General features: G+C 38.0%; 103 protein-coding genes (2 of these 103 cut by a window edge). 89 read left to right on the forward strand and 14 right to left on the reverse strand.

The features are described 5' to 3' along the window. The 49 genes from GD441_RS03520 to GD441_RS03760 all read left to right on the forward strand — a co-directional run. Positions 1 to 352: the final stretch of an isoprenyl transferase gene (locus tag GD441_RS03520; RefSeq protein WP_153123758.1), read on the forward strand. 425 nt of this gene lie to the left of the window's left edge; the window shows 352 of its 777 coding nt (coding positions 426-777); its start codon lies off the left edge, out of view; its stop codon occupies positions 350 to 352. 53 nt (positions 353 to 405) lie between these two features. Next, complete coding sequence (locus GD441_RS03525) at positions 406 to 1,194, forward strand: phosphatidate cytidylyltransferase (protein ID WP_153123760.1); 789 nt, start codon at positions 406 to 408, stop codon at positions 1,192 to 1,194. A 79-nt stretch (positions 1,195 to 1,273) separates the two neighbouring features. Beyond that, on the forward strand, positions 1,274 to 2,422 hold the full coding sequence (gene dxr / locus GD441_RS03530; RefSeq protein WP_153123762.1) for a 1-deoxy-D-xylulose-5-phosphate reductoisomerase: 1,149 nt from the start codon (positions 1,274 to 1,276) through the stop codon (positions 2,420 to 2,422). A 23-nt stretch (positions 2,423 to 2,445) separates the two neighbouring features. Then, positions 2,446 to 3,705 (forward strand): RIP metalloprotease RseP, encoded by a 1,260-nt coding sequence (gene rseP, locus GD441_RS03535; protein WP_153123986.1) that lies wholly within the window; start codon positions 2,446 to 2,448, stop codon positions 3,703 to 3,705. Positions 3,706 to 3,884: 179 nt separating this feature from the next. Beyond that, a complete protein-coding gene (locus tag GD441_RS03540; RefSeq protein ID WP_153123765.1) occupies positions 3,885 to 5,582 on the forward strand; it encodes a proline--tRNA ligase in 1,698 nt (565 codons plus the stop codon). A gap of 161 nt (positions 5,583 to 5,743) precedes the next feature. Continuing rightward, positions 5,744 to 10,057: a PolC-type DNA polymerase III gene (locus tag GD441_RS03545; RefSeq protein ID WP_153123766.1), complete on the forward strand. Its 4,314-nt coding sequence runs from the start codon at positions 5,744 to 5,746 to the stop codon at positions 10,055 to 10,057. A 204-nt stretch (positions 10,058 to 10,261) separates the two neighbouring features. Continuing rightward, a complete protein-coding gene (gene rimP, locus GD441_RS03550) occupies positions 10,262 to 10,735 on the forward strand; it encodes a ribosome maturation factor RimP (RefSeq protein WP_153123768.1) in 474 nt (157 codons plus the stop codon). An 84-nt stretch (positions 10,736 to 10,819) separates the two neighbouring features. Further along, the gene (gene nusA, locus GD441_RS03555) at positions 10,820 to 11,953 is read left to right on the forward strand and encodes a transcription termination factor NusA (protein WP_153123772.1); all 1,134 of its coding nucleotides are present in this window, start codon (positions 10,820 to 10,822) and stop codon (positions 11,951 to 11,953) included. A gap of 17 nt (positions 11,954 to 11,970) precedes the next feature. Beyond that, positions 11,971 to 12,255: an RNase P modulator RnpM gene (gene rnpM, locus GD441_RS03560; RefSeq protein WP_153123774.1), complete on the forward strand. Its 285-nt coding sequence runs from the start codon at positions 11,971 to 11,973 to the stop codon at positions 12,253 to 12,255. Then, the gene (locus tag GD441_RS03565; RefSeq protein WP_153123776.1) at positions 12,252 to 12,554 is read left to right on the forward strand and encodes a YlxQ family RNA-binding protein; all 303 of its coding nucleotides are present in this window, start codon (positions 12,252 to 12,254) and stop codon (positions 12,552 to 12,554) included. Before rnpM ends, GD441_RS03565 begins: the two co-directional genes overlap by 4 nt. 19 nt (positions 12,555 to 12,573) lie before the next feature. Then, on the forward strand, positions 12,574 to 14,802 hold the full coding sequence (gene infB / locus GD441_RS03570; protein ID WP_153123778.1) for a translation initiation factor IF-2: 2,229 nt from the start codon (positions 12,574 to 12,576) through the stop codon (positions 14,800 to 14,802). Beyond that, positions 14,799 to 15,077 carry a DUF503 domain-containing protein gene (locus GD441_RS03575; protein WP_153123780.1) on the forward strand — a complete coding sequence of 93 codons (279 nt, stop codon included), beginning with the start codon at positions 14,799 to 14,801 and terminating at the stop codon, positions 15,075 to 15,077. The genes infB and GD441_RS03575 overlap by 4 nt, the downstream gene beginning before the upstream one ends. 16 nt (positions 15,078 to 15,093) lie before the next feature. Further along, entirely contained in the window at positions 15,094 to 15,465 is a 372-nt protein-coding gene (gene rbfA / locus GD441_RS03580; protein ID WP_153123782.1) for a 30S ribosome-binding factor RbfA, read from the forward strand. A 151-nt stretch (positions 15,466 to 15,616) separates the two neighbouring features. Continuing rightward, positions 15,617 to 16,531, forward strand: coding sequence for a tRNA pseudouridine(55) synthase TruB (gene truB / locus GD441_RS03585; RefSeq protein WP_153123784.1), 915 nt, complete (start codon positions 15,617 to 15,619; stop codon positions 16,529 to 16,531). Positions 16,532 to 16,566: 35 nt separating this feature from the next. Then, positions 16,567 to 17,520, forward strand: coding sequence for a bifunctional riboflavin kinase/FAD synthetase (gene ribF, locus GD441_RS03590; protein WP_153123786.1), 954 nt, complete (start codon positions 16,567 to 16,569; stop codon positions 17,518 to 17,520). Positions 17,521 to 17,651: 131 nt separating this feature from the next. Continuing rightward, positions 17,652 to 17,921: a 30S ribosomal protein S15 gene (rpsO, locus tag GD441_RS03595; RefSeq protein WP_153123788.1), complete on the forward strand. Its 270-nt coding sequence runs from the start codon at positions 17,652 to 17,654 to the stop codon at positions 17,919 to 17,921. A gap of 290 nt (positions 17,922 to 18,211) precedes the next feature. Then, the gene (gene pnp / locus GD441_RS03600; protein ID WP_153123790.1) at positions 18,212 to 20,317 is read left to right on the forward strand and encodes a polyribonucleotide nucleotidyltransferase; all 2,106 of its coding nucleotides are present in this window, start codon (positions 18,212 to 18,214) and stop codon (positions 20,315 to 20,317) included. A 158-nt stretch (positions 20,318 to 20,475) separates the two neighbouring features. Further along, entirely contained in the window at positions 20,476 to 21,435 is a 960-nt protein-coding gene (locus GD441_RS03605) for a polysaccharide deacetylase family protein (protein WP_153123792.1), read from the forward strand. A gap of 123 nt (positions 21,436 to 21,558) precedes the next feature. Beyond that, positions 21,559 to 22,794, forward strand: a complete 1,236-nt coding sequence (locus GD441_RS03610; protein WP_153123794.1) for a M16 family metallopeptidase — start codon at positions 21,559 to 21,561, stop codon at positions 22,792 to 22,794. 82 nt (positions 22,795 to 22,876) lie between these two features. Beyond that, the gene (locus tag GD441_RS03615) at positions 22,877 to 23,128 is read left to right on the forward strand and encodes a YlmC/YmxH family sporulation protein (protein WP_153123795.1); all 252 of its coding nucleotides are present in this window, start codon (positions 22,877 to 22,879) and stop codon (positions 23,126 to 23,128) included. 194 nt (positions 23,129 to 23,322) lie between these two features. Then, positions 23,323 to 24,225: a dipicolinic acid synthetase subunit A gene (dpaA, locus tag GD441_RS03620; protein ID WP_153123798.1), complete on the forward strand. Its 903-nt coding sequence runs from the start codon at positions 23,323 to 23,325 to the stop codon at positions 24,223 to 24,225. Continuing rightward, positions 24,222 to 24,821 (forward strand): dipicolinate synthase subunit B, encoded by a 600-nt coding sequence (gene dpaB / locus GD441_RS03625; RefSeq protein WP_153123800.1) that lies wholly within the window; start codon positions 24,222 to 24,224, stop codon positions 24,819 to 24,821. The genes dpaA and dpaB overlap by 4 nt, the downstream gene beginning before the upstream one ends. A 127-nt stretch (positions 24,822 to 24,948) precedes the next feature. Then, positions 24,949 to 26,004 carry an aspartate-semialdehyde dehydrogenase gene (gene asd, locus GD441_RS03630; protein ID WP_153123802.1) on the forward strand — a complete coding sequence of 352 codons (1,056 nt, stop codon included), beginning with the start codon at positions 24,949 to 24,951 and terminating at the stop codon, positions 26,002 to 26,004. A gap of 119 nt (positions 26,005 to 26,123) precedes the next feature. Further along, positions 26,124 to 27,359, forward strand: a complete 1,236-nt coding sequence (gene dapG / locus GD441_RS03635; protein WP_153123804.1) for an aspartate kinase — start codon at positions 26,124 to 26,126, stop codon at positions 27,357 to 27,359. Between the two features lie 40 nt (positions 27,360 to 27,399). Beyond that, complete coding sequence (gene dapA / locus GD441_RS03640; RefSeq protein WP_153123806.1) at positions 27,400 to 28,263, forward strand: 4-hydroxy-tetrahydrodipicolinate synthase; 864 nt, start codon at positions 27,400 to 27,402, stop codon at positions 28,261 to 28,263. A 240-nt stretch (positions 28,264 to 28,503) separates the two neighbouring features. Beyond that, a complete protein-coding gene (locus tag GD441_RS03645; protein ID WP_153123808.1) occupies positions 28,504 to 30,168 on the forward strand; it encodes a ribonuclease J in 1,665 nt (554 codons plus the stop codon). A gap of 297 nt (positions 30,169 to 30,465) precedes the next feature. Beyond that, the gene (locus tag GD441_RS03650) at positions 30,466 to 31,236 is read left to right on the forward strand and encodes a ClpP family protease (protein ID WP_153123810.1); all 771 of its coding nucleotides are present in this window, start codon (positions 30,466 to 30,468) and stop codon (positions 31,234 to 31,236) included. Next, positions 31,233 to 31,463, forward strand: a complete 231-nt coding sequence (locus tag GD441_RS03655) for a YlzJ-like family protein (protein ID WP_153123812.1) — start codon at positions 31,233 to 31,235, stop codon at positions 31,461 to 31,463. The genes GD441_RS03650 and GD441_RS03655 overlap by 4 nt, the downstream gene beginning before the upstream one ends. A gap of 166 nt (positions 31,464 to 31,629) precedes the next feature. Continuing rightward, a complete protein-coding gene (locus tag GD441_RS03660; RefSeq protein WP_153123814.1) occupies positions 31,630 to 33,984 on the forward strand; it encodes a DNA translocase FtsK in 2,355 nt (784 codons plus the stop codon). A gap of 364 nt (positions 33,985 to 34,348) precedes the next feature. Beyond that, positions 34,349 to 35,074, forward strand: a complete 726-nt coding sequence (locus GD441_RS03665; protein ID WP_153123816.1) for a GntR family transcriptional regulator — start codon at positions 34,349 to 34,351, stop codon at positions 35,072 to 35,074. Between the two features lie 55 nt (positions 35,075 to 35,129). After that, the gene (locus tag GD441_RS03670; protein WP_153123819.1) at positions 35,130 to 36,203 is read left to right on the forward strand and encodes a BMP family lipoprotein; all 1,074 of its coding nucleotides are present in this window, start codon (positions 35,130 to 35,132) and stop codon (positions 36,201 to 36,203) included. A gap of 237 nt (positions 36,204 to 36,440) precedes the next feature. Then, complete coding sequence (locus GD441_RS03675) at positions 36,441 to 37,976, forward strand: ABC transporter ATP-binding protein (protein WP_153123821.1); 1,536 nt, start codon at positions 36,441 to 36,443, stop codon at positions 37,974 to 37,976. Continuing rightward, positions 37,969 to 39,015, forward strand: coding sequence for an ABC transporter permease (locus GD441_RS03680; RefSeq protein ID WP_153123823.1), 1,047 nt, complete (start codon positions 37,969 to 37,971; stop codon positions 39,013 to 39,015). The genes GD441_RS03675 and GD441_RS03680 overlap by 8 nt, the downstream gene beginning before the upstream one ends. Further along, the gene (locus tag GD441_RS03685; protein WP_153123825.1) at positions 39,016 to 39,975 is read left to right on the forward strand and encodes an ABC transporter permease; all 960 of its coding nucleotides are present in this window, start codon (positions 39,016 to 39,018) and stop codon (positions 39,973 to 39,975) included. Positions 39,976 to 40,310: 335 nt separating this feature from the next. Further along, on the forward strand, positions 40,311 to 41,588 hold the full coding sequence (yfmF, locus tag GD441_RS03690; protein ID WP_153123827.1) for an EF-P 5-aminopentanol modification-associated protein YfmF: 1,278 nt from the start codon (positions 40,311 to 40,313) through the stop codon (positions 41,586 to 41,588). Positions 41,589 to 41,590: 2 nt separating this feature from the next. After that, complete coding sequence (yfmH, locus tag GD441_RS03695) at positions 41,591 to 42,877, forward strand: EF-P 5-aminopentanol modification-associated protein YfmH (RefSeq protein WP_153123828.1); 1,287 nt, start codon at positions 41,591 to 41,593, stop codon at positions 42,875 to 42,877. 187 nt (positions 42,878 to 43,064) lie between these two features. Beyond that, the gene (gene ymfI / locus GD441_RS03700) at positions 43,065 to 43,790 is read left to right on the forward strand and encodes an elongation factor P 5-aminopentanone reductase (protein WP_153123830.1); all 726 of its coding nucleotides are present in this window, start codon (positions 43,065 to 43,067) and stop codon (positions 43,788 to 43,790) included. 88 nt (positions 43,791 to 43,878) lie between these two features. After that, positions 43,879 to 44,124, forward strand: coding sequence for a DUF3243 domain-containing protein (locus GD441_RS03705; RefSeq protein WP_153123832.1), 246 nt, complete (start codon positions 43,879 to 43,881; stop codon positions 44,122 to 44,124). 222 nt (positions 44,125 to 44,346) lie between these two features. Beyond that, positions 44,347 to 45,138: a DUF3388 domain-containing protein gene (locus GD441_RS03710; protein WP_153123834.1), complete on the forward strand. Its 792-nt coding sequence runs from the start codon at positions 44,347 to 44,349 to the stop codon at positions 45,136 to 45,138. An 11-nt stretch (positions 45,139 to 45,149) separates the two neighbouring features. Next, a complete protein-coding gene (locus GD441_RS03715) occupies positions 45,150 to 46,049 on the forward strand; it encodes a helix-turn-helix domain-containing protein (RefSeq protein ID WP_338091686.1) in 900 nt (299 codons plus the stop codon). 83 nt (positions 46,050 to 46,132) lie between these two features. Then, positions 46,133 to 46,711 carry a CDP-diacylglycerol--glycerol-3-phosphate 3-phosphatidyltransferase gene (gene pgsA, locus GD441_RS03720; protein WP_420849645.1) on the forward strand — a complete coding sequence of 193 codons (579 nt, stop codon included), beginning with the start codon at positions 46,133 to 46,135 and terminating at the stop codon, positions 46,709 to 46,711. A gap of 17 nt (positions 46,712 to 46,728) precedes the next feature. Further along, a complete protein-coding gene (locus tag GD441_RS03725; protein WP_153123841.1) occupies positions 46,729 to 47,979 on the forward strand; it encodes a competence/damage-inducible protein A in 1,251 nt (416 codons plus the stop codon). 662 nt (positions 47,980 to 48,641) lie between these two features. Then, positions 48,642 to 49,685 (forward strand): recombinase RecA, encoded by a 1,044-nt coding sequence (gene recA / locus GD441_RS03730; protein WP_153123843.1) that lies wholly within the window; start codon positions 48,642 to 48,644, stop codon positions 49,683 to 49,685. A 353-nt stretch (positions 49,686 to 50,038) separates the two neighbouring features. Next, a complete protein-coding gene (rny, locus tag GD441_RS03735; RefSeq protein ID WP_153123845.1) occupies positions 50,039 to 51,598 on the forward strand; it encodes a ribonuclease Y in 1,560 nt (519 codons plus the stop codon). A 196-nt stretch (positions 51,599 to 51,794) separates the two neighbouring features. After that, a complete protein-coding gene (locus GD441_RS03740; protein WP_153123846.1) occupies positions 51,795 to 52,592 on the forward strand; it encodes a TIGR00282 family metallophosphoesterase in 798 nt (265 codons plus the stop codon). A 226-nt stretch (positions 52,593 to 52,818) separates the two neighbouring features. Continuing rightward, positions 52,819 to 53,079, forward strand: coding sequence for a stage V sporulation protein SpoVS (gene spoVS / locus GD441_RS03745; RefSeq protein ID WP_153123849.1), 261 nt, complete (start codon positions 52,819 to 52,821; stop codon positions 53,077 to 53,079). A gap of 114 nt (positions 53,080 to 53,193) precedes the next feature. Continuing rightward, on the forward strand, positions 53,194 to 54,129 hold the full coding sequence (locus tag GD441_RS03750) for a dipeptidase (protein ID WP_153123850.1): 936 nt from the start codon (positions 53,194 to 53,196) through the stop codon (positions 54,127 to 54,129). A gap of 291 nt (positions 54,130 to 54,420) precedes the next feature. After that, positions 54,421 to 56,151: a 2-oxoacid:acceptor oxidoreductase subunit alpha gene (locus GD441_RS03755; protein ID WP_153123853.1), complete on the forward strand. Its 1,731-nt coding sequence runs from the start codon at positions 54,421 to 54,423 to the stop codon at positions 56,149 to 56,151. Between the two features lies 1 nt (position 56,152). Then, entirely contained in the window at positions 56,153 to 57,019 is an 867-nt protein-coding gene (locus GD441_RS03760) for a 2-oxoacid:ferredoxin oxidoreductase subunit beta (RefSeq protein ID WP_153123855.1), read from the forward strand. A gap of 104 nt (positions 57,020 to 57,123) precedes the next feature. Here the strand turns inward: GD441_RS03760 and GD441_RS03765 are convergent, their stop codons facing one another. After that, positions 57,124 to 57,339, reverse strand: coding sequence for a hypothetical protein (locus GD441_RS03765; RefSeq protein ID WP_153123857.1), 216 nt, complete (start codon positions 57,337 to 57,339; stop codon positions 57,124 to 57,126). A 213-nt stretch (positions 57,340 to 57,552) separates the two neighbouring features. Here GD441_RS03765 and GD441_RS03770 point away from each other — a divergent pair, with 213 nt between their 5' ends. The 9 genes from GD441_RS03770 to spoVK all read left to right on the forward strand — a co-directional run bounded on the left by GD441_RS03770 (position 57,553) and on the right by spoVK (position 69,259). Continuing rightward, positions 57,553 to 58,728 carry a glycine C-acetyltransferase gene (locus GD441_RS03770; RefSeq protein ID WP_153123859.1) on the forward strand — a complete coding sequence of 392 codons (1,176 nt, stop codon included), beginning with the start codon at positions 57,553 to 57,555 and terminating at the stop codon, positions 58,726 to 58,728. A 257-nt stretch (positions 58,729 to 58,985) separates the two neighbouring features. Further along, positions 58,986 to 60,524 (forward strand): tRNA (N6-isopentenyl adenosine(37)-C2)-methylthiotransferase MiaB, encoded by a 1,539-nt coding sequence (gene miaB, locus GD441_RS03775; protein WP_153123861.1) that lies wholly within the window; start codon positions 58,986 to 58,988, stop codon positions 60,522 to 60,524. Continuing rightward, positions 60,525 to 60,953 (forward strand): YlbF/YmcA family competence regulator, encoded by a 429-nt coding sequence (locus tag GD441_RS03780; protein ID WP_153123863.1) that lies wholly within the window; start codon positions 60,525 to 60,527, stop codon positions 60,951 to 60,953. Between the two features lie 235 nt (positions 60,954 to 61,188). After that, entirely contained in the window at positions 61,189 to 61,731 is a 543-nt protein-coding gene (locus GD441_RS03785; protein ID WP_153123865.1) for an outer spore coat protein CotE, read from the forward strand. A 178-nt stretch (positions 61,732 to 61,909) separates the two neighbouring features. Further along, positions 61,910 to 64,519, forward strand: coding sequence for a DNA mismatch repair protein MutS (mutS, locus tag GD441_RS03790; protein ID WP_153123867.1), 2,610 nt, complete (start codon positions 61,910 to 61,912; stop codon positions 64,517 to 64,519). 26 nt (positions 64,520 to 64,545) lie between these two features. Continuing rightward, positions 64,546 to 66,432 carry a DNA mismatch repair endonuclease MutL gene (mutL, locus tag GD441_RS03795; protein WP_153123869.1) on the forward strand — a complete coding sequence of 629 codons (1,887 nt, stop codon included), beginning with the start codon at positions 64,546 to 64,548 and terminating at the stop codon, positions 66,430 to 66,432. A gap of 255 nt (positions 66,433 to 66,687) precedes the next feature. Beyond that, complete coding sequence (gene miaA / locus GD441_RS03800) at positions 66,688 to 67,641, forward strand: tRNA (adenosine(37)-N6)-dimethylallyltransferase MiaA (protein ID WP_153123871.1); 954 nt, start codon at positions 66,688 to 66,690, stop codon at positions 67,639 to 67,641. Between the two features lie 28 nt (positions 67,642 to 67,669). After that, positions 67,670 to 67,903, forward strand: coding sequence for an RNA chaperone Hfq (hfq, locus tag GD441_RS03805; RefSeq protein ID WP_153123873.1), 234 nt, complete (start codon positions 67,670 to 67,672; stop codon positions 67,901 to 67,903). A 393-nt stretch (positions 67,904 to 68,296) separates the two neighbouring features. Next, complete coding sequence (gene spoVK, locus GD441_RS03810; protein WP_153123988.1) at positions 68,297 to 69,259, forward strand: stage V sporulation protein K; 963 nt, start codon at positions 68,297 to 68,299, stop codon at positions 69,257 to 69,259. 120 nt (positions 69,260 to 69,379) lie between these two features. Here spoVK and GD441_RS03815 read toward each other — a convergent pair whose 3' ends face one another. Beyond that, positions 69,380 to 69,988, reverse strand: coding sequence for a trimeric intracellular cation channel family protein (locus tag GD441_RS03815; RefSeq protein ID WP_153123990.1), 609 nt, complete (start codon positions 69,986 to 69,988; stop codon positions 69,380 to 69,382). Between the two features lie 197 nt (positions 69,989 to 70,185). Between GD441_RS03815 and GD441_RS03820 the strand changes: the two genes are divergently transcribed. The 4 genes from GD441_RS03820 to GD441_RS03835 all read left to right on the forward strand — a co-directional run bounded on the left by GD441_RS03820 (position 70,186) and on the right by GD441_RS03835 (position 75,042). Continuing rightward, entirely contained in the window at positions 70,186 to 71,460 is a 1,275-nt protein-coding gene (locus tag GD441_RS03820) for a methionine gamma-lyase family protein (RefSeq protein WP_153123875.1), read from the forward strand. Positions 71,461 to 71,752: 292 nt separating this feature from the next. After that, positions 71,753 to 72,157 carry a MerR family transcriptional regulator gene (locus GD441_RS03825; protein WP_153123992.1) on the forward strand — a complete coding sequence of 135 codons (405 nt, stop codon included), beginning with the start codon at positions 71,753 to 71,755 and terminating at the stop codon, positions 72,155 to 72,157. A 51-nt stretch (positions 72,158 to 72,208) separates the two neighbouring features. Then, on the forward strand, positions 72,209 to 73,543 hold the full coding sequence (glnA, locus tag GD441_RS03830) for a type I glutamate--ammonia ligase (RefSeq protein WP_153123877.1): 1,335 nt from the start codon (positions 72,209 to 72,211) through the stop codon (positions 73,541 to 73,543). A 320-nt stretch (positions 73,544 to 73,863) separates the two neighbouring features. Beyond that, a complete protein-coding gene (locus GD441_RS03835; protein ID WP_476742311.1) occupies positions 73,864 to 75,042 on the forward strand; it encodes an ISL3 family transposase in 1,179 nt (392 codons plus the stop codon). 79 nt (positions 75,043 to 75,121) lie between these two features. On the opposite strand, the gene GD441_RS03840 is transcribed toward GD441_RS03835, so the two are convergent. Beyond that, positions 75,122 to 75,508 carry a thiol-disulfide oxidoreductase DCC family protein gene (locus tag GD441_RS03840; protein ID WP_153123881.1) on the reverse strand — a complete coding sequence of 129 codons (387 nt, stop codon included), beginning with the start codon at positions 75,506 to 75,508 and terminating at the stop codon, positions 75,122 to 75,124. A 175-nt stretch (positions 75,509 to 75,683) separates the two neighbouring features. Here GD441_RS03840 and GD441_RS03845 point away from each other — a divergent pair, with 175 nt between their 5' ends. After that, the gene (locus GD441_RS03845; protein ID WP_191992092.1) at positions 75,684 to 76,232 is read left to right on the forward strand and encodes an SdpA family antimicrobial peptide system protein; all 549 of its coding nucleotides are present in this window, start codon (positions 75,684 to 75,686) and stop codon (positions 76,230 to 76,232) included. 71 nt (positions 76,233 to 76,303) lie between these two features. On the opposite strand, the gene rpsD is transcribed toward GD441_RS03845, so the two are convergent. After that, a complete protein-coding gene (rpsD, locus tag GD441_RS03850) occupies positions 76,304 to 76,906 on the reverse strand; it encodes a 30S ribosomal protein S4 (protein ID WP_153123886.1) in 603 nt (200 codons plus the stop codon). Between the two features lie 379 nt (positions 76,907 to 77,285). Here rpsD and GD441_RS03855 point away from each other — a divergent pair, with 379 nt between their 5' ends. Continuing rightward, positions 77,286 to 79,160, forward strand: coding sequence for a sensor domain-containing diguanylate cyclase (locus tag GD441_RS03855; protein WP_153123994.1), 1,875 nt, complete (start codon positions 77,286 to 77,288; stop codon positions 79,158 to 79,160). A gap of 105 nt (positions 79,161 to 79,265) precedes the next feature. Here GD441_RS03855 and GD441_RS03860 read toward each other — a convergent pair whose 3' ends face one another. Continuing rightward, positions 79,266 to 79,745, reverse strand: a complete 480-nt coding sequence (locus tag GD441_RS03860) for a GAF domain-containing protein (RefSeq protein WP_153123888.1) — start codon at positions 79,743 to 79,745, stop codon at positions 79,266 to 79,268. A gap of 275 nt (positions 79,746 to 80,020) precedes the next feature. On the opposite strand from GD441_RS03860, the gene refZ reads away from it, so the two are divergent. Then, positions 80,021 to 80,656 carry a forespore capture DNA-binding protein RefZ gene (refZ, locus tag GD441_RS03865; RefSeq protein WP_153123890.1) on the forward strand — a complete coding sequence of 212 codons (636 nt, stop codon included), beginning with the start codon at positions 80,021 to 80,023 and terminating at the stop codon, positions 80,654 to 80,656. A gap of 7 nt (positions 80,657 to 80,663) precedes the next feature. Here refZ and hisJ read toward each other — a convergent pair whose 3' ends face one another. Further along, on the reverse strand, positions 80,664 to 81,512 hold the full coding sequence (hisJ, locus tag GD441_RS03870) for a histidinol-phosphatase HisJ (RefSeq protein ID WP_153123892.1): 849 nt from the start codon (positions 81,510 to 81,512) through the stop codon (positions 80,664 to 80,666). A gap of 211 nt (positions 81,513 to 81,723) precedes the next feature. Here hisJ and ezrA point away from each other — a divergent pair, with 211 nt between their 5' ends. Further along, the gene (ezrA, locus tag GD441_RS03875) at positions 81,724 to 83,421 is read left to right on the forward strand and encodes a septation ring formation regulator EzrA (RefSeq protein WP_153123894.1); all 1,698 of its coding nucleotides are present in this window, start codon (positions 81,724 to 81,726) and stop codon (positions 83,419 to 83,421) included. Between the two features lie 44 nt (positions 83,422 to 83,465). Here the strand turns inward: ezrA and brnQ are convergent, their stop codons facing one another. Continuing rightward, positions 83,466 to 84,788: a branched-chain amino acid transport system II carrier protein gene (brnQ, locus tag GD441_RS03880; RefSeq protein WP_153123896.1), complete on the reverse strand. Its 1,323-nt coding sequence runs from the start codon at positions 84,786 to 84,788 to the stop codon at positions 83,466 to 83,468. Positions 84,789 to 85,149: 361 nt separating this feature from the next. On the opposite strand from brnQ, the gene GD441_RS03885 reads away from it, so the two are divergent. From GD441_RS03885 to rarD, 6 genes are all read left to right on the forward strand, one after another. Continuing rightward, on the forward strand, positions 85,150 to 86,295 hold the full coding sequence (locus tag GD441_RS03885; protein ID WP_153123898.1) for a cysteine desulfurase family protein: 1,146 nt from the start codon (positions 85,150 to 85,152) through the stop codon (positions 86,293 to 86,295). Continuing rightward, positions 86,292 to 87,500: a tRNA uracil 4-sulfurtransferase ThiI gene (thiI, locus tag GD441_RS03890; RefSeq protein WP_191992093.1), complete on the forward strand. Its 1,209-nt coding sequence runs from the start codon at positions 86,292 to 86,294 to the stop codon at positions 87,498 to 87,500. Before GD441_RS03885 ends, thiI begins: the two co-directional genes overlap by 4 nt. 114 nt (positions 87,501 to 87,614) lie before the next feature. After that, positions 87,615 to 87,809, forward strand: a complete 195-nt coding sequence (locus GD441_RS03895) for an alpha/beta-type small acid-soluble spore protein (protein ID WP_153123902.1) — start codon at positions 87,615 to 87,617, stop codon at positions 87,807 to 87,809. Positions 87,810 to 88,197: 388 nt separating this feature from the next. Next, entirely contained in the window at positions 88,198 to 89,781 is a 1,584-nt protein-coding gene (mbcS, locus tag GD441_RS03900; RefSeq protein ID WP_153123904.1) for an acyl-CoA synthetase MbcS, read from the forward strand. A 129-nt stretch (positions 89,782 to 89,910) separates the two neighbouring features. After that, entirely contained in the window at positions 89,911 to 91,500 is a 1,590-nt protein-coding gene (locus GD441_RS03905; RefSeq protein WP_153123906.1) for an amidohydrolase, read from the forward strand. A 104-nt stretch (positions 91,501 to 91,604) separates the two neighbouring features. Next, positions 91,605 to 92,534 carry an EamA family transporter RarD gene (rarD, locus tag GD441_RS03910; RefSeq protein WP_153123908.1) on the forward strand — a complete coding sequence of 310 codons (930 nt, stop codon included), beginning with the start codon at positions 91,605 to 91,607 and terminating at the stop codon, positions 92,532 to 92,534. Between the two features lie 121 nt (positions 92,535 to 92,655). Here rarD and GD441_RS03915 read toward each other — a convergent pair whose 3' ends face one another. Next, a complete protein-coding gene (locus GD441_RS03915) occupies positions 92,656 to 93,456 on the reverse strand; it encodes an NAD kinase (RefSeq protein ID WP_153123910.1) in 801 nt (266 codons plus the stop codon). Between the two features lie 160 nt (positions 93,457 to 93,616). On the opposite strand from GD441_RS03915, the gene sppA reads away from it, so the two are divergent. From sppA to GD441_RS03960, 9 genes are all read left to right on the forward strand, one after another. Next, a complete protein-coding gene (sppA, locus tag GD441_RS03920) occupies positions 93,617 to 94,630 on the forward strand; it encodes a signal peptide peptidase SppA (protein ID WP_153123912.1) in 1,014 nt (337 codons plus the stop codon). Positions 94,631 to 94,641: 11 nt separating this feature from the next. Next, positions 94,642 to 95,175, forward strand: coding sequence for an RDD family protein (locus GD441_RS03925; RefSeq protein WP_153123915.1), 534 nt, complete (start codon positions 94,642 to 94,644; stop codon positions 95,173 to 95,175). 230 nt (positions 95,176 to 95,405) lie between these two features. Beyond that, complete coding sequence (locus GD441_RS03930) at positions 95,406 to 96,104, forward strand: DUF2953 domain-containing protein (protein ID WP_153123917.1); 699 nt, start codon at positions 95,406 to 95,408, stop codon at positions 96,102 to 96,104. A gap of 15 nt (positions 96,105 to 96,119) precedes the next feature. Beyond that, positions 96,120 to 96,581, forward strand: coding sequence for a GerW family sporulation protein (gene ytfJ, locus GD441_RS03935; RefSeq protein WP_153123919.1), 462 nt, complete (start codon positions 96,120 to 96,122; stop codon positions 96,579 to 96,581). A 221-nt stretch (positions 96,582 to 96,802) separates the two neighbouring features. Further along, on the forward strand, positions 96,803 to 97,303 hold the full coding sequence (gene tpx, locus GD441_RS03940) for a thiol peroxidase (RefSeq protein ID WP_153123920.1): 501 nt from the start codon (positions 96,803 to 96,805) through the stop codon (positions 97,301 to 97,303). A 294-nt stretch (positions 97,304 to 97,597) separates the two neighbouring features. Next, on the forward strand, positions 97,598 to 98,593 hold the full coding sequence (locus GD441_RS03945) for a class I SAM-dependent methyltransferase (RefSeq protein ID WP_153123923.1): 996 nt from the start codon (positions 97,598 to 97,600) through the stop codon (positions 98,591 to 98,593). 238 nt (positions 98,594 to 98,831) lie between these two features. Continuing rightward, on the forward strand, positions 98,832 to 100,019 hold the full coding sequence (locus GD441_RS03950; RefSeq protein ID WP_153123925.1) for an acetate kinase: 1,188 nt from the start codon (positions 98,832 to 98,834) through the stop codon (positions 100,017 to 100,019). A 132-nt stretch (positions 100,020 to 100,151) separates the two neighbouring features. Beyond that, complete coding sequence (locus GD441_RS03955; protein WP_153123926.1) at positions 100,152 to 100,991, forward strand: EcsC family protein; 840 nt, start codon at positions 100,152 to 100,154, stop codon at positions 100,989 to 100,991. Further along, positions 100,988 to 101,500, forward strand: coding sequence for a MogA/MoaB family molybdenum cofactor biosynthesis protein (locus tag GD441_RS03960; RefSeq protein ID WP_153123928.1), 513 nt, complete (start codon positions 100,988 to 100,990; stop codon positions 101,498 to 101,500). The genes GD441_RS03955 and GD441_RS03960 overlap by 4 nt, the downstream gene beginning before the upstream one ends. Before the next feature lie 138 nt (positions 101,501 to 101,638). Here GD441_RS03960 and GD441_RS03965 read toward each other — a convergent pair whose 3' ends face one another. Next, positions 101,639 to 101,956, reverse strand: coding sequence for a hypothetical protein (locus GD441_RS03965; RefSeq protein WP_153123930.1), 318 nt, complete (start codon positions 101,954 to 101,956; stop codon positions 101,639 to 101,641). 220 nt (positions 101,957 to 102,176) lie between these two features. On the opposite strand from GD441_RS03965, the gene GD441_RS03970 reads away from it, so the two are divergent. Further along, positions 102,177 to 103,385: an argininosuccinate synthase gene (locus tag GD441_RS03970; RefSeq protein ID WP_153123932.1), complete on the forward strand. Its 1,209-nt coding sequence runs from the start codon at positions 102,177 to 102,179 to the stop codon at positions 103,383 to 103,385. Beyond that, positions 103,382 to 104,770 carry an argininosuccinate lyase gene (gene argH, locus GD441_RS03975; RefSeq protein WP_153123934.1) on the forward strand — a complete coding sequence of 463 codons (1,389 nt, stop codon included), beginning with the start codon at positions 103,382 to 103,384 and terminating at the stop codon, positions 104,768 to 104,770. Before GD441_RS03970 ends, argH begins: the two co-directional genes overlap by 4 nt. 166 nt (positions 104,771 to 104,936) lie before the next feature. On the opposite strand, the gene GD441_RS03980 is transcribed toward argH, so the two are convergent. Continuing rightward, entirely contained in the window at positions 104,937 to 105,389 is a 453-nt protein-coding gene (locus GD441_RS03980) for a universal stress protein (RefSeq protein ID WP_153123936.1), read from the reverse strand. A 126-nt stretch (positions 105,390 to 105,515) separates the two neighbouring features. On the opposite strand from GD441_RS03980, the gene GD441_RS03985 reads away from it, so the two are divergent. Continuing rightward, the gene (locus GD441_RS03985) at positions 105,516 to 105,665 is read left to right on the forward strand and encodes a hypothetical protein (RefSeq protein ID WP_153123938.1); all 150 of its coding nucleotides are present in this window, start codon (positions 105,516 to 105,518) and stop codon (positions 105,663 to 105,665) included. A 51-nt stretch (positions 105,666 to 105,716) separates the two neighbouring features. On the opposite strand, the gene GD441_RS03990 is transcribed toward GD441_RS03985, so the two are convergent. Then, on the reverse strand, positions 105,717 to 106,814 hold the full coding sequence (locus tag GD441_RS03990; RefSeq protein ID WP_153123940.1) for a M24 family metallopeptidase: 1,098 nt from the start codon (positions 106,812 to 106,814) through the stop codon (positions 105,717 to 105,719). Between the two features lie 297 nt (positions 106,815 to 107,111). Here GD441_RS03990 and GD441_RS03995 point away from each other — a divergent pair, with 297 nt between their 5' ends. Both GD441_RS03995 and GD441_RS04000 read left to right on the forward strand, forming a co-directional pair. Beyond that, a complete protein-coding gene (locus GD441_RS03995) occupies positions 107,112 to 107,348 on the forward strand; it encodes a hypothetical protein (protein WP_225434122.1) in 237 nt (78 codons plus the stop codon). Between the two features lie 73 nt (positions 107,349 to 107,421). Beyond that, a complete protein-coding gene (locus GD441_RS04000) occupies positions 107,422 to 108,741 on the forward strand; it encodes a CBS domain-containing protein (protein WP_153123942.1) in 1,320 nt (439 codons plus the stop codon). Positions 108,742 to 108,801: 60 nt separating this feature from the next. On the opposite strand, the gene GD441_RS04005 is transcribed toward GD441_RS04000, so the two are convergent. Further along, entirely contained in the window at positions 108,802 to 109,107 is a 306-nt protein-coding gene (locus GD441_RS04005; protein ID WP_153123944.1) for a YtpI family protein, read from the reverse strand. A gap of 99 nt (positions 109,108 to 109,206) precedes the next feature. Between GD441_RS04005 and GD441_RS04010 the strand changes: the two genes are divergently transcribed. Further along, a complete protein-coding gene (locus GD441_RS04010) occupies positions 109,207 to 110,148 on the forward strand; it encodes a DHH family phosphoesterase (RefSeq protein WP_153123946.1) in 942 nt (313 codons plus the stop codon). A gap of 74 nt (positions 110,149 to 110,222) precedes the next feature. Here the strand turns inward: GD441_RS04010 and ytrI are convergent, their stop codons facing one another. Then, positions 110,223 to 110,723, reverse strand: a complete 501-nt coding sequence (ytrI, locus tag GD441_RS04015) for a sporulation membrane protein YtrI (RefSeq protein ID WP_153123948.1) — start codon at positions 110,721 to 110,723, stop codon at positions 110,223 to 110,225. Further along, positions 110,720 to 111,055, reverse strand: coding sequence for a sporulation membrane protein YtrH (gene ytrH / locus GD441_RS04020; protein ID WP_153123950.1), 336 nt, complete (start codon positions 111,053 to 111,055; stop codon positions 110,720 to 110,722). Before ytrH ends, ytrI begins: the two co-directional genes overlap by 4 nt. Before the next feature lie 154 nt (positions 111,056 to 111,209). Here ytrH and dnaE point away from each other — a divergent pair, with 154 nt between their 5' ends. Together dnaE and ystJ are read left to right on the forward strand one after the other, a co-directional pair. After that, complete coding sequence (gene dnaE, locus GD441_RS04025) at positions 111,210 to 114,569, forward strand: DNA polymerase III subunit alpha (protein ID WP_153123952.1); 3,360 nt, start codon at positions 111,210 to 111,212, stop codon at positions 114,567 to 114,569. Between the two features lie 107 nt (positions 114,570 to 114,676). After that, positions 114,677 to 115,343 carry the 5' portion of an NADP-dependent malic enzyme gene (gene ystJ / locus GD441_RS04030; protein ID WP_153123954.1) on the forward strand. It continues 569 nt past the right edge of the window, so the window shows 667 of its 1,236 coding nt (coding positions 1-667); the start codon lies at positions 114,677 to 114,679; its stop codon lies off the right edge, out of view.

A 115,343-nucleotide genomic window follows, 5' to 3' on the forward strand; every position in this document is an offset into this window, starting at 1 on the left:
TACAAAAGATAACGATGGATTAATTTTGAATTTTGCATTGAACTATGGAAGTCGTGCTGAAATTCTGCATGCCGTTCAAAAAGTCTTGCAGGATGCAAAAAAGGGAAAAATTGATGAAAATAATCTAGATGAAGCTTTATTTTCATCTTATTTAATGACAAAGGGACTTCCTGATCCGGATTTATTAATTCGCACAAGCGGTGAAATACGTTTAAGTAACTTTATGTTATGGCAATTAGCTTATACTGAATTTTGGTTTACGGATGTGTTATGGCCTGATTTTAGTGAAGAACATTTCCTTCAAGCAATCGCGACCTATCAAAAGCGGTCAAGAAGGTTTGGAGGAGTTTAAACGAAAGTTACATTGTTTTAGCCGTTTTAGTAAGAAGGCGAGGAATTATTGAAATGAAACAAAGAATCATTACAGCAATCGTAGCAGCAGCAATATTTTTACCAATTGTTATGTATGGTAAGCTCCCTTTTCTTCTTTTTGTATATTTGTTAGCATCTATTGGTCTTTATGAATTGGTAAAAATGAAGGGGCTTCCTATTCTATCATTTGGGTCTGTTTATTCATTTATTTTGTTATGGGCTATTTTGCTACCACAATCTGCAATGAATCTATTGGATAATTATGGATATACGAAAGCAGATATTTTATTGATCAGCATGATTCTATTATTAAGTTACACAGTTCTTTCAAAAAATCGTTTTACATTTGATGATGCTGGTTTTTTAGTAATGTCGGTATTGTATGTAGGATTTGGCTTTTACTATCTATGCGAGACTAGACAAACAGGCTTAATTTATATTTTCTTTGTATTGTTTACGATTTGGGCGACAGATTCAGGCGCTTATTTCGTTGGTAGGGCAATGGGAAAGAAAAAGCTGTGGCCTGAAATTAGTCCAAATAAAACGATAGAAGGCTCTATTGGTGGGATCGTATGTGCTTGGATAGTAGCCCTCCTTTTTGCTGTATTATCTTCAATAGAAACCACTTTTCTTCAATTATTCGTGATGTCAACACTTATTTCTATATTTGGTCAAATTGGGGATTTGGTGGAATCTGCATTTAAAAGGTATTATGGTGTTAAGGATTCTGGAAACCTACTTCCAGGACACGGCGGAATTCTAGATCGACTTGATAGTTTAATTTTTGTCCTACCTGTATTACACGTTTTGAATCTTTTATAAGATCCCTTCATAAACGTATAGTCTTGTATCTAAAAAAATGCATAGAATAAAACGAGTAATCAATCAGGAGCTGAGATTTTTGAAAAAGATAAACCTATTGGGTGCGACTGGTTCTATCGGCAGACAAACGGTTGAAGTTGTAAAAGAGCATCCTGAGCAGTTTAAAATTGTGGCGTTTTCGAGTGGTAGAAACCTAGAGCTTACGAGAGCCTATATTGAGGAACTACAGCCGGAATTAGTTTGTGTACAAACAAAGGAAGATTGTGAAACTTTAAAGGCAGAATATGCACATACCTCTATTAAATTTTTATATGGAAATGAAGGACTAGTAGAAACGGCTGTTTATGGTGACAGTGAAGTAGTAGTAAATGCTGTGATAGGCAGTGTAGGGTTATACCCAACTTTAAAAGCGATAGAAGCAAAAAAAGATATAGCATTAGCCAATAAAGAGACTCTGGTAACTGCAGGACATCTGGTGATGGAAGCCTCTAAGAAGCATGGGGTAAAAATGTTACCAGTAGATAGTGAGCATTCCGCTATCTTTCAGGCCTTACAAGGTGAAAAAGACAAAAACATAGAAAAATTAATCATTACGGCATCCGGTGGAAGCTTTCGAGACTTGAATCGAGAACAGTTGAAGGAAGTTACGGTCGAGCAGGCTTTAAATCATCCGAATTGGTCGATGGGTGCCAAGATCACGATTGATTCCGCAACGATGATGAATAAAGGTCTAGAAGTAATTGAGGCACACTGGTTGTTCGGGATCAGCTATGATGATATTAAAGTATTGCTCCATAAAGAAAGCATTATTCATTCTATGGTCCAATTCCATGATTCCAGCGTAATTGCACAGCTAGGAACTCCGGATATGAAAGTCCCGATTCAATATGCTCTCACTTATCCTGACCGATTACCGCTTTCTTCAAAAAGATTAAGTCTCGCTGATATTGGAACGTTACATTTTAAAGACATAGATTTTGAAAGATATCCTTGTTTAAGGTATGCTTATGAGGTAGGTAGAATAGGCGGTACGATGCCGACTGTATTAAATGCAGCAAATGAGGTTGCGGTTTCCGCCTTTTTAAATCATCAATTGTCTTTCTTGGGGATTGAAGAAGTGATCGAAAAAGTTATATCCCAGCATTCTTCCATTTCCAATCCTGATTTAACAACCATAATGGAAGTGGATCAAGAAACGAGGAGAATTACCCAATCTTTTTTGAAATAGAGGTGGTTTAACAAGTGCAAACATTGCAGACAGTGATTTCTTTTATTCTAATTTTTGGCGCACTTGTCTTTTTTCATGAGCTAGGTCATTTAATTTTTGCAAAACGTGCAGGAATCCTATGTCGGGAATTTGCAATAGGTTTTGGACCAAAGGTGTTCTCATTTAAAAAAGATGAAACAGTTTATACGATCCGTCTTCTTCCTATCGGGGGCTTTGTAAGAATGGCAGGGGAAGATCCTGAAAGCATCGAGATAAAAGCTGGTTACCGTGTGGGCTTACTTTTCAATAAAAACGGTTTAGTGGATAAAATCGTATTAAATCAAAAGGAACGGTACCCAGAAGCAAAGATTGTTGAAGTAGAAACCGCAGATCTGGAGCATGAATTGATCATCCAGGGCTACGAAGATGATCATGATGAAGAATTGAAAACTTTTAAGGTGGATGAAAAAGCTGTAATCATTGAAGATGGTGTGAGCAATCAAATCGCTCCGTATGATCGTCAATTTGCATCTAAGACATTAGGTCAAAGGACCATGGCCATTTTTGCTGGACCAATGATGAATTTTCTGCTTGCAGTTGTATTATTTATGGTTATTGCTGCTTTTCAGGGTGTTGTGGTGGATGAAGCAAAGCTTGGAGAGTTAACGGCTGATGGAGCAGCTATATCAGCTGGTTTGAAAAAAGGCGATATTGTCCATTCTATCGATGGGGAAGATGTTTCAACTTGGATGGATGTCCAAGAAGCCATTCAAAGGCATCCTGGTGAAGAGATCATTTTTGTTGTTGAAAGAGATGGGGAAACTTTCAAAGTTCCCGTTACGCCAAAAGAGATTGAAAGAGAAGGCAATAGAATTGGTGTAATTGGTGTTTACCCTCCAATTGAAAAATCGCCTCTAAAAGTGCTTACTCATGGTTTTACGGAAACGTATTTTTGGACTAAACAAATCATTGTGATGCTAGGTCAACTGATTACAGGGCAATTTTCGATTGATATGCTCTCAGGTCCGGTTGGTATTTACGTATCTACAGAAGAGGTAGCGAAATCTGGTTTCTTCTACCTTATGAAATGGGCTGCTGTTTTGAGCATTAACCTAGGAATCATGAATTTGTTGCCAATACCCGCTTTAGACGGAGGAAGATTGACCTTCTTTGCCATTGAAGCAGTTAGAGGAAAACCAATTGATCGACACAAGGAAGGCATGGTGCATTTCATTGGATTTGCTTTATTAATGCTTCTCATGCTGGTCGTAACATGGAATGACATTCAAAGGTTTTTCCTTTAATTTGAAAGGTCTTGAAAAATAGGTAGAGGCAAAGAAAATAGTAGCTTTGCTTCTCCTGTTTTTTTCTTATATTATAGACAAAGGTCCAAATCGTTAATGAATAAAAAACACTAGTATCTAATTTGTAAAACTTTTTAATGTCTAATAACTTTTATATATTTTTGGATGAGGTGCAAGATATGAAGCAGTCTATGATGTTTATACCTACATTAAGAGAGGTTCCAGCCGATGCAGAAGTTAAAAGTCATCAGCTTTTATTAAGAGCGGGATTTATTCGTCAAACATCAAGTGGAGTTTATAGCTTTCTGCCACTAGGTAAGAAGGTGTTACATAAGATTGAAAAAATTGTTCGTGAAGAAATGGATGCTGCCGGTGCAGTGGAGCTTTTCATGCCTGCTCTTCAACAAGCAGAATTATGGCAGGAATCAGGACGCTGGTATACATATGGACCAGAGCTAATGAGACTACATGACCGTCATGATCGGGAGTTTGCGCTAGGGGCTACCCATGAAGAGGTCATCACAAGTCTAGTTCGAGATGAGGTAAAGTCTTATAAGAAGCTTCCTCTTACACTGTACCAGATTCAAACAAAATTTAGAGATGAAAAACGCCCTCGTTTTGGTTTGTTAAGAGGTCGAGAATTCGTCATGAAAGATGCGTATTCCTTCCATGCTAATCATGAAAGCTTGGATGAAGTTTATGACAAGTTGTTTACGGCGTATTCGAATGTTTTTCGCCGTTGTGGCTTGAACTTCCGAGCTGTTATTGCCGATTCAGGGGCCATGGGAGGTAAGGACACCCATGAGTTTATGGTCCTTTCAGAGATTGGAGAAGACACAATCGCATACTCTGACACATCCGATTATGCAGCGAATATTGAGATGGCTCCAGTCATTACAATGTATGAAAAAGCAAATGAGGCTCAAAAGGAACTCGAAAAAGTTCATACGCCTGAGCAAAAGTCAATTGACCAAGTTTCTCAATTTTTAAACGTGACTCCTGACAAGTGTATTAAATCCATGTTGTTTAAAGTAGACGAGCAATATGTATTAGTTTTAGTACGCGGGGATCATGAAGTAAACGATGTTAAAGTTAAAAATGTTTTTGAAGCGTCTGTTGTTGAGCTTGCTACGCCTGAAGAAACAAAAGAAGTGTTGGGTTGTTCAATAGGCTCATTAGGTCCGATCAATGTAAAAGGAGTAGAGGTCGTTGCTGACCGTGCTGTTCAAGCCATTGTAAATGGTGTTTGTGGTGCCAACGAAGAAGGCTATCATTATATTCATGTAAATCCAGATAGAGATTTTACAGTTTCACGTTATGAAGATCTTCGATTTATTCAAGAAGGCGATCCATCACCTGATGGAAAAGGACACATTCTCTTTGCTAAAGGGATAGAGGTCGGCCATGTTTTCAAATTGGGTACACGATACAGTGAAGCGATGAACGCAACTTTCTTAGATGAAAATGGCCGTACAAAGCCTATGATTATGGGTTGCTATGGAATTGGAGTTTCAAGAACTCTTGCAGCTATTGCAGAGCAATATAATGATGAAAATGGCCTCATATGGCCGATTGCAATTGCCCCATTCCAATTGCATATTGTGCCTGTCAATGTGAAAGATGAGCATCAGATCAGGCTAGCTGAAGAGATTTATAAAACATTTAACTCCTCTGGCTATGAGGTGCTGATCGACGATCGTCAGGAGCGTGCAGGGGTAAAATTTGCAGACTCCGATCTTATTGGTATACCAATTCGAATTACTGTCGGAAAACGAGCTTCAGAGGGAATTGTTGAGGTTAAAGTAAGAAAAACAGGTGAATCATTTGAAGTAAATAAAGAAGAGCTATTGTCAACAATTGAGAAATTATTAGCGTAAATAATGAAAAGAAAAAGTTCCTTTATGAGGGGACTTTTTCTTTTCTCTAAATGAAATAACAAATGACCAACTTCTATATCAGTCATATGAATTATGTTATAATACCACTGGCAAAAAGGTTATTAAAATAATTGGAAGGATCTTTAGAGGGAGGGTGAGAAATGGAAGGAAATGCACAGCAAGGCAGGGAAAGATTTCATCTTTTATTACAGCAGCTACAACTAACAGAGGATCAGGTTGTTGCATATTTTCAAAATGCTGAAATTGAAAAGCTGTTTATTGAGCGGCAAGCGAAAAAATGGCATTTTCAATTCCTGTTTGACCAAATTATTCCTTGCAATATTCAAACTAGATTTTCATCTCAATTAATGAAGACATTTTCACATATCGCAAAGGTATCGTATACCATCAAAGTTCGTCATCCAAAAATTACAGAAGAACTAATAAAGGATTATTGGAAAAGCTGCCTTAGAGAGCTGGAAGGCGTTTCTCCTGCTTTACTTTCCCTTTTAAATCAACAGGAACCAAAGGTGATCGGACATAAAATTATTGTTAAAGCGAGAAACGATGCTGAAGCTGGACAATTAAAAAGGAAGTACTCCGGCCTTTTATCCAATATTTATCAAATGTATGGTTTTCCACCATTAACATTAGATGCAGAAGTATCTTCATCTGAAGAAGAATATCAGCAATTTTTACAGGAAAAAGAAAAGGAAGACCAAGAGAAGGCTTTTGCGGCACTTGTGGAAATGAATAAAAAAGAAGAGGATAAGAATCAAGATGATGCTGACATTCCTGAAGGACCGTTGAAAATCGGCTATACAATTAAGGATGACGCTGATTTCAGGAGACTAGACCAAATTATGGATGAAGAGCGCCGGGTTGCGATCGAAGGATATGTATTCGAAGCTGAAACAAAAGAATTGCGAAGCGGAAGAACTCTTCTTACTTTCAAGATTACCGATTACACTAGTTCGATAATGGTTAAAATGTTTTCCCGTGACAAAGAAGATGCCGTCTTACTTTCACGTGTTAAAAAAGGAATGTGGCTAAGAGTTCAAGGAAGTATTCAAAATGATACATTTGTTCGTGACCTTGTCATGATTGCGAACGATATTAACGAAATTCAACCAGAAGGAAGAAAAGACAAAGCAGAAGAAAAACGGGTAGAACTGCACCTTCATACACCTATGAGCCAAATGGATGCCGTAAGCTCCGTTTCAAGCCTTGTTGCCCAAGCCAAAAAATGGGGGCATAAGGCGATTGCGATTACGGATCATGCTGTAGTGCAAGCATTTCCCGAAGCATATAGTGCTGGGAAGAAAAACGATATAAAAATCATTTATGGGGTAGAAGTTAATCTCGTTGATGACGGAGTGCCAATCGCTTATAATCCTGCACATCGGTTACTGGAGGAAGAGACATACGTTGTTTTTGACGTTGAGACAACTGGTCTTTCAGCCGTATATGACACAATTATCGAATTAGCTGCGGTAAAAGTGAAAAACGGAGAGATTATAGATCGATTCGAATCGTTTGCAAACCCACATCATCCTCTATCAGCAACTACCATTGAATTGACAGGTATTACAGATGATATGGTCAGAGACGCTCCAGAGGTAGAAGAAGTATTAAGAAAATTTAAGGAGTGGGTTGGAGATAGCATTTTAGTTGCCCACAACGCAAGCTTTGATATGGGCTTTCTCAATGTCGGCTATAGAAAAATCGGCTTTGAAAAAGCGGATAATCCAGTTATTGACACCCTAGAGCTTGGAAGATTTTTATATCCTGAATTGAAGAACCATCGTCTCAATACTTTAGCGAAAAGATTTGATATTGAATTAACACAACATCACCGCGCGATTTACGATGCAGAAGCAACAGGATATCTATTAATTAAAATGTTAAAAGATGCGAATGAAAAAGGAATCCTTTATCATGATCAATTTAATGAGCATATGGGAGAAGGAAATGCATTCAAACGCTCCCGTCCGTACCATTGCATTTTACTTGCACAAAATGAAATAGGTTTAAAAAATATATTTAAATTAGTTTCTTTCTCTCATATCGACTATTTTTACCGAGTCCCACGTGTACCGCGTTCAGTTTTGCAGCAGCACAGAGAAGGAATATTAGTCGGGTCGGCGTGCGACAAAGGTGAAGTTTTTGAGGGAATGATGCAAAAATCGTTTGATGAAGTGGAAGAAATTGCGCAATTTTATGATTATCTCGAAGTTCAGCCAAAAGCAGTATATTCCCATTTGATTGAATTAGAGTATGTCAGAGATGAGAAATCGCTAGAAGGGATTATTTCCAATATTGTCAAGCTCGGAAAAAAACTAAACAAGCCTGTTGTCGCTACAGGTAATGTCCACTATCTGGACCCTAATGATAAAATTTATCGAAAAATCCTCATCAGTTCACAAGGAGGAGCTAATCCATTAAACCGCCATAAGCTCCCGGATGTCCATTTCAGAACAACTGATGAGATGCTCAAAGAGTTTTCTTTTCTAGGGGAAGAGACAGCGAAAGAAATCGTCGTTGAAAATACGAATAAGGTTGCTGATATGATCGATTTCGTCAAGCCTATAAAAGATGATTTGTACACCCCTAGGATTGAAGGTGCCGATGAAGAAATACGAGAAATGAGCTATAGCATGGCGAAGAAGATATATGGCGATCCTCTTCCTGAAATTGTTGAGGCAAGGCTTGAAAAGGAATTAAAAAGTATTATCGGTCATGGGTTTGCCGTTATTTATTTGATTTCTCATAAACTAGTGAAAAAATCCTTGGATGATGGGTATCTCGTAGGTTCACGTGGTTCTGTTGGGTCGTCATTTGTAGCGACAATGACAGAAATTACTGAGGTCAATCCGCTTCCACCTCACTATGTTTGCCCTAGCTGTAAGCATTCAGAGTTTTTTAATGATGGTTCAGTGGGTTCTGGATTCGACCTTCCGGATAAAGATTGTCCGAAATGTGGAGAGAGATACAAAAAAGATGGACACGATATTCCGTTTGAAACGTTCCTTGGGTTCAAAGGGGACAAGGTTCCGGATATCGATTTGAACTTCTCTGGCGAATATCAACCGAGGGCACACAACTATACAAAGGTATTGTTTGGTGAGGATAATGTATACAGAGCCGGAACGATTGGTACTGTTGCAGATAAAACGGCCTATGGGTTTGTAAAAGGATACGCACAAGAAAATAATTTACATTTAAGAAGTGCAGAAATTGATCGTTTGTCAGCAGGATGTACAGGTGTCAAGAGAACAACGGGACAGCACCCAGGTGGTATTATCGTTGTACCGGATTATATGGAAATTTATGATTTCTCCCCGATCCAATACCCAGCTGATGACCAAAGCTCTGAATGGAGAACAACGCACTTTGATTTCCATTCGATCCATGATAATCTATTGAAGCTAGACATACTTGGACACGATGATCCTACTGTAATCCGGATGCTGCAGGATTTGAGCGGCATTGATCCAAAAACGATCCCGACAGATGATCCAGAAGTGATGAAAATCTTCAGCGGGACAGAATCATTAGGTGTAACAGAAGATCAGATCATGTGTAAAACTGGTACACTAGGCATTCCTGAGTTTGGAACTCGATTTGTTCGTCAAATGCTTGAGGAAACTAAGCCAACAACATTTTCAGAGCTCGTGCAGATATCAGGACTTTCTCACGGGACAGACGTATGGCTTGGTAATGCACAAGAGCTTATCCAAAACAATATATGTACACTTAGCGAGGTAATTGGATGTCGTGACGATATTATGGTGTACTTAATCTATCAAGGCCTTGAGCCTTCTCTTGCCTTTAAAATCATGGAGTCGGTGCGTAAAGGGAAAGGATTGACAGTTGAATTTGAGGAAGAAATGAGGAAGAATAATGTGCCTGAATGGTATATTGACTCATGCAAGAAGATCAAATACATGTTCCCGAAAGCACACGCAGCTGCCTATGTTTTAATGGCTGTCCGCATTGCCTATTTTAAGGTTCATCATCCGCTTTTATATTATGCAGCCTATTTTACAGTGCGGGCTGAAGATTTTGATATAGAAGCGATGGTAAGAGGCTCTCAAGCGATACGGGCAAAAATCGAAGAAATAAATGCAAAGGGTTTAGATGCATCACCAAAAGAGAAAAACACCTTAACAGTTCTTGAACTTGCTTTAGAAATGTGTGAGCGCGGATACAGTTTCAAAAAGGTAGATTTATATAAATCGTCCGCGACGGAGTTTATTATTGAAGGCAACTCCCTGATTCCACCGTTCAACTCTTTGCCAGGTCTTGGTACGAACGCAGCTATAAATATTGTCAAAGCGAGAGAAGAGGGAGAGTTTTTATCGAAAGAAGACCTCCAAAAGAGAGGGAAAGTGTCTAAGACCATTCTAGAATATTTGGATAAGCAAGGATGTTTAGATACGCTTCCTGATCAAAATCAGCTTTCATTGTTTTAATCTTTCAAGCATCTGAAAAATGGTTATATGACGGGGCATTTGCATAATTCATGAACTTATGATATATTGTTAAAAGAATTACTAAGATAAAGCAGAGGCAAGAGTGGGGAAACCCACTCTTTCGTATTGTATCCGAACATTTTTACCATGCTAAAAATAATACGTGTATCATTACATAAAATGCCGAATGCTAGGAGGGAACATATGAGCAAAAAAGTTACCGAGCTTGTCGAGGAGCTTGTAACGCCAATCTTAGAAGAACTAAATTTAGAATTAGTTGATGTTGAATACGTAAAAGAAGGAAAAAGCTGGTTTCTTCGTGTTTTTATTGATAAGGATACAGGCGTGGATATTGATGAATGTGGTCAAGTAAGTGAGAGACTAAGTGAAAAACTTGATGAAATGGACCCGATCACTCATAACTATTTCTTAGAGGTTTCTTCTCCTGGAGCTGAAAGGCCTTTGAAAAAGGAGAAAGACTTTCAAAAAGCAGTAGGGAAAAACGTCTATGTGAAAACCTACGAGCCGATTTTGGACAGTAAAGAATTCGAGGGAATCCTGAAAGAATACACAGGGGATTCGCTCATAATTGAAGTGAAAATAAAAACCCGTAAGAAAGAAATTACAATTCCTTTTGAAAAGGTTGCTAAAGCGAGACTCGCGGTTACATTTACTTAAATTTAGCAAATAAAATCAATGTATGGAATAATCAATTCCATGAATTAATAATGGAATTTGATGTAAAGAAGGGGGATTTTACCAATGAGCAGCGAATTATTAGATGCTCTTAACCATTTGGAAAAAGAAAAAGGCATTTCACGAGAAGTATTGTTGGAAGCGATTGAAGCAGCTTTGATTTCTGCTTATCGGAAAAATTTTAATCAAGCTCAAAATGTCCGCATTGACTTGAATCTAGATAAGGGAACGATGAGAGTTTTTGCAAGAAAAGAAGTGGTGGAAGAAGTTTTTGATCCGCGTCTTGAAATTTCATTAGAGGATGCTAGACGGATCAATCCGAACTATCAGGTTGAAGATGTTGTGGAATTAGAAGTGACACCACGAGACTTCGGACGCATTGCTGCTCAAACGGCTAAGCAAGTTGTCACCCAACGTGTACGCGAAGCAGAGAGAGGTATTATCTATTCCGAGTTCATTGACCGGGAAGAAGATATAATGAATGGAATTGTCCAAAGGATCGACTCTCGCTATATTTATATTAGCTTAGGGAAAATTGAAGCGCTTCTCCCAACAAGTGAGCAAATGCCTAATGAGCAATACAAGCCACATGATAGAATAAAAGTGTATATTACAAAAGTTGAGAAAACACAAAAAGGTCCTCAAATCTTTGTATCTAGAACACATCCTGGACTATTAAAGAGACTTTTTGAAAACGAAGTTCCGGAAATTTATGACGGAACTGTTGAAATTAAATCAGTAGCACGTGAAGCGGGTGATCGCTCAAAAATCTCCGTTCACTCCGATAACCCTGAAGTGGATCCGGTAGGTTCTTGCGTTGGACCAAAAGGACAGCGTGTTCAAGTGATCGTAAATGAATTAAAAGGTGAAAAAATCGATATCGTGAAATGGTCAGATGATCCGGTTGTATTTGTCGCAAATGCATTAAGTCCTTCTAAAGTACTGGATGTCATTGTTCACGAGGAAGAAAAAGCAACTACCGTCATCGTACCGGATTACCAGCTTTCGCTTGCTATCGGAAAACGCGGTCAAAATGCTCGCCTAGCTGCTAAGCTTACTGGATGGAAAATTGACATAAAGAGTGAAACAGATGCTAGAGAAGCAGGTATTTACCCAAGAGATGAAGACCCATTATTAACAAGTGCTAGCATACAAAATGAGGACTCCTATGATCCAGATTTTGAAGATGAGAATGAATAATTTGAGGTGAATCTAAAATGACAAGCCGAAAAAAAATTCCTCTTCGAAAATGTGTTGCAACTGGTGAGATGAAACCGAAAAAAGAGATGATCCGCATTGTCCGTTCGAAAGAAGGAGAGGTCTCTATTGATTTGACAGGAAAAAAATCTGGCAGAGGGGCCTATTTATCTCTTGATAAAGAAGCCATTATGACAGCTAAGAAAAAAGATATATTAAAAAGACATTTAGAAGCTGAAATCGACCCATCTCTTTATGATGAATTGCTTCAGTTAGTAGATAAGGAGAAACATTCTACACAATGAAACAGCCACAGTGGATGTCTTTATTAGGTTTAGCAAATCGGGCACGTAAGTTGATATCCGGAGAAGAATTAGTCATTAAAGAAGTACGGAATCAAAATGCTAAGCTAGTTGTTCTCTCACAAGATGCTTCAGCAAACACTGAAAAAAAAATTACAGATAAGTGCAGCTACTATGGGGTTCCCGTCGTTAGAGTCGAGAGCAGGGAACTTCTGGGTCATGCAATTGGAAAAGATGCACGTGTTGTAATAGCTGTACTAGATGATGGTTTCGCAAAAAAACTTCGAACGTTGCTCGATTAAATATTACGGGGGTGAACGTATGACGAAGATACGTGTTTATGAATATGCGAAGAAACATAACGTTTCAAGTAAAGTAATAATCAATAAGTTGAAAGAAATGAACATAGAGGTAAGCAATCATATGGCAGCAATAGATCAAAATACGGTTCAGAAGCTTGAAGAGGCTCTAACACCAATAAAAGAAAATAAATCTACACAGAATAACGAGAAAAAACAAGAAGGTACCAAGCCTGTAAAACCTGCTGCAAATGCTCCTTCTATTGATCCTGATAAAAAAGTCAGCAAATATGATGATGCACTTGATGACACCTCTGCAAACAAGCAAAAACTGAAGAAAAAAGTTGTAAATAAGCCTGGAAACAGCAAAAAATTTGTCCAGGAAAATCAAACAAAAGAATCTAAAGTCTTTAAAAATAAAAATCAAAAAAATAAAAACAATAAGCAAAAGCCTGTTCAGCAGCATCAGCAGCAACCAAAGAAAAAGGAAAAAGAGCTTCCAGCTAAGATTACTTTTTCTGAGTCATTGACAGTTGCTGAATTGGCAAAAAAATTGCACCGTGAGCCATCTGAAATTATCAAAAAGCTGTTCTTGCTAGGAATCGTGGCTACGATCAACCAGACACTTGATAAAGATGCGATCGAGCTTATTGCAAGTGAATACGGTGTTGAAGTAGAAGAAGAAATCAAAATTGATATCACAGATTTAGAAGCCTATATTACACCAGACTCAGAAGAAGACCTAGTAGAACGTCCACCCGTTGTTACGATTATGGGACACGTTGACCATGGAAAAACCACCTTGCTTGACAAGATTCGCAATACGAAGGTTACAGAAGGTGAAGCAGGGGGAATCACGCAGCATATCGGTGCTTATCAAGTTGAAGTAAATGGCAAGAAAATTACATTCCTAGACACACCTGGTCACGCAGCATTTACGACAATGCGTGCTCGTGGTGCGCAGGTAACGGATATTACGATTCTTGTCGTTGCAGCGGATGACGGGGTTATGCCTCAAACTGTCGAAGCGATTAACCACGCTAAAGCTGCAGAGGTTCCAATTATAGTGGCGGTTAACAAAATGGATAAGCCAACTGCTAACCCTGATCGTGTAATGCAGGAACTGACTGAACATGGATTAGTTCCAGAGGCATGGGGCGGAGATACAATTTTCGTTCCGATCTCAGCTATTCGAGGAGAAGGCATAGATGAACTACTTGAAATGATTCTGCTTGTGAGTGAAGTAGAAGAATATAAAGCCAATCCGAAAAGAAGAGCAATCGGTACAGTTATTGAGGCTCAGCTTGATAAGGGCCGCGGATCTGTTGCCACTCTTTTAGTACAAAATGGGACACTCAGAGTTGGTGATCCTATCGTTGTAGGTAATACGTACGGACGTGTTCGTGCAATGGTTAATGATCTCGGACGTCGTGTTAAGGAAGCAGGCCCATCAACTCCGGTTGAAATCACAGGATTAAATGATGTACCTCAAGCTGGAGATCGATTTGTTGTATTTGAAGATGAGAAAACAGCTCGTCAAGTTGGAGAAGCTCGGGCACAGCAACAAATTCAATCTCAACGCAGAGAAAGCTCTCGCGTAACGCTAGATAACTTATTCGAGCAAATGAAGCAAGGGGAAGTAAAGGAACTGAATATCATCTTAAAAGCAGACGTACAAGGTTCTGCAGAAGCACTTGCTGCATCCTTGCAAAAAATCGAGGTAGAAGGCGTAAAAGTTAAGATCATTCACAGCGGTGTTGGAGCAATTACAGAGTATGACATTATGCTGGCAACTGCTTCCAATGCAATTGTAATTGGATTTAACGTACGTCCTGATGTAAATGCTAAGCGTGCAGCCGAATCTGAAAATGTGGATGTTCGTTTACACAGAATCATTTACAAGGTAATCGAAGAAATTGAAGCTGCAATGAAGGGTATGCTTGATCCAGAATATGAAGAAAAAATCATTGGCCAAGCAGAAGTCCGTACGACATTTAAAGTTTCCAAAGTCGGTACAATTGCAGGTTCTTATGTTACAGATGGAAAAATTACACGCGACAGTGGAATTCGTTTAATTCGTCAAGGTGTTGTTGTATTTGAAGGCGAAATTGACGCCCTTAAACGCTTCAAAGATGATGTAAAAGAAGTTTCTCAAGGTTATGAATGTGGGATTACAATTAAAAATTACAATGACATTAAAGAAGGCGATATCATTGAAGCTTATGTCATGGAGGAAATTGAGCGTAAATGATCGGTTACGCCGAATTTGAGTGTGTAATACATGATGCACAATCCTTGAAAGACAAAAGAGCCGTGCTTCAACGAGTGTTGACACGGCTTAAGCAAAAATATAATGTTTCAGTGGCCGAAGTTGATTTTCAAGATGTATGGCAGCGTACGAAACTTGCAGTCGTTACTGTTTCATCTTCAAAGATTTCATCTGAAAAAGAATTGCAGAACGCGTTAAGCTATGTGGATTCATTCCCAGAAATTGAACGCACGATCACAGAAATAGAATGGCTATAAATAACGAGGTGATGATATGAGCCTTCGTGCAAATCGTGTTGGTGAACAAATGAAGAAGGAACTAACTGATATTATCGGAAGAAAAATAAAAGATCCGAGAATTGGTTTTGTGACTGTTACAGATGTAAGAGTAACAGGTGATCTCCAACAGGCAACTGTTTATATTTCCGTATTGGGAAATGAAGAACAAAAGCAAAACACTCTTATTGGTTTAGCAAAGGCAAAGGGTTTTATCCGTTCTGAAATTGGACAAAGAATTCGTTTAAGAAAAACACCAGAAATTTCTTTCGAATTTGATGAGTCTATCGATTATGGAAACCGAATCGAAACCCTTCTTCACCAATTAAATTTAGAAAAAGAAGAAAAAAATTCAAATAACGAAGAATAGTAAAGGAGCTGACTCTCTACGTGTCGACCCCCTTTGCCAATGAGAATCTACTTGGATGTCCATTGGTTGTGAAGGGAGCCAGACTCAGGGTAGAGGTCAGCTTTTCTTGTGTAAGAAACGGGTTTCTGTCTTAGGAGGAGATTTTTAGAAAATGGAAGGTATTCTGCCGCTGTATAAACCAAAAGGATTAACCTCGCATGATTGCGTTTTTAAAGTCAGAAAAATTTTCAAAACGAAAAAGGTCGGCCACACTGGGACGCTTGACCCGGAAGTGACAGGTGTGCTTCCAATTTGCATTGGTCGTGCAACCAAAATTGCTGAATACATAACCGACGCCGGGAAGGCGTATGAGGGAGAAGTTACGATTGGATACTCAACGACTACAGAAGATGCAACCGGGGAAATAGTTGAAGAAAAAGATCTTACACGTTCATTTTCTAGAGAAGAAATCGTCTCGATTTTGGATTCTTTTAAAGGGACCATCCAGCAAACCCCCCCGATGTATTCTGCAGTGAAGGTAAAAGGTAAGAAACTATACGAATATGCAAGGGCAGGAATCGAGGTTGAACGTCCTACGCGAAATGTGACCATCTATGATATTGAGCTTCTTGATGATCGTCAGATGTTTGAAGGGAAAAACATTTCCTTTAGGTTTCGTGTTAAATGTTCAAAAGGTACTTACATCAGAACTTTGGCGGTGATGATAGGGGAAGCGCTCGGCTATCCAGCGCATATGTCTGATTTGATTCGGACGGAATCCGCTTCATTCCACTTACAGGATTGTGTCACCTTTGAGCAGTTAGAGGAATTGAAGAACCAAGAAAGACTTTCTGAAGTGCTGTTGCCACTTGAAAACGGTTTATCTCATTTGCCGAAATTTGAAATTAATGATAAAGTAGCAGAGAAAGTAAAGAACGGAGCAGTGTTAGAAAAGCCCATTGCTGATATGTTTCAATCAGAGGAGCCTTTTGTCTTGATCTGGAATGGGCTGGCGCTTGCGATCTATCAGGTTCATCCTACAAAACCTGAATATATTAAGCCTGTCAAAGTTTTGCGTAACGAATGAGATCATACAGGCATAAATGAAAGAGGAGAAATAAATTGAAGGTTATAGGCATAGAACATCCGCACTCCTTTTGTCCAGAGGACTTTCCGCCGCTCGCAATGGCCCTTGGTTTCTTTGACGGAGTACATAAAGGACATCAAAAAGTAATCCGTACAGCAATAGAAGTTGCTCAAAAAAAAGGTTTAAAATCAGCAGTTATGACTTTTCATCCACACCCTTCTGTTGTATTAGGAAAAAAGAAGGATGTTCATTATATAACTCCAGTAGAAGAAAAAATCCATTTAATATCGGATCTGGGTGTAGATTATATTTTTGTCGTGCACTTTTCCAAAGAATTTGCGAATCTCTTGCCACAAGAATTTGTCGATCAATATATTATTTCATTCAATGTTAAGCATGTAGTTGCTGGTTTTGATTATTCGTATGGTCGTTTAGGGAAAGGAACAATGGAAACCATTCCTTTTCATTCACGTTCAGCTTTTTCTCATACGGTAGTAGAAAAACAAACCTACATGAATGATAAGGTGAGTTCTACAAGAATTAGGGAAGCTTTGCTTGAAGGGGATTTTATCGGTTTTGAGCAATTGACCGGTCGAAAATATCAAACAAAGGGAGTAGTCATCCACGGTGAAAAAAGGGGAAGGAAGCTCGGTTTTCCTACTGCAAATATCGGGATGGATCAAAATTATATTATTCCCGCAACCGGTGTATATGCGGTTAGAATCTTAATTAGGAACAAGTGGTATGAAGGAGTGTGTAATATCGGTTACAAGCCAACCTTTCACCAGGATATTCCCGATATTCCGAATGTTGAAGTGCATATATTTTCCTTCGATTCAGATATTTATGATGAAATGGTGACCATCGAATGGCATAAACGGCTTAGAAGCGAGAAGAAGTTTTCTGGTTTAGAAGAGCTCGTTACACAAATCCAAAAGGATAAAAATGAAACGCTTCAATATTTTCGTAATAGCCAAGCTTTATCATAAAAATGCTTGCTATTTTAATAAAAAGAGTGTATGATAGCATTTGTATGAAATGAACCACTGCTTGGCTAGTCGATTCACCGACGCTAGCTCGGCATTTGGGGATTTTTAATGATATTTAGGAGGTGAAAAGGATGGCTTTAACACAAGAACGCAAAAATGCAATCATCAATGAGTTCAAAACTCATGAGAATGATACTGGTTCTCCAGAAGTTCAAATCGCTATCCTAACTGAGGAAATTAACAATTTGAACGAGCATTTACGCATTCACAAGAAAGACCACCATTCTCGTCGAGGTCTTCTTAAAATGGTAGGTAAACGTCGTAATCTTTTAACTTACCTACGTAACAAAGACGTTACACGTTACCGTGAACTAATCAACAAATTAGGCTTACGTCGATAATCTTTGCAAATGCAAAGGCAAAAAGCGGGAAATGTCCCGCTTTTTTGCTATAATAATAAAGAAATCAAGGAATGCTCGGCAGATGCCGAGTTTTATTTTGGCTATTTAAGTAAAATATTATGAAAAGTTTCGATATATCTGTATGTTAAGACTGTTAATGTTACGCTATTTAGTGCATAATAAAAATAGTTTGTTTTTAAATTCGTTTATTAAACATTTACATAAATAGTAAAATCGATTAAGAATGTAATCTTAATCGTATGATGCAAATTGTAGAGAGGGGTTTCATTATGGAACAAACAAAAAAAACCTATTCCATAGATTGGGCCGGAAGGGAATTGACTGTTGAAATCGGACAACTAGCTAAGCAAGCAAACGGCGCTGCGCTTATACGTTATGGTGATACAGTAGTGTTAAGTACGGCTACAGCTTCAAAAGATCCAAAAACAGTGGACTTCTTCCCATTGACTGTTAACTATGAAGAAAGATTGTATGCCGTTGGTAAAATTCCTGGTGGTTTCATAAAGCGTGAGGGAAGACCAAGTGAAAAGGCAATTTTGGCAAGTCGTCTTATTGATCGACCAATACGTCCGCTGTTTGCAGATGGCTTCCGTAATGAAGTGCAGGTTGTCAGCATCGTTATGAGTGTTGACCAGGACTGCTCATCAGAAATTGCAGCAATGTTTGGCTCATCATTAGCACTTTCTGTGTCCGATATTCCGTTTCAAGGACCTATTGCAGGTGTTATTGTTGGAAGAGTGGACGGCAACTTTGTGATCAATCCAACAGTTGAACAAATGGAAAAAAGCGATATCAATCTAACAGTTGCTGGTACAAAGGATGCGATCAACATGGTTGAAGCAGGAGCTAATGAAGTGCCAGAGGAAGTCATGCTTGAAGCAATTATGTTTGGTCACGAAGAAATCAAGCGCTTAATTGCATTCCAAGAACAGATTGTGGCGGAAATCGGGAAAGAAAAGATGGAAGTTACACTTTATGAAGTGGACCAGCAATTATATGAAGAAGTATCTTCTATGTGTGAAAGCGATATTAATCAAGCAGTTCAAGTACAAGAAAAGCATGCCCGTGAAGATGCAATAAAAGAGGTTAAGGATCGTGTTATTGCTTATTACGAGGAAAAGGAAGCGGATGAAGAGACGCTTAAACAAGTGAAGGAAATTTTGGGAAGCCTCGTGAAAAAAGAAGTCCGTCGACTTATTACAGAGGAAAAGATACGTCCAGATGGACGTAAGCCTGATGAAATCCGTCCACTTTCTTCTGAGGTTGGACTGCTTCCACGTACACATGGATCTGGTTTATTCACTCGAGGCCAGACACAAGCGTTATCGATCTGTACTTTAGGTGCTTTAGGTGATGTGCAAATTTTAGACGGATTGGGTGTAGAAGAATCTAAACGTTTTATGCACCACTATAACTTTCCACCATTCAGCGTTGGGGAAACTGGAATGATGAGAGGTCCTGGACGACGTGAAATTGGTCATGGCGCGCTTGGTGAAAGAGCACTTGAGCCTGTTATACCTTCCGAAAAGGAGTTCCCTTATACGATTCGTCTCGTATCTGAAGTACTAGAATCAAACGGTTCAACTTCTCAAGCAAGCATTTGTGCGAGTACTTTGGCTATGATGGATGCAGGTGTGCCGATCAAGGCTCCTGTAGCTGGTATTGCCATGGGATTAATTAAAAAAGATGAGCATTATACGATTTTAACAGATATTCAAGGTATGGAAGACCATTTGGGCGATATGGACTTTAAAGTTGCTGGCACTGAAAAAGGTGTAACGGCCCTTCAAATGGATATTAAAATTGAAGGACTTTCCCGTGAAATTTTAGAAGAGGCCCTTCAACAAGCCAAGCGTGGAAGATTGCATATTCTAGAATCTATGCTTGCGACAATGAAGGAGCCGCGTGCTGAATTATCACAATATGCGCCAAAGATTTTAACCATGACCATTAACCCAGACAAGATACGTGATGTCATTGGGCCAAGTGGTAAGCAAATTAACAAGATCATTGAAGAAACAGGTGTTAAGATTGATATTGAACAAGATGGCACCATCTTCATTTCTTCTGTTAATGAAGAAAACAACCAAAAGGCGAAGAAAATTATTGAAGAAATCGTCCGTGAAGTAGAAGTTGGTAAAACGTATCTAGGAAAAGTCAAACGCATTGAGAAATTCGGTGCATTCGTAGAAATTTTCAGCGGAAAAGACGGGTTGGTTCATATTTCGGAGCTTGCTGAAGAGCGTGTCGGTAAAGTGGAGGATGTGGTATCAATCGGTGACGAAATACTTGTCAAGGTTACGGAAATCGATAAGCAAGGCCGTGTAAACCTTTCAAGGAAAGCTGTATTAAAAGAACAAAAAGCAGCAAATTAACAACTAACCAGCATGTAGGCCTATAGTCTGCATGCTTTTTTCATGGTTCTACCTTGTCCACCTTTTGCATATGATTTGATGGGAGAAGTTTAATTATAGTTATGCATTCAAGTTAACACTATATATATTATGTAAACTTTGGTTAAGGGGGCAAGAAAATGCGGTGGAATTGGAAACAATTTGTTGCAGTGGTTATTATAATAGGGGTATCATGGATGTTAGTGCAATTACCTGTGATTTCCCACTATATCTATACTTTAAAGAGTCATTATATTCCGGTAATTGCCAATAAAAATTCATTGTTGGAAGAAATTAAGAAAAAAGCTGAATTGTATTCAATTCCACCACAGGATGCAAAAATTGATCCAATTTGGAAAACGGTTCCTGGATATAATGGATTAGAAGTTGATATTGAGGAATCCTTTAATAATATGGAAGAAGACGGAGTATTTGATGAGAAAAAACTTGTTTTTCACCAAATTTCTCCAAAGAAGCATTTAGAGGATTTGCCTCCGGCTCCCATTTATCGGGCACATCCCGAAAAGCCAGTCGCTTCGTTTTTGATTAATGTTGCTTGGGGTAATGAATATTTAAAAGACATGCTTTCGACTTTAAAAAAACATGATGTAAAGGCCACCTTTTTTCTAGAAGGGAAATGGACAAAAAATAATCCCGAGTTTGCTAAAATGATTGCTGAAGCGGGACATGAAATCGGAAATCATTCCTACTCTCATCCAAATATGAAATTGCTTGGTTCAGAGGCCACTATGCAAGAACTTAAAGAAACGAATGAAATAATCAGAGCGGTTACTGGTGTAACCTGTATTTGGTTTGCGCCACCAAGTGGAAGTTATAGCGAAGTGACCGTGAAAAAAGCAGCAGAGCTTAACATGAGAACGATTATGTGGAGTGTAGATACAATTGATTGGCAAAAGCCTGCTCCTCATGTTTTAGTAGAAAGGGTCGTGTCAAAGGTTCATAATGGAGCTTTTATCCTTATGCATCCCACTGAATCAACTTCTGTTTCATTAGAAACATTAATACTAAACATAAAAAAGAAAGGAATCCGATTAACGACCGTTTCGGAAGCCTTAAAGGAGAAAAGAATGTTTCGATAGGATCGGTTGTATGTATTATACAGTAATAAATGCTCTATTTGGGCATTTTTATATTAGCTTATTGTTTATTGAACTATCTGACTTAAACAAAGCATTGCACCATGATTTAGGGAGGAATTATTTTTGATTAAGAAGTATACATGTCAAAACGGAGTAAGAATTGTACTAGAACAAATTCCGACTGTACGATCCGTTGCAATTGGTCTTTGGATTAAAACAGGTTCAATTGATGAAACTCCAGAGAACAACGGAATTTCTCACTTTCTTGAACATATGTTTTTTAAAGGGACAACAACAAGAAGCGCGAGAGATATTGCGGAATCCTTTGATAGCATTGGTGGTCAAGTAAATGCTTTTACCTCCAAAGAATATACTTGCTATTATGCCAAGGTATTGGATACGCATGCTAGCTTTGCATTGGAAGTACTTTCAGATATGTTTTTTAATTCAACATTTGAAGATGAAGAGCTTCAAAAAGAAAAAAATGTTGTATTTGAAGAAATAAAAATGTATGAAGATACACCAGATGATATTGTTCATGATCTATTAAGCAAAGCTGTATACGAAAATCATCCACTAGGGTACCCAATCCTCGGAACGGAGGAAACACTTTCCACTTTTACAAGTGATACATTAAAGCAATATGTTCATGACATGTACACGCCAGAAAAGCTCGTCATTTCGATTGCGGGAAATGTGAATGAAACCTTTATAAAGGAAGCCGAGAAGCTTTTTGGAAGCTTCACTAGAGGTGTTCGTAAACAAACGGTTGAAAAACCTCACTTTCACACAAATGCACGATCTAGAAAAAAAGAAACAGAACAAGCGCATCTATGCTTAGGTTTTGAAGGGCTTCCAATCGGACATGAAGATATATACAGCTTAATTGTCCTTAATAATATTCTTGGAGGAAGTATGAGTAGTCGACTGTTCCAGGAAGTCCGTGAGCAAAGAGGTTTAGCTTATTCTATTTATTCATACCATTCATCTTATCAAGACAGTGGTATGGTAACGATTTATGGCGGAACAGGGGCTAACCAGCTTGATTTATTATTTGAAACAATCCAACATACTCTGGATGCTCTTAAAAAGGATGGAATTACGTCAAAAGAATTAAAAAACAGTAAAGAACAGCTTAAAGGAAGCTTAATGCTAAGCCTTGAAAGTACAAATAGCCGTATGAGTAGAAATGGAAAAAATGAGCTGCTGTTAAAGCGACATCGTTCTTTGGATGAAATTGTAGAGCAAATTGATGCCGTAACGGAGGAAAGCGTACACAGACTGACCAAACAAATTTTTACTGACAAATTTTCGACTGCTTTGATCAGCCCAATCGAAGGCTGGTCTAAAATAAAGTAAAACGGCTGTTAAAGATTTTACTTCTAAGCTGTCCATTCTGACTATATGTATAGTATAGGAACACTGTAAAGAGGTGACAGGAATGAGGCTTAGTGAGCTTAGCGGTAAAGAAATTGTCGATGTGAAAAGGGCAGAACGTTTAGGCATTCTCGGTCAGACGGATTTGGAAATATCAGAAAGCGGTCAAATTGTTGCACTGATTATCCCTTCGGTTAAATGGTTCGGTTTTCGAAAAAACGGAAATGAAATTAGAGTCCCTTGGAAACATATAAAAAAAATCGGAAGCGATATGATTATTATTGATATACCTGAAAATCAATACGAACAGGATTAACATGATGAACGGCCCAAATGGAAGATCATTTTCCATTTGGGCCATTTTTTTATGACAAATGTGTAATACCCGAATCTTAAAATCTAAATAAACAAAACGTGTCCTTATTCACATAACAGGCTCCCGATTCATACTATGTGAAGGTAAAAAAACGATTCAGAGGCTTATTTCTCATAGAAGAAGGTGAAGTTTGAATGCTTACAGGCATGCAAATTGCAGTAATAGGCGGAGATGCAAGACAGCTTGAAGTCATTAGAAAATTAACAGAACAAGACGCAAAGCTTTGGCTAATTGGCTTTGAGCAGCTTGATCACGCCTTTTCTGGTGCAGTGAAAGAGAAAATGGAGGATGTTGACTTTTCTGAGATAGATGCCATTATTTTGCCTGTTCCAGGTACCAATTTAAAAGGCGAGGTAGAAACGATTTTTTCTAATGAAATTGTATTCATAACAGAGGAACTACTTGCTAAAACTCCGCCTAATTGCACCATTTATTCTGGGATCAGCAATGCTTATTTAAATGGAATTACTAAAAAGACAAATCGTAAGCTAATCCAATTATTCGAAAGGGACGATGTAGCCATCTATAATTCCATACCGACAGTAGAAGGGACCATTATGATGGCGATTCAACATACGGATTTTACCATTCATGGATCAAAAGTTGTTGTTCTTGGTCTTGGTAGAGTGGGGATGAGCGTAGCCCGGACTTTTAAAGCGCTCGGAGCCAAAGTAAAAGTCGGAGCACGCAGGAGTGAGCATATGGCTCGTATTACTGAAATGGCTTTACACCCATTTCATTTAGACCAACTGAAAGATGAAATAAAGGATGCGGATATTTGTATTAACACGATACCGGTTGAAGTGGTCACAGCAAGTGTAATTGCCCAAATGCCATCCCATACTTTAATCATAGATTTAGCATCAAAACCGGGAGGAACCGATTTTAGATATGCAGAAAAAAGGGGAATCAAAGCTCTTTTAGCTCCTGGTCTACCAGGTATTGTTGCTCCAAAAACTGCAGGAAAAATTCTTGCAAATGTTCTCTCACAGCTTTTGACCGACGAATTGAATAAAAGAAAGGGGAAAACAACATGAGTTTAAAGGGGAAAAGAATTGGTTTTGGATTAACCGGCTCCCATTGCACATACGACATCGTATTTCCAGAAATTGAAAAATTGGTGAATGAAGGGGCAGAGGTAATCCCAATCGTCACCTTTACTGTGAAAAACACAGAAACTCGGTTCGGTAATGGAGAGGATTGGGTAAAGAGAATTGAAAAGCTGACAGGACATCATGTCATCGATACAATTGTGAAGGCGGAGCCTCTAGGTCCAAAGCTACCGCTAGATTGTATGGTCATCGCACCGCTTACAGGAAACAGCATGAGTAAGCTAGCAAATGCATTGACAGACTCACCTGTCTTGATGGCAGCGAAAGCAACGATGAGAAATCATCGACCAGTAGTATTGGGAATCTCAACAAACGATGCACTGGGACTTAATGGAGTAAATTTAATGAGGTTAATGGCAGCAAAAGATATCTATTTTATTCCTTATGGTCAAGATGATCCGCATAAGAAACCGAATTCAATGGTCGCACGTATGTCTTTATTGAAGGATACCATTCTTTTTGCTATTAAAGGAGAACAAATCCAGCCTGTTATCGTCGAGAAATTCAGGGACGGAGAATAACCGAAAGGATACTATCTGATTGTTTAGAAAAAATGTTGTTCTTTTCACAATTTAATATGATAAAATAAGTGATATTAACTTTAGAAATCATTATGAAAACGATTGTTTTAGAAGAGGGGTAGGAATGATGGAAGAGAGAAAAGGTCTTAACGTAGCAGTAGTTGGAGCAACGGGTGCGGTTGGACAACAAATGATTCAAACGTTGGAAAAAAGAGAATTGCCGATTAAAAAATTGACTCTTTTATCTTCTGCTCGTTCAGCAGGAACAAAGATTACGTTTAAAGGTGAAGAAGTGGTTGTACAAGAAGCTAAGCCTGAAAGCTTCGAAGGCATCGATATTGCGTTATTCAGTGCAGGTGGTAGTGTCTCAAAAGTGCTTGCGCCTGAAGCCGCAAAAAGAGGAGCAATCGTAATTGATAATACGAGTGCTTTCCGCATGGATGAAAATGTTCCGTTAGTCGTACCAGAAGTAAATGAAGAAGATTTGAAAAAACATAATGGTATCATTGCAAATCCAAATTGTTCTACAATACAGATGGTTGTTGCTCTAGAGCCAATTAGAAAAGCATTTGGTTTGAAAAAAGTACTCGTCTCTACTTACCAAGCCGTATCAGGAGCAGGTGCAGCTGCGATCAATGAATTAAAAGATCAATCTCAGGCTATTTTAAATGGTGAAGAATTTACGCCTGAGGTTTTACCAGTGAAAGCTGATAACAAACATTATCAAATTGCATTTAATGCCATTCCTCAAATTGATAAGTTCCAGGACAATGGCTTCACATATGAAGAAATGAAAATGATCAATGAAACGAAAAAAATTATGCATATGCCGGAGCTTAAAGTTGCGGCAACATGTGTGAGAATACCAGTGGTAACAGGTCACTCTGAGTCTGTATATATAGAAATAGAACAGGACGGAGTGACTGTTGCGGACGTAAAAGAATTATTGTCACGTGCTCCAGGTGTTGTGCTGGAGGATCAACCGGAAGAGCAGCTTTATCCAATGCCAGCAAATTGTGTAGGCAAAAATGATGTATTTGTCGGAAGAATTCGGAAAGATTTGGATGAGGATAAAGGTTTCCATATGTGGATTGTTTCTGATAATCTTTTAAAAGGAGCAGCATGGAACTCTGTTCAAATTGCTGAAAGCTTACTAAAGCTAGGACTGGTTACATTAAAATAATAAAAGATTAAACGGAAGGGGTGACCAATAGTGTCAGGCAAACAAACACACTTTTCATGTGGTTTTCTATGCTTGGTACAAAAGTTGGTCTCCCCCTTCATTTGAGGAGTATGTTAAACATGAAAATTATCGTACAGAAATTTGGAGGAACTTCTGTTCGTGATGAAGAAAGTAGATCTCACGCAAAACGGCACATAAAGAGAGCTATTGAAGAAGGCTATAAGGTTGTTGTCGTCGTTTCTGCAATGGGCCGTAAGGGAGATCCTTATGCAACTGACACTCTCTTATCTTTGATTAATGGATCAGAAACGAAGGTAACAAAAAGAGAACAGGATTTATTGCTTTCTGTCGGTGAGACAATCTCTTCTGTCGTTTTTTCTAATATGCTTTTGGAAAATGGCATAAAAGCAACCGCATTTACGGGAGCTCAAGCAGGTTTTCGAACGAATTCAGACCATACGAATGCAAAAATTATAGAAATGAAATGTGATCGTATCTTAAGAGAGTTAGAAAACTATGATGTAATTGTTGTTGCTGGATTTCAAGGAGCGGCACGAAACGGAGATATTACTACGATTGGGCGTGGAGGAAGTGACACCTCAGCTGCAGCTTTAGGTGCAGCATTAAATGCAGAATGGGTAGATATTTTTACCGATGTGGAAGGTATTATGACAGCTGACCCTCGCATTGCTCAAAATGCCCGACCATTATCAGTGGTCACATACAATGAGGTTTGTAATATGGCTTATCAAGGAGCTAAGGTCATTCATCCACGAGCAGTAGAAATCGCTATGCAGGCAAAGATCCCAATTCGCATTCGTTCCACCTATTCAGATGGATTGGGAACTTTGGTTACATCACTGAATAAAGAAAATAAAGGCACAGATATTAGGGAACGTCTTGTAACGGGAATTGCACACGTCTCCAAAATTACTCAAATAAAAGTCAATGCCAAAAAGGGTCAATATGACCTTCAAGCAGAAGTTTTTAAAGCGATGGCTAATGCATCGATTAGTGTTGACTTTATCAACATCTCACCAAATGGTGTAGTCTATACTGTTACAGAAGAAATGACGGAAAGAGCCATTGAAGTACTCCATGAAATCGGTCATGAACCCGAAGTACAGAGAAACTGTGCCAAAGTATCAGTAGTTGGGGCTGGTATTACAGGGGTGCCGGGTGTTACGGCCAAAATTGTTACAGCCTTATCAGAAAAAGGCATTTCGATTTTGCAGTCTGCTGATAGCCATACTACAATATGGGTTCTCGTTAAAGAAAAGGATTTAGTCAATGCTGTAAATGCTCTTCATGATGCTTTTGAATTGCATGAAGAAGTGCCGGGCTTACAGTACTAGAGAGTAGAAATCGTTTCAAACGGTAAAGGAGTGTTTTTTTATGGTAGATTTCGGAAGAGTTTCAACAGCAATGGTGACACCGTTCGATAGTAAAGGGAACATTGATTTTGCTAAAACCACCCAACTGGTTAATTATTTGATTGAAAATGGCACAGATTCATTGGTAGTAGCTGGAACAACAGGTGAATCTCCTACACTTTCTACTGAAGAAAAGTTGGCATTATTCAAGCATGTGGTCAAGGTAGTCGATAAAAGAGTTCCAGTTATCGCTGGAACAGGGAGCAATAACACCTATGCAAGCATTGAACTGACAAAGAAAGCAGAGCAAGCTGGTGTAGATGCGATTATGCTTGTAGTTCCATATTACAATAAGCCGAATCAAGAAGGACTGTATCAGCACTTTAAGGCGGTAGCAGAAGCTACTTCTCTACCTGTCATGCTATACAATATTCCTGGGCGTTCTGTTGCAAACATGCTCCCTGAAACCATCATTAAGCTTTCACAAATCCCTAATATCGTAGCAGTAAAAGAAGCAAGCGGCGATTTAAATGCTGTAACCAATATTATTGCCAATACGCCGGAGGATTTTGCTCTTTATAGCGGTGATGATAGCTTAACGCTCCCAATGATGTCCGTTGGAGCAGCAGGAATCGTGTCGGTTTCATCGCACATCATTGGCAATGAAATGCAAGAAATGATCGCCAAGTTTTTAAACGGAGACATTAGTGGAGCTGCAAGCCTACACCGTAAGCTTGCCCCAATTATGCAAGGACTATTTATGGCTCCTAGCCCAGTGCCTGTTAAAACAGCACTGCAAATGAAGGGATTAGATGTCGGGTCTGTAAGACTCCCACTTGTTCCATTAACTGAAGAAGAACGAAACAAATTAAGCAAAATCCTTTAATGCGAGCGTTTGCGGGGAGTCTGAGGGTTGCACTACTAAAGGTGCAACCTTTTTATTTTGCTGATCAAAGTACTACTAATGATCCTGTATTGGCTGAAGAACCATGTTTAGGTTGAATCATATCCGGTTAGCAACAAGCCTCTTTTTAGCTTCTTTATGGTTGTCAGTTATTTTTAACTTACTGTATAATAAAAATAATTTGATTCGTTCGGCCAATATTTTATAGGAGGAAACGTAATAGTGAATAAGAAAAAGAGTCAAAACATCAAGATTATTTCCCTCGGGGGTCAAGGAGAACTCGGAAAAAATATGTATGTTGCGGAGGTTGACGGAAAACTTTTTGTCCTCGATGCTGGTCTCATGTTTCCAGAAGAGGAAATGCTCGGAATAGATATCGTTATACCCGACATAACATATTTGATTGAAAACAAGGATTCTATACAAGGAATCTTTTTATCTCATGGGCATGAGGATCATATTGGAGCCTTATCATATGTGTTGAAGTATCTCGATGTACCTGTGTACGGAACGACCTTAACACTTGAATTGGCAAAAGCTAAATTAAAAGAAGATGGCTTTAATGGAGAAATTGAATTCTTTGAAGTGGATTCACAGACTGTCCTTCATTTTGACGACGTAGAAGTTAGCTTTTTTAGGACAAACCATAGTATCCCTGATTCTGTAGGAATCTGTATACATACTTCTGAAGGAGCCATTGTCTACACTGGTGATTTTAAGTTTGATCAGTCAGCTACAGAGCTTTATCAGCCTGAAATTGGGAAAATGGCGTCAATTGGTGAAAGAGGTGTTCTTTGCCTTCTGTCTGACAGCACTGGAGCTGAAAAACCAGGATACACGACTTCGGAAGCTATTGTTGCTAGAGAAATGACAAACGTTTTTAACAGTGCCAAGGGTAGGATTATTGTTGCTTGCTTTGCGTCTAGCATTAATCACATACAGCACGTGTTCAATGCGGCTTACGATAGTAATCGGAAAGTGGCAGTTGTCGGAAAAAGACTTAAAAGTGTCTTTGATATCACATTGAAACTTGGATATTTACGCGTACATAAAGAAACTATTATTCCAATTTCCGATATCGGAAATTATCCGGATGATGAAATCGTCGTCCTCGCAACTGGCGGTCAGGGTGAACCGATCGCTGCACTTCAAAAGATGGCGAAGAAGACACATAAACAAATCAATATCAATGAAGGTGATACTGTAATCATTGCGGCTTCTCCAGTCCGTGGTAGTGAATTAATTCTATATAGAACCATTGATTTATTATTCCGGGCTGGTGCCAATGTGGTAACGAAGCGTACTGTATATGTTCCAGGTCATGGCAGTCAAGAAGAGTTGAAAATGATGCTTAACTTAATGAAGCCGAAATTTTTTATGCCAGTACATGGTGAATATCGAATGTTGAAAGCCCACGCTAAATTGGCTCACGAACACGGCTTGTCCTATGATCAAATCTGCATAGCCGAAAAAGGAGAAGTTGTTGAACTTAAAGGGAAAAAGCTTCGTCCAACTGGCAAAGTACCTGCTGGCAATATTCTTATTGATGGAAGTGGTGTGGGGGATGTTGGAAACATCGTACTACGTGATCGCCGCCTTCTTTCTCAAGATGGAATATTAATCGTAGTTGTTACTTTGAATAAACAGGATAAATCCATTGCTGCTGGACCTGAAATTATTTCACGCGGTTTTGTGTATGTAAGAGAATCTGAAAAGCTGATGGAGGATTCTGTTGCACTTGTAAAAGGAGCAGTCGAGAAAAATACAAAGAGCTCTTCCTTTGATTGGTCTATGTTAAAACAGGATATTAGAGACTCATTAAATCACTATTTATTTGAAAAAACGAAAAGAAGACCGATGATTTTACCAATTATTATGGAGATTTAATTATTGTAAAATGGGGCTGTCTAAAAAGTCCCTAAAATGAAGCAAGTGGAGAAAAACGATCTTTTTTTCTCCACTTGCTTTTGTGTTATTTGGATTTTTCTTTGAAAGTAGCTGGCGGATGCCTGCTACTATAACCAGACTGATTCTTTTTATTTTGGTATTTTTTAAACGTAACCTTTCAGGCTCCAGAAAGTCAGGAAAACTGACTTTCTGGACAATCCCTTTTTTCTTTCGTAATGAAACAGATTTGCTGGTAGGGTAGAATGAAGAAAGCTTTTGCGTCCATACTAAAGATACATGATTCTTAAAGGGGGATTTAGTGTGGATGAGCTTAGATTTCAACAAGGTGAAGAAAAGCAAGAAGAAAAAGGTTCAAACTTAATTGACAAAATCCAACAGATGGGTCAGACAAACGTTCCACAAATGTCTCAGGATTCGAAAATTCATTGTTTAACCATTGTTGGTCAAATTGAAGGTCATATGCAATTGCCGCCTCAAAATAAAACAACAAAGTATGAACATGTGATACCTCAAATTGTAGCAATCGAACAGAATCCAAAAATTGAAGGCTTGCTTGTCATACTTAATACGGTAGGTGGTGATGTTGAAGCGGGTCTTGCCATATCTGAAATGCTTGCTTCTTTATCCAAGCCGACTGTTTCCATAGTCCTTGGAGGAGGTCACTCCATCGGGGTACCGATTGCAGTAAGCTGTGATTATTCTTTCATTGCTGAAACTGCGACTATGACAATTCATCCTATTCGTTTAACAGGACTGGTTATCGGTGTTCCTCAAACATTTGAATACTTAGACAAAATGCAGGATCGGGTGATTAATTTTGTAACAAAACATTCCAATATTACGGAAGAAACATTCAAGGAGCTAATGTTTGCAAAAGGAAATCTTACCCGTGACATTGGAACGAATGTGGTTGGAAGTGATGCAGTAAAGTATGGATTGATCGATGAAGTGGGTGGCATTGGTCAAGCCATGCAAAAGCTTAACAGCTTAATTGATGCTAAAAAGGCTGATTTACCACCGGAAAATAAAGGAGCTATGCTGCAATGATCTTATATACTACGGTCCCAAATGAATGGATCTTCCCTGTTAACCAAGAGCAGTTCAATAATCTTATTCAAATTAATTATCAAGGGATACCGGTGATGGCACAAAAAACAAGTGATAACAAGCTGATCATTACAAAAGTTTTAAGTACCAACCCGAATGATTATTTACACGATTCCATAATACCGGGAACATGTATTACCCTCTCACATCCACAAATTAATCCGTAAGAAAATCGTTATGACCAGAATATTATGGTATAATATCTTTAAATTGGTCAGGTTGCCTATCATTGTGGTGACCTGGACTTTTACAGCCTAGCAGCCGATTTTTGGCTGCTTTATTGTTTCAAAAAAAAAAAGAACACCTTGATAGATAAAAGGGTTGGGTGAGAAAATGGCCAAAAGGAAAAGAAGGCGTTCAAAAAATAAAGGGAACATAAAAAACACGTTAAAATTTGAGCTGGTTGGACTTACGCTGTTCGGTCTATCAGCGATTGCGATGGCAAAGCTTGGTGCAGTGGGTAAGTCACTAGCTTTGGTATCACGATTTTTTATGGGTGAATGGTATATCATTTTATTAATTGGACTTTTGTTCCTAAGTATTTTTCTGATGTGGAAAAGAAGAGTTCCATTTTTCTTTAAGAGACAGTTGGTTGGCCTGTATTTTATCATTGGCAGTCTTTTACTCCTTAGTCATGTCACATTATTTACTTTGCTATCCGAAGGAGGACCATTTAATAAGCCAAGTGTCATCACAAATACTTGGGAATTGTTTTGGATGGAGGTTAATGGAAAACAAACCTCTTCTCATGACCTTGGTGGAGGTATGATTGGGGCATTGTTATTTGCTGCATCTTATTTTTTATTTGACGCAGCTGGTTCAAAGATTGCAGCTATCATTTCTATGATCATAGGCTTTATTCTCTTAACAGGTAAAACGATTGGAGATGTATTGGGCAAAATGCTATCCTTTATGGGTAGATTTTTAGCAAGTCAATGGCAAGCCTTTCGAACGGATATGAACGAATGGAAAGTAGCTCGCCAAAAGAAGAAAGAAAGAAGAGAGCAGAAAAAAACGGAGAGACAAAAGACTGAGACACAAATGACTTTAGAAAAAGCGGAACCTATTGAACAGGAATTTGTAAAACCTACCATTATTTCTAATTTTAGTGAAAAAACACTAACTGAATCGAAAGAACATTCCGTTGAACATGGTATAGAACCCGGTAACAATTTATCGGAGCACGAACCAAGTACAGATGAGGATGATTCGGTATTAACTGTCTCCATTAATCAACCGGAAATGGAGAATCTTGACTATCAACTTCCTCCGCTTTCGTTGTTAAAAATACCAAAGAAAATTGACCAAAGCGGTGAATACGAGCTTATACATAGTAATGCTGCCAAGTTGGAAAAGACTTTTAACAGCTTCGGAGTGAAAGCACGTGTTACCCAAGTACATTTAGGTCCAGCAGTAACAAAATATGAAGTACATCCAGATGTGGGTGTAAAAGTAAGTAAAATTGTTAGTCTCTCCGATGATTTAGCGCTTGCCCTAGCAGCGAAAGATATTCGAATAGAAGCGCCAATCCCGGGTAAATCTGCCATTGGGATAGAGGTGCCTAATTCGGAAATTGCGATGGTGTCTTTGCGTGAAGTTTTAGAAGCAAAAGAATATAATAATCCAGATTCAAAACTGCAAATAGCTCTCGGACGGGATATTTATGGTGAAGCGGTGCTGGCTGAGTTGAATAAAATGCCCCATCTGCTTGTAGCTGGTGCAACAGGAAGCGGAAAATCTGTATGTATTAACGGAATTATCACAAGTATTCTAATGAAAGCCAAGCCTCATGAAGTGAAGTTGATGATGATTGACCCAAAGATGGTTGAGCTGAACGTATATAATGGAATCCCACACTTACTAGCACCTGTTGTTACGGATGCGAAAAAGGCTTCACAGGCTTTGAAAAAAGTCGTAAGTGAAATGGAAAGAAGATATGAATTGTTTTCGCATACGGGAACTCGAAATATAGAAGGATATAACGACTATATTAAGCGCCACAATTTAGTTGAAGAAGCGAAACAGCCATATTTACCATATATTGTAGTGATTGTGGACGAGCTTGCTGACTTGATGATGGTTGCTTCTTCTGACGTGGAAGACTCCATTACTCGACTTGCTCAAATGGCAAGGGCTGCCGGCATCCATTTGATTATTGCCACCCAAAGACCGTCAGTAGATGTCATTACCGGTATCATAAAAGCGAATATTCCATCCCGAATTGCATTTAGCGTATCTTCCATGACAGATTCAAGAACGATTTTGGATATGGGTGGAGCAGAAAAACTCTTGGGACGTGGAGATATGTTATTCCTACCGGTAGGAGCGTCTAAGCCAATCAGGGTTCAAGGAGCGTTCCTTTCAGATGAAGAGGTTGAGGAAGTTGTTAATTTCGTCATTTCCCAGCAAAAAGCACAATATCAAGAAGAAATGATTCCAGATGATGTTCCGGAAGCTACAACTGAAGTGGACGATGATTTGTATGAAGAAGCGGTTCAGATGGTTATTGAAATGCAAACAGCCTCTGTTTCTATGCTGCAGAGAAGATTCAGAATTGGCTATTCCCGTGCGGCTAGATTGATTGATGAAATGGAGGCCCGTGGAATTGTCGGTCCATATGAAGGCAGTAAACCGAGAAGCGTGCTCGTGTCAAAAGAGATTCAAAATGAGGATTTACAAAGCTCATAATCGTTGAACAAATACAGCCTAGGAGACATATCCTAGGTTTTATTTTATTTGAAGGGGTGAAATATCAAGATTTTTATTGTGGAGTAAGGTATATTGAAATAATTTTGATCAGCCCTCATCTATTATAACGAATGAAGTTGCAACAGTATAAAAATTAGAAAAAATTTTTTTGCTTTGATAAGTTAATGTTTTGCTGAATAAAAGAATATTTTAGTGAAAAAACAAAAAATGATAAAAATAAAATAAATTCTTTCTAGTACTATTTATTTCTACAAAAAAAAATGATACATTTAATGTGATTAGTAGAATGATAGAACATCAGAAGTCTGATGTCTGAAAAGTATTACATTTTGGGGGTTTCAGCATGTCAATTAAACAAGACAATCGTCACTTATATCTTCAAGTGATTGACAAAATCAAACAAGATATAGAAGGAGGGATTTATGGAGAAAGAGAAAAGCTTCCTTCTGAGTTTGAATTGGCAAAGCAGCTTGGAGTCAGCCGTGCTACATTACGTGAGGCACTTAGGATTCTTGAAGAAGAAAACGTGATCATACGCAGGCACGGAGTAGGGACTTTTGTGAGTGCGAAACCGTTGTTCACTTCTGGAATTGAACAGCTAAATAGTGTGACGAACATGATTAAACTGGCAGGTATGAAACCGGGTACGATTTTTCTTAACACTTTTACTTCATTTCCAACAGAAGAAGATATTAAAAAGTTTGGCTGTAAAGAGGAAGAAGAGCTCATGGTGATGGAGCGGGTAAGGACTGCAAACGAGGAGCCGGTTGTGTATTGTCTTGATAAAATTCTTAAAAAGAATTTGCCACCTAATTTCTCTTATAAGGAAGAGTCTATTTTTGAAGTATTAGAGAGTCATTCTTCCATTAAGGTTACATATGCGGTGGCACAGATTGAACCAATTGGCTACCATGAAAAGATTTCTCCTATTTTAGAATGTGATCCTGAAACCGCTTTACTCGTTTTGAAACAAATGCACTATGATGAAGAAGATCGCCCGATATTATACTCGATTAATTATTTCAAGGCAGATAAGTTCAGCTTTCATGTCGTGAGAAAAAGAGTATAATGCCCCAAAATATTCGTTTCTACTAATCAACAACATCATTTAGGAGGTTTTACCTTTGAAAAAGCGTAAATTTGGTTTGGCGCTGTCTCTCGTATTAGCTGCAGGTACCATCCTGGGAGCTTGTGGTAAGGCTGAAAAAGAAGAAACAAAAGGCAAGGAAGAAGATTCATTTTCTGTTGGAATGGTAACAGATATTGGTGGTGTCGACGACAAATCATTTAACCAATCTGCTTGGGAAGGACTCACTGAATTCGGCAAAGAGCACGGATTAGAAAAAGGTAAGGGTATCGATTATCTTCAATCAAAAAGTGATTCAGATTATACTCCAAACTTAAATACATTAGTAAGAAAAGATTTTGACCTTATTTTTGGTATCGGATATCTTCTTGCCGAGCCTGTGGCAGAAGTTGCTGATCAAAGAAAAAATGCCAAGTTTGCAATTGTTGACTCTGTTGTAGAAAAAGATAACGTAGCAAGCATCACATTTAAAGAGCATGAAGGTTCTTTCCTGGTAGGGGTTGTTGCAGGTCTTACTACAAAATCAAATAAAATTGGCTTTGTTGGTGGAGTCGATGGATTTTTAATTAACAAGTTTGAAGCTGGATTTATTGCAGGAGTTAAATCTGTAAATCCTAAAGCAGAAGTTAAAGTCCAGTATGCAGGTAGCTTCGGTGATGCTCCAAAAGGTAAAGAAATAGCTAACTCCATGTATGCTCAAGGCATCGACATTATTTACCATGCTTCTGGTGGAACAGGAAACGGCGTTTTCACTGCAGCCAAAGATTTGAAGAAAAAAGATCCGAACAGCTACGTATGGGTAATTGGTGTTGACCGTGACCAAAGTGATGAAGGTAAAATCGACGATCAAACAAACGTAACATTAACTTCAATGGTTAAACGTGTTGATATTGCTGTAAAAGACTTAGCAAACAAAACAAAAGAAGGCAACTTCCCGGGTGGAGAAATTATCGAATACGGTCTTGAACAGGACGCAGTTTCTATTGCTCCAACTCAAGATAATGTTTCGGAAGAAGCTTTGAAAGCGGTTGAAGAGTGGAAGCAAAAAATTCTAAAAGGTGAAATCAAGGTTCCTTCAACACGTGAAGAATTAAAAGCAATGAAGTTCTAAATATATGAATATAGAAGGAATATCACTTTTATAGTGGCTATTCCTTCTATTTTTGCAGATTTGTTCATACAATAAGGTTTTTGCTTTTTTGAAAGGTCAAAGAAATTAAATGAAAGGTTGTAAATACCTTTATAATTTTTCATTTAATTTTTTAATCGCCATAATCAACCAATGGCAGCAAATAATTAATCAGGCATCCCACTATTTATAGACTTAATAGCGAAGGAGTGTAGCCTTGTGGAGTATGTAATCGAAATGCTTAACATTCGTAAGGAGTTTCCTGGAATTGTTGCGAATGACCAAGTAACTCTTCAAGTGAAAAAAGGGGAAATTCATGCTTTATTAGGAGAAAACGGAGCTGGAAAATCCACTTTAATGAATGTTTTGTTTGGATTATACCAGCCTGAAGAAGGGGAAATAAAGGTTAAAGGAAAGACTGTTAAAATTACGAATCCGAATGTTGCAAATGACCTCGGAATTGGTATGGTTCATCAGCATTTTATGCTCGTTGATACCTTTACCGTCACAGAGAATATTATCTTGGGAAAAGAGCCGTCCAAAGCAGGGAAAATTAATTTGAAAGAAGCGAGCAAGGAAGTTCGTAAACTTTCCGAGCAATATGGATTAAGCGTGGACCCAGAAGCTAAAATTTCAGATATTTCAGTAGGTATGCAGCAAAGGGTAGAGATCTTAAAAACCTTATACCGTGGTGCAGAAATATTAATTTTTGATGAACCTACCGCTGTACTTACTCCACAAGAAATAAAAGAGTTAATAGGCATTATGAAGAAGCTGATTCAAGAAGGCAAATCGATCATATTAATTACCCATAAGTTAAAAGAAATTATGGAGGTTTGTGATCGAGTGACGGTAATCCGAAAAGGTAAAGGAATCGGAACGCTTAATGTAAAAGATACAAATCCAACTGAGCTAGCTAGTCTCATGGTAGGAAGAGACGTTGTTTTTAAAACGGAGAAAAAGGATGCAGCACCTAAGCATCCTGTTTTAGAAATTACCGGTTTGACGGTAAAAGACAATCGCGGTGTGGAAGCTGTTAGAAACCTTCATTTAACCGTGAAAGCCGGGGAAATTGTTGGGATTGCGGGTGTTGATGGCAACGGTCAGTCTGAACTGATTGAGGCCATTACAGGATTAAGAAAAAGTGAAAGTGGAAAAATCCTGTTGAATGCTAAAGAAATACAAAATCTACCACCGAGAAAAATAACGGAAGCAGGTGTTGGACACATTCCTCAAGACCGTCATAAGCATGGGCTTGTCTTGGATTTCCCAATTGGTGAAAACATGGTTCTGCAAACGTATTACAAGAAACCATATTCTAATAGAGGCGTCATCAATTTTACTAAAGTCTACGAAAAAGCTAAATCCTTAATCGAGGAGTTTGATGTACGTACGCCATCTGTTTATACCCCTGCACGAGCATTATCTGGTGGTAATCAGCAAAAGGCTATTATCGGAAGAGAAGTTGATCGGGATCCGGATTTACTTATTGCTGCTCAGCCAACCCGAGGTCTAGATGTAGGTGCAATCGAATTTATTCATAAAAGGTTGATTGAGCAAAGAGATCATGGCAAAGCTGTTTTGCTTATCTCGTTTGAACTGGATGAAATCATGAATGTGAGTGATCGAATTGCTGTTATTTACGAAGGTCAAATTGTTGCTGTACTAAATCCGAAAGAGACTACAGAGCAAGAACTAGGTTTATTAATGGCGGGTAGCAAGAAAATGGAAGCGAGGGAGTCTGCAGATGTCTAAAAGAGTAACCAATATATTGGTGCCGCTCATTTCCGTATTTTTAGGTTTACTAGTTGGAGCGATTATCATGCTCGTAAGTGGATATAATCCAACAAATGGATACATGGCACTTTTCAATGGAATATTCGGAGAGAGATATTCGATTGGGGAAACCGTGCGGCAAATTATTCCTTATATATTAGCAGGATTAGCAGTAGCCTTTGCTTTCCGTACGGGACTTTTTAATATTGGAGTAGAAGGCCAGTTAATCGTCGGATGGTTAGCTGCTGTTTGGGTTGGGATTTCTTTTGAGCTTCCAAAAGTGATCCATCTCCCGCTTGCTGTATTGGCTGCTGCTTTTGCAGGAGCTTTATGGGCATTTATCCCTGGTTTACTAAAGGCATTATTTCGTGTACATGAAGTAATTGTTACCATCATGATGAACTACATTGCACTTCATGCGACAAATTATTTAATTTATAACGTATTGACAGATAACCAAGATAAGACACCAAAGGTAGCTGATTCAGCAACGCTACGATCACCATTTTTTGAAAGTATTACGGATTATTCGAGACTTCATTGGGGAATTATTATAGCTTTATTAGGCGCTTTGGTCATGTGGTTTATATTAGAAAAAACAACAATGGGCTTTGAGCTTCGATCAGTAGGATTTAACCAGCATGCCTCACAATACGCAGGTATGAACGTGAATAAAAATATTATTTTATCTATGGTCATTTCTGGCGCTTTTGCAGGATTGGCAGGTGCGATGGAGGGCCTCGGTACATTTGAATATGCTGCGATTAAGGGCGGCTTTACAGGTGTAGGATTTGATGGGATTGCCGTTGCATTGCTAGGTGGAAATACTGCTGTAGGGATCATTTTAGCTGCAGCCCTTTTTGGCGGATTAAAAATTGGCGCCTTGAATATGCCATTTGAAGCTGGAGTTCCAAATGAACTAGTGGATATTGTCATAGCACTAATTATTTTCTTTGTGGCATCAAATTACATGATTCGTTGGTTCTTAGATCGTGCTGGCAAAAAGGGGGCGAAATAAATGGATTTTCTACACGTATTATCTATTATTGTTCCTGCAATGATCGCGTTGGCAGCTCCGCTTATTTTTACAGCTCTAGGTGGAGTTTTCTCTGAACGATCCGGTGTGGTAAATATTGGGCTTGAAGGACTTATGGTTATTGGCGCGTTTGTAGCGATTGTGTTCAACCTTGCTTTTGCAGATCAGTTGGGTGCTGCAACACCTTGGGTGGCAGTTCTTGTGGCAATGGTTGTTTCCATGTTATTTTCTGTCCTTCACGCAGTGGCTTCTATCTCATTTCGGGCTGATCAAGTGGTAAGCGGCGTTGCTCTTAACTTCTTAGCATTAGGGTCAACCCTGTTCTTAGTTAAATTAATATATGATAAAGGACAGACGGATTTTATTCAAAAATCATTTAGTAAAGTGGATATTCCCTTATTAAGTGATATTCCAGTGATCGGGAAAATCTTCTTTTCCAACGTTTCATACATTTCCTATATAGCTATTTTGTTAGCTTTTTTAGTCTGGTACATGATTTATAAAACACCATTTGGCTTAAGAATACGTTCAGTAGGGGAGCACCCAATGGCTGCTGATACAATGGGTGTTAATGTTACTAAAATGAGATATTTAGGTGTCATGATTTCAGGAGCATTTGCCGGTATCGGGGGGGCAGTTCATGCCTCAACAGTAACATTAGACTTCAGTCATTCCACCATTAATGGTCAAGGCTTTATGGCATTAGCAGCTATGATTTTCGGCAAATGGCATCCACTTGGAGCCATGGGTGCAGCTCTTTTCTTTGGATTAGCCCAAAGCTTAAGTATTGTTGGAGCAAGCTTGCCATTTTTCAAAGACATACCATCTGTATACTTGTTAATAGCTCCATATGTACTTACAATAATTGCATTAACAGGGTTTATCGGAAGAGCAGATGCACCAAAAGCATTGGGGACTCCTTATATCAAAGGAAAAAGATAAATCATTCAGACTGTTGACAAATGCTCGCATTCTTCGTCACAAACCCTGCTACGGTGCTCATTACCGTCTATTTTTTCCCGAATCGACACAATCGTCGGTTCGGGTTTTTTCATTTAATAATTGATAAAACATAATAATATTATGTAAACTACTGTATTATCAAACCAGTTAAGTTGCATGTTTTTGAAAGTAAACTGTATATTTTAAGTATATGTTTAAATTTTTACCAGCTTACAAAGAATAAATGTTGTGTGTATATTGTTGATCCCGCATTAACGGGAGAAAGACCCCACTGATGGAAGTTTCACTTTATTCGATATGAGGGAGGAAGTATTATGTTACGCATACCTGAAAAAATTGTTAAAAATCCAGGGTATATGCTTCACGTTGTCAATACGAACAAATATAAAACCAATACACTTGTATGGAAAATGAAAGCTCCGTTAGAAAAAGAAACCGTTACACTTCGTGCGCTTTTGCCGCATGTTTTACAAAGCAGTACAGAAACATATCCCTCAACTACCAAGCTGCGTACATATTTAGATGATTTGTACGGTGCGAGCTTGTTTGTCGATTTAGCCAAAAAAGGCGAATATCACATTATGACTTTTACAATGGAAATAGCTAATGAAAAATTTTTAACGGATTCTACACCGTTGCTTGCAAAGGCTTTCGAGCTGTTAACAGAAATTATTTTTAAACCGAACTTAGACAATAATGCTTTCACAAAGGATACAGTTGAAAAAGAGAAGCGAACATTAAAACAGCGAATTCAATCGATTTATGATGATAAAATGAAATACTCTTCCGTCCGCCTAATTGAAGAAATGTGTAAAGATGAACCATTTCAATTGGAAGCAAACGGGGTAAAGGAAGACGTGGATGCCATTACACCAGAGGCGCTATATAGTTATTATAAAAAAGCGCTGTCTGAAGATGAAATTGATTTTTATGTTATTGGTGATGTTTCAGAAGAAGAGGTAAAGAACCTAGCAGGACAGTTCATCACATTAGAGGAACGGACACCTAAGCCGGTCCATCGTCATGAAAGAAAATCAATCGAAACCCCTCAAGAAGTAATTGAAAAACAAGATGTTAAACAAGGTAAGCTTAATATTGGCTACCGAACAAATGTTTATTATGGTGATGAAGAGTATTATGCTCTTCAAGTGTTTAATGGGATTTTCGGGGGCTTTTCTCATTCTAAGCTTTTCATTAACGTTCGTGAAAAAGCGAGTCTTGCCTATTATGCGGCATCTCGATTGGAAAGTCATAAAGGTTTGTTGTTAGTAATGTCTGGAATTGATCATAAAAATTATGACAAGGCCGTTTCAATCATTAAAGCTCAAATGGAAGCGATCCAAAATGGGGACTTCACAGAAGAGGAGCTATCTCAAACAAAAGCTGTGATCAAAAATCAGCTGCTTGAAACGATTGATGTTGCCCGTGGGTTAGTGGAAGTGTTATATCATAACGTAATGGTTGGTAAGGATATTACTTTAGAGGAATGGTTCCAGAAAACGGATACGGTGACAAAAGAAGACATTGTGGATGTATCAAAGAACATTCAGCTTGATACGATTTACTTTTTAACAGGAACGGAGGGGCAATAAGAATGAAGAAAATCCCTTTTGATCAGCTCAAAGAAGAGCTTTACTTCGAAAAGCTTCCAAATGGACTTGATGTATATATTCTGCCTAAAGAAGGCTTTAACAAATCCTATGCTACTTTTACGACCAAGTATGGCTCCGTTGATAATCATTTTAAGCCGCTTCATAAAGATGAATTCGTAAAAGTTCCAGACGGAATCGCACATTTCTTAGAGCATAAGCTATTTGAAAAAGAAGATGGGGATGTATTCCAGCAGTTTTCAAAGCAAGGCGCTTCAGCGAATGCCTTTACCTCTTTTACAAGGACAGCCTACTTGTTTTCGAGTACCTCTCAGTTTCAGCGGAATCTCGAGACATTAATTGACTTTGTCCAGGCTCCATATTTTTCTGATCAAACAGTTGAAAAGGAAAAAGGAATCATCGGACAAGAAATCACAATGTATGACGACAATCCTGATTGGAGACTTTACTTTGGTCTGATTCAAAATATGTATCATCATCATCCTGTGAAAATCGATATTGCTGGTACAATCGAATCAATTTCTAAGATTACAAAAGAAATGCTATATGAATGTTACGAAACTTTTTATCATCCGAGCAATATGCTGTTGTTTGTTGTTGGTCCGGTTAATCCCGAGGAGACAATGAATTTCATCAAAGAAAATCAAAGCAAAAAGGATTACAAGAACCAGCCTGAAATTGAACGCAGGTTTGAACAAGAACCTGAAGCTGTTGCTAAGAAAAAGCAAGTGTTAAAGATGAACGTACAATCATCAAAATGCCTAGTAGGTATAAAGGCACCAGCAAAAATTCTACAGGGAGAAGAAATGCTTAAACATGAGCTAACCATAAATCTTGTGTTGGACATTCTCTTCGGAAAAAGTTCGAAAATGTATGATGACTTATATTCAGCAGGATTGATCGACAGTACTTTTTCTTATGATTATACGAAAGAAAAAGACTTTGGCTTTGCTATGATCGGAGGGGATACTGACAGTCCAGATGAACTAGCTGAAAAAATATCCTCGTATTTGTTAGCGCAAAAAAACAATAAAGAGATTACAGAAGAAGTCCTTAGCCGAACCAAAAAGAAAAAAATCGGTGGATTTTTAAGGGCATTAAACTCACCTGAGTATATTGCCAATCAGTTCACTAGATATGCTTTCAATGAGATGAATTTATTCGATGTTGTCCCAATGCTAGAGAAAATAACGCTTGATGATATTCATTCATCACTAAATGAAATGGTTTCAGAAGAAAGAATGACCGTTTGCCAGGTGGTACCAAAGTGAATGAAAAGGAAGCTGACCAATAAGTGCCTGACTCCCTTCTGTAGTTCCTATCCTATTGTAGAGCAGTTCTCCTGCTTTTAATATTTAGCAACGAAGGGTGTTTGGTTCTTGTATTAGGTCAGCCCCTTTCTTTTTATGCAAGAACTTATTATGATAAGGATAGATTTTTTAAGGAGTTGCACAGTTTTTGAACAAGAAATTTATTTTAATAACAGGGGCTAGTGGAGGAATTGGAAAAAGCATTGCATGGCAACTTGCAAAAGAAGGCTACTCCCTATATTTACATTTTCATTCAAATGAAGATTCCATACGGGATTTATTGGTAGAACTCGAGTCTTTTAAAGGGGAATACATACCAATACGAGCAGATTTAAGCAAGCAACAGGGAGTAAAAGAGCTTTGCGAGGGAATTTTTTCACTTCATGGAATTGTATTAAACAGCGGAAGAAGCCATTTTGGACTTATTTCAGATTTTGATGAGGAAACGGTGTTAGAAAGTGTACAGCTTGGAATTACAAGTCCTTTTTTCATTGTACAGAAGCTTTTGCCCAAATTGAAAGCTAATCAAAGTAGTGCGATCGTGGCAGTAACGTCCATATGGGGACAAACGGGAGCTGCCTGCGAAGTATTGTATTCGATGCTAAAAGGAGGGCAAAATGCTTTTGTAAAAGCTCTCAGTAAAGAGCTGGCTTTAAGCGGAATACGCGTAAACGCTGTGGCACCGGGAGCTGTTTCAACTAATATGCTGTCCCAATTTTCAGAGGAAGAACTCTCAATGCTTTCTGAAGAAATACCGATGGGACGAATTGGTAATCCAGAAGAAATTGCTGAGGTTGTTGCTTTTTTACTTTCCGACAAAGCTTCGTATATCACCGGTCAAATTATCGGTGTCAATGGCGGATGGTATATGTAATATTTTAAATGAGTCTCCTTGGTATATTTTTTTAACATCTGGAACAAACTATCCCATGAAGTTCAACATTCAGAAAGGATGATTCTTCATGTCAGTTTTAGATAGTTGGGATCAATGGAAAAGCTTTTTAGGGGAGCGCTTAAACCAAGCTGAAAGTCAAGGGATAACGGGACAAACGATTTCGGAGCTAGCTTACGAAATAGGAGATTATCTTGCGAAGCAAGTCCAACCAAAGAATGAACAAGAAAAAGTGTTGGCTGATCTTTGGTCTGTTGCATCAGATGAAGAAAAGCATGCAATAGCCAATATGATGGTAAAGCTAGTAAGCCAATAATAACGGAACACCCTTAGAGGATAACCTAAAAGGACGTGTATGCGGCCTTTTGGTGTTATCTTTTTTCATGGAATAATAAGTATTACATTTCTATTTATAAGACCTCATCATCGGATTTTTTTTGTTTTTTCTTTTAAGTTTTTACAAAATCATATATGATTGAAGAAGCGAGAGAAATTTGTTGGAAATTGTCTCTTTTTTTGACGGGGAGGATATTGGGGTATGGATCGTAAAGAATGGTATTTAGAGTATGAAATTCAAAAAAACCGTCCGGGGCTATTAGGTGACATATCCTCTTTGCTTGGTATGCTTTCTATTAATATCGTGACGATTAATGGGGTAGATGCAGGAAGACGCGGCCTTTTGCTTCTGGCAAAGGATCATAAGAATATCGAAAGACTTGAATCAATTCTTTCTACAATGGACACGATAAAAGTAACCAAACTGCGCGAGCCGAGACTGAGGGACAGATTGGCAGTTAGGCATGGAAGATATATCCAAAGAGACGCTGATGATAAAAAAACGTTTCGATTTGTTAGAGATGAATTAGGATTACTTGTAGATTTTATGGCAGAATTATTTAAGCAAGAAGGACATAAGCTAATTGGCATTCGGGGCATGCCTCGAGTTGGTAAGACTGAATCCATTGTTGCAGCTAGTGTTTGTGCGAATAAAAGGTGGCTATTTGTCTCCTCTACTCTTTTAAAGCAAACGATCAGAAGCCAACTGATTGAGGATGAGTATAATTGCAACAATCTATTCATAATGGACGGAATTGTTTCTACTCGTCGTGCAAATGAAAAGCATTGGCAGCTTGTACGTGAAATTATGCGCTTAGATGCTGTAAAAGTGATCGAGCATCCTGATGTATTCGTTCAAAACTCTGAATACACGCTTGAAGATTTTGATTATATTATTGAACTGCGAAACAACCCTGATGAAGAAATTACATATGAAGTAGTCGATCAGAATCATATATTTGGTGGCTCTGATTTTGGCTCATTTGATTTTTAATAATATGGTAGGTGTTACAATTGACTGAACTAGGAAATCGACTAAGAGAAGCTCGTGAAGCAAATGGTTTAAGCTTAGATGATTTGCAAGAAATCACAAAAATTCAGAAGCGGTATTTAGTCGGTATCGAAGAAGGAAAATATGAGATGATGCCCGGGAAATTTTATGTCAGGGCATTTATAAAACAATATGCAGAGGCTGTCGGACTAGAGCCGGAAGAAATCTTTGAACAATATAAAAATGATATTCCTTCTGTTCATAACGACGAACTACCTCAGCTGTCAAGAGTTCAAACGAGAAAAACGCTCGGTCCTACAAATTCAAAGATTTTAGATATGTTACCAAAATTATTCCTAGCCATTTTTATTATTGGTGCAGCTGTATTTATTTGGGTATGGTTTTCCAAAAATATGGGAACTTCCACTGAATCTCCTGATCAGGAGCAAACTGAATCTGTTATTTTAAAAGAAAAGGATGATTCACCATTAAATAAAAATGAAGAATCCACTCAATCGGAAGAAACGGATAAAAATGAAAAAACAGATATAGAGGAAAAGGAAGAAGCTGAGCCTGTTTCTTCTCAAGAGCTCACTGTTTTAGGCACAGAAGGAAGAAAAACAACGTATGAATTAAAAAATACCGATCAATTTAAGTTAAAAGTTCTGTCAAAGGGTGAAACTTGGATCGATATTAAAAATGGCAAGAATTATTCCTTCTTTCAAGGAATTTTGAAAGAAAACGAAAGCCAGGAAGTAGATTTTACAAACGAAGACGTTGCAGAAATCGTCGTTGGAAGGGCTTTGGACACTGAAATATATGTGAATGATCAGAAACTTGAATTTGTAATAGATCCAAATAAAACGGTAAGACAGGATATTGTGATTCAATTTGTGAAAACTCAAACACAATAAGTTTCATTTGAGTATTCTCTTTATTGCTCTTATGAGCTCGGCTTAGCCGAGTTCTTCTTATTTAATAGCTGGAGGTTTTTATAGTGAATTTACCTAACAAGATTACTGTGTCACGAATATTATTAATTCCTCTCTTTCTCATCTTCATGCTTGTGAAATTCCCTTGGGGAGAATGGAAAGTTGATGATGTAACGATTCCAGTCTCCCATTTGATCGGGGCAGCTATTTTTATTCTTGCTTCTACAACGGATTGGATCGATGGCTATTATGCAAGAAAGCTAAATTTAGTCACCAATTTAGGGAAATTTTTAGATCCATTGGCTGATAAGTTGCTCGTATCAGCCGCCTTAATCGTTCTTGTAGAACTACAATTGGCTCCATCCTGGATCGTAATTGTCATTATTAGCCGAGAATTTGCTGTAACAGGATTACGTTTAATTCTAGCAGGTACAGGTGAAGTGGTTGCAGCGAATATGTTGGGGAAAATTAAAACTTGGACGCAAATCATCGCTATATCTGCATTGCTTTTATATAACCTGCCATTTGAGCTAATCGATTTCCCATTTGCGACGATTGCTTTATGGGTATCCATGTTTTTCACAATATGGTCCGGATGGGACTACTTTGATAAAAACAAAGAGGTTTTTAGAAATTCAAAATAACAGAGGGAGTTATCAAGATGAATGGAGAAATTATCGCGGTTGGCTCTGAACTGTTATTGGGGCAAATTGTGAACACAAATGCAAGGTTTTTATCTGCCCAGCTTGCCGAATTGGGGATCAATGTTTTTCATCATACTGTGGTTGGAGATAATCCGGCTAGACTGAAATCTGTATTAGAGGTTGCTGAAAAAAGATCCAATCTGATCATCCTTACCGGAGGACTTGGACCTACTAAAGATGATTTAACGAAGGAAACGATTGCTAAGCATTTGAATCGTCGTTTGGTTATAGATGAAAATGCTCTTCAATCCATAAAGAAATACTTTGAAAAAACCGGAAGGACGATGACTGATAACAATAAAAAGCAAGCACTTGTCCTCGAAGGGTCCCATATCCTTCCAAATGATCACGGTATGGCTCCTGGTATGGTGCTGACTGTTGAGAATGTTACCTATATGCTTTTACCTGGACCTCCGAAAGAAATGGAGCCAATGTTTTTAAAATACGGGATGGAGAGCCTGTTATCTAAACTTGAAAAAACAGAGAGAATTGAATCAAAGGTCCTGCGATTTTTTGGAATCGGGGAAGCATTACTAGAGACGAAAATTGAGGATTTACTTGATGGTCAAACAAATCCTACCATTGCACCTCTCGCTTCGGATGGAGAAGTGACCCTTCGAATAACGGCAAAACACGAGTCGAAGGAGGAGGCTCTCCGTTTAATACAGGAGACTGAGAAAAAGATTTTGGCCCGAGTTGGAGATTTCCATTACGGAAATGATCAAACTTCCTTAATGAAAGAAGTCGTGAAAAAGCTAAAATCATTGAATGCTACCATCTCATGCTCAGAAAGCTTAACGGGGGGGATGTTCCAGGAAGAACTAACAGATATTCCCGGAGCAAGCTCCATTTTTAAAGGTGGGGTTGTTTCTTACACCAATGAAGCGAAAGTAAAACTGTTAAATATTAAAGAACAAACCATCCACCATCATGGAGTGATCAGCGAGCAATGTGCAAAAGAGATGGCTGAGAACATTCGAGTAGCTTTAAACACGGATATTGGAATTAGCTTTACTGGAGTTGCCGGACCAGATGAGCTAGAAGGAAAACCGGTTGGCACTGTATATATCGGTCTGTCATTTATAAATGGCACTACACTCGTAGAGAAGATTCAGTTGGCTGGAAGCCGCAAGCAAAACCGGATCCGCTCTGTCAAATATGGCTGTCACTTTTTATTGAAGAATTTGGGTAATCTTAAAGAGAAATGATATTTCACGCACATTCAGACTGATTGAAAACGCTTGTCAGTCGAGGAACGAACCCGTGCGAGGAGCAGAGTTACCCTAGACGGTAATGAGCACCGGAGTAGATTGAAATGCGGAAGCGCCTAGTTAAAAGGAACGTCGACTAACTGCTGCCACGTCCTGTGGCAAACGTCGACGTCACGACGTCCTGTCGAAGTCCGACAAGCAAAAGGCGAACCCTGTAGGAAATCCCGATTTCCATAAGGGTTTGACTTTGACCTCGAGGGGCTAGGCGCTGTAGCTAGACAAGGTTCGTGACGATGAATGCGAGCGTTTGTCAACAGTCTGAAAGGGGAATGATATACTCCCCTTTTTTTAATGAAGACAGACCAACCTGCTTTAATATTCAGAATACTAAATCAATAATATAGAATGTCTATTTTTTATGATTTATCTCTGTAAAAAAGAATTTTTTCTATAGAAAAATGTGTTATTTGATAAAATAAGAAAGGAAAAATAATCGAATGGATGTTCGATTTTTTGCTTGGCAAACGTACAAAAAAAGTATATAGTAAAGTTAGGTTTTGAGATGAGACAAGTTAAAACCGTTCATTCAACCCAATTTTTATTGGCAAACAGTTATAACTATTCTTTAGCCAATTGTTTAATATAAAGGAGGAACTTTAGTGAGCGATCGTCAAGCGGCCTTGGAAATGGCCCTAAAACAAATTGAAAAGCAATTCGGAAAAGGTTCCATCATGAAGCTTGGTGAACAGACAGACCGTAAAATTTCCACTGTACCAAGTGGTTCATTAGCGTTGGATGTAGCTCTGGGTGTCGGCGGATATCCAAGAGGAAGAATTATTGAAATTTATGGACCGGAAAGCTCTGGTAAAACAACAGTGGCACTCCATGCAATTGCTGAAGTGCAAGCAAGAGGTGGACAAGCTGCATTTATTGATGCAGAGCACGCACTGGATCCAGTGTATGCGCAAAAATTAGGGGTTAACATTGATGAGTTACTTCTATCCCAGCCTGATACAGGGGAACAGGCGTTAGAAATCGCTGAGGCGCTAGTACGTAGTGGAGCAGTTGACATCATCGTCATTGACTCCGTTGCAGCTCTTGTACCAAAAGCAGAAATTGAAGGTGAGATGGGAGATTCTCACGTTGGCTTGCAAGCACGACTTATGTCCCAAGCTCTGCGTAAACTTTCTGGAGCCATCAACAAATCCAATACGATAGCTATTTTCATTAACCAAATCCGTGAAAAAGTCGGCGTGATGTTTGGCAATCCTGAGACAACACCAGGGGGACGTGCGTTGAAATTCTATTCTTCCGTTCGTCTTGAAGTTCGACGCGCTGAGCAGTTAAAACAAGGAAATGACATAGTGGGGAACAAGACGAAAATTAAAGTCGTTAAGAATAAAGTTGCTCCGCCATTCCGATCTGCAGATGTGGACATTATGTATGGTGAAGGGATTTCACGTGAGGGCGAAATCATTGATATGGGTTCTGAATTAGATATTATACAAAAGAGCGGAAGCTGGTATTCATATAATGATGAGCGTCTCGGTCAAGGAAGAGAAAATGCAAAGTTATTTTTGAAAGAAAATCCTGAAGTCCGCCAGGAAATCATGCAAAAAATTCGCGATCATTACCAATTAGATGGAGAACATGTTGCTCCTGAAGACAAAAACGATCAAGAAGAATTTGAGTTAATCGATTAATCGCCCCTCTAAGACTTAGCAAAAAAGCTAAGTCTTTTTTTAGGCACAAAATGGAGTAGTATTGGTGAATCTAAGGGAAGATGGTTGTCTAGATTCGAATATTGGGCAGAAATGACGATTCTATTAACGATAGAGGAGACAAGCTGTCAAACCCTTCTGAAAATTTAATAGGGGTAGAAAGGACAAACGCTTGACAATAAATTTTGCCGGAATTACAATTAGTATGTATATTTTACATTTTTTCAAACTAAAATTGTGAAAAGCCAAAGTGCTGTATATTGAAGTAATGTAACAATGTACATGCCGACAAACAACATTAGCAAAATAATTTCATAGCAAGGGGAGGTGAAAAGATGGGACCCATTGATATCATCTTCACTTTGCTTGGCCTATTCGTCGGTGCGGCTGTTGGCTATTTTGTTCGGAAATCCATTGTGGAGAATAAAATAGCAGGGGCTAAAAGTGAGGCGGAACGCATCATAGATGATGCGAAGCGTGAAGCGGAAGCTGCCAAAAAAGAAGCCCTATTGGAAGCAAAAGATGAAATTCATAAACTTCGTTTAGATGCAGAACGTGACATCAGAGAGCGAAGAAGTGAATTACAAAAACAAGAAAATCGGTTATTGCAAAAAGAAGAGAACCTTGACAGAAAAGATGAAACGTTAGATAAACGTGAGAGTCAACTGGAGAAAAAAGAAGATTCTCTTAACCAAAGACAACAGCATATTGAAGAGATGGAAAGCAAAGTGAACGAGATGGTTCGTTTACAGCAAGCTGAGCTTGAACGTATTTCGAGTCTAACCCGGGACGAAGCGAAAGCCATTATCCTTGATCGTGTTGAGAAAGAATTAGCGCATGATATTGCGGTTATGATTAAGGAACATGAGAATCGTGCAAAAGAAGAAGCTGATAAAAAAGCTAAAGAAGTCCTTTCACTTGCAATCCAACGTTGTGCGGCTGATCATGTTGCAGAAACAACAGTTTCTGTTGTAAATCTTCCAAATGACGAAATGAAGGGACGGATTATCGGACGGGAAGGTCGAAATATTCGTACGCTTGAAACACTTACAGGTATTGATTTGATTATTGATGATACTCCTGAAGCGGTCATATTATCCGGCTTTGATCCAATCAGACGTGAAACCGCTCGCTTAGCACTTGAAAAATTAGTGCAAGACGGTCGAATCCATCCTGCTCGAATTGAGGAAATGGTTGATAAAGCAAGACGAGAAGTGGATGAACATATTCGTGAAATCGGTGAACAAACTACATTTGAAGTTGGCGTTCACGGGCTCCATCCTGATTTAATCAAAATACTTGGACGATTGAAATTCCGTACTAGCTACGGCCAAAATGTTTTGAAGCATTCTATTGAAGTAGCCCAATTATCTGGTTTGCTTGCTGCTGAATTAGGAGAAGATGAGACACTTGCAAGACGTGCAGGCTTACTGCATGACATTGGCAAAGCAATTGACCATGAAGTGGAAGGAAGTCACGTTGAAATTGGTGTTGAACTTGCTACAAAGTACAAGGAACATCCAGTTGTGATCAATAGTATTGCTTCACACCATGGTGATACAGAGCCTACTTCTATAATTGCCGTACTGGTTGCTGCAGCGGATGCATTATCAGCAGCTAGACCGGGCGCAAGAAGTGAAACGCTTGAAAACTATATTCGCCGACTTGAAAAGCTTGAGGAAATTTCCGAGTCCTACGATGGAGTGGAAAAATCATTTGCGATTCAAGCAGGACGTGAGGTTCGGATTATGGTTAAACCTGAGCAAATCGACGACCTTGAAGCTCATCGCTTAGCTCGTGATATTCGTAAACGAATTGAAGAAGAACTCGATTATCCGGGACATATTAAAGTTACCGTGATTCGTGAAACACGCGCAGTTGAATATGCAAAATAACATCTAGGGGAGTGGTAAAAGACTTACTTTTACCACTCCCCTTTTAATGAAAGAGTAAATTTTGCCCTTGGAAATAATAGAACAGGTCATCATAATCGAATAGGAATCGACAAAAAGGCAATTGAGGGCGACTGTTTGTTCTTCCGCTCATAAAACGATACAATAAAGAAAACATTCGATTAGAAAGGGAAATAGAATGAAACTTTTATTTATCGGTGATGTTGTAGGCTCACCTGGAAGAGAAATGGTGAAGGAATACCTGCCAAAATTGAAGGAAAAATACAAACCCCATACGATTATCATTAATGGAGAAAATTCAGCAGCTGGTCGTGGAATCACAAATAAAATTTATCGTCAATTAATGGAATGGGGAGCAAACGCTATTACACTTGGGAATCATGCGTGGGATAATAAAGAAATTTTCGAATTTATAGATGAAGCAAAGTATATGGTTAGACCCGCAAATTTTCCTAAAGGCACACCTGGAAAAGGATTAATTTTTATTAAATGGAACACGATTGAGGTTGCTGTCATAAATCTTCAAGGGAGAACGTTTATGCCCCCTCTTGATTGTCCTTTTAAAACAGCAGAGCAATTGGTAGAGGAAGCAAGGAAAAGAACAAACATCATATTTGTGGATTTTCACGCTGAGGCTACTAGTGAAAAACAAGCTCTTGGTTGGTATTTAGATGGGAAGGTTTCTGCTATTGTCGGCACACATACTCACGTGCAGACGGCCGATGAACGTATTTTACCAAACGGAACTGCCTATATTACAGATGTAGGGATGACCGGTCCATATGATGGAATCCTTGGAATGAATCGGGACCCTATTATCTATAAATTTATTTCAAGCCTTCCAGCGCGTTTTGAAGTACCTAAGGAGGGAAGAACTCAATTAAGTGGTGTATTATTGGATATTGATGAAAAATGTGGAAAAGCCAAAAAAATTGAACGAATTTTAATAAACGAAGACCATCCTCATTTTTCTTGATGATAAGGGTAAGCTTAACGCTTTACTAGCGTAGAGAGCTTACCTTTTTTCATTTTTTAAACATCTTTTTGAAAAATTTTTTTCTCCTCTTCGCACATTTTTATAAAAAATAGAACAAGCTGGAATAACTAAATGATTCTGAGAATATAGTATCAGTGGAAAGAGATATATCGATTTTAACTCACCTAAACCGATGGGGAAGAGATCACGCAAGGAGGACCTAGGAATGGAAATATTAAAGGTTTCAGCAAAATCTAATCCTAATTCTGTAGCAGGCGCGCTAGCAGGTGTATTGCGGGAAAGAGGAGTCGCAGAAATTCAGGCCATTGGAGCCGGCGCGTTAAACCAAGCCGTTAAGGCAGTAGCAATTGCAAGAGGATTTGTAGCGCCTAGTGGAGTTGATTTGATTTGCATTCCAGCCTTTACCGACATCAAAATAGATGGCGAAGAAAGAACGGCAATAAAATTAATTGTTGAACCAAGGTAATAGGAATGAATTTGTAACCTGTTTGCTTCTTGCAAGCAGGTTTTTTTATAGGAGATTTTTTAAAGAAAAATAAGTAGAATAAAAGTAAAGTATGAAAAAAGGAAGCTGATTACTATGCCAACTCCGAAGATTTTTGATGCACATTGTGATGTATTAATGAAAATGTTCTTGGATCACACCATTTCCTTTAAAGACAGCAGCGGTCTGAACCTGAATTACGATCGTTTGAAAGCCTCTGGAGGGAAAATCCAATGTTTCGCCATCTATATTCCTGAAAAAATTCATCCAAATTTGAGATTTGAAGTAGCATTATCTATGATTGACATCTTTTATGAAAAGGTATTGACTCTCCCAAATATGAAACAAATAAAGTCCCCTGAAGACATCCGAAATCTTGGCGAAGATGAAATAGGGGCCATTTTGACTCTAGAGGGCTGTGATTGTATCGGGGAAGATTTGCTGAAATTAAAAACCTTGCTTAGGCTAGGGGTATGGTTCGTTGGTTTGACGTGGAATTATGCAAACTATGTAGCAGATGGTGCATTGGAAGAAAGAGGCGCAGGATTGTCCGGATTCGGAAAAAAGGTAGTCGATTTACTTCACTATTCAAAGACTTGGTGTGACGTATCCCACTTATCGGAAAAAGGCTTTTGGGATGTTTTAGAGCGGACACCATATGTATTGGCTTCGCATTCCAATTGTCATACATTATGCCCTCATCCTCGAAATCTGAAAGATGAGCAAATACAAGCTTTAATCCAAAATCAATCGGTGATAGGCGTAACCTTTGTACCAGAATTTTTGAAAGAGAATGCAAATGCACAAATTAAAGATATTCTTCATCATATAGATCATATTTGCTCATTAGGTGGGGAAAAGCATATCGGTTTCGGATCGGATTTTGACGGTATCGAAAAGTTTGTAAAGAAACTAGAAAATTTCGAAGGATACAGCATTCTGGTGGAAGAGTTGTATAAACACTACAGCTCAAGTCAAATCGATGGCTTTTTATATAAAAACTTCATAAAATTATTAATGAAATCATCGTAACGAAGCGATATTTATTTATGAGAATGATTGAGAAATATAAACATTATATTAGAATATAAAAATAATAAAAAAATTTCATATTTTCGTCAATAATTTAAGCCAAAGGGTTGCTTTTTTCGGTCTATAGGTCTAGAATTGAAAGCGTTTAGTACACCTTCCAACTAAGGCTGGGAAAGCTGTTTTGAATAGTACATACATTACTGATAGGCAATCTAGTTATTTATTTGGAAAAGTACTACACTTCTATCGAATTTATTTTCCATTTTGAACGTATCTAAAGGGGTGTAAAAGATGATCAATCAACTTTCATGGAAAGTTGGCGGACAACAAGGGGAAGGGATCGAAAGTACGGGGGAAATTTTCTCTATAGCCCTCAACCGATTAGGCTACTACTTGTATGGTTACCGTCATTTCTCATCTCGTATTAAAGGGGGACACACGAATAATAAGATTCGTGTAAGTACGACTCAAACTCTCTCGGTGTCTGATGACTTGGACATTCTTGTTGCGTTTGACCAAGAGACAATTGATGTAAACTACAAGGAGTTACACGACAAAGGAATTATCATTGCGGATGCAAAATTTAATCCTCAGCGTCCTGAAGATACGAATGCGAAATTGTATGCGGTTCCATTTACTGATATTGCAACGGAACTTGGTACTTCATTGATGAAGAACATGGTAGCGGTTGGTGCATCCTGTGCAGTGTTAAATTTGGACATCGAAGTATTTAAAGATGTAGTTCAAGAAATCTTTGGCCGCAAAGGCGAGCAAGTTGTTCAAAAGAACATGGATGCTATAAAAGCTGGCTATGATTATATGAAAGAAGAGCTAGGGGATCAAGTTGGTGCTATGCAGCTCGAAAAAGGGGACGGCAAAAAGCGTTTATTTATGATTGGTAATGATGCAATCGCTCTTGGTGCACTTGCTGGCGGATGCCGATTCATGGCAGCCTATCCAATTACACCTGCTTCTGAAATCATGGAATATTTAATTAAAAAGCTACCAACAGTAGGAGGCACTGTGATTCAGACTGAAGACGAAATCGCTGCATGTACGATGGCAATTGGTGCAAATTATGGTGGAATACGTGCAATGACTGCATCTGCAGGCCCTGGACTTTCATTAAAAATGGAAGCGATTGGTCTTGCAGGTATTACTGAAACCCCTGTGGTCATTGTCGATACTCAACGTGGAGGTCCATCAACAGGTTTACCGACAAAACAAGAACAATCGGACCTTATGGCCATGATTTACGGCACTCACGGTGAAATTCCGAAAATCGTAATGGCTCCAAGTACGGTTGAAGAAGCTTTCTACGATGCTGCAGAAGCTTTCAACTTGGCCGAAGAATACCAATGCCCTGTTATTTTGTTAACAGATCTTCAGCTTTCATTGGGTAAGCAAACGGTAGAACCTCTTGACTATTCTAAAGTAGAAATTAGAAGAGGAAAGCTGGTTACTGAGGATCTTCCTGCAACAGACAGCTACTTTAAGCGCTATGAAGTAACGGAAGATGGTATTTCACCTCGGGTGATTCCAGGTATGAAGGGTGGAATCCATCACGTTACAGGTGTTGAGCATGACGAAACAGGTAAGCCTTCAGAGTCAGCAGCCAACCGTATAGCACAAATGGATAAGCGTATGAGAAAAATTAAAAACGTACGCTTTAAAACGCCTGTTCATAAAAACGTTAAACACGAACAAGCGGATCTTTTGATTGTTGGTTTTAATTCTACACGTGGTGTGATCGAAGAAGCGATGACTCGTTTAGAACAGGATGGAATAAAAGTGAACCATGCTCATGTTCGCCTCATTCATCCGTTCCCGACAAACGAAATGCTGCCTTTAATTCAATCTGCTAAAAAAGTAGTGGTAGTAGAGAATAATGCGACAGGACAGTTAGCCAATATTATGAAAATGAATGTCGGTCATATCGATAAAATTAAGAGCATCTTAAAATATGACGGGAATCCGTTCTTGCCGCATGAAATTCATTCACAATGCAAGGAGTTGTTCTAAGATGGCCACATTTAAAGATTTTCGCAATAATGTAAAACCTAACTGGTGTCCTGGATGCGGAGATTTCTCTGTACAAGCTGCCATTCAGCGTGCAGCTGCAAACGTAGGTCTTGAACCTGAAGGACTAGCTGTTATTTCTGGGATCGGTTGTTCCGGACGTATTTCAGGCTATATTAAATCATATGGATTTCATGGAATTCATGGTCGTTCTTTGCCTATTGCTCAAGGTGTTAAAATGGCAAACCGTGATTTAACGGTAATCGCTTCTGGCGGTGATGGAGACGGTTTTGCAATAGGGATGGGCCACACAATTCATGCAATCCGAAGAAATATTGACATTACGTACATTGTAATGGACAATCAAATCTATGGCTTAACGAAAGGTCAAACATCCCCTCGTTCAGCCGCTGGTTTTAAAACAAAATCAACGCCTCAAGGATCTATTGAGCCAGCGTTATCGCCAATGGAAATGGCGTTAACGGCAGGTGCAACGTTTGTTGCCCAGAGTTTTTCGACTGATCTGAAGGATTTAACAGCAATCATAGAGGCTGGAATTAAGCATAAGGGATTTTCTTTAATAAATGTATTCAGTCCATGCGTAACCTATAACAAGGTTAATACATATGACTGGTTTAAGGAAAATCTTACAAAATTAAGTGATATTGATGGCTATGATCCATCCAATCGTGAGATGGCTATGCAGACTTTAATGAAGCATAACGGTCTTGTTACAGGAATCATTTACCAAAATACAGAAAGAAAATCCTACCAAGAACTGATTCCTGGTTTTAGCGAGAAGCCGTTAACACAATCAGAACTCAAACTTTCACAAGAAAGCTTTGATAAGCTGGTTGCTGAATTTATGTAACATCATTCAAAATGCCGAGAGACTATGTCTCTCGGCATTTTTTCGCAAGATAAACTTGCTTCAACTATCCATCTCTGATTTTATCAATATGATTTACTCGTTGTTTACCAGAAGCATCCTCGGTGTCTGTGGTCACGTCTGTCGTCACGTCTATCATCTCTTGCTCCAGCAACAAGGTCATCGATTAGACAGCGGCGTACAGCTCTACAAAAATCATCTCTGTCAAGCTTAACCTTTGCGTCAAATTTGAAGTCTTCTCTTCTTCTTCTGTCTCGATCGTCAAAAGCACCTAGAACATTATCATTACGAAAGCAACTCATCAACAACACTCCTTTATTATTAATACATTGTATCTTATGCAAGAAATGGACAAGCGGAACAGTTTTTATCCCATTTTGTTAAGAATGTGCGTTTTACCTTTTCATGTCATTGGTTTGATTTGGAATAGACTTGAGTGTAGAGGTCGTTCTTTATCCGTAATAGAAGATGAGACTTATTAATATATGTATAAATATAGAAAAGGAGGATGGGGTATGAAAGGATTTGAATATTTACAAGAGGAACTTGATGTAATGAAAAAAGAAGCTACCTATAGGAAATTAATTCCTTTACAATCAGAACAGAGTTCTAAAATAGTGGTTGATGGAAAAGAATTGATCCAGCTTTCTTCTAATAATTATCTTGGGTTAACATCACACTCTCGTTTACGAAAAGCAGCTGTAGAAGCAATTGAGAAATTCGGGGCGGGAACAGGTTCTGTCCGAACAATCGCCGGAACCTTTACGATGCATGTTGATTTGGAAAAGAAGCTGGCAAAATTCAAGCATACAGAAGCTGCACTAGTGTTTCAATCTGGATTTACTACGAACCAAGGAGTCCTTTCTGCCATCCTTTCTGCTCAAGATGTAGTGATTTCTGATGAACTGAACCATGCTTCTATTATCGATGGAATTCGTTTAACGAAGGCTGCAAGAAAAGTATATAAGCATGTCGATATGGAAGATTTAGAAAGAGTATTAATAGAAACGAAAGATTATAGAAAGCAATTGATTGTAACGGATGGTATATTCTCAATGGATGGGAATATTGCTCCACTTCCAGAAATTGTGGCATTAGCCGAGAAATATGATGCCATCGTTATGGTTGATGATGCACATGCATCAGGGGTCCTTGGGAAAAATGGCCGAGGCAGCGTAAATCATTTTGGGTTGGACGGAAGAGTGCACATTCAGATAGGAACTTTAAGTAAAGCTATTGGTGTATTAGGAGGCTATGTCGCTAGTTCGCAAACCTTAATTGACTACCTAATGCATAAAGGGCGTCCATTCCTTTTTAGCACTTCACACCCTCCAGCGGTTACAATGGCTTGCATGGAAGCGATTGATGTATTATTGGAAGAACCGGAGTTAATTGAAAAACTGTGGGATAATACTCGTTTCTTCAAAACCGGCTTGCAAGAGTTAAGGTTTAATACTGGGAAAAGCAAATCTCCAATCACACCGATTATCGTTGGTAGTGAAGCTCTTTCCCATCAATTTTCTGATAGACTAAAAGAATACGGAGTATTTGCACAAGGAATCGCTTTTCCAACAGTGGCAAAAGGTCAAGCACGCGTCCGGACGATTGTAACAGCACAGCATTCAAAAGAGGAATTACAACAAGCCTTAGATGCATTTGAAAAAGCCGGTAGAGAACTGGGAATCATTTGAATGGAAATGGAGCTTTCTTATTAGGGAAGGCTCCTTTTCAATTTAATAGAAGAAGTTTAGAAACTTAAACATGCGCACTCCGCTTTTCGATTTATGAACACTTTCTTACATTTTTTATCTCTTGATTGGAAGTATTGTTTATTAATTACAAAAGCTTTATACTATGATAATGTGTATATTTCTATACACACAATTTCTGAAATAAATTAAAATTGTTATGATAATTTCTTTTTTAAATGAACGAAAGGGGTAAAGAAATGAACGAACAACAACGTTTGCAATCACGACAAGTAAAAAATGAAAATCCAGTGGACAAAAAATCCACCAAGGATTATAGCAAGTACTTTGAAGCAGTTTACGTTCCTCCTTCCTTAAAGGAAGCAAAAAAACGTGGAAAAGAAGAAGTCAAGTATCACAAGGACTTTTCGATTCCTGAGGAATTTAGAGGAATGGGGAATGGACGTAAATTTTACATTCGCACGTATGGCTGTCAAATGAATGAGCATGACACAGAAGTAATGGCAGGTATTTTCATGGCTTTAGGATATGAACCGACTGACCGTGCTGAAGATGCTAATGTCATTCTTCTAAATACATGTGCGATTCGTGAAAATGCTGAAAACAAGGTTTTTGGAGAAATTGGTCATCTAAAACCTTTAAAAATGGAAAAGCCAGATCTTCTTCTTGGGGTTTGTGGCTGTATGTCACAGGAAGAATCCGTTGTAAACCGCATTCTCTCCAAACACCAATATGTGGATATGATCTTCGGTACTCATAATATCCATCGACTGCCATACATCTTAAATGAAGCATATATGTCTAAAGAAATGGTGGTAGAGGTTTGGTCCAAAGAAGGTGACGTTATTGAAAACCTTCCGAAGGTCCGTCGCGGCAATATAAAAGCATGGGTTAACATTATGTATGGATGCGACAAGTTTTGTACGTACTGTATCGTTCCATACACTCGTGGGAAAGAGAGAAGCCGTCGCCCTGAGGACATCATCCAAGAAGTACGCCATTTAGCTGCTCAAGGATACAAAGAAATCACACTGCTTGGTCAAAACGTAAATGCATACGGTAAAGATTTTTCAGATATGAAATACGGTCTTGGCGACTTGATGGATGAAATTAGAAAGATTGACATTCCACGCATTCGATTCACGACAAGTCACCCAAGAGACTTTGATGATCACCTTATTGAAGTTCTGGCAAAAGGTGGTAACCTTGTTGAACATATTCACCTTCCTGTTCAATCGGGTAGCAATGATGTGTTGAAAATTATGGCCCGCAAATATACTCGTGAGCAATACTTGGAACTTGTTCGTAAGATTAAAGCTGCCATTCCGGATGTAGCTTTAACGACAGATATTATTGTAGGGTATCCAAATGAAACGGAAGAGCAATTCGAAGAAACTCTTTCACTATATCGTGAGGTAGGCTTCGATTCTGCATACACTTTCATATACTCACCTAGAGAAGGTACACCTGCTGCGAAAATGCATGATAATGTTCCAATGGAAGTGAAAAAAGAGCGACTTCAACGACTAAATGCTCTTGTGAACGAGTTGTCTGCACAAAAAATGAAAGAACATGAAGGTAAGATTGTAGAAGTGTTAGTAGAAGGAGAAAGTAAAAACAATCCGGATGTTTTAGCGGGTTATACAAGAAAGAATAAGCTAGTTAACTTCACTGGTCCAAAAACAGCAATCGGTAAGCTAGTGAAGGTAAAAATAACAGAAGCCAAAACCTGGTCATTAAACGGAGAAATGGTGGAAGAAACAGTAGAGGTGAAATAAGTGGCTAAATATACGAAAGATGATTTATTAACAAAAGCCAAGGAGCTTGCTGCAATGATTGCAGAAACAGAAGAAGTTGATTTCTTTAAACGTGCTGAAGCGCAAATCAATGAAAATCAAAAGGTTCGCGAAATGATTGCGAGTATCAAAAGTCTTCAAAAGCAAGCAATCAATTTCCAACATTATGGAAAAGAAAAAGCATACAATCAAGTGCAGGAAAAAATTGATGCGCTTGAAAAGGAGCTTAACGAGATTCCTGTAGTTCAGGAGTTTAAGCAGTCCCAAACGGATGTAAACGACTTATTGCAAATGGTAGCATCCGCTATCTCAAATACGGTCACTGACATCATCATAGAATCCACTGGCGGAGACGTACTTCGTGGTGAAACAGGCTCAAAGGTTCGTGCAGGTGGCTCAAGCTGTTCATAATAAAAAAATCCTTGCTTTATTACAAGCAAGGATTTTTTTATTTTCCAAGTGAAACCAACTGAACAGCCCTTCCTCTGTGATTTTGATCGTTAATCGTGACACATATCCCGGTATGCTGCATAAAATGAGATATAAAACACGCACACATACCAGATATTTTTATAGAAATTATTCGCACACTAGTCGTTTATACCGCATAGGATGAAATGAAACTGAATGAGGAGGGTTCGCTTAAATGTCATATTATAGAGAAATAATCACAAAGGCAGTCGTAGCAAAAGGACGTAAATTTACAAAGTCCTGCGATACAATCGCGCCACAACATCATCCTTCCAGCATTCTCGGTTGTTGGATTATTAATCATTCATATACTGCCAAAAAGGTCGGAAAAAGAGTTGAAATAACAGGCTGCTATGATATCAGCATTTGGTATTCCTACAACAAGAATACAAAAACAGATGTTAAAACAGAAACGGTCCATTACAAAGATGAAATAAAACTAAAATACCGCGATCGAGATTGTTATGATGATAACGAAGTAATTGCAAGGGTTGTACAACAGCCAAACTGTATTGAAGCATGCATTTCTTCATGTGGAAAGAAAGTTGAAGTACATGTGGAAAGAGAATTCTATGTCGAAGTAATCGGTGAAACAAAGGTGTGTGTAGCAGTAAATCCAAAAGGCTGTTCAGACGATGATGATGAATGGTACAATGAAGTGGATGACGACGAGTTTGATGAAATTGATCCAGACTTTATTGTCGAGCGTGAAAAATAAGCAAGTCCTCTGAACTAGGGAGAGTTCTTCCTAGTTTTTTCTTTGAAATCAATACCATTTACGATTTTCCCAATTCATTAAATGAGATTTTCCCATTTGTTTAACTTAGACCGTTGGAACTGTTATGATATAATATGGTTTACTGATAGAATATATTGGGGAAAGGTTTTGAAGGTACATGGCTACATATACGCCAATGATTCAACAATATTTGACAATTAAGGCAGACTATCAAGATGCCTTTTTATTTTTTCGTTTAGGCGATTTTTACGAAATGTTTTTTGATGATGCCATTAAAGCATCACAAGAGCTTGAAATCACCTTAACGAGCAGAGATGGCGGGGGAGACGAACGTATCCCGATGTGCGGGGTCCCTTACCATTCAGCTGCCAATTATATTGAAACGTTAATTGAACGTGGCTACAAAGTAGCAATTTGTGAACAGACAGAAGATCCAAAGCAAGCAAAAGGGGTCGTTAAAAGAGAGGTCGTTCAGCTCATTACCCCTGGTACCATTATGCAAGGGAGAGGAATTGAAGATAAAGAAAACAACTTTATCGCAGCTGTTTCCTTGTTCGATGATGGAACATTCGGTTTTGCTTATAATGATTTGTCAACAGGTGAAAATAAAGTAACTCTTCTAGGCGAAAATTTTCAAGAGGTCATCAATGAAATAGCTTCCATTGGAGCAAAGGAAGTGGTTGTAGATGACACTTTTCCGGAGCAATTGAAAAAAGACTTAAAGGAAAAGTTTTTCATAACGATCAGCTTGGAGAATGAGACTTCTATATCCAAGTCTTTTGAACATTTGTTAACCGATTTAGATGATGAAAAACTTGAACAAACCATGAGCACCTTGTTACATTATTTGTTCCGGACTCAAAAAAGAAGCTTAGATCATTTACAAAAAGCAAAATCATACAATACAAATCAGTTTTTGAAAATTGATTACTATTCAAAAAGAAATTTAGAGTTAACAGAAACAATCAGGACTAAAGGAAAAAAAGGGTCACTTCTTTGGCTATTAGACGAAACGAAAACTGCGATGGGCGGTCGTTTATTAAAGCAATGGATCGACAAGCCCCTCATTCAAAAGAAGGAAATTGAGCGACGACATCGTATCGTAGAGAGCATGATTAACCATTATTTTGAACGAGAAGAGCTAAGAGAAGGACTAAAAGAAGTGTATGACCTAGAACGCCTATCTGGAAGAGTAGCGTTTGGAAATGTTAATGCACGAGACCTCATTCAATTAAAAAAATCGTTGCAGCAAATTCCTGCCATTGCTCATATGCTAAATCGTTTTCAAAATGAAGATCTTCAGCATTTAGCTAATCAATTAGACCCTTGTGAAGAGCTTACCGACCTTCTAGAACGATCCATTGTAGACAACCCTCCGATTTCAGTTAAAGAGGGAAATATTATACGAGATGGATACAATGCAGAATTAGATCAATACCGTGATGCAAGCAGGAATGGAAAAACATGGATCGCAAAACTTGAGAAGGAAGAAAGAGAACGAACAGGCATTAAATCGTTAAAAATAGGATATAACCGTGTTTTTGGTTACTATATTGAAGTGACCAAAGCAAATCTTCAATTTTTAGAAGAAGGAAGATACGAGCGTAAACAGACGTTATCAAATGCCGAGCGTTTTATTACTCCGGAATTGAAGGAGAAAGAAGCGCTAATTCTTCAAGCAGAAGAGAAAATTGTAGATTTAGAATATGAACTTTTTCTCTCCATTCGAGAGGAAGTAAAAACATATATTCCTAGACTTCAGGCTCTCGCTCGCATTATTAGTGAATTGGATGTTCTACAATGTTTTGCAACAGTAAGTGAAAAACGACACTACGTAAAACCATCATTCTCTGATGAGCGAAAAATCATAATTAAAGACGGGCGTCATCCTGTTGTGGAAAAGGTGATGAAGTCACAGGAATATGTACCAAATGATTGTTATATGGATCAGGAGCGCGAAATCCTATTAATTACCGGTCCGAATATGTCAGGTAAAAGTACGTATATGAGACAAATTGCTTTAACTGCGATTTTAGCCCAAGTAGGTTGTTTTGTTCCTGCTTCAGAAGCTATACTGCCGATCTTCGACCAAATTTTTACACGAATTGGAGCGGCCGACGATTTAATATCCGGTCAAAGCACATTTATGGTCGAAATGCTCGAGGCTAAAAATGCCATTGCTCACGCTACAAAAAACAGTTTAATTCTTTTTGATGAAATCGGACGCGGAACTTCTACTTACGACGGAATGGCTCTTGCTCAAGCGATCATTGAGTATATTCATAACCACATCGGAGCTAAGACGTTATTTTCTACCCATTATCATGAGCTGACAAGCTTAGAAGAAGAATTGCCAAATCTAAAGAATATTCATGTAAGCGCAATTGAGCAAAATGGTAAAGTCGTTTTTCTTCATAAAATAAAAGAAGGACCTGCAGACAAAAGCTACGGGATTCATGTAGCGCAATTGGCAGAGTTACCTCCTTCTCTGATAAAACGAGCAAATGAAATTCTCGTTCAGCTAGAAGCAGGTTCTAATACTAGAGAAGAGGTAACAAAAGAAAGAAAAAGTTCGATTGAAGAAACAGCTGCTCAGCTTTCTTTCTTTACAGATGAAATAGTACCAAAAGCTGAAAAAGAAACTTCATCGGAAAAGAAATTACTACAAGAATTATCGTCACTAAACTTGTTAGAGATGACACCTTTAGATGCCTTGAACACACTTTATAAATTGCAGAAAAAGCTTAAATCTCAGCAAAACTCCTAAACTTCTATAAATAGGGAGGTGAAAGAATGGCGAAAATTATTCAGTTGGATGACTCACTTTCCAATAAAATTGCAGCTGGCGAAGTCGTTGAGAGACCGGCTTCTGTAGTAAAGGAGCTTGTTGAGAATTCTATTGATGCAAATAGTTCTATTATCGAAATTTTAGTTGAAGAAGCAGGATTAGCATCAATCAGAATTATTGATAACGGTGATGGAATTGAAGAAGATGATGTAATAAAAGCGTTTGATCGGCATGCAACAAGCAAAATAAAAAACGAAAACGATTTATTTCGTATTCGTACATTAGGGTTTAGAGGAGAGGCGCTGCCAAGTATTGCTTCTGTTTCTAATGTTGAATTGAGAACAAGCACCGGTAGTGAGGCAGGGACATTTTTACGTCTTCAAGGCGGCAAGGTTCTAGAGCATGGAAAAACTCATGCACGCAAAGGAACAGATATAACGGTTTCAGATTTATTCTTTAATACACCTGCCCGATTAAAATACGTAAAAACGATTCATACAGAGCTGGGAAATATTAGCGATGTCGTCAATCGATTAGCTTTATCGCATCCTGAAATATCTTTTAAGCTGGTTCATAATGATAAAGTTCTTCTTCATACAAATGGAAATGGGGATGTCAGACAGGTACTTGCCAGTATATACGGAATTGGAATTGCAAAAAAAATGATTCCCATTCAGGCAGAATCTTTGGATTTTACGATAAATGGCTATATTTCTCTACCTGAACTGACAAGAGCATCTAGAAATTATTTAACACTTATGATTAATGGAAGATTCATTAAAAACTACGCTCTTGCAAAAGCCGTTCTGGAAGGATATCATACATTACTGCCTATTGGACGATATCCAATCGGCTTAATAAATATCACAATGGATCCAGTGCTGGTTGATGTCAATGTTCACCCTTCTAAAATGGAAGTGAGGTTGAGCAAAGAAGGAGAGCTAAATGAGCTTATAACACAAGCTATAAAAGATGCCTTTAAAAAGCAGACGTTAATTCCTTCTCAGAGCCATATCGTTGAAAAAGTGGCAAAACCAAAATCTGAACAAGCTTCCTTTGAATTAGACACGATTTTTAATCAGAATCATGATGAAAATAAGTACGAAATTAAAGAAAGTTCAAAGGAAGCTCCTGTAAATATTGAACCGAAACCAATTAGTAAGCCTGTGATTTTTGAAACAAATTTTACCTTACCTGAAGCTGACGAGAAAGAAATTCCTTCTCCTCCATTATTAAATGAAGACAATCAAACAGACGTACCAGAAGAGAGTACGATGGAAGAAATTGAAGGGAAAAAGAAAAAAATAGAAAGAATCCCGCCTCTTTATGCAATTGGTCAAATGCACGGAACCTATATTTTGGCACAAAACGAAAAGGGATTATACATTGTTGATCAGCATGCTGCTCAAGAAAGAATCAAATACGAGTATTTTCGGGAGAAAGTAGGACAGGTCACAAACGAACTTCAGGATTTGTTAGTTCCAATTACATTGGAGTTTTCACCTGATGAAGTCATTAGAGTGAATGAGTACAAATCTGAGCTTGAAAAAGTCGGAGTATTTCTTGAGGAATTTGGTGTAAATGCCTTTATTGTTCGTTCACACCCGATTTGGTTTCCAAAGGGTATGGAGCAAGAAATCATTGAAGAAATGATTCGTCAGCTTTTGGATATGAAAAAGGTGGATGTAAAAAAATTAAGAGAAGAAGCGGCGATTATGATGAGCTGTAAAGCATCTATAAAGGCAAATCAGTATTTGCGTAAAGAAGAAATTCAAACTCTACTCGATGATTTAAGAAGAAGCTCTGATCCGTTTACATGTCCACATGGGCGACCGATTATTATTCATTTTACGACATATGAAATGGAAAAAATGTTTAAACGGATTATGTAATAAGTAAAGGGGCTGCCTCCATAATGCCTTCATTTATAGAAAAGTCCATACCCTTCTATAGTTGCTAAGGCAGATGAGAGTCAGCCTCCCATTTAGCCAATTCCTTATTGGACTCTATTCATTTTCATTTGATGGGGAAGATTTTCATAGATTTCTGAATAAAATGAACCTGTCTTACCTATAATAATTAGATGTTCTCATGCTTTTTACTAAATTGTGTTAAGATAAGATTAAACCGAATAAGGCAGTGAAGAAATGAAAGAAATGATTAAGCTAATCGTGATCATAGGACCAACAGCTGTCGGGAAGACCAAACTTAGTATAGAACTGGCCAAAAGATTCAATGGTGAAATCATAAGCGGAGATTCTATGCAAGTCTATAAAGGGATGGATATCGGTACTGCAAAAATTAAGAAAGAAGAGATGGAGGGAATCCCTCATCATTTAATCGATATCAAGGAGCCTTACGAGTCATTTAACGTTGCTGAGTTTCAGCAAAAGGTCACTGAATGGATCAAAAAAATTTCAGCTAAAGGAAAAATGCCCATTATTGTCGGGGGAACAGGTCTTTACATACAATCCGTTTTATATGATTATGAATTTTCCGATGCACCTTCTGATGAAGACTACCGTAACCAACTTGAACAATTGGCCTTACATAAGGGAAACGAATATGTTCATGAATTATTGAAACAATATGATCCTGAAAGTGCCGAGCGAATTCATCCAAATAATATTCGAAGAGTCATTCGGGCTTTAGAAATTTTTCACTGTACAGGCGAAACGATGAGTTCGATCTTAAAAAGACAACAAAATGTTCCGCTTTACGATGCTGCAGTCATAGGTCTGGATATGGATCGTGAAGTACTGTATGAGCGAATCAATAAACGAGTGGACTTAATGATGAAGGAAGGTCTACTAGAAGAAGTAAAAGCCTTGTATAACCAAGGTTTACGGGATTATCAATCCATCCAAGCCATCGGATATAAAGAGTTATATGCGTATCTTGATGGCGAAACTTCGCTTGAAGAGGCAGTCGAAACATTAAAGAGAAATTCCAGAAGATACGCAAAAAGACAGCTGACATGGTTCCGTAACAAAATGGATGTGAAGTGGTTTGATATGACCCAAGTGGAAAGCTTTGAAAAAAAAGTTGAGGAAATATCCGCTTTTATAGAAGGAAAGCTGAAAATAAAAGCGAATAGATAATTTAGAGATATAAGAGGAGGATCATTCAATGAAACAATCAGTTAATATTCAAGATCAGGTTTTAAACCAATTAAGAAAAGACGGAACGTATGTGACGGTCTTTTTACTAAATGGCTTTCAAATAAGAGGTCAAATTAAAGGCTTCGATAATTTCACTGTTCTATTGGAATCAGAAGGAAAACAACAGTTAGTATTCAAGCACGCTATTTCAACTTTCGCTCCACAGCGAAACGTACAAATTGATTTTGAAGTAAAAGAATAAAAAGCAAAACAGACATGACTGAGAGTCATGTCTGTTTTTTATATAGTTTAATTGATGAATGGAGTGGCATTGTTTATTTCGAAACACCAGCCCTTGGATAAAATAAAACTTCCATTAGTAAAGTCAACGTACGTAAACGTTCCTTTCATCATAAGCTAACCGGGCGATTGCCGTATTTCTTAATAAGGCAAAACATATACTGTAATGAATGGCATTTGAATACATATATTATAAGGAAATATTTCTTGGGAAAGCGCAAGATCTGACAAGCACTAGTGGGGATGACAAGAAAATTGTCGGGCTGACCCGAAATATGTGATCTATTTTGTTGAAAACATATTTTTTTGACAATCTTTGTTGAATAAAGATGGATGGATGAGTGAGGTGACAGCATTGGATCAGCCTTTTCATATGAGAAATAATGGACAAATCAATATCGTTCTGAGCGGACAAAAGAAAAAGACGATAAAAAAAGATCCACCGATAAGGGAAATATATGAAAAAGAAGTACCTCCTCATCATATGGCCCTTAGGGAAATTGAAGCAGAACTTGAACAGCTAGTTGGTATGGAAGAGATGAAAAGAACGATTAAACAAATATACGCCTGGATCTATGTGAACAAAAAAAGGGAAGAAAAAGGATTAAAAGCTAGCAAACAGGCACTTCATATGATGTTTAAAGGCAACCCTGGAACAGGAAAAACGACAGTAGCTAGACTTATAGGGAAGCTGTTTTTAAAAATGAATGTTTTGTCAAAAGGTCATTTGATAGAAGCTGAAAGAGCAGATTTGGTAGGGGAATATATTGGTCATACTGCTCAAAAGACTAGGGATCTCATAAAAAAAGCAATTGGCGGAATTTTGTTCGTGGACGAGGCTTATAGCTTAGGACGCGGAGGAGAAAAGGATTTCGGAAAGGAAGCTATCGATACTCTTGTGAAGCACATGGAAGATCGGCAGCATGAATTTATTTTGATTCTTGCTGGCTATTCAAGAGAGATGGATCATTTTTTGACACTAAATCCCGGTCTTCATTCTCGTTTTCCGATTGTCGTTGATTTTCCGGATTATTCCGTTGACCAGCTTATGGAAATTGCAAAACGTATGTTGAATGAGAGAGAATATGGTTTGAGCATGGAAGCTGAAAGGAAACTCAAAAACCATCTCGCTCAGATCAAAAGCACATGGAGTCCTATAAGCTTTTCAAATGGGCGTTATATCCGGAATGTCATCGAGAAGTCCATCCGTACACAAGCGATGCGCTTATTAATGAATGACGAATATGATAAGAATGAATTAATCACCCTAATGAGTCAAGACATAACTCTTGATGATGAAGAAGACATTTCATTCTAATTTTAGAAAGGCAAAAGGCTGAATCGATATGATTCAGCCTTAGGTTGTAGACAAAGTATATTTCTCATATATTTAGATTGTTGACAAGTTTTTTTTTATTTTGTGTGAAAAATCATTCCCCTATTCGTAATGGCGAATAGATTTAATCGGAAGCTTCCATTTATAAGTGTATGAAATGACTCTCAACACCGTAATGACAATAAAGAGAGTATATAATTCCAAGGATGAGGAGGCAAAGCCTAGACCGACAAAAAGTCCACACAATATGGCCCAAACCGCGTAAATCTCTTCTTTAAAAACAAGCGGCTTCCTGCGTGCCAGTAGATCTCTTACAATTCCTCCACCGCTTCCGGTTAACAAAGCAGCAAAGATGATAGCACTGATTGGATGATTCATCTTCACAGCATAAAGCGCGCCCTGGATAGCAAAAGCAGAAAGACCGATCGCATCAAAGAAGCTTCCCCATCGTTTCCAATGTTTTAAGAGATTATTAGGAAACAAAAAAACAGCTGTAATAGATAGGATCGCTATGGTGAAAGACATGCTTTGATTCCAAAGTGCTGAAACTGGTAGCCCTATGAGCAAATTTCGGATTGCACCGCCACCAAAAGCTGTCACAAGTCCTAGAAAATACACTCCTAATATATCGTATTCTTCCTCCATCGCAACAATTGCTCCGCTAACTGCAAAAGCAATAGTCCCAATGACAGTAAAAACCTCCCAGCTCAATTCAGTCATACTTATTCCCCCGTTGCTAACAAACGAAAATCCGGTCATTTGTCTATTCTTAAAGGTTTAATCCAAATTAACATTTTATCACGCTTCAATACTATTAAAAAAGTTTTTTCTGTTTTATTTATTTCTAATCTGCGTTATTTTTTGTTATGATGGAGAGCGGAGTATTTTGAAAAAGGAAGCTGATGAAGGTGTATCAAAATTTATCATACGGAGACGCTTTAAAAAAACTGGCTGAAAAGGTAGAAAATAAAATAGGCCATCTCCACAAAAAAATCGATGAAAATATTGAATATAATCAATACCGGGTTCTAGAAAGCTTTAGAAAAAATAAGGTGAGCGATTCACATTTTATTCCTTCTACTGGATACGGATATGACGATATTGGTCGCGATACACTTGAAGATATTTATGCTGAGGTGTTTGGAGGGGAAGCTGGTCTTGTCCGTCCTCAAATTATTTCAGGTACACATGCAATCGCCATCTCTCTTTTTGGTGTATTACGGCCAGGCGATGAGTTAATTTATATAACAGGAAAACCATACGACACATTAGAGGAAATTGTGGGAATTAGAGGAACTGGTAACGGTTCATTAAAAGAGTTTCATATCGATTATCGTTCCATTCCTTTGACCGATGAAGGAAAAGTGGATTTTGAAGCTGTGTCCAAAGCGATTTCATCCAAAACGAAAATGGTTGGGATTCAACGATCAAAAGGCTATTCAAGCCGACCTTCTTTTACAATAGCAGAAATTAAGGAAATGATTTCATTTGTAAAAGAAATCAATCCAAACATTGTGGTGTTTGTTGATAATTGCTATGGAGAATTTGTAGAGCAGCTGGAGCCATGTCATGTAGGGGCGGATTTAATGGCGGGTTCTCTTATTAAAAATCCAGGCGGGGGATTAGCTAAAACAGGCGGCTATATTGTTGGTAAAAAGGAATGGGTGGACGCCTGTTCATACAGACTGACTTCACCTGGAATAGGAAGGGAAGCGGGTGCCTCACTATATAGTCTACAGGAAATGTATCAAGGTTTCTTTTTAGCGCCTCATATTGTAGGGCAGGCTTTAAAAGGAGCAATTTTCACTTCTGCTATTTTAGAGGAATTGGGAATGAATACTTATCCGAAATGGGATGCACAAAGAACGGATCTCATTCAATCCGTCCAATTCCAGGACCGGGACTTAATGGTGGCATTCTGTCAGGCGATCCAATATGCATCTCCAGTAAATTCTCATGTGACTCCATATCCAGCCTATATGCCAGGTTACGAAGATGATGTCATTATGGCAGCTGGAACGTTTATTCAAGGCGCCAGCATTGAACTGACAGCTGATGGACCGACAAGACCACCGTATGAGGCTTACGTTCAAGGCGGACTGACCTATTCCCATGTAAAAATTGCTATTTTGACAGCCATCAATATGTTGCTTGAAAGAAAAATGATATCCCTACTAAACTAAAAGGCAACAGAATGTGCGTAAAATATACTTTTTCTTTATTGTAGGCAGTAAACATTTGTTTACTGCTATTTATTTTGAGAAGGTTAATTAATCTTGGTAGGGTAGGTGAATGTTATTGCGATATTAAATACGAATTCGATAAGTTGTTCATTAAGTTAGAGAAAGTTACAGAGGAAAATGATATAAAAAATTTTTTGATTATTTTATGTTAGAAAATGTAACATTACATTGACATTATTTCTAACACGAAATATAATAAATTCCATAGAAGCAAAAAGGAGGATGCTGGATGGTGAGTGGCAATAATATTCGACGTTCGATGCCTCTTTTCCCAATGGGAATTGTGATGCAGCTAACTGAATTGACAGCACGCCAAATTCGATATTATGAAGAGCATCAACTAATCTCTCCAGCTAGAACAGAAGGAAATCGTCGGCTATTTTCATTGAACGATATTGATACGTTACTGGAAATTAAAGAGCTGCTTGAACAGGGAGTGAATCTTGCCGGGATTAAAAAGATTTTCTCTGTAAAACAGGAGTCCTCTTTAAAAGCGGAACAGCCTAGCTTGCAAGAGGAAAAAGTGAAACGTGAATTAACGGATGCGGAATTACGAAAGCTGCTTCGAGCAGAGCTAATGCACAGCAGAAACCGTACTTCATTGCGTCAAGGTGACATGTCGCGCTTTTTCCATTAATAAATATAAAAACATTTTAATGGGTCACTAAAAAGGGAGGATTTTGGAAACATGGGAAAGTACACTCGTGAAGACATTATGCGTTTAGCGAAAGAAGAGAATGTAAAGTACATTCGTCTTCAATTTACTGACATCTTAGGAACAATCAAAAATGTTGAGATTCCGGTTAGCCAATTGGAGAAAGCGCTGGATAACAAAATGATGTTTGACGGTTCCTCCATTGAAGGTTTTGTCCGCATTGAAGAATCTGACATGTATTTATATCCTGATTTAGACACTTGGGTAGTCTTCCCTTGGACGTCTGAAAAAGGTAAAGTAGCACGACTCATTTGCGATATCTATAATGTAGATGGAACACCGTTTGAGGGAGATCCTCGTGCTAACTTAAAAAGAATCCTTGCTGAAATGAGAGAGCTTGGATTTACAGATTTCAACCTAGGACCTGAGCCGGAATTCTTCTTATTTAAATTAGATGAAAATGGCGAGCCTACTCTTGAGTTAAATGATAAAGGCGGTTACTTTGATTTAGCTCCTACTGACCTTGGGGAAAACTGCCGTCGTGATATCGTACTTGAACTAGAAGAAATGGGATTTGAAATTGAAGCATCTCACCATGAGGTAGCACCTGGTCAGCACGAAATCGACTTCAAATATGCTGATGCCATTACAGCTTGCGATAACATTCAAACATTTAAGCTAGTTGTTAAAACCATTGCACGTAAACACGGTTTACACGCAACATTTATGCCTAAGCCATTGTTCGGAGTGAACGGATCTGGTATGCACTGTAACGTTTCTTTATTCAAAGGAAAAGAGAATGCATTCTACGATCCAAATGGCCAATTAGAGCTTAGTGAAACAGCCTATCAATTCATTGCAGGTGTCATTAAGCACGCGCCAAACTTCACAGCTGTGACAAACCCAACTGTAAACTCTTATAAGCGTCTAGTTCCTGGTTATGAAGCACCTTGCTATGTGGCTTGGTCAGCTCGCAACCGCAGTCCGCTAATCCGTATTCCGGCTTCCCGCGGAGTAAGTACACGTGTTGAAGTTCGTAGCGTTGACCCAGCTGCAAACCCTTATCTAGCGATAGCAGTCTTATTAAAAGCTGGATTAGACGGAATCAAAAACAAGCTGACTCCTCCTAAACCAGTTGACCGTAACATTTACATCATGTCTAAAGAAGAGCGCATTGAAGAAGGAATTGTAGACCTTCCAGCTACTTTATATGCTGCGCTTGAAAATCTAAAATCTGATGAAGTAATCAAGAGCGCACTAGGTAACCACCTACTTGAGCACTTCATCGAAGCAAAAGAAATTGAATGGGATATGTTCCGCACTCAAGTTCATCCTTGGGAACGCGAGCAATATATGACGATGTATTAATGATATCAAAGCCTTGGTATTGCTGGGATTGTCCAGTAACCAAGGCTTTCTTATTTCTTCGTGAAAAATGGCTCTATACTAAATGTGGTGGTCATGCTTATCATCTCAAGGGCTCAGATAATTCACAAAAAATGATTAAAAAATAACACCTTCTTCTCTCTCTTTGATAATCTAAAGTTGCCAACAATAGAAACCAAAGGGAGAGAAGATAGGTGCTTACTCATTCTATCATAAACTTATTAGGGATTAAAGATAAGCATGTAGAGATTTTTGATTCAGGGGAAAAAGAAGGCGTATTTTGGTTTGAACTACATACACGTGTGAAAATGCAGAAATGTCCGAAGTGTAAAAGCCGTACAAAACGCATCCATAGCTATCGAATGCAAAAAATACAGAGTTCATCAATGGCGGGAAAAAGAGTGTACTTACATGTGAAGAAGCGAAGATATCGTTGTACAACATGTGGTCATACTTTTTATGAAAAGCTTTCGTTTGTAGATCGATATCAACGTCACACGCTCATGCTAGCTCAGGAGGCATTATGTTTAAGTGCAGAAATGTCCTTTACACATGCTGGGATGCTAGCTGGGGTAAGTACAAACCGACTATTAAGAATGTTCGATGCACGATCCATCCCTGTTAAAAAGGTACTTCCGCGTGCGATTGCCATTGATGAATTTAAGGGTGATGCAGGAGGAGAAAAATATCAAACGATTATTGTCGATGTAGAAAATCGAGAAGTTTTGGATGTTCTGCCAGACCGACGTGTAAAAACGATTGAAACCTATTTAAAACAATGTGATACAGGGAATGTCCAGATCGTGGTGATGGATTTATCCAAGTCATTTAAGAAAGCTGTTCAAAGACAATTAGGGAATCCTCTTATTATTGCAGATCGATTTCACTTTATGAGACAAGCTTATTGGGCATTTGATCAAGTAAGAAGAGAAGTGCAACATAAATTATATAAAGAACAACGTATTCGAATGAAAAGAAATAAAGAGCTTTTATGGAAATCCCCGTTTAAGCTCAATCAAAAAGAGAAAGAGCGAGTAAAGGAACTCTTGGCACTTGATTCGGACTTGAGGGAAGCCTATGAGTTAAAGAGTGAACTAGATGTCTGGTNAAATCGAGAAGTTTTGGATGTTCTGCCAGACCGACGTGTAAAAACGATTGAAACCTATTTAAAACAATGTGATACAGGGAATGTCCAGATCGTGGTGATGGATTTATCCAAGTCATTTAAGAAAGCTGTTCAAAGACAATTAGGGAATCCTCTTATTATTGCAGATCGATTTCACTTTATGAGACAAGCTTATTGGGCATTTGACAATCTACATACGGTAACCTATAAAATAAAAGGCAAGATAATTAAAATAAAACCGACAATTATTAAAATAGTGCCAAAAATACGAGCTATTAAATTCTCATCACCGGTCAGTCCGTTCCATAGAACAAGATTAATTAGAAAAGTTGCTTTTTTCTTAGTAATAAGATAACCAATAAATACGATGAAAATCCCAAGTGATACGGTGAATATTGTTGGTAAAATTTTTATCCCCCCTTACTGTCTTTAATTTATTTTATCTCACAAGAATCACCTTCGCAATTATTTACAGGAACTATTCTTCGAGTCTTGGCTATATGGTTATAAAGCTTTTGACCTACACCGAAAATACTAGATAATTTAATAAGAGGCCATAAAGGAACCAGTAACGGTAGTCTAATTACTATTGCTGCTATAGCATCAATACCAGAAACAATTCGATTATTTTTAATGTACATACAATGCATACTTTTTTCTAATTCTTTAAATGGAATATTGATATACTTTATATCTTCACTTCTTATACTCACTAACGTTACTTGATTAAGCCAGTTCAGTGTTTCAATATTATTCTTTACTTTATTACAGACTGGGCACCAACTATCATAGAATACAATAATATTTCCTTTCCCCTTCATTTTTTATCCCCCTTATTTAAAAATTGTGTTTCTGTTTTAGGACTTTTTATCTATTTTCCATTCTTTATCATTTTTTATTTGAAATATCTGAAAATTTATTTAACGATGTTAATTGTAAAGTTTAATTACACATTTTTCAACAAAAGGATACTTTTGGATGAAGGGGCATGATTCTATGGATTCTGTTAAACATGAACTAAAGAATAGGCTGGGATTAATTTTCATATTTGTTTTTACTGTATGGATGCTTTTACTCTTTTATAGCATTATTGTAGCTTTACCTAATAATCCATTATCTTTAGATCTTGCTAACAAAAAAATTTTTAGACAAGTAATTCCACAAGGATGGGGATTTTATAGTAAAAGCCCCCGTGAAGAAACATTGAATGTATATAGCATATCTAATGAAAGTGATGTAGTTGTTTGGCTAAATAACAGAATAAAGAATGTCTTTGGAATTTATCGATATGGAAGAAGTCAAGGAATTGAACTTGGACTTATAGTTTACAATCTTCCTAAATCTACAGAATGGAAGGAATGTGATGGAAAGGGGAAAAGTTGTATCAAAGATTCTGATCCAACGGTTTCTGTTGGCAATACAACCCCTTCACCAACTATTTGTGGAGATATCCTAATAGCTAGGGAAGTTCCTATCCCTTGGGCTTACTCCAAGTATACAGATAAATCCAAATCCGAATCGTTTTGCAAAGTTAGATACAAATAAAAAACCCCTCGGAACGTTGATATAACAACATTTCAAGGGGTTTTTGTGCATTACTATGCAATCTGAGAAGATTAACGAGAGTAGAACTCAACGATTAGAGCTTCGTTAATTTCAGCTGGCATTTCAGAACGCTCTGGTAAACGAGTGAAAGTACCTTCTAATTTGTCCGCATCAAAAGTTAAGAAATCAGGTACGAAGTTATTTGCTTCAACTGCTTCTTTAATGATATCAAGGTTGCGAGATTTTTCGCGAACAGAGATTGTTTGACCAGGTGTTACTCTGTAAGACGGAATGTCAACGCGGCTTCCATCAACAAGGATATGACCATGGTTTACTAATTGACGAGCTTGACGGCGTGTACGAGCTAGGCCAAGACGGTAAACAACATTGTCAAGACGAGATTCTAAAAGAATCATGAAGTTTTCACCGTGTTTACCAGGCATTTTTCCTGCTTTGTCAAATGTGTTGCGGAATTGACGCTCGTTTACACCATACATATGACGAAGCTTTTGCTTCTCTTGTAATTGTAAACCGTATTCAGAAAGCTTTTTGCGTTGGTTTGGACCATGTTGTCCAGGAGCGTAAGGACGTTTTTCTAATTCCTTACCAGTTCCAGATAATGAAATGCCAAGACGACGTGATAATTTCCAGCTTGGACCAGTATAACGAGCCATGATTGACTCCTCCTTATGTTTTTATTTTGGTAAAATAAAAACCGTTGTGATGACAACAATCCAGACCATTTTGTTTTCATGTACCTTCGCCCTAGCAGCTAAGGGTTACGAGATACACCTCTAATCATAAGAGGAACAAAATGAGTACAAGAAAGTGTTCACATAGGCTGCGATATTTTACACAAAGAACAGTATATAATGCAGGAAAAAGAATGTCAAGAAAGAATTAGAATAATGAGCTGGCTGATCTTAAAATGATACGAAAAAGTCATAATTGAGTAACAAAAAAATGTAAATGGAGTTTATAATTAATTTGATAGGCTGAAATTTTTTGACTGCAATAAAACTGTTAGGGAACTTATTAGTAGGGATGATGGAAATGGAATTGTACAAAACAGATCGAATTGTTGCATTGAAAAGTGCATTTTATGAATTAATGGATTTTAATACTTCACTATTTGAATATGATACCTTTATTGCAAAGGTACTTGAAAGCCTAAAGCAGTTTTTGAATGCTTCCGAAGTTTCATTATATAAATGTAATGAATGGAAAGGCCAATTGTTTCTGGAGTACTCTACTAATCCTGTAAAAAAAGGAAAAGATCAGCCTTTAAACATTGCATGTGAAGAAATTGAAAAGGCTATTTCAGAAAAGGAATATTTTTATTGCAATTTTCCGATTGTGGATTTTGAAGAATATGAACTTGTACTGCCTATAAATGGAGAAGGCTTGCCTTTTGGTTTACTTGCTTTTAAGGAAAGTGTTGAAAAGTTCCCTAGCTATGATGTCACTTTTTTTGCTGTTCTGACAAAAGAATGTACCAATTTACTGAAAACAGCAGCCAATATCGCCAAAATTGTAGCTGAAGAGAAAAGATACAAACAGCTTTTTCGGGTCACTGAAAAATTTCACTCGTCAATGAACATGGATGCTGTACTTGGTGAAATCATCTATACGCTTCAAGAAGTCTATCCATCTTTTACCTATTTCTTGCTGTTATCCCATGATAATAATAATCATGAAAACCTTCCTATTAAGGATTTAGAGTACGATAGTGAAAATATTGCTGCCATGCAGGCTTATGTTACAGGTACCGTTCAAATCGAGGATTCCATACAAGAGAGAAAATCAGTCCTATATGCCCCGTTAAAAGGAAAACAAGGGGTATATGGCGTTCTTCAGGTAATATCATCTGATACATTGGTGTTTCCTAAAAATGAAGTGGAGTTTATCACATTGCTTGCCAATACAGCAGGAAGTGCGTTAGAAAATGCACAGCTTTACCAACAATCGAAACGATTGGTTGCAGATCTGCAATTAATTAATGAAACTTCACATTGTCTAAATTCAAATTTACGGCTTACAGAAACCATCAATTATATGAGAGGGCAAATTTCCAAATCATTCAATGCTAAAGAAGTCGGTTTCATCATGATCAGTTCCCAAAATGAAACAAAACCTCTTCAGGGGAGTTCAGACTTTTTTAAATCGAACGAGGCTACTCGCTATATTCAATATATTTTTGACAAAATCAATAAAGATAAGGAATCTATTTTCATTGGTGATCTGAAATTTTCTGATGAAAAAGAAGAGGCGAAATATAAATCTATTATGGCCGTGCCAATGGTTCAGAGTGAAGAGCTAAAGGGCTTTGCAATTGTACTGCACGAACAGCCTTATTATTTCTCTTTTGAGATGTTCAAGCTTCTTCAATCATTGATTCATCATTCTACTTTGGCATTCACGAATTCGATCCTCCGTGAAGAATTGGAAAATATGGTGGTGACAGACCATCTTACAAAATTGTTTTCCCGTAATTATCTTGATGAGAAGCTTAAAGAATCCATGAAGGTGGATAAGGAAGGGGCCTTTATCCTGATGGACATCGATCATTTCAAGAAGGTGAATGACACATTCGGACACCAGGTAGGGGATGATGTACTTGTTCAGGTGGCAGGCTTGATAAAAAGCAGTATCCGTAATAGCGATATCGGGGCAAGATGGGGAGGAGAAGAGCTGGCCATCTACCTGCCAAGAGTTAACCTATCAATTGGAAAAACAATCGCTGAGCGTATTCGGAGAAAAGTAGAAGAAAATACCGATCCAAATATAACAGTATCCTGTGGTGTATCATATTGGAATACTGGGTTAAAAGATACGACTATTACACTATTTAAAAGAGCAGATGATGCATTATACATTGCAAAGAATAGTGGCAGGAACAGGGTGGTTGTCCAGAATCAAACCCTGTGAAGATTAAGAAAAGGCAGCCTAACAAAAGATCGTTGAGTAATGAGCTTTTGTTAGGCTGCTTTTTTTGTAAATGAGACTTAGGAATAAGCTTTACAGAACATTCAATTAAATATATTGCAGCAGAACGTCTACAAATTTTTGCAGGTGTTCTTGGTCTATAGAATCAAATCGGCTCTTAATTGGGCTATCAATATCAAGAACACCGAGCAAACGACCTTCTTTCACGAGTGGAATTACAATTTCTGATTGAGAGGCTGCATCGCAGGCTATATGACCAGGAAATTGATGAACGTCATCCACTGTAATCGTTTTTCTTTCAAGTGCTGCTGTACCACAGACCCCTTTACCGAGTGGAATACGTACACATGCAGGAAGACCTTGGAAAGGACCTAATACGAGCTCTTGATCATCATATAGATAAAATCCGACCCAGTTAACCTCTGTCAAAAACTGATTTAACAAAGCGCAAGCATTACTTAAATTAGCAATGACATTTTTTTCTCCTTCTAACAAAGCTTTAAGCTGTTTTAGCAGCAGGGCATAGTTTTCTTCTCTCGTCCCTGAATATGATTCGACGTGAAACATCATAATCCCCCTAATTTATTCATTGTGTTTTTGTTACATGAAAGTTGAAGAATGTAAGTAAATGTCGAGAAAAAGTTAAAGGAAAGAAAGCATGATATAAAGAATAGTACAAAAAAACAATGTATTTTTCTACTTTCCAATCTATTCAAACTGATTACCTTTTGAAAGACGGTAATACAAGACTGGTAAAAAAAAAACAATGAGAATCCTTAAATCGTGATCAAGCTTTTTTTAGTATGAGAAAATTTTGTAGCTAGTCGAAAGCGAGTAATGTTATGAAACCATTAAACAATACAAAAAAAGTGATTATTGAGTCGGCTCTTTATCTATTTCATTTAAGAGGCTTCCACGGAACCTCTATAAGGGATATCGCAAATAAGGCAAATATAAATCCTGCTAACATTTCTTATTACTTCAAAAGCAAACAAGGGTTACTAGAATATTGTTTTATTACCTATTTAGAAGAATATACGCATTTGATAGAAAAAGAAGTGAAGCAGCTTGACGATATCGGACCTAAGCAATGCTTATTAAGAATCATAAAGAAGATTTTATATTTTAACAGTGAGAATTTTTTGGCTGCCCGCTTTATTTTAAGGGAAATGGCTTTAGATTCTAATTTAAATAGAGAAGTGCTTTCCACTTATTTAGCCAAAGAAAAGTATTTGTTTGAGCTTGTCATAAAAAAAGGGATCCAGGCAAAAAATTTTAAGAAGGTATCAATCTCATCTTTTATCCTACAGTTAAAAGGGTTGATTACTTCACCTGTATTCAATGCTCATTACTCAATAGAAGTACTTCACTCTTTTCCTCAGGAAAAATACTTTCTCGAGCAATATAATGACCAAATGGCTCGTTTTATCTCTTCCTATTTGTGGGAAGAAACGCATTCCTCTAGAATAATGAATTAGGATGAGCTTATTCTTTATTTTTTGTAAATGAATGCTTTATTAGGGAAGATGGTGCCGAAAGAGCAACTGGCAGCAATTGATGGAAACCTTGGCCTAAATCCTTTGCTTGGTGAGCGTCTGATCCAAAAACTAATGGTATACCGATTTTTTGGGCATAGGTAACGAATCGATGAGAAGGATACGGTTCTAAGCAGAATTCCTTCATCACGCCGGCACCATTGTAATCAAGAGCCAGTCCTTTTTGTTTCATTATATCTAGTAATGCAAATACTCTCTCATCCAAAAGGAGGCTAGGAGGGTATTTTTTTTGAAATTTTTGTACAAGAGTTAAATGGCCAATTCTTTTCGGCTTGTATTCACCTAAATCACTATTGATCGCCTTTTCAACAGTGTTGTAATAGCATTTATATACCTCGTCAACAGACCCTAGCTTAGCGGTTAGTTCGCCAAATAATTCGTGACTGTAATCTAGACAAATCCAATCATTTCCTGCTTTTAGAAAATGAACTGAAAGAAGGCTGTCATCCAGGAAGGGGCCATATTTAGTAAGAAAAGTCTTAATTTCCTCTTCAAACCCTTCAATAAAATCAATTTCGAGTCCAACATTAATTTTTATTTTGCTCTTATACCTCTCTTTTACAATCTGGATGTCCTCGAAATAAGGTAGAAGGTCATCAATGTGCATTGCGCTGTCTGTTGTAGGGGTCGTATCAATGAAACCTTCAGGGAGGGGTGCATGCTCAGTGAATGAAATTTCTTTCAAACCAAGTTGTAATGCACGTTCTATATATTGTACAAAAGAATCAGATGAACCGTGAGGACAATATGGAGTATGAACATGGCCGTCGTACTTCATAGCGTACCTTCTTTCCATTTGTATTTAGTGAATTAAAGAGCATCAGTCCACTTTATTAAAATAATTTCTTACATAAAAATTCAAATTGATAGTCAAAAAAGATGGTATACATGGTATTATAAAAGCATTATACATAATAACTTTTATTTTATCACGGAAGTGTTTAATGAAATAGATGGATGTAATTGCATATGTTGAACGGGGGCTTATTATGGATTACATATTAGGAGCTATTGTCGTTGTATTAATAGGAATCGTATTAGGATTTTTCTTTCGCAAAAAACATTATGGTGCAGTAGACCAATTAGAAGCTTGGAAAATTGACATAATGAATCGACCGATTTTGGAAGAATTGTCAAAAATCAAGCAGTTAAACATGACCGGTGAAACGGAAGAAATGTTTGAGAGATGGCGGAAAGAATGGGACGCGATTATTACAGTACATATTCCAGATGTTGAAGAGCTATTGTTTGATGCTGAAGAGTATATTGATAAACTCCGCTTTAATAAATCAAAAGAAGTGCAAAGAAAAATAGAATGGAAGCTCAAAGAAATAGAAGGAAGTATTGAGAAGATTTTAGAAGAACTCAATCAGCTAGTAGGAAGTGAAGAAAAAAATCGATTGGAAATTGAAGAGTTAAAGGAAGCATACAGAACATCTAAAAAAACCCTTCTAGCTCACCGACATACATTTGGTCCTGCAGCAACGAGATTGGAAGTACTTTTGGAACAAGTTGTGGATGTATTTGAAGAGTTTGAAAAGGCTACCGAAAACGGGAACTATTTGAAGGCAAGAGAGCATGTTTTAAAAATTAAGTCTTTGCTCCAGGATTTATCAAAAAAAATGGAACTTATTCCAAATTTCCTGGTAGAAATCCAATCATCCTTACCGACTCAAATTGAGGAATTGAAGGATGGTTATAAAGAAATGGAAGAAAAAGGATATATTTTGGAGCATATTCAGTTTGAGAAAAATATTCAGGCTATTGAAAAAACGTTAGAAGCGTTTAGGGAATATATTTTTAAAGCGGAGATAAAAGAAATAGAAGATGGGATGCAGGAGCTAAGAGAAAGTATTAACGTCCTTTACGATTTATTGGAAAAAGAAGCGGTTGCAAAGCAGTTTGTAAATCTTCATTCAGAGCGCATCCAAGATGAACTAGCCAATGTACAATATGAGAATGATCAATTAAAAACAGAAATTTCCTTTGTCCAGCAAACCTATCATATTTCAGAGAGTGAGCTTGAAGCACACCGTCAAACGGAAAAACAGCTATCCCTGATTATGAAAAGGTATGAGCTTTTCAAGACAAAACTCGAGCAAAATCAAACAGCCTTTTCGGTGCTTGCTGATGATATGAGAGAGATTGAAAAAATAATGAGTGAGCTGAGACAAGAGCAACAAGCATTTACATCAAAGCTAAAAGCTCTTCGAAAAGACGAAATGGAAGCAAGGGAAACGGTCCAAGAGCTAAAAAGAAAACTTTCCTTATCAAATCGAATGATTGCGAAAAGCAATCTTCCAGGATTACCAATTCAATACAAGGAATATTTAGGAGAAGTAAAGGAAAGCTTAGATGATGTTCAGCAAAAGCTAGATGAAAAGCCGCTTGATATGGCATCTGTGCAGATATTTTTGGAAAAAGCCGTTACTACAGTCGATAAGTTTTATGAGATGACAAAAGAAATGATTGAACAAATGTATATGGCTGAAAAAATGATTCAATATGGAAATCGTTATCGTAGTAGATATCCCCGTGTGGCAGATCAGTTATGCTCTGCTGAACAGAAGTTTATGAATTTTGAATACGAAAGTGCAGTAGAGGAAGCAGCTGCAGTATTAGAAGAGATTGAGCCGGGCTGCTTAAAGAAGCTCGAATTCGAACTTGATCTAGAAGAAGTCAAATAAATAAGAGGGTGTCCCCAAAACCACCGTTTGGGGGCATCCTCTTTTTACATACGCTTAGTTTTTACAGACCCGTAAACATATCCTATGACTGCTCCAATGATAGCAGGTAATGCCCATCCAATTCCTTCTGCAGCTAATGGAAGATGTAAAAGGACAGTATCAATGGTAGGAAAAGTAATTTGCGCGGCGCGCAATCCATCGAATAAGCTGACAAGACCGGCTGCCAATAATGCACAACCATATACACTTGCGTAGCTGTTAAACATATGATCCATAAATGAAAGAATAATCAAAACGATGGCAAGCGGATAAATAAAAACTAAAACTGGAAGTGAAAATGATATTAACTGAGTTAAACCGACATTCGCAATTACTGTACTAAACAGAGATAAAATAATTACAATGCTTTTATAGGACAGCCTTGGAAAAACGATAGAAAAATATTTTGCACAAGAAGACACTAAACCGACAGAAGTTGTGATACAAGCTAGTGTAATCGTCACTCCAAGAATCACGGTTCCAAACGTTCCATATAAATAAGAAGCGGAAGAAGAAATGATAGCTCCTCCGTTATCGTGTAAGCCGATTGCCGAACTGCTTGTTGATCCGATGAAAGTTAACGAAATATAGACAAGAGTTAAACCGATTGCTGCAATGACTCCAGCAGACACGGAAGCCCTGGTAATAGCCTTAGGTTCTGTAACCCCCATGTCTTTGATCGAAGAAATGACAACGATTCCGAATACTAATGCTGCAATCGTATCCATTGTTAAATACCCTTCAACAAAGCCTTTAAAAAATGGGTGCTCCTCATACCCGCCTAATGGTTTTCCTGGCTCGCCCATTGGAGTAATAAAGCTTTTTGCAACTAAAATGACAAGAACCATAACCATTAGAGGTGTGATGAATTTTCCGATACGATCCACTAGCTTAGCTGGATTTAATGATAACCAGGCTGTTAGGGCAAAAAATAGGACTATATAAATGAACAATGGTAAACCATTTTTAGAAACATTATCATTCATGAATGGTGTGATGCCGATTTCGTAAGCAACAGTTCCTGTTCTTGGAATTCCAAATAAAGGACCTATTGCTAAATAAATGACAACGGTAAAAAGTAATCCAAAAGTAGGACTCACCCGATTGGCTAAAGATTGTAAATCACCTGCTTTACCAATTGCTACAACCCCTAGTAATGGCAATCCTACTCCAGTCACTAAAAAACCGGAAACAGCAATCCAGACATTTGTTCCTGCTTGTTGTCCAAGAAATGGAGGGAAAATAATGTTCCCTGCGCCCAAGAAAAGAGCAAATAGCATAAGTCCGATTGCGAATAATTGTTTACCGGAAAAATTTTGACCAACCATACGAAAAATAAACCTCCAAATTTGACAGAAATTTTGAACTTTTAAACCTTTAACATAGTAACATATTTATTTTAAAAATAGTTTCATTTTATAAAAGTAATACTATTCGATATATTGAAATAATTTATTCTATTCTAAAAATATTTTTAATAAAAAAACGGAAAGCGCCTGCTGAGAGCTAACCATATTACGATCTGAAAATTTTTTATGGTTCTTCTGAAATTTAGGCTAATAAATAAAAAATTGAAAAACCTATAAACGAACTTACATACGATTCTTTTTGCTAGTCGTTTCCTAAACGATTCTGCTATGTTAATATTAAAAATTGTGTAAATAGATCACGGTGGATGGTGTTTCGATTATGATTTATTTTGATAATAGCGCAACTACAATGCCTTATGATGAGGTGTTGGACTCTTTCATGAAAGTATCTAAGGATTATTTTGGTAATCCTTCTTCTCTACACGGGATTGGAGCAATGGCAGAGAAATTATTAACCCAAGCTAGACAGCAAGTAGCACAGCTATTGGAAGTAAACGAAAACGAAATCTACTTCACATCTGGGGGAACGGAGGGAAACAACTTAGCCATTAAAGGAGCAGCATTTGCTCATCAAAACAGAGGGAAACATATTATCATCTCCTCTATTGAGCACGCATCCGTTAAACAAACATGTGAGCAACTTGCTGAAATGGGATTTGAAATCACAATACTTCCTGTGAACAAGGACGGCCGAGTAGAGGTTTCATCTGTTGAAGAGGCTATTAAGGAAGAAACCATCCTTGTGTCTGTCATGCATGTCAATAATGAAACAGGAGCTATTCAGCCGATTGAGGAAATAGGGAGTTTGTTAAAAAATCATTCCAAAATATTATTTCATGTTGATTTTGTACAAGGTGTCGGAAAAGTGGATTTGAATATCAAAAAGTGTGGAATAGACCTTTGCACGATTTCGGCTCATAAATTTCATGGATTAAAAGGAAATGGAATTCTGTTTATTCGAGAAGGGGTAAAAATGTTCCCACTATTTACTGGTGGCAGCCAAGAGCGAAAGTTAAGGAGTGGAACAGAGAATGTTGCCGGTGCAGTGTCAACTGCAAAAGCACTTAGAATGATTTTTGAAAAGAAGAAACATGATTTGAAAAATCTTTTAGAGGTCAGCAGGTTTTTGAAAGAAGAATTAAGGAAAATCCCAGGAGTTGTTGTGAATACTCCAGAAGAAAACTGCGCACCTCATATCGTCAATTTCTCAGTTCCTGGCGTTAAATCAGAAGTGCTTGTTCATGCACTAGAGGAAAAGGGTATTTATGTTTCTACAACCAGTGCATGCTCTTCAAAGAAAAAATCGATTAGCAGCACAGTTTTTGCAATGACAGGAAGAGAGGATTTGGCTGAAAGCACCATTAGAATGAGCTTATCTTACCAAAACACTCTAGAAGAGGCGCAAACAGTCATAAAAGAATTAATCGCAGCTCTGAAAAGACTAAAAGAGGTGATGAAATCTTGAAATATGATCATATTATTATTCGATATGGAGAAATGTCGACAAAAGGAAGGAATAGAAAACTCTTTATCGATCGTTTAAAAAAAAGCATAAAAAAAAGCTTGGCTGATTTTAAAGCAGTATCCATTGATTCAAAAAGGGATCGTATGTATGTGCTACTAAATGGAGAAGACCATGAGCCCATTATAGACAGGCTGAAGAGGATTTTCGGTATTCAATCATTAAGCCCAGCAATAAAGGTAGAAAGAGACATTGAAGAAATAAAACATGCTTCCCTTCATTACGTAAAGCACCTATCAAAAAACATCCAAACGTTTAAAGTGGATACCAATCGGGCAGATAAGTCCTTTCCAATGAAAACGGATGAAATCAATCATAGCATTGGCGGACACATTCTTAAAAACACGGATGGTTTAAAAGTCGATGTAAGAAACCCTGATCTAAAGCTGATCGTCGATGTTAGAAAAGACGCAGTTTACTTAACGGGGGAAATCATCCCGGGCGCTGGTGGCTTGCCGTATGGGTCGAGTGGAAAGGCTATGCTGATGTTATCAGGTGGAATTGACAGCCCTGTTGCAGGTTATCTTTCTTTGAAAAGAGGCCTTGAGATTGAGTGTATACATTTTTATAGTCCTCCATTTACAAGCGAGCGCTCAAAACAGAAGGTTCTTGATCTAGCAAATGTGTTAGCGGGTTTTACCGGAAAGATGACGGTTCACATCGTTCCTTTTACGGAAATTCAAAAGCTTATTCATAAACAAATCCCGGAAAGTTACACGATGACCTCCACAAGAAGATTAATGCTGCAAATTGCTGATCGCCTGCGTGAAAAAAATGAAGGGTTGGCCATTGTGACAGGTGAAAGCTTGGGCCAGGTCGCAAGCCAAACCTTAAACAGCATGTACACAATTAACGAAGTTACCAATACTCCTGTACTCCGTCCACTGATCACAATGGACAAAACAGAGATTATCGAAATGGCACGCACCATAGGAACGTTGGATATTTCGAATAGACCATATGAAGATTGCTGTACAGTTTTCACACCAGCAAATCCGAAAACGAAACCTAAGCTAGAAAAGGTACAATACTATGAAAGCTTTATTGATTTTTCAGAGTTGATAAAGGAAGCAGTAGAAAATACAGAAACCATTCATATTTCTAGTAAAAATGATAACCATTCATTGAGTTTTTTTGATTTGTTATAGTGACAAGGAAAAAAAGCTTAGAAAATTGGGGGATTTGTGAACAATTACCAAGAAGCTAGAAGAATATAGCCATGTGTTTTTACGCAATCTATACTCACAAGGAGGTGAATACACATGGCAAACAACAACCAACTTCTAGTTTCTGGTGTACAAAACGCTCTTGATTCAATGAAGTATGAAATCGCTACTGAATTTGGGGTTCAACTTGGACCGGATTCAACATCTCGCGCAAACGGTTCTGTAGGTGGAGAAATTACTAAGCGTTTAGTTCAAATGGCTGAACAACAATTAGGTGGTTTCCAAAAATAATTAAATACAAAATGGCTGCAGAAGGGAGCAGGTTTTATACCTGCTCCCTTCAGATTGTCCGCAAACGCTCGCATCCATCGTCACGAACTCTCCTCCCGTGCTTATTACCATCTAGGGTAACTCCGAGCCTCGCACGGGTTCGTTCCTTGACTGAGAAGCGTTTTCAATTAGTCTGAATGTGCATAAAATATACTTTGTCTACATACAAAAAAGGGGCAGGTTTTATACCTGCTCCCATTATATTTATAAAGATTGATGATTTCGTTATTCTTCAAAAAATCCTCCGGTCATTATTACATAAAATTTTTCGATGTAAAAATAATTTAAAATATTAAAAATTTTTTGTATAATAATGATTGTTAGTTAAGCTGATAGGGGGAGAATGTAAATGAAACGAGAAGACCTACTTGCTCCAAAGCATTACAATCTTACATCGGAGATGGAACGATTTGCCCAAAATCCAGAAAAGATTGCATTGAAATGGGAAAACGAAACAGGAGAAAAAAAGGAAATTACATACGCTGCTTTAATGAAAGCAGCCAATAAAATTGGAAACGTTTTCTCTGAACAGGGATTGAAAAAAGGGGATACAATCCTTGCTATTATTCCTCGCTTAATTGAGGCATATCAAGTATATATTGCTGCATTAAAAATAGGTTTAGTCGTTATTCCTAGTTCGGAAATGCTAAGAACGAAAGATCTCCAATACCGGATTACACACGGAGACGTAAAAGGGATAGTAAGCTATTATCCTTATATTGAAGAATTTTCAGAAATTAACGAGTATGATCAGCTACTAAAATTTTCAGTAGGAAAACAGGTTGATGGATGGCTTTCTTTGGAAAGCTTGATGGAAAATGTTTCAGATGAATGTAAGGCAGCTGATACATTAGCTGAAGACATGGCGTTTTTATCCTATACATCTGGTACAACTGGTAATCCAAAAGGGGTAGTGCATACTCATGGATGGGCATTTGCTCATTTGAAGACAGCTGCTGCAAAATGGCTCTGTATTGAAGAAAACGATACGGTTTGGGCAACTGCTGGTCCAGGCTGGCAAAAGTGGATTTGGAGCCCGTTTTTATCTGTATTAGGTTCAGGCGCAACTGGCCTTGTGTATAACGGAAAATTTGAACCACAGAAATATTTACAGCTACTCGATCGTTATGAAGTGAACGTACTTTGCTGTACTCCAACTGAGTATCGCTTAATGGCGAAGGTAGATAATCTGTCAGAATACAAATTAGAAAAGCTCCATAGTGCAGTATCTGCTGGAGAACCGCTTAACAGAGAGGTTATTGACACATTCCGAAAGCACTTTAACGTGACAGTGCGTGATGGATACGGACAAACAGAAAACACATTGCTTGTTGGTGTAACGAAAGGAATGGAAATCAAACCTGGTTCTATGGGCAAGCCTACTCCTGGTAACCGTGTGGAAATCATTAATGAGCTAGGTGAGCCATGTGCTGTCGGCGAAGTAGGAGACATTGCAGTGCATGTGGAAACCCCGGCTTTATTTAAAAATTACTATAAAGATCCTGAAAGAACAGCTATGCAATTCCGAGGCGATTATTATATTACTGGAGATAAGGCGAAAATGGATGAAGATGGTTATTTTTGGTTTGAAGGCCGTGGGGATGATATTATTATTTCTTCTGGCTATACAATCGGACCTTTTGAAGTGGAAGATGCTCTTGTTAAGCACCCTTCTGTAAAAGAATGTGCCGTTGTTGCAAGTCCAGATGAAGTACGAGGTCATATTGTTAAAGCGTTCGTTGTATTAAAAGAAGGTGTAGATGCAACCGATCCAGAGTTAATTCCTGCTCTTCAACAACATGTAAAAGATTTAACGGCACCTTATAAATATCCAAGAAAAATCGAATTTATCGAGGAGCTGCCAAAAACTACTTCAGGAAAAATCCGTCGAATAGAATTAAGACAACAAGAGCTGCAAGCGCTTAAATCCTGATGAACTATTTAAATTTCGGAATGAAGAGAACGTGTGTCTCTTTATTTCGGAATTTTTTTTGTATTCTATTTTTAGATTTTTTTTTTGTATAAAATGATTGTATTCATGAATTTGTGGGAGTGAAGCAATATGGGCAAGCTTTGGTTTGGAGGCAGAATCTATACGATGGTCAAGGAGAACGAAACGGTTGAAGCTGTGTATACTGATGGAGGCAAAATTATTGAAACAGGCCTATACATACAATTAAAAGAAAAGTTTAAAGGAACAATTGAAGAAGAGATTAACTTGAATGGTGGAATGATGCTTCCCGGCTTAGTAGACAGCCACCTACATTTAATCGGTTATGGAGAAAGTTTACTCCGTTTAAACCTTTCTTCAATGAATAGCAAAGAAAAAGTATTGAATGCAATCAAAGAAAAATGTTCTCAAACGGAAAAAGGAAAGTGGATTGTAGCGGAGGGATGGAATGAAAACAACTGGATACAGCCAGATCTTATTCATAAAAGTGAATTAGATGATATTTCAACAGACCATCCAATTGTCTTAAAAAGAGTGTGCCGACACGCTTTGATTGTTAATAGCAAAGCGTTAGAAGTGTGCGGGGTTGATGAGAATACAGAAGCTCCATTCGGAGGTGGGATAGGAAGAGGAACAGATGGAGAACTTTCAGGGCTATTTCAGGATCATGCACAAGATTTAATAGTATCCCACTTACCTAGTGTTGATGAGGAGTATTTAAAAGGTGCGCTTCGTCTTGCTATAGTTGATTGTTATAAATATGGGATTACAGGTGTCCACACAGAGGATTTATTTTATTACAATGGATTTAATGATACGTTCAAAGCCATTCGCGAGTCGTTTAACGAAATGCCATTGCGCGCACATTTGCTTGTTCATCATGAAGTGATGGATGAAATGATTCAATCGGGATATTTCTTTAAAGCAGGAAACGAATTTGTAGAATTTGGTGCGATGAAAATTTTTGCTGATGGATCGCTAGGTGGTAGAACGGCCTTATTGAGTCGACCTTATGCAGATACAAAGGAAACAAAAGGAATAGCAATTCATACAGAAGAAGAGCTGAATGAGCTTGTAAGAAAGGCTAGAATTTTTGGGATGCCCGTAGCCATTCATGCAATTGGGGACGAAGCATTTGAAATGGCTTTAAAAGCTATCGTAGCTTGTCCTCCTCCGGAAGGAACAAAGGACCGACTTATTCATGCCTCTATTTTAAGACCAGATATTATTGAAAAGCTTAAGGATGTGCCGGTTGTCCTCGATATACAGCCCGTCTTTGTTTCTTCTGACGGTTCTTGGATAAGGGAGCGATTGGGAGATGATAAACGATACCTTCCGTATGCTTGGAAAACACTACTAAAAAATGGCATAAAGTGTGCTGGAGGTTCTGATGCTCCTATTGAAAAGTTAAACCCACTATACGGGATCTATGCTGCAGTGACAAGACGTTCACTAGAGGGAAATGGAGAAAGCTCCAACCCAACAGAGCGTCTGTCCATGTATGAAGCAATTCAGCTTTTTACAGCTGGAAGTGCCTTGGCTGCAGGAAATGAAAAGAGATTTGGTTATATTGAAAAAGGTTTTGCCGCTGACTTTTCGATTTTTGACAGGGATTTATTTCATGTCGCAGAAGAAGAAATTGTATATGTCGAAACGCTCATGACAGTCATCGCTGAGAAGGTTGTGTATAAAAAGGGATAAGTCGATCGAAAAGTATTTCTGTTTTTTGTGTGGTATTATTTTACTGGTAGATTTATAATATATATTATTTCGAGAATAGAAATATATAGAATGGAGCTATCAGGATGAAGGGATCACAGGAGCGTGAAGGAATTTTTTATGCAGGCTTATCGTATCTGATTTGGGGCTTTTTCCCGATTTACTGGAAATGGCTAGGTCATGTAAGTGCTGAAGAAATTTTAGCTCATCGGGTAATATGGTCGTTTGTTTTCATGGTTGTTTTGCTGTTGTGTATGAAAAAATGGGGACATTTCTTAAGTTATTTAAAAGAAATTTCTCATGACTATAAAAAATTGTCTGCACTCATTCTCGCTTCTTTATTGGTTAGTTCAAACTGGGGAATATTCATCTGGGCAATCAATGCAGACAGAATTTTGGATACATCCCTTGGATATTATATTAATCCGTTGATTAGTGTTCTTTTAGGAGTGATCTTCTTAAAAGAAAAACTTTCCCAAGCCCAAGTCCTTTCGGTCGCTCTAGCTTCTATAGGCGTTCTAATCCTTACGATCCAATTTGGAAAGTTCCCGACCATTTCGTTTTTACTGGCTATAACCTTTGGGTTGTATGGACTTGTCAAAAAAATGATTAATGCTGATTCAGAAATTGGCTTAACATTAGAAACCATGATGGTGACGCCGTTGGCTATCCTTTATTTTGGATATTTGTCGTTAAATGGCCAATCCTTATTTTTTGAGACAACCCATACAGCATTGCTACTTATTGGAGGAGGAATAGCCACTGCCTTGCCACTTCTCTTTTTTGCAAAAGGAGCACAAAAGGTATCTTTATCGATGCTAGGATTACTTCAATATATTGTACCAACGATGACACTATTATTAGGAGTCTTTGTGTATCATGAGCCTTTTACAAAAACGCATTTTATCTCTTTTCTATTTATTTGGAGCGGCTTAACCATATACTCACTGTCCAAATCAAAGCTTTCAAAAAATACATTGGCAAAATATAAACAAAAAGGAAAAATTGGTGCATAAAAACAATATACCTTGTAGAGAAAAAGCAGCTGACCCATCATAAGTGTTAGGTACTTAAGTTGGGTCAGCTTTTCTTTTTCCAGCTCAAAGAGCCAGCTCTTTTGGTAAAATAAAGTGAAACTTATAGAAATGTACGTTTAACCTTTTCCCAAAAGGAATTATCTTTCAGTTTTACAGTTTTGATTTTTTTGTCACTTAATTGAACAGTAATTTCGTTAATGTGACGGATACTCATCGCTTCGTTATCCATCCCGATTGTCGGATAGTCATTGCCGTCTTGGACGATTTTTAACGTAAGTTTTTTATTTCCACTTAAAATAAAAGAAGAACCGAGCGTACGATATGTATTATTGTTCAAAGATGCCAGCTCACTTATTTGGAAGCAAGGAAGGAGTGGATCCACCACAGCTCCATTTACTGATTTATTATATGCAGTACTTCCTGTAGGGGTTGAAACCACCATACCATCTCCTCGGAATGTTTCGAAATGGAGATCGTCTATAAAGACATCGAGGACAAACGTTTTTATGATGCTTGAACGTAAAGACATTTCATTTAAACAATAAAAAGGAGGCTGCCCATCAAGAGATACTTGTATGGTCGGATATCTCCGGACTTCGATCTGTTCATTCGTCATAGCTTCAATCATCTTATTGGTATCATCTAAATGAAAATCACAATACATATTTAAAGATCCTGTGGTAGAAACACCTGCATATAGGCAATCATCACGAAAGCCTGTTTTTCTGACAGCCTGCAAAAAAGTACCATCATCTCCAACACTAACAATAATATTGGCTTCCCGGTAATTTTGTACAACTTTAAAGTTATAGTCGGAAGCTAGCTTGTACAGACTATTTGCTTGATTTAGCATCTCCTTTGACTTGTTATGGAAGAAATAGATATTACGGCGATCAGGCATGTTGAATCCTCCCTTTATTGTGAAATTTCTTTTACCTTTATAATTCTTTACTATTTTTTGTAATATTTTGCTAAAATATTATCGTGTGTCTTCATTTTATCATGATTTGAAACTTTTTGAAAATTGATTCGTACGTATTATAGAGAAGGAGGAATACTTTATGAATGGAAAACGATGGGCAGCTCTAGGGATAGCAGCCGGACTATTTGTTGTTTCTATTTTTACGAGCATGGCTTCTGCTTTTATTTTTCAAGATACGGAAAGCACCTTAAGCGATTTATTTTCCATGACAGAAGAGACTTTCACTGAAGATGTGATTGAAGATGGAGATGAATTTAACAAAATAGCCGTATTGGATGTGGAAGGTGTCATCCAAGATACTGATGAAGACACAACGTCCCTCTTGCATACAACCGGATATAACCACAAAGCTTTTATGAAAAAGCTTGATATGGTAAAAGAAGATGATTCCATTGCTGGGGTCGTGATTCGGGTGAATTCCCCGGGCGGAGGCGTAGTAGAAAGCGCTGAAATCTATGACAAAATCAAGGAAATTCAGAAAGATACGAAAAAACCTGTCTATGTCTCAATGGGCTCTATGGCCGCTTCAGGTGGCTATTATATTTCAGCTCCTGCCGATAAGATTTTCGCTAGTCCAGAAACATTAACCGGATCACTGGGTGTAATTATGCAAGGCTATAATTATGAAAAGCTTGCTGAAAAATACGGAGTTGAATTCGTGACAATTAAAAGCGGACCATACAAGGACATTATGAGCCCAACACGTGAAATGACGGAAGAAGAACGTAAAATCCTTCAATCCATGATCAATAATTCGTATAATCAATTTGTTAAGATCATTGCAGAGGGTAGAGGAATGTCTGAGAGTGAAGTGAGAAAACTTGCGGACGGCCGCATTTATGATGGACGCCAAGCAAAAGAACTTGGGTTAATTGACGATTTCGGTTATTTGACAGATGTTACGGATGCTCTAAAAAAAGATTTGAAATTGGATGACGCGATGGTGGTTCGTTATACAGATGAGCTTGGATTTGGATCATTGTTTAGTATGAGTGCGAAAAAAATGTTCGGAGAAGACTTGGAAATGGCGGGTCTTGTAAAAATTCTTTCCCAGCCTAATTCTCCTCGATTGATGTATCTGTATGCAGAATAGGAGGGGAGAAGATGAACAAAGAAGATTTTTACAAAGAAGAACAGCCTGAGAAATTGGACCTTACTGACCAGTTAGATACTGAAAGTGAGCCAATCAAGGATCGTATCGTTTCTGAAACAAAAAAAGAACAGTATTATGCAGGTTTTTGGATGAGGTTTTGGGCTTACATCATTGACCTAATTGTGATTGGGAGTATAGATCGGATTTTAATCAAGCCTATTTTCAATGCGCTGGATATTTCTCCTTATGCATTGCCGAACTTTTCGCCGATTACGATTGCAACAGCTATCACGTTTTATTTATATTTTGTACTGATGACCAAGTTCTTTGGACAGACGCTAGGAAAAATGGTACTGGGGGTTAGGGTAATTTCTACCAAACAGTCCGAATTAACGTGGGGAACGGTATTATTCCGTGAATTTATTGGTCGGTTCATATCTAAAACCACGATAATTGGATATTTACTCGTAGGTTTTCTTCCTAAAAAACAGGGTCTTCACGATCTATTTTCCGATACTACTGTATTATTAGAAAGAAATAGATGATAGATATAATCAAGCCGCTTGGAACTTCAGTTCTAGGCGGTTTATTATTTTTCGTTATGAATTCTTTGGAATTAGACTACATAGAGGGACTTGTAAAATTGATGAGGAATTGCAGGAAACAGTAAAGAACCTATAAAAAGTAGTTCCAGACATTTAGCCGACCCAATCAAAAATAAAGTATTTTTTCACCTTTCAAAGTCCATACTGGTAGGTTGAAAGGGTGTGAATACATGATCTGGTTTCTTTATATTTTCCTCCTTCTTTGTTTCCTTCTTTTGGTTATCAGCCTTACAAGATTGACAGTAGAAGTGTGTTATGGCCACAGACAGGATAATGATCAACTAACAGTAACGATCAGAGCGCTGTTTGGAATTGTTAAAAGAAAAATAGATATTCCCTTAATCAAAATGGATGACGATTCGCCGACAATTGTTGTGAAAGAAAAGGTAAAAAAAGGGATAAATAAGCAAAAAAAGCAGAAAGATGTTAAGCAAATTACAGCGGAAGATTTTCTGAATAGCTTACATGATACAAAAGAACTCATCTCTCATATCGTTGGATTACATAGTATCATAAAAAAGTTTTTACAAAAGGTAAAAGTTAAGCGCTTTGAATGGAACAGCCAGGTGGGAACAGGTGATGCTGCAGCTACAGGAGCCTTGACTGGTGCTATTTGGGGAGCAAAGAGTATGATAATAGGTTTATTAACGAAGTACTTGGATTTCAAGATCTATCCTGTTTATTCGATCTCTCCAGATTTCCAAAAAGCTATATCCTCAACGAAGTTCAACTGTATATTTGTGTTTACGATTGGAAATGCTATTTTAGCAGGAATAAGGTTTATACGATACTGGAGAGGAGGGATGGCTTCATTTAAATCAAAGAAGCTATCTGTCCTCTCTAAAAACAATCGTAATACAACCGCATAGACAGGAGGAAGCAGTATGTCTAATAACCATCCTATTGAAGGATTAATGAATTCTGCTATGGAAAGCTTGAGAGAAATGATAGATGTGAATACGATAATTGGTGATCCGGTAGAAACTCCTGATGGAAGTGTCATTTTGACCGTGTCTAAGGTAGGATTTGGATTTGTGGCTGGCGGAAGTGAATTTTATATGGATGGAAGCCAGTCATCTAAAGAGCAGCCAACCAAGCATCCTTTTGGCGGTGGAAGCGGCGGTGGCGTTTCCATTACTCCGATTGCTTTTTTAATCGTGAATTCAAGCGGAGTAAAAATGCTTCATTTAGACGAAAGCACACATCTATTTGAAAAGATTCTAGATGCTGCCCCAGCTGCTGTGGAGAAAATTCAAGGAATGTTTGCAAAAAATAATAAGAAAAAAGAACATCAACAAACGGTGAAGTCTTCACAAAATGATCCAAAACAAAATGTAGATCTTTAATGCAAATAACGAATGAAAAGATGACCCATAGGTGCCTGGCTCACATTAGCAATTACTAAATATTTGTAGAACAATTCCCCTGTTCTTCATAGTTAGTAACGATGAATGCCTGGCGCTTTGTTTTTTTTTGCATATATAAATGTTTTATAATTGCAAAAATTTGTTTTAAGGTCTATGATTACACTATGCAAATATTGTTAATGAAAAGGGGAGGAATTTTTTTGCCATCCATTACGTTTAAAAATCAACCGGTCACATTACTTGGAAAAGAAGTGAAAGTAGGAGATCAAGCTCCTGATTTTAAAGTGTTGGCAAATGATTTATCTGAGGTTACTCTAGCTGATACAAAAGGCTTTGTACGTCTAATCAGTGTAGTGCCATCTATTGATACTGGAGTATGTGATGCACAAACAAGAAGATTCAATGAAGCTGCTGCACAATTGGACAATGTCAAAGTATTAACGATTAGTGTCGACCTTCCATTCGCTCAAAAGCGTTGGTGTGCGGCTGCTGGCTTAGAGAATGTTCAAACATTATCTGACCACCGCGACCTTTCTTTCGGGGAAGCATACGGTGTCCACATTAAGGAGCTTCGCCTTCTAGCTCGTGCAGTATTCGTGGTTGACTCAAATGACAAAGTTACATACGTTGAATATGTAAGTGAAGCTACTAACCATCCGGATTATGAGGCTGCAATTAACGCTGCTAAAGAAGCCAAATAATAAAGCAACGATTTTTTTTCAAATAAACTCGGCTATCGGCCGAATTAGGTTGTAGACAAATTGTATTTCTCGCACATTCAGACTGATTGAAAACGCTTGTCAGTCGAGGAACGAATCCGTGCGAGGAGCGGAGGTACCCTAAATGGTAATGAGTACCGGAGTAGGGTTCGTGACGAAGAATGCGAGCGTTTCTCAACAGTCTGACTCGGCTATCGGCCGAGTTTTCTTTTTGCTTCTTTTCTATGTTAAGAGTATGCTTATAAGATGAAATACCAAAGACTGTAGGAGGATCTTATGGAGAAATTCAGTCAAATCGAACAATTATTTCATGTTTTGGATGACACGGCTAAAGCTCTTCAAGAGGAGCTGGATTGTTCGTATTTAGAGGCGCTTGCAGAAACAGGAGAAAACTTGTTTCATGGCAGTGTTATTCAAGAGGAACTAAGTGAGATTACAAAGAAAAGATTAAATAAAGAATATCAAAATATAGTTCTTTCTAAATATTCAAGTGAAGAGCTTAGAAAAGCCTTTCAGCTTGCCATTTTGAAAGGAATGAAGGAAAATATTCAGCCTAATCATCAAATGACCCCCGATACGATCGGAATGTTTGTTAGTTATTTAGTAGAGAAGTTCATGGAAGGTAAGCAATCCTTTTCTCTTCTTGACCCAGCTGTAGGAACAGGTAACCTGTTATTTACCATACTTAATCAACTTAAGGGGAAAAAGATACAAGCATACGGAGTGGATATTGATGATATCCTCATTAAACTTGCTTATGTAGGTGCAAATCTTCAGGAGCATTCTGTCGAATTATTCAATCAGGACAGCCTGCAGCCATTGTTTGTAGATCCAGTTGATATGGTTGTTTCAGACCTTCCAGTTGGTTATTATCCAAATGATGCTCGTGCTGCAGATTATGAAATGAAAGCTGATTCAGGACACACATACGCACACCATTTATTTATTGAACAAAGCGTACGCCATTTGAGCCCAGGCGGATACGGTTTTTTCCTTGTGCCAAATAATCTATTTGAATCCGAGCAGTCGCAAATTTTGCATAAATTTATTAAAAAACACTGCATCATTCAAGGTGTCATCCAGCTACCAATTTCCATTTTTAAAAAAGAGAAAGCTGCAAAAAGCATTTTTATCATACAAAAAAAAGGAACAGAAACCACCCCACCAAAAAATGTCTTGCTCGTTCAATTGCCTAAGTTTTCAGATCAAGCAGGAATGAGCAATATTTTACAAAAAATTGATCAGTGGTTTGTAGATGAGAAAAGGAAATGAAAAAGCCGTTCGTTAAAAACGGCTTTTTCATTTGCTTGAGTTGGTATTATAGAGCAAGAATAATCTTTTATAACACAGTTATAGTGCAAAAATCAGAATTTATTTACTTTATTATGAAAGCGATTCCATTGTAATGAACTGCTTGAAAAGAAGTGGATACAATGCTTAAATGAGAAATTGGGAGCAAACTATTCTTGTGTATATAAATTAATTATTTTTCAATAAAGGAGCGAAATCGATGTCAAAGATTATTGCGATCAATGCCGGAAGTTCTTCTTTGAAATTCCAGCTTTTTGAAATGCCGAGCGAAGAAGTAATAACAAAAGGACTCGTCGAAAGAATCGGTTTAAAGGATTCAATATTCACGATTACTGTTAATGGTGAAAAGATAAAAGAAGTTACAGATATTCCAAATCATGAAATAGCGGTAAAAATGCTACTTGATAAACTATTGGCACATGGGATTATTAAATCTTACGATGAGATCGAAGGTGTTGGACACCGTGTCGTTCACGGAGGAGAAACATTTAATGATTCTGTATTAATCACAGATGAAGTGTTAAAGCAAATTGAAGAGCTATCTGATCTCGCTCCTCTTCATAACCCTGCGAACATTACCGGTATTAAAGCTTTCAAACAAATTTTGAAAGATGTTCCGGCAGTTGCAGTGTTTGATACGGCTTTCCATCAAACAATGCCGGAAAGCTCTTATCTATACAGCTTACCTTATGAATATTACAAAAAATTTGGAATTCGTAAATACGGCTTCCATGGAACTTCACATAAGTATGTTTCCGAGCGTGCAGCTGAAATGCTTGGAAGACCAATTGAACAGCTTCGCCTTATCTCCTGTCATTTAGGAAACGGTGCAAGTATCGCTGCAATTGAAGGTGGAAAATCAATTGATACATCTATGGGCTTTACACCGCTAGCCGGGGTGACAATGGGCACACGTTCTGGTAACATTGACCCTGCTTTAATCCCGTATATCATGGAAAAAACAGGGAAAACGGCAGATGAAGTACTTGAAGTACTAAACAAGAAGAGCGGTATGCTTGGCCTTTCAGGCTTTTCAAGTGACCTTCGTGATATTGAATTGGAAGCTGAAAAAGGAAATGACCGTGCTGAATTAGCTCTTGAGGTATTTGCAAATCGTATCCACAAATATATTGGTTCTTATGCAGCACGTATGTGTGGCGTAGATGCCATTATTTTTACAGCTGGTATTGGTGAAAACAGTGACGTAATTCGTGCTAAAGTGTTACGTGGACTTGAGTTCATGGGTGTTTACTGGGATCCTGCATTAAACAAAACACGTGGCAAAGAAGCATTTATTTCTTATCCTCACTCACCTGTTAAAGTAATGGTCATCCCTACAAATGAGGAAGTAATGATTGCTCGCGATGTTGTGAGATTGGCAAAATAATTGGATTATGTACCGTAAAAGAGGGTAGCCCGCTTTCATGCCGGGATACTCTCTTTTTTTATGGGAATGGTACGCTATGGTATACTATAGGAAAGTCCAACCAATTTTTCAGGTTGTTAAAGGAGAGTTCATATGACATTATCAAGTCGGGAAAAAGTGATTAAGCAGGAGCTGTTAGATTGGGAAAATGAACTCTTTTCTTACGAGCCCACTGATCTAGAGATGCTGTATGAAAAGGGGATGGAGAATAGCTTTTCCCTGCTGCCTGAAGAGGCTCAAAAGCAAATTTTCACAAAACTGGATACATGGCTTTTTCATCTACATGCCCTGGTTCAAAGCTCTCAGTTTCAGCTTGATGCGAGAGAAAGGATCCTGTCTTCTGCTCGAGTTTTTAATCAAGAAATCCAGAGTATTCAAGATTTGAAAGTGTTGTCCATCGACCAATTGCGGTTTATTGCTGACCAGCAGATTTCTAGACACCGTCTGTACTCGTTTGCCCAAGGTGGTATAAGCGGTATGGGTGGAGCTTTGTTACTTGGCAGTGATTTACCTGTCATAACAGTCATTAATTTAAGAATGGTGCAGCTCATTGCCATGAGCTATGGGTTCGAGGTGAACACTCCATATGAAATGATGATTTCGTTAAAGGTTTTTCATGCAGGAACTCTTCCAAAACGATTGCAAAAGTACGGATGGGAAGAACTTTTGCAAGATCTCGAAGCAAACGAAGATACATATTTTTATGAAGGAAAAGACGAGTTAACAAACATTTCTTGGCTTGAGCAGCCGTTAAAGCATATTTTAAAAGCAATAGCAATTATGACTTTCAGAAAAAAGAAGCTTCAAGGTCTACCAATAGTGAGCATTGCGATAGGGGCTGGAAGCAACTATCAGCTAACAAGAAAAGTTAGCGAGTTTGCGCACAAGTTTTATCAATATCGATATTTGGAAGGAAAAGAGAAAGAAATATGAGCGTATATGAACATAAACAAGAAGCACCAGATTCAGTAAATTGTATGGTTATTACGGTAAGTGATACGAGAAACAAAGACACAGATAAAAGCGGAAAGCTAATGATCGACTTATTAGAGGCAAACGGTCACAAGATTGTCCGATATGAAATTGTTAAGGATGAACAAGAGGAAATCGCAAATGCCATAAAGTTAGGTGTATCTGACAGTAATGTGGATGTTATTCTAACAAATGGCGGCACTGGTATAGCGAAGCGTGATGTAACGATTGAAACAGTTCAAACCTTGATGACAAAAGTAATTCCAGGATTCGGTGAGCTGTTTCGTATGCTCAGCTATACAGAAGATATCGGGAGTGCGGCCATTTTATCAAGAGCGATTGCAGGGGTAGTTGAAGACAAGGCAGTATTTTCAACACCGGGTTCAAGCGGAGCCGTTAAACTTGCAATGAATAAGCTGATATTACCAGAAATTGCTCATGTGGTTAGAGAATTGAGGAAAGATGTGTGAAAAAGGCTTCAGAATTATGTCTGAAGCCTTTTTAAATAAAGTGTTCTATCATTCAAATTGAATAATTCAATCCGTTTTTAGAATAATTCAACCCATCTTAGGAATAATTCAACCCATCCTTCAAATATTCCAACCATACTATGATAAATGTACTTTACTTGAAACCCCCTGATTCGCGCGATACCAGAGCCAAAGATCATTAATAATGGAAGCCAATTCAGCAATTTCTGTGTTTAATTGGCAGGATACCAAAAAGTTTGATTCGGAAGAAAGCTGAGCCTGCTTCGTGTTAATGATCGCTTCCAACTCTTTGATTCTGTCAGGAATATGCCCTCTAATTTTTTCCCATTTAAGCAGGATGTCCTGCTGTTCTTCATACGAATAGTGTTCCCATTCTTTTTTTAAGTCAGGAATTTGTATACCGAGCCGATGGTCATAAATGAAATATTGCTCCATTTATATTCCTCCTGTTTCATTAACGATAGTAACAGTTTACTATAGATTAAATGTTGTATCTATTTATCTTAATTTTTAGAAAAAATAGAACTATATTATTTTAGGAAATATTAGATAAAAATTCCTTGCAATAGGTGAATAAAGCTGATACATTATTTCATATAGTTGAATAAAAATAATAATAAATGAATTTTTATTCATTCAAGGAGGACATAATCAAATGGCAAATCCCAAAATTGTTTTAGCATATTCCGGAGGGCTTGATACTTCCGTCGCAATTAAATGGTTACAGGAGCAAGGATATGATGTAGTAGCATGCTGCTTAGATGTTGGTGAGGGAAAAGATTTAGAGTTTATTAAAAGTAAAGCCTTAACTGTAGGGGCCATTAAATCTTATGTAATTGATGCAAAAGAAGAATTTGCAAATGAATTTGCCCTTGCAGCATTGCAGGCGCACACTCTTTACGAAGGGAAATATCCGTTAGTATCCGCCCTTTCTCGCCCTTTAATTGCAAAGAAGCTTGTAGAAGTTGCTGAGCTCGAAGGTGCGGTAGCTGTAGCGCACGGCTGCACAGGGAAAGGAAATGACCAGGTGCGGTTTGAAGTTTCCATTCAGGCTCTAAATCCGGATTTAAAAGTAGTTGCTCCAGTACGTGAATGGAGCTGGTCACGTGAAGAAGAAATTCAATACGCGCTAGATCATGAGATTCCGATTCCAATTCATTTAGACAGCCCGTTCTCGATTGATCAAAATCTATGGGGAAGAAGCAACGAGTGTGGAATCTTAGAAGATCCGTGGGCTGCTCCTCCTGAAGAAGCTTATGAACTAACAGCAAGCTTGGAAAATGCACCAGATACTCCTGATATTGTAGAAATTGATTTTGAAAAAGGCGTTCCTGTTAAATTAAATGGTCAATCTTATTCTCTAGCAAACTTAATTCTTGAATTGAATAAACTTGCTGGCAAGCATGGAGTAGGGAGAATCGATCACGTTGAAAATCGCCTTGTCGGCATAAAGTCACGTGAAGTATATGAATGCCCAGGTGCCATCACACTAATTAAAGCTCATAAAGAGCTTGAAGATATAACTTTAGTAAAAGAAGTTGCTCATTTTAAGCCTGTTATCGAGAAAAAACTAACAGAGCTCATTTACGAGGGACTTTGGTTCTCCCCGTTAAAAGATGCTTTAATGGCATTCTTAAAAGAAACACAAGCAACGGTAAACGGTACAGTGCGTGTAAAGCTGTTCAAAGGTCATGCTATTGTTGAGGGAAGAAAATCAGATAACTCACTTTATAATGAAAAGCTCGCAACATACACATCTGAAGATGAGTTCGATCACAGTGCTGCTGTTGGTTTCATTTCCCTTTGGGGTCTTCCAACAAAAGTGAACAGCATGGTGAACAATAAAAAGAAGGTGACAGTGTGAAAAAGCTGTGGGGCGGACGTTTTACCAAATCCGCTGAGGAATGGGTTGATGAGTTTGGAGCCTCCATCTCTTTTGACAAAGAGCTCGTAATGGAAGATCTTGAAGGCAGTCTTGCCCACGTTACGATGCTTGGAAAATGTGGGATTTTATCGAAGGAGGATGTAGAGCAAATCAAATCTGGCTTGAAGCATCTACAGAAAAAAGCTCAAGCCGGAGAGCTCCAATTTTCAGTAAAAATGGAAGATATCCATTTAAACTTAGAAAGCATGCTAATTGATGAAATCGGTCCAGTTGGAGGAAAGCTCCATACAGGGAGAAGCCGTAATGACCAAGTGGCTACAGATATGCATCTATATTTACGTAATCAGACATCGGATGTAATAGACTTGATTCAAGAGCTTCAACAGGCACTATTGACTCAAGCAGAGCAACATGTGGAAACGTTGATTCCAGGCTATACTCATCTGCAAAGAGCACAGCCCATCTCATTTGCCCATCATTTAATGGCTTATTTCTGGATGCTAGAAAGAGATAAGCAGCGTTTTAAAGAGAGCTTTAAGAGGATCAATGTATCGCCGCTTGGAGCCGGTGCGCTGGCTGGTACAACATTTCCAATTGATCGGGAGTATTCAGCTGAATTGCTTGGATTCTCAGGTATTTACGAAAATAGCTTAGATGCTGTATGTGACCGAGATTTTATTCTTGAATTTTTAAGCAACAGTTCTATGCTCATGATGCATCTATCTCGTTTAAGCGAGGAAATCATTTTATGGTCAAGCCAGGAGTTTCAATTCATCGAATTAGACGATGCTTTTTCTACAGGCTCTAGCATTATGCCACAAAAGAAGAATCCTGATATGGCTGAGTTGATCAGAGGAAAAACTGGCCGTGTGTATGGAAATCTAATGGGGCTATTAACAGTGCTCAAAGGATTGCCACTTGCTTATAACAAAGACATGCAAGAAGACAAAGAAGGCATGTTTGATACAGTGAAGACTGTGATCGGCTCTTTAAGGATTTTTGCAGGGATGATTTCTACGATGAAAGTCCGCTCAAAAAACATGGAGAAAGCGACGAGAAGTGATTTTTCCAATGCTACTGAATTAGCAGATTATTTAGCATCAAAAGGAATGCCATTTAGGGAAGCTCATGAAGTGGTTGGGAAGCTTGTGCTGCACTGTATTCAAAAAGAATGCTACTTAGCCGATTTGACCTTGGCGGACTTTAAAGCTGCTTCATCCCTTTTTGAAGAGGATATATACACAGCATTAAATCCGTATGAAGCGGTTAAACGAAGAAACAGTGCTGGCGGCACAGGTTTTGAGCAGGTGAAGAAGGCGATTGATAAAGCGAAAGAATTAATGAATGGAAAAGTACATGTATAATAAAAAAGGATGAGTCAAGAAGACTTGGGAATGTCTTCTGCTTCATCCTTTTTCTGTGAACAAAGAAGAATGATTTCGACTACATATTTTTCTTCTCTCAAAATTAGGAAGCAATTAATTGAGATTTACATGAAAGTCAGATCTTCACGTTCTACCCAATCATAGATCATTCTTCTTCTTTTTTTGTACGTACTACAAGGACGTCACAAGTGGCGTATCGGGTAATATGTTCGGAAACGCTTCCAATAAAGAATCGTTCTACCGCATTTAATCCGGTTGCCCCGCAAATTATTAAATCTACTTCATGTTTTTTCGCTAAATCTTTAGGTACTTTTATTTTCGGAGAGCCGTAATCTACTTCAATTATTACATTTTCTACTCCTGCTGCAACAGCATCGTCTTTGTACTTTTTCATCAACTCTGTTGCATAAGCCTCGGAACGTTCTGCTATCGTTCGGTCATATGCTTCAATGGTGGCAAAATTTCGAGTGTCGATGATATGAGCGACGATTAAAGAAGCATTGTTCCTTTTTGTGATTTCTACTGCCTTTTTAAAAGCCCATTCTGCTTCTTTGGATCCATCAACAGCAACAAGTATTTTTTTATACGTTAGTCCCATAAACCTCTCCTCCAATTCTAATCCAGTGGAAAAAATTACTGGAATTCTACCTTTATTATACAATATTTCCCTTTGTATAGATGTTTCAAAAAAGCGAAAAATAAGGGGAAATAGAAAGAAGGGAGAATGACCATGGAAAAAGAAAAAAAGTCAAATGAGTTTACCTACGATCAGGATGGTCTTGACGAAACAGTCAAACAAATTGCTGATTCTTACATGAGTGGAGATACGGTACATTTACAGGAAGAACTAGAACGGAATCAAAAGAAAAGTTAAATAAGAAATAAAAGGAGAAACGCAATCTTATTGGTTTCTCCTTTTTCCTCTTTATTTAATAATTTGAAGCTCTTTCGGGAATTTTGTCAGAATCTCTACACCATCTTTGGTCACTAGTAAATCATCTTCAATTCGAACTCCAGCTACGTTCGGTACGTAAATTCCCGGTTCAATTGTAAAGACCATTCCTTCTTTTAATACTAGGCCATTGGTTTCAGTCATGGATGGATATTCATGGACGCTGATTCCAAGGCCATGTCCAAGACGATGTGGGAAATACTCTCCGTAACCTGCTTCGCTGATTATATTACGAGCTGTCAAGTCTATTTCAGAAGCGGTTTTTCCAGGTTTAGTAGCATTTACAGCGGCTACCTGTGCTTTTAAGACGGTTTCGTATATTTCTTTTTGTTTTTCATTAACATCATAATAGGCCACGGTTCTTGTAATATCTGAGCAATAGCCGTTTAGGACCACTCCCAAATCAAATAATACAAGGTCACCCTTTTGAATTTTTGTCATGCCCGGAGTTCCGTGTGGAGAAGCAGCATTTGCTCCGGTAAGAACCATTGTGGAAAATGCCATCTTATTAATGCCTTTTCTTTTTAATTCATATTCAATAGCGGCCAAAACATCCATTTCAGTTTTGCCCTCTTTCATTTCATTTACTCCAACCTCAACCGCGAAATCTGCTAGTTTGCACGCTTCTCTAATAATTTCCAATTCCTTCTCGTCTTTAATCATGCGAAGCTCTCTCAGCTTCTCTTCAGCTGAAACAAGAGCAGGAGTAGAGAAGTATTTTTGTAGGCTTTCATAGCGCTCTACATTCATATGCTCCTTCTCAATCGCGATCTTGTTAAGGGTTAATCCTCTTTTTTCAATAGACTTTTTAATGGATTCCCATGGATTCTCAATATCTGTATAGCCGATGATTTCCTGTTCCCAGCCTGCTTTTCTTGCATCTTCTGCTTCCATTTTCGGACATACCAAAAAGGACTCACCTTCAGGAAAAACGGCAAGAGCCAACAATCTTTCATGAGGATCGCTGTGAAAACCGCTTAGGTAAAAAACATTTTCGGTGGATGTTATGAATGCTGCATCTAATTCCTTTTCACTTAGCCATTGCTTTAATAACTCTATACGCTTTACCATTATGTATCACCTCTAAAATAATCTATAATTTGAGATTAACAGCGGAAAGCCTTCAATGCAAATGAAGTTATTAACATCTTCATGTAAGCTTAGAAAAATGATAAAAAAACAGTAGCCTTTTCTTTAATTTTTTAATAATTTAGGGGACATTCAGAAAATCTCCCGAATGTTTGATTACGTAAGTAAAAAATTCATAATCCTCCTCTCCCATTCTGTCATTTTCCCTTTGAATCTGCATAAGGTAAGGTATAGGACAAACCGAACTGCCTAATTTATAGGGGAAAAGGAGGGTTTTTTGTGAAACAGCGCTTGTTAATGTGTATACTGCTTACGGGTGTTTTGCTTTACTATGCTATTCCCCGTCTAGATGTAATGGCGGAGGGAGTTTTTGGTGTTTTCTCGATTGCTTGGCTTAGTCTTGCATTATTAGTGGTTGCAGGAAATATGTCGGCTCTCGTCTATGCTCCAAAGAAGAGGAAAATGAAGAAGGGAACTGTTACTAAAGAAAAAAGGAAAAGAATGTATCAAAGTTAGGGCGTACATTGTATAGCCTGGCTCTTACCCTTATAATGAAAATAAGAATGTCATTTGTAAAGGGTGAAAAGCTTTGGCTACAAAGCACGAACAAATTTTAAAATATATTGATAGCCTCCCTGTAGGCGAGAAAATATCAGTAAGGCAAATTGCAAAAGAATTGACAGTAAGCGAAGGAACCGCTTATCGAGCCATAAAAGACGCTGAAAATAAAGGCTACGTGAGCACCATCGAACGTGTAGGTACGATCCGGATTGAACGTAAGAAAAAAGAAAACATTGAAAAGCTTACATATGCCGAAGTCGTAAACATTGTGGACGGACAAGTGTTAGGTGGTCGATCAGGTTTACATAAGACACTCAATAAATTTGTCATCGGTGCCATGAAGCTCGAAGCGATGATGCGATATACAGGAGCAGGCAATCTATTGATTGTCGGTAACCGTACGAAAGCGCATGAGCAAGCATTAAAAGCTGGAGCAGCAGTGCTGGTCACTGGAGGATTTGACACAGATGACTCAGTGAAAAAATTAGCGGATGAGCTTGAGCTTCCGATTATCTCCAGCAGCTATGACACTTTTACGGTAGCAACCCTGATTAACCGGGCCATCTACGATCAGCTAATTAAAAAAGAAATTTTACTAGTGGAAGATATCTTAACTCCACTGAAAGATACCGTTTTCTTAAAAATAGGCGAAAAAGTTTCTGATTGGCTTCGGTACAATAAAGAAACGACACACAGCCGCTTTCCGGTTGTTGACGAAACAATGAAAGTTCAGGGAATGGTCACATCGAAGGATATAATGGGAGTGGATCCAGAAACTCCGATTGAAAAAATCATGACAAAAAATCCGATGACCGTGAATGGAAAAACTAGTGTTGCCTCATCTGCACACATGATGGTGTGGGAAGGGATTGAGGTATTGCCAGTGGTCGACGATTATCAAAATTTGCAGGGAATTATCAGTCGACAAGACGTCTTAAAAGCTCTTCAAATGATCCAGCGGCAGCCTCAGGTTGGCGAAACAATAGATGATGTGATTGCTAGCCAACTAGTCGATATGGGTGGTAGGGGCAAAGGAGAAGAAATATACCGCTGCGAAGTAACACCTCAAATGACAAATTATTTAGGAACGATTTCGTACGGGGTATTTACTACCATTGTCACAGAAGCAGCCAATAGAGTTTTGAGAGCTTATAAGCGAGGAGATCTAGTAGTCGAAAATATGACTATCTATTTTATCAAGCCTGTACAAATTGATAGTCAGCTTGAAATCATTCCAAAGGTACTTGAGGTCGGCCGCAAATTCGGAAAGGTAGATGTGGAAGTTTTCAATCAAGGAAAGCTGGTCGGTAAAGCAATGATGATGTGTCAGCTGTTGGACCGTACCTGATAAATTGGACAAAAAAAGTGACACAAAAGGTCATCAGTTACGCCTTTTTGTGTCACTTCCTTATTTCTTATAAGCTGTCTCCGCCTCATTTATGGCATGCGGCAAATAGAATTTATACGCTCGAATGCCTCCCCAAATGCTTAAGCCACCTACAATTATGAAAACAGCTGCAACGATATAAGTGATTGTCATTTGATAAAGGAACAATTGGTTAAGCCCGAACAATGCCACAAACATCCCAAGAGCAATGCTGGATTTTGCTGAAATCCACTTTCTTTCCATCGGTAGCTTTGTCCGAAAATACTTAATTTTATAGTAGATATATAAAGCAAGTGATATGATAATAAGGGTAACAAGAATTGGCATTGACTGTATTCCCTCCGTTAGTATGTAATCCATAACATATTGTAACGGTTCATAATCACAATTACCACTATTATATATTGAGAAAAAAAGGAGAATAATATGAAAGCTGAAATTTTAAAGGAAATTAAGAATTACGATACGATCATTCTACATCGGCATGTCCGTCCAGACCCAGATGCATACGGTTCTCAATGTGGACTAGCAGAGATCCTTAAGGTTTCTTTTCCAGAAAAAAAGATATACGCCGTAGGAGAAGAGGACGAGTCCTTACATTACATGAAAAGGCTAGATGAAATTCCTGATGGTACATACAAAGGAGCACTAGTCATTGTATGTGATACAGCTAATGAAGAAAGAATTAGTGACAATCGTTATAAGCTTGGAAATAAACTGATAAAAATTGATCATCATCCTAATGAAGATCCATACGGCGACCTAGTTTGGGTTGATACATCTGCAAGCTCTACAAGTGAAATGATCTATGAGTTTTATTTATTTGGAAAAGACCATGGTCTGAAAATAAATGATGAAGCTGCCAGATTATTGTTTGCAGGTATAGTGGGGGATACTGGAAGGTTTTTGTATCCTAGTACGACGGAGAAAACATTTTTATATGCCGGTGAACTTATTCATTATAACTTTTCTCGAACAGAACTTTTTAACAGCATGTATGATATGAGTGAAAATTTGATCCGTTTAAATGGTTATGTATTGCAAAATTTTGAAATAACCAAAGGCGGAGTAGGAAAAATGGTGCTCGATCAAAACATCTTACAAAAATATGATGTCAAACCTTCAGAGGCCTCCCTTCTTGTCAGCACACTAGGTACTGTAAAAGGATTGAAAGCCTGGGTATTTTTTATTGAAGAAGATGAAGTCATTCGAACAAGACTTCGTTCGAAGGGACCTGTCATAAATGGTGTAGCCAGAAAGTATAACGGCGGAGGACATCCGCTTGCTGCTGGAGCATCTATTTATTCATGGAATGACGTGGATAACGTGGTGAGAGATTTAGAAAAAGCCTGCCAATCATATGAATAAATGCTTTAAGAGCTTATATAAGTGCCAGAGTACCTAAAGAGAATTTCATCGAATTCTTTAAAGGTACTTTGCACTTATATTTGCCGAATCTTCACCTCAATGGTTAGCGTTGTAAAAAACATAATTTCACTTACAATGATACGGTATCTTTTTTTATTTATTTCTATAATTTTGTTTTCAATGGACTTTTGTAAAAGATCCTTTCCTTTATAAACGGTCTCAATATCTTTGGCGATGAGGGAGCTTAAATCGTCTTTGATCGCTTCCTGTGCTTCCGTAACACTTAACGGATCTAGATTATATATTTTATCATTCGTAATGTGGACAGATATATCCTGCACAGTAAGCTTTTGTTCATTTTGCTCGTTTAATGCTTTGTATTCATTTTCCCAGACTTCATTTTTCAAATTTAAATCTTTAATTTCTTCTCTTTGAGCATGAATGAGCTGAGCTTGTCTTTCCTGCATGTTCCCATATAAATAGAGAAATACAACCCAACTGATGATCGTTCCTAAAGCAACTCCTGAAAAAAAACGTTGCCACAAAGGATTTTTGTAATAAGGGGGGATCCTCATGATGATATATTCTCCTGTGTCAGCCACGTAATAATTAATGAACCTGTTTGTGCCCCACCAAGTGCAGATAAGATAAGAAGAATTTGTTTAATAATATCTCTTGTTTCCCCATGGAAGATTCCTCGTTCAAAGTTATAAACGGTATCAAACGTACCTCCAATAGCAGCCACTACTGCCCAGATTCTTAAAGAATCAGATAATCGGAAAATTGTCGTCATTGGGGGCTGATTCGTAAAAAAAGAAGCCATTCCTCCAATAAGAGAGCCACCGATCAATACACCAAAGGAAATAAAAAAACTATTTAAAAACGCTGGAAAAAAAGCCTCCTTCATCTCATCATCCCTTACCAAGTTTTATTCTTACTTCTTATATATGGACGAACCTTGAAAGTTATGATAAGAGGCTCACCTGCGCATTAGCTTTTCTTTTTTTTTTCTGAAAGTCTATAATGAAAACAAGTATGCGGAAATGATAAGGGTGTGTGTTATGTCTTTTATTCAGCTTCAAATTCATACTGCCTACAGTTTGTTAAGAAGTACAGTAAAAATAGAAAGCCTTGTGGAAAAAGCCAAGACAGCCAGTTTATCAGCCTTGGCTATTACAGATATTAATGTGATGCATGGGGTTATTCCTTTTTATAAGGAATGTAAAAAACATGGCATTAAGCCTATTATCGGTCTGACTGCAGATATTTTGCATGGAGAAGAGTCCTACCCGCTCGTTCTGTATGCTCGTAATTACAAGGGTTACGTAAATTTACTAAAAATCAGCAGTGCAATTAAGACGAAATCTCCGCAAGGTCTGCCAGAGAAATGGTTAAAAGGATATGCGGATGGGCTTCTTGCGCTTACTCCTGGTAGAGATGGGGCCATAGAGCAGGCACTATTGCAGGAGAAAACAGATCAAGCACTACAATTCCTTCACCTTTTTCAAAGCATCTTTGGAGAAAAGTATTTCTATTTAGCTCTTCAAAGAGTTAAAGCAGACCAAGAAACTTTATTAAATAATAAATTAAGGGATTTTGCTAATCACCATAAGCTTCAGCTAGTAGCAACGAATCCAGTTTACTATTTGGATCAAAACGATGCTCTCGCCCAAGAGGCATTAATGGCCATTGAAGATGGTGTGAAGCTTTCTGATGAATCGAGGAGAAGGCTACCTTCAAGGAATTTTTATTTAAAATCAGCTCAGGAGATGTTTGAGCTTTTCGAGGATATTCCGGAGGCATTGGAAAATGCAATGAATATCGGTAGCTTATGCAATGTTGAAATTCCACTTAACAGGACGCTGCTTCCGAAATATCCCGTTCCAGAAAAGAAAAACGCGCACGAGTATTTGAAAGAGATTTGCCAAAAGGGCTTTCAGGAAAGATATAAAAATCCACCGAGCCACTACCTAGAACGATTGAATTATGAGTTACATGTCATCGGAAGAATGAATTTCAGCGATTATTTTTTAATTGTTTGGGATTTCATGAGGTATGCGAGAAGTAAAAAGATCCTAACTGGTCCAGGGAGGGGATCGGCAGCGGGATCAATGGTAGCCTATGTTCTTTATATAACGGATGTGGATCCAATGAAGCATAACCTTTTATTCGAGAGATTTTTAAACCCAGAAAGAATCTCCATGCCTGATATTGATATAGATTTTCCTGATGAAAGAAGAGATGAGGTTATTTCATATGTAGCTTCCAAATATGGAGAGCTGCATGTTGCTCAAATTTTAACCTTCGGAACGTTTGCTGCCAAAGCAGCCATTAGGGATTGCGGACGTGTTTTTGGTTTAAACACGAAAGAGTTAGACACTCTTTCCAAAATGGTGCCATCAAGGTTGGGAATTACCATTGAGCAAGCTTTAAAAGAGTCTAAACCATTACGCGATTTTTATGAGGAAAATGAATGTAATCAAAGATTGATTCAGACGGCATTAAAACTAGAAGGATTGCCTCGTCATACGTCTACTCATGCTGCGGGAGTCGTAATTAGTGATCTTCCGTTAACAGAAGTCATTGCCATTCAGGAAGGACATGGCGGAATTCATTTGACTCAGTTCTCAATGGACATTTTAGAAGAAATCGGTCTTTTAAAAATGGACTTCCTAGGACTTCGAAATTTAACGTTAATCGATCATATTCTTACTTCCATTCATAAAACAACTGGAAAAAAGATCGATATTCAGTCCATTCCGCTTAACGATCAGGCTACATTTAAACTATTAAGCAGGGGAGAGACAACCGGGATCTTTCAATTTGAGTCTGAAGGGATGCGAAAGGTGCTTATGCAGCTGAGGCCCGAACGTTTTGAAGATCTGGTTGCCGTCAATGCTCTTTATAGGCCAGGACCGATGGAAAACATCCCAAGCTTTATTAAACGAAGGCACGGGCTTGAAAAAGTAACGTATCCTCATCCAGATTTGAAGGATATTCTTGAAAGCACATATGGCGTGATCGTGTATCAAGAGCAAATCATGAAAATTGCTTCCAAATTTGCAGGGTTTTCTCTCGGAGAAGCGGATCTTTTAAGAAGAGCTGTGTCCAAAAAGAAAAGAGATGTGTTGAACGAACAGAGGCAGCATTTTGTTATGGGTGCCATTAAGCAGGGCTATAAAGAAGAAACGGCTAACGAAATTTACGATTTAATTGTTCGGTTTGCCGACTACGGATTTAACTTAAGCCATGCGGTTGCCTATAGCTTTATTGCATACCAGCTTGCCTACCTAAAAGCTCGTTTTCCGCTTCAATTTATGGCTTCCCTAATGACAAGTGTTATTGGAAATGAAGAAAAAATTTCACAATATGTCCGTGAATTAAAAGGAATGGGCATTGAATTGCTCCCTCCATCTATTAATGAGAGTGCCTTTTCCTTTAAAACAGAGAATGGAAAAATACGTTATAGTCTTGCAGCCATTAAAGGGATAGGCGGGAATGCACTGCGTGAAATTTTTCAAGCGAGACGGCAAAAACCATTTGAGGATTTATTCGATTTTTGCATGAGGGTTTCGAGCAGGGCTATTAACCGAAAAGTAATGGAGTCGCTTATTCATTCTGGAGCTTTTGATGAATTTGGTCAAGATAGAGCCAGTTTGCTGGCAACTCTTGATGTAGCAATTGATCATGCCGAGCTTGTTAAGTTAGATGATGGTCAAGGTGACTTGTTTGCCGATTCAGAATTCACACTGAAGCCGAAATATGTAAAGGTTGAACCAATCGATATAGAAAATAAACTGCTTTTCGAAAAAGCTGCACTTGGTTTTTATCTTTCTAGTCACCCAGTTGAACCGTTTCAAGACCTTTTTACTTATTTTGGAGGTAAGCCTCTAAATGAAATGGAAAAAATGCAAGATACAAAGGCATTAGTAGGTGTTTACATTTCTGAAGTAAAAACGATTCGAACAAAAAAAGGAGAAGTAATGGCTTTTCTTACGATAAGCGATGACAGTGGAGAAATGGAAGCTGTTATTTTTCCGAATGTATATAAAAAAGATCCCCCTCTTTATAAAAAAGGAAACATCGTCATGCTGCAGGGGAATATGGAATCCCGAAACGGTCATAAACAATTTATTGTCCAGCAGGCCTATTCACTAGAAACGCTAAAAAAATGGTCGGAAGAAGTAAAGGCGAAGCTTTTCATAAGAATTGAAAGGAAGCTTCATTCAAAAATATTAATCTCAAAGCTAAAAAATATCCTAAATCAATATCCCGGAAAAACAAGCGTCCACTTATTTTATGAACAGGAAAATCGCTACGTAAGACTTCCTGTTTGGGATTGGGTAAACCCGACAGAGCATTTGCTTGAACGTTTAAAGTCTTTAGTCGGTGAAAAAAATGTAGTATTACGATCGCAATAATCTTTACATCCGTTTAGTTTATGTTATATTGGAAAAGAGAGATGTGGTCTGACCACTTTGAGGATGATCAACTACGTATTGTTAGATATATTAAGGAGTGAATTTCATTGACTTTAAGAGAAGCAGCTTTACATATGCATAGAATAAACAAGGGGAAGTTAGAAACAGTTTCTAAAGTGCAAGTAAGAAATGCAAACGATTTGAGTTTAGCTTATTCTCCTGGTGTTGCAGAGCCGTGTAAAGAAATATATGACAAGCCAGAGAGCGTTTATGAATATACGATGAAAGGTAATATGGTTGCGGTTGTTTCGGATGGAACGGCTGTATTAGGATTGGGAAATATTGGTCCAGAGGCTGCGTTACCTGTTATGGAAGGAAAGGCAGTATTATTTAAAAGCTTTGCTGGTGTAGATGCATTTCCAATTTGCTTAAACACGACTGATGTCGAAAAAATTATTGAGACAGTCAAGCTGATGGAGCCTACATTTGGAGGTGTAAACCTCGAAGATATCGCTGCACCAAACTGCTTTGAAATCGAAGAAAGATTAAAAAAAGAAATGAATATTCCTGTTTTTCACGATGACCAGCATGGAACGGCAATTGTTACAGTGGCCGGTCTTGTAAATGCTCTAAAGTTAATAGGAAAATCTATGTCAGAAATTAAAGTGGTTGTAAATGGAGCCGGTGCAGCAGGAATCGCGATAATCAAGCTGTTATATAGCTATGGTGTCCGAGATGTAATCATGTGTGATTCAAAAGGTGCTATTTATGAAG

It is taken from the genome of Peribacillus tepidiphilus (assembly GCF_009466385.1).
Lineage (GTDB): Bacteria > Bacillota > Bacilli > Bacillales > DSM-1321 > Bacillus_BN > Bacillus_BN tepidiphilus.

Excerpts from the sequence above, each read along its gene's own strand:
- GD441_RS03525 (WP_153123760.1), top strand. The coding sequence starts at position 406 with ATGAAACAAAGAATCATTACAGCAATCGTAGCAGCAGCAATATTTTTA.
- GD441_RS03540 (WP_153123765.1), top strand. The coding sequence starts at position 3,885 with ATGAAGCAGTCTATGATGTTTATACCTACATTAAGAGAGGTTCCAGCC.
- GD441_RS03545 (WP_153123766.1), top strand. The coding sequence starts at position 5,744 with ATGGAAGGAAATGCACAGCAAGGCAGGGAAAGATTTCATCTTTTATTA.
- rimP (WP_153123768.1), top strand. The coding sequence starts at position 10,262 with ATGAGCAAAAAAGTTACCGAGCTTGTCGAGGAGCTTGTAACGCCAATC.
- nusA (WP_153123772.1), top strand. The coding sequence starts at position 10,820 with ATGAGCAGCGAATTATTAGATGCTCTTAACCATTTGGAAAAAGAAAAA.
- rnpM (WP_153123774.1), top strand. The coding sequence starts at position 11,971 with ATGACAAGCCGAAAAAAAATTCCTCTTCGAAAATGTGTTGCAACTGGT.
- GD441_RS03565 (WP_153123776.1), top strand. The coding sequence starts at position 12,252 with ATGAAACAGCCACAGTGGATGTCTTTATTAGGTTTAGCAAATCGGGCA.
- infB (WP_153123778.1), top strand. The coding sequence starts at position 12,574 with ATGACGAAGATACGTGTTTATGAATATGCGAAGAAACATAACGTTTCA.
- GD441_RS03575 (WP_153123780.1), top strand. The coding sequence starts at position 14,799 with ATGATCGGTTACGCCGAATTTGAGTGTGTAATACATGATGCACAATCC.
- rbfA (WP_153123782.1), top strand. The coding sequence starts at position 15,094 with ATGAGCCTTCGTGCAAATCGTGTTGGTGAACAAATGAAGAAGGAACTA.
- truB (WP_153123784.1), top strand. The coding sequence starts at position 15,617 with ATGGAAGGTATTCTGCCGCTGTATAAACCAAAAGGATTAACCTCGCAT.
- rpsO (WP_153123788.1), top strand. The coding sequence starts at position 17,652 with ATGGCTTTAACACAAGAACGCAAAAATGCAATCATCAATGAGTTCAAA.
- pnp (WP_153123790.1), top strand. The coding sequence starts at position 18,212 with ATGGAACAAACAAAAAAAACCTATTCCATAGATTGGGCCGGAAGGGAA.
- GD441_RS03605 (WP_153123792.1), top strand. The coding sequence starts at position 20,476 with ATGCGGTGGAATTGGAAACAATTTGTTGCAGTGGTTATTATAATAGGG.
- GD441_RS03615 (WP_153123795.1), top strand. The coding sequence starts at position 22,877 with ATGAGGCTTAGTGAGCTTAGCGGTAAAGAAATTGTCGATGTGAAAAGG.
- dpaA (WP_153123798.1), top strand. The coding sequence starts at position 23,323 with ATGCTTACAGGCATGCAAATTGCAGTAATAGGCGGAGATGCAAGACAG.
- dpaB (WP_153123800.1), top strand. The coding sequence starts at position 24,222 with ATGAGTTTAAAGGGGAAAAGAATTGGTTTTGGATTAACCGGCTCCCAT.
- asd (WP_153123802.1), top strand. The coding sequence starts at position 24,949 with ATGGAAGAGAGAAAAGGTCTTAACGTAGCAGTAGTTGGAGCAACGGGT.
- dapG (WP_153123804.1), top strand. The coding sequence starts at position 26,124 with ATGAAAATTATCGTACAGAAATTTGGAGGAACTTCTGTTCGTGATGAA.
- dapA (WP_153123806.1), top strand. The coding sequence starts at position 27,400 with ATGGTAGATTTCGGAAGAGTTTCAACAGCAATGGTGACACCGTTCGAT.
- GD441_RS03650 (WP_153123810.1), top strand. The coding sequence starts at position 30,466 with ATGATTCTTAAAGGGGGATTTAGTGTGGATGAGCTTAGATTTCAACAA.
- GD441_RS03655 (WP_153123812.1), top strand. The coding sequence starts at position 31,233 with ATGATCTTATATACTACGGTCCCAAATGAATGGATCTTCCCTGTTAAC.
- GD441_RS03660 (WP_153123814.1), top strand. The coding sequence starts at position 31,630 with ATGGCCAAAAGGAAAAGAAGGCGTTCAAAAAATAAAGGGAACATAAAA.
- GD441_RS03665 (WP_153123816.1), top strand. The coding sequence starts at position 34,349 with ATGTCAATTAAACAAGACAATCGTCACTTATATCTTCAAGTGATTGAC.
- GD441_RS03680 (WP_153123823.1), top strand. The coding sequence starts at position 37,969 with ATGTCTAAAAGAGTAACCAATATATTGGTGCCGCTCATTTCCGTATTT.
- GD441_RS03685 (WP_153123825.1), top strand. The coding sequence starts at position 39,016 with ATGGATTTTCTACACGTATTATCTATTATTGTTCCTGCAATGATCGCG.
- yfmF (WP_153123827.1), top strand. The coding sequence starts at position 40,311 with ATGTTACGCATACCTGAAAAAATTGTTAAAAATCCAGGGTATATGCTT.
- yfmH (WP_153123828.1), top strand. The coding sequence starts at position 41,591 with ATGAAGAAAATCCCTTTTGATCAGCTCAAAGAAGAGCTTTACTTCGAA.
- GD441_RS03705 (WP_153123832.1), top strand. The coding sequence starts at position 43,879 with ATGTCAGTTTTAGATAGTTGGGATCAATGGAAAAGCTTTTTAGGGGAG.
- GD441_RS03710 (WP_153123834.1), top strand. The coding sequence starts at position 44,347 with ATGGATCGTAAAGAATGGTATTTAGAGTATGAAATTCAAAAAAACCGT.
- GD441_RS03725 (WP_153123841.1), top strand. The coding sequence starts at position 46,729 with ATGAATGGAGAAATTATCGCGGTTGGCTCTGAACTGTTATTGGGGCAA.
- rny (WP_153123845.1), top strand. The coding sequence starts at position 50,039 with ATGGGACCCATTGATATCATCTTCACTTTGCTTGGCCTATTCGTCGGT.
- GD441_RS03740 (WP_153123846.1), top strand. The coding sequence starts at position 51,795 with ATGAAACTTTTATTTATCGGTGATGTTGTAGGCTCACCTGGAAGAGAA.
- spoVS (WP_153123849.1), top strand. The coding sequence starts at position 52,819 with ATGGAAATATTAAAGGTTTCAGCAAAATCTAATCCTAATTCTGTAGCA.
- GD441_RS03750 (WP_153123850.1), top strand. The coding sequence starts at position 53,194 with ATGCCAACTCCGAAGATTTTTGATGCACATTGTGATGTATTAATGAAA.
- GD441_RS03755 (WP_153123853.1), top strand. The coding sequence starts at position 54,421 with ATGATCAATCAACTTTCATGGAAAGTTGGCGGACAACAAGGGGAAGGG.
- GD441_RS03760 (WP_153123855.1), top strand. The coding sequence starts at position 56,153 with ATGGCCACATTTAAAGATTTTCGCAATAATGTAAAACCTAACTGGTGT.
- GD441_RS03765 (WP_153123857.1), bottom strand. The coding sequence starts at position 57,339 with ATGAGTTGCTTTCGTAATGATAATGTTCTAGGTGCTTTTGACGATCGA.
- GD441_RS03770 (WP_153123859.1), top strand. The coding sequence starts at position 57,553 with ATGAAAGGATTTGAATATTTACAAGAGGAACTTGATGTAATGAAAAAA.
- miaB (WP_153123861.1), top strand. The coding sequence starts at position 58,986 with ATGAACGAACAACAACGTTTGCAATCACGACAAGTAAAAAATGAAAAT.
- GD441_RS03785 (WP_153123865.1), top strand. The coding sequence starts at position 61,189 with ATGTCATATTATAGAGAAATAATCACAAAGGCAGTCGTAGCAAAAGGA.
- mutS (WP_153123867.1), top strand. The coding sequence starts at position 61,910 with ATGGCTACATATACGCCAATGATTCAACAATATTTGACAATTAAGGCA.
- mutL (WP_153123869.1), top strand. The coding sequence starts at position 64,546 with ATGGCGAAAATTATTCAGTTGGATGACTCACTTTCCAATAAAATTGCA.
- miaA (WP_153123871.1), top strand. The coding sequence starts at position 66,688 with ATGAAAGAAATGATTAAGCTAATCGTGATCATAGGACCAACAGCTGTC.
- hfq (WP_153123873.1), top strand. The coding sequence starts at position 67,670 with ATGAAACAATCAGTTAATATTCAAGATCAGGTTTTAAACCAATTAAGA.
- glnA (WP_153123877.1), top strand. The coding sequence starts at position 72,209 with ATGGGAAAGTACACTCGTGAAGACATTATGCGTTTAGCGAAAGAAGAG.
- GD441_RS03840 (WP_153123881.1), bottom strand. The coding sequence starts at position 75,508 with ATGAAGGGGAAAGGAAATATTATTGTATTCTATGATAGTTGGTGCCCA.
- GD441_RS03845 (WP_191992092.1), top strand. The coding sequence starts at position 75,684 with ATGGATTCTGTTAAACATGAACTAAAGAATAGGCTGGGATTAATTTTC.
- rpsD (WP_153123886.1), bottom strand. The coding sequence starts at position 76,906 with ATGGCTCGTTATACTGGTCCAAGCTGGAAATTATCACGTCGTCTTGGC.
- GD441_RS03855 (WP_153123994.1), top strand. The coding sequence starts at position 77,286 with ATGGAATTGTACAAAACAGATCGAATTGTTGCATTGAAAAGTGCATTT.
- GD441_RS03860 (WP_153123888.1), bottom strand. The coding sequence starts at position 79,745 with ATGTTTCACGTCGAATCATATTCAGGGACGAGAGAAGAAAACTATGCC.
- refZ (WP_153123890.1), top strand. The coding sequence starts at position 80,021 with ATGAAACCATTAAACAATACAAAAAAAGTGATTATTGAGTCGGCTCTT.
- hisJ (WP_153123892.1), bottom strand. The coding sequence starts at position 81,512 with ATGAAGTACGACGGCCATGTTCATACTCCATATTGTCCTCACGGTTCA.
- ezrA (WP_153123894.1), top strand. The coding sequence starts at position 81,724 with ATGGATTACATATTAGGAGCTATTGTCGTTGTATTAATAGGAATCGTA.
- brnQ (WP_153123896.1), bottom strand. The coding sequence starts at position 84,788 with ATGGTTGGTCAAAATTTTTCCGGTAAACAATTATTCGCAATCGGACTT.
- GD441_RS03885 (WP_153123898.1), top strand. The coding sequence starts at position 85,150 with ATGATTTATTTTGATAATAGCGCAACTACAATGCCTTATGATGAGGTG.
- GD441_RS03895 (WP_153123902.1), top strand. The coding sequence starts at position 87,615 with ATGGCAAACAACAACCAACTTCTAGTTTCTGGTGTACAAAACGCTCTT.
- mbcS (WP_153123904.1), top strand. The coding sequence starts at position 88,198 with ATGAAACGAGAAGACCTACTTGCTCCAAAGCATTACAATCTTACATCG.
- GD441_RS03905 (WP_153123906.1), top strand. The coding sequence starts at position 89,911 with ATGGGCAAGCTTTGGTTTGGAGGCAGAATCTATACGATGGTCAAGGAG.
- rarD (WP_153123908.1), top strand. The coding sequence starts at position 91,605 with ATGAAGGGATCACAGGAGCGTGAAGGAATTTTTTATGCAGGCTTATCG.
- GD441_RS03915 (WP_153123910.1), bottom strand. The coding sequence starts at position 93,456 with ATGCCTGATCGCCGTAATATCTATTTCTTCCATAACAAGTCAAAGGAG.
- sppA (WP_153123912.1), top strand. The coding sequence starts at position 93,617 with ATGAATGGAAAACGATGGGCAGCTCTAGGGATAGCAGCCGGACTATTT.
- GD441_RS03925 (WP_153123915.1), top strand. The coding sequence starts at position 94,642 with ATGAACAAAGAAGATTTTTACAAAGAAGAACAGCCTGAGAAATTGGAC.
- GD441_RS03930 (WP_153123917.1), top strand. The coding sequence starts at position 95,406 with ATGATCTGGTTTCTTTATATTTTCCTCCTTCTTTGTTTCCTTCTTTTG.
- ytfJ (WP_153123919.1), top strand. The coding sequence starts at position 96,120 with ATGTCTAATAACCATCCTATTGAAGGATTAATGAATTCTGCTATGGAA.
- GD441_RS03945 (WP_153123923.1), top strand. The coding sequence starts at position 97,598 with ATGGAGAAATTCAGTCAAATCGAACAATTATTTCATGTTTTGGATGAC.
- GD441_RS03950 (WP_153123925.1), top strand. The coding sequence starts at position 98,832 with ATGTCAAAGATTATTGCGATCAATGCCGGAAGTTCTTCTTTGAAATTC.
- GD441_RS03955 (WP_153123926.1), top strand. The coding sequence starts at position 100,152 with ATGACATTATCAAGTCGGGAAAAAGTGATTAAGCAGGAGCTGTTAGAT.
- GD441_RS03960 (WP_153123928.1), top strand. The coding sequence starts at position 100,988 with ATGAGCGTATATGAACATAAACAAGAAGCACCAGATTCAGTAAATTGT.
- GD441_RS03965 (WP_153123930.1), bottom strand. The coding sequence starts at position 101,956 with ATGGAGCAATATTTCATTTATGACCATCGGCTCGGTATACAAATTCCT.
- GD441_RS03970 (WP_153123932.1), top strand. The coding sequence starts at position 102,177 with ATGGCAAATCCCAAAATTGTTTTAGCATATTCCGGAGGGCTTGATACT.
- GD441_RS03980 (WP_153123936.1), bottom strand. The coding sequence starts at position 105,389 with ATGGGACTAACGTATAAAAAAATACTTGTTGCTGTTGATGGATCCAAA.
- GD441_RS03985 (WP_153123938.1), top strand. The coding sequence starts at position 105,516 with ATGACCATGGAAAAAGAAAAAAAGTCAAATGAGTTTACCTACGATCAG.
- GD441_RS03990 (WP_153123940.1), bottom strand. The coding sequence starts at position 106,814 with ATGGTAAAGCGTATAGAGTTATTAAAGCAATGGCTAAGTGAAAAGGAA.
- GD441_RS04005 (WP_153123944.1), bottom strand. The coding sequence starts at position 109,107 with ATGCCAATTCTTGTTACCCTTATTATCATATCACTTGCTTTATATATC.
- GD441_RS04010 (WP_153123946.1), top strand. The coding sequence starts at position 109,207 with ATGAAAGCTGAAATTTTAAAGGAAATTAAGAATTACGATACGATCATT.
- ytrI (WP_153123948.1), bottom strand. The coding sequence starts at position 110,723 with ATGAGGATCCCCCCTTATTACAAAAATCCTTTGTGGCAACGTTTTTTT.
- ytrH (WP_153123950.1), bottom strand. The coding sequence starts at position 111,055 with ATGAAGGAGGCTTTTTTTCCAGCGTTTTTAAATAGTTTTTTTATTTCC.
- dnaE (WP_153123952.1), top strand. The coding sequence starts at position 111,210 with ATGTCTTTTATTCAGCTTCAAATTCATACTGCCTACAGTTTGTTAAGA.